This window comes from Pseudoalteromonas sp. NZS71_1 (assembly GCF_015864305.1).
GTDB classification, from domain to species: Bacteria; Pseudomonadota; Gammaproteobacteria; order Enterobacterales; family Alteromonadaceae; genus Pseudoalteromonas; species Pseudoalteromonas arctica.
In genome coordinates, this window is sequence record NZ_JADYXM010000010.1 from 1 (window position 1) to 115,343 (window position 115,343).

Sequence of the window (115,343 nt, forward strand, 5' to 3'; positions counted from 1 at the left end):
ACTTACCTCTAATTGCTGGTTCTGCGCTTAAAGCGTTAGAAGGCGAGAAAGAGTGGGAAGATAAGATTGTTGAGCTTGCAAACGCACTTGATACTTACATCCCAGAGCCAGAGCGTGACATTGATAAGCCATTCATCATGCCTATCGAAGACGTTTTCTCAATCCAGGGTCGTGGTACTGTTGTAACTGGTCGTGTTGAAGCTGGTATCATCCGCATCAATGACGAAGTAGAAATTGTTGGTATCAATGATATAACTCGTTCTACTTGTACTGGTGTTGAAATGTTCCGTAAGCGTCTAGACGAAGGTCGTGCTGGCGAAAACATCGGCGCACTTCTACATGGTACTAAGCGTGAAGACGTTGAACGTGGTCAAGTACTAGCTAAGCCTGGTTCAATCAACCCACATACTACATTCACTTCAGAAGTATACGTACTTTCGAAAGATGAAGGTGGTCGTCATACTCCATTCTTTAAAGGTTACCGTCCACAGTTCTACTTCCGTACAACTGACGTAACAGGTGACGTACAGTTACCAGATGGCGTAGAAATGGTAATGCCTGGTGATAACATCAAGATGACAGTAACTCTAATCGCACCAATCGCGATGGATGAAGGTCTTCGTTTTGCTATCCGTGAAGGTGGTCGTACTGTAGGTGCTGGTGTTGTAGCAACTATCGTAGCGTAATNGTCGTACTGTAGGTGCTGGTGTTGTAGCAACTATCGTAGCGTAATAATTAACTTTAAAGTTAATTGTTAGAAAAAGGTCACTTAGGTGGCCTTTTTTAATGCCTGAAGAAAAGTGTCATATGAAGGTGGCGCTCTTACCTCAGGCGTAGGTGCTTAGCTTTGAGTTATAACTTTCTTGTCGTAGCTTGGGTTGAGTTTTACGAAACCCGAGGTAAAAGGTTGCTGAAAATAACTGAGCTCTTAAATATAAAAAAGCACGGCTAGGCCGCGCTTATATTGAGTTAGCTCTTGGTCTTTTAGCCAATTACTAATATATGATAAAAGCTTTAATGCTTTTTAGCATATTCTTCAGCTTGTTTTAACACTCTTAATAAATTACCGCTAAGAATCTTTTTAATATCTTTGTCGCTGTAATCTCTGTCCATTAAACCTTGAACAAGATTAGGGTAGCTAGATACATCTTTTAAACCGATAGGTAATGAATCGCCAACTCCATCATAATCAGAGCCAATACCTACATAATCAATACCAATTAGCTCAACTACGTGATCAATATGGTCAAGCACCTGCTCAAGACTTGCAAATGGATACGGGTTTTTAGCACGGTACGCAGCATCAAAATCTTTGCTTAATTTGGTCCCGTCTTTTTTAACGGACTCTTTTGTGTTTTTTAATTGCTTGCCCCAACTACCTGCTTTAGCGGTAACAAAGCTTGAGCCAAAGTTGATTTGAATAACGCCGCCATTTTCTTTAAGCGCCAATAGCATATCGTCATTCATATTACGCTCAAAGCCTGGCGTGTATTTACGAAGTGATGAATGCGAGGCTATTACTGGTGTCTTAGATAGATCCATAACTTGATAAAACGCATCATCAGAAATATGCGAAACGTCGATTAACATACCAATATTATTCATTTCAGTGACAAGCTTTTTACCAAATGGGCTTAAGCCTTTCCATTTACGGCGTATATCGTAAGAAGAATCCGAAATATGGTTGCTTTGCGAGTGCGCTAGCGTGATGTAGCGAATGCCACGCTCGTAAAAATGCTGAAGATTCTTCATATCCCCTTCGATTGGAGAGCCATTTTCCATACCCATTGCGATAGAGAGCTTACCTTGTTTAAATTGCTCCTCTATATCACTGCTTGAGCTAGCAATAGCAAACTTATCGGGCGCGCGCTGGGCTATGGCTTCCATACTATCAATCATTTGATTGGCTAGCTGATAGCTTTTACCTTTACCTTCAAACTCCAAATGCGCAGGAATATAAATCGACATAAACGGTGCGTTTAAACCGCCTTTTACAGCGCGAGGGTAGTCAAAATCGCCATCAGTTGTCGCTTTAGTTACATCAACCCAGCTTTCGTGAATTCGATAAGGTACATCGATATGGGTATCAATTAAAATGGTGCCTTTAGCGAGTTTAATTGCCTTGTCAGATGCTGTTATTGTTTGTTCTGCTTGGGCTTGGCTAGTTAAAGCTAGTGATATGGCTACCACTAGAGTGCTGAGTTTTATCATGTTTTGGCTCTTTGGGTAAAAAGCCATTGTGTACGTTCAATTCAAAAGTTACAAGTACTACACCTTAATCAAACGCCTCTGCTTGATGCTCTTCACTTTGCAGCGCTTTAAATTCGCCCTTAGAAATAATAGTAACTGACTCATGTAATTCTGAGAAAAATACCATTGCTTCGCCATTTTTAAGCTGTAGCTTAACTTGGTTAACTTTAGATTCGATGCTTGCTTCTACTTCGCCATAATCGGTGCCTTCGCGCAGTACATAGCTTTCTATTAGGTTGTATAGTGTATCTTTATCGAGTTGTTCAAAAGGGATAATCATAATTGCTCTTTGTTTGCGTTGCCTAAAACATGTTGCCCAAAATAGCATGGCACGGCTTTCTCTAACCAAAATATAGGCTTAAACGGATTTTTACCGCTAATAAAACCAACGTGCCCGCCTTTGTCAGAGATGCGCAGCGTAACATGCTCACTTACGTCTTGCCTACTTGGTACGGCCTTAATTGAGAGCATAGGGTCGTCTTTGGCATGAATAATAAGTGTAGGTATAGCGATATCTTTTAAGTACGGCATTGCACTGGCTTTGCGATAGTAATCGTGTGCGTTTTCAAAACCATGCAGAGGGGCTGTTAATTGATTATCAAACTCTAATAAATCGTCAATTTTCATTAACTGTTTTGGTGTTAATGAAATTTGCTGCTTAATTTGCGGCAGTTTTCGCTGCATTGATTTTTTCATGCGATCGAGCAGATATTTTTGGTAAATTTTACCTAAGCTTTTACGAATAACATCGCTTGATGACGACAAATCATAAGGAGCAGATACCACGGCTGCAGCACTTAGTGGGCATGCTTGTGATTGTTCACCTAAGTATTTGGCCAGTACGTTACCGCCTAACGAAAAACCTACAGCGACCATAGTGCGCTCAGGAAATTGCAGCTTTAAGTGATTTATAAAAAAGGCTAAATCGGCGGTGTCACCGCTGTGATAAGCGCGAGGTAGGCGATTTACTTCAGTTGAGCAATTTCTAAAGTGCATAAGCACAACTGCATAGCCTTGCTTTTTTAACGCCTTCATCATGCCTTTGGCATAAAAGCTATTTATATTGCCTTCAAGGCCATGTAAAACAACGGCAAGTGGAGCGGTTTCGTTATGTGGAAGTGACCATGCGAGCTCAATAAAGTCACCATCAGGTGTATCAAGTTGCTCAAGTTCGTAGCGAGTGTGGTGAAATGGGCGGAAAAAACGCGGCATTATGGTTTGAACGTGACGATTGGTCATCCACCATGCTGGTTTGAACTGAGAGATCATGTTTGTACTACGCACTTTGTATTAAACGAAAAGCTAGTGTACCAAATTTTTCGCTTCAGAAAATAAAAAGCGCCTAACTAGTAAACTAATAAGGCGCTTTAGTGCGTCGTGCTTAATTTTGTTCGGGGATTTCTGCATCATGTATTTTTTTCAAAAAGAAAAAAGCAAAAAAGATACACAAAGAAACAACGATGGTTAAAAACCCAAAAGACATAAATAAAACTGGATCTGTAAAAAAGTCTCTAAAGAATACGTTCATGAGTTGTTCCCCTCGTTGTTGATGGGTTAATCATAGGCGGTGTTTGCAGGTCGCAACGTGATCGAGATCAAGTTATTTACATAAGCAGATATAGGGGTGAAGCTAAGTTGATTTAGATCATGCTTTAAGGGCTACTAAGTTATTACCACTGAGAGCTAAGAGAGTTTTTCACTTTACCTAAAAGCGTAGCGCTTTAAACTTTTTTGAGTAAACCACTTAAAGATTTTTTGCACAAAGAGAAAAGAATGAGAAGTAAATGAGGGTAGAGCAACAAACTGCTCAATATTTATATCTAAGTAATTTAGTTTGTTTTCCTCTAAAAGCGAAGCGCCTCTTAACCTCTTTGTGAGTAAATTACTTAAAGGTCTTTGCGCAAAAAGAAGAAAAAGAGAAGAAAATTAGGGCAGGGTAATAAAATGCTGAGCTAAACAACCGCTCAATATTTATATTTTTATCTAAGTAATCTAGTTTGTTTTCCTCTAAAAGCGAAGCGCCTCTTAACCTCTTTGTGAATAAATTACTTAAAGGTTTTTTGCACAAAGAAAATAGAACGAGCAGTGGAGGAGGGTATAAAAAGTCGCAGCCTAAGTGGCTTTCATATACAGCTCAATATTGTTTGGTTCTGCATGTTGGATTAATTCAAACTCATTTACTGCTTCAATCAACATATGTTGCTGTTGTTTTTCAAGCTTTAGCTCAGTGCTTAGTAACTCTGCGCGTATTGTGGCGTAATCACTTATCGTATTCTGGTTAGCTTTTAAATATCTACGAGCAGCGCGCAGAGGCTGTAATGCATAAGTATCAAATTCACTAACTACTTGCGTTAACTCATTTAGCTGTTGGGTATTAATACTTAAATTTAATGAGTCTAAATAAAGTAGCAATAAGCATAAATTAACGTTTTTTCCTTGCTGGTTTTGTAGTGCCAGCAAGGTTGTTTGTTGCTCAGGCTTTGCGTACAAGGCGCACGCAAACTGCCAAAAATGGTCGCTATTGAGCAAGTTCATCGGCGAATGCCTGCTCTTTTTCTTCCATTTCTTCAAGTGCCATAAGTAGCTCTTCTTCAACGTCGTTAAGTTTAGGCGTAAGGGTTGCTTGCTTGGCTAATAACTCTTTAAGCTTGGCTTTGTTGTCGTCGTTGTACAGTTCGTTATCACCTAAGGTCACTTCAACTTCACTTAATTCGGCGGTAAATTTATCGAGTTGCTTTTCAAGCTTTTCAATTTGCTTTTTAAGTGGCTGAGTGGCTTTTCTAAACTCAGCCTCTAAACGCTTTTGTTCCTTACGGTTAACACCTGGGTTTGCTTTAGGCTCGTCGGTTTGCTGCGCTTTAACCGCTTCTTTATTCGCGTTAAGTAACCATTGGTAATATGCATCTAGGTCGTAGCCAAACTGAGTTACTTTGCCGTCATCTACTAAGTAAAACTCATCGGCAGTATTTTTAAGCATATGGCGATCATGAGATACGGTAACCATAGCGCCTTCAAAGCCTTGTAGTGCCATAACAAGTGCATGGCGCATTTCTAAATCAAGGTGGTTAGTTGGCTCATCGAGAAGTAATAAATTTGGTTTTTGATATACCAACATGGCAAGTACTAAACGTGCTTTTTCGCCGCCCGAAAATGGGGCTACAGGCTCAAGTGCTTTATCGCCAATGAAGGCAAAGCCGCCTAAAAAGTCACGTAGTGATTGCTCAGTGGCTTTTGGGTCTAGTCGTTGTATGTGCGTTATTGCACTGGCTTTTAAATCAAGAGATTCCAGCTGATGCTGCGCAAAGTAACCAATATTTAATCCGTGATGCTGAATAACTTCGCCCGCTTGCGGCTCTAAATCACCAGAAAGCAGTTTAATTAACGTTGATTTACCCGCGCCATTTCGACCAAGTAAAGCAATTCGGCTACCTGGTACAAGGTTTAGCTCTATATTATTTAAAATAGTGACGTCACCATAACCCGCTTTGGCTTTATCTATTGTCATTAGTGGGTTTGGTAATGCTTTTGGCTCTGCAAACTCAAAGTTAAATGGCGAGTCGGCATGTGCCGGCGCTAGTTTTTCCATGCGTTCAAGTGCTTTCACACGGCTTTGTGCTTGTTTAGCTTTACTGGCTTTTGCTTTAAAGCGCGTTATAAATTGCTCTAAGTGTGCAATTTGATCTTGCTGCTTATCAAACATCGCTTGTTGTTGTAGTAAACGCTCTGCTTTTTGGCGCTCAAACTGCGAGTAGTTACCTTTGTACACGTTGATAAGTTGTTTATCTACGTGCCAAATTTGATCAACCACCGCATCTAAAAACTCACGGTCATGCGATATAAGTACAAGGGTGCCTGTGTAAGCGCGTAAAAAGCGTTCAAGCCAATAAACGGCATCTAAATCAAGGTGGTTTGTTGGCTCATCAAGAAGTAGTAAATCGGCGTCGCGTATTAATGCTTGGGCAAGGTTTAAACGCATACGCCAACCACCCGAAAACGAGCTTACAGGGTTTTCTATAAGGTTATTGGCAAAGCCTAGACCATGTAATAGCTCACCGGCGGTCGATTCAATGCTGTAGCCTTTAATGTTTTCAAGCTGAATATGTACTTTGGCTTGTGTGTCGCCATCGTTATTTTTCTCGGCCTCACGCAGTGCTATGCGCATTGCGTAGTATTCTGGGTGGCCTTGAAGTACATAATCAATCGCGCTTATTTCAAGTGCAGGTGTCTCTTGCTTAACAGAGGCAATAGACCAATCTTTTGGAATGCTGCAGTTACCGGCATCTAGTTGCAGTTCTGATTTTAGTAAACCAAATAGCGTTGATTTTCCACAGCCATTAGCGCCAACAAGGCCTACTTTGTGCTCTGGGAATAACGTAGCTGATGCGTTTTTTAATAAGGCTTTACCGCCACGAAGTAGTTCTATTTCTGAGATTTGGATCATGAATGCGTTACTTTGCTGTGCCCTTGTTAAGTTGGCGCTATCATAACATAGAACTTAATGCTCTTATCAAGCGTATCAACAAGTGAAGTTATACGATAAAATGACAGCAGTTCAAACCACAGGAAAAATGTTGTGAGACAAAAGAAGCGATTTATTGCTGGTGCATCGTGCCCTGACTGCAAAGCCATGGATACTATGATGCTATACAGAGAACATGATGTTGAAAAAGTAGAGTGTGTTGAGTGTGGTCATAAAATGGCGCAACCCGATAACGCTGTTCAGGCGTCTACTCGCCAATTTGAACAAGTAATTGGTGTATTTAAACCGGGCGACTAACCCGGTTTTTTATTGCCTAACTTTTACCTGTTTTAGTAATGCGGCGGAGGCGGCTCAGGTGCTTCAGACATCATAGACGATGATGACTGCGACTCTTTAATTTTTTCTGCTAGCAGCTCAGTTTGGCGTTTCATTTTTGCTAAAAGTTGCTGGTGCACTTTTATTTCATCATTTAAGACTTCAATCGTCTCATCTTGAAAAGCCACTTTGGCTTCAAGTTCCATTAAGCGATGTTCAATTGTGTTCATTATTCTCTCGTATAATAAATCGCTCTGCGATACCGCTGGAGCTTTCGGTTAACAACGACTTACCGTTATCTGTAAATGTCACATCTAGCACCACCGCCGATTTAGGCTTACTGCCTTCGCGCGGGGTAACCTGCCAAGTTTGAATTTTTTCACCGCTTGGTATTTGCCACAAATCTACGCGCTTATTTGGCGAGCCGGTTGCAAGCAAAGTGCCTTGTTCGTTAAAGCGCACAGCAGTAAAAATTTTCTGACGCGCAATATACTTCAGTTTACTCACAAGATCACCTGTAGTCAGCTTCCATACATTTGCTTGTGCCATACTGTCGGCCGTAAACGCATAGCGACCTTGTGGATCGAGCGTCACTTGGGTAACACGCGTTGGGTGATTAAAACGATGAATTACTTGCCCTGTACGTGTATCCCAAAAGTAAGCAACATAATCGTTAGAACCACTTAAGGCGTAGCGTCCGTTAGGTGATAGGTCAACGGTGTTAACTTTATCTTGATGACCTAAAAACTCAATACGACGTCCGGTTTCTAGGTTTACAAATACGACAACGCCGTCGCTACGGCCGTATAAAACACTACGACCTTGATTGCTAATAGCAATATCGCGAATACTGGCTTTTTGTATTTTGTAATAACCTTTATTTTTGCCTGTGGCTATATCCCACACAGCAAACGTGGTTTTTTCGGCGGTAACAGCCACGCTGTTATCAAAAGCAATAGCAACGGCGTATACCAAACTGTCTTGATCTTGCTGCTGAAACCATTGGTATTTTAGTACCTGCTGTTGATTATCCCACAGGGCGACCCCATGGTTGATAGAGGAGATCAAACTGTATTTACCATCGTTTGAAAGTGTTGATGAAAACGCACCTTGTGCAGCATGTTCGTAACTTGCTACAGCGTGTTGTTTTTTATCGGTACAGGCGATGGCTAAAAAACAGCTAAATACGATTAAAAAAGTACGAAATATCGACATATTACAGGTATTTCCCCTTAACTCTTAGTGACTGAGAGGTTAGACTAGGACGCGTTAAATGCCTAGGTTGTTTGTCTAATCACTGGATATGTTTTTAGTTTAGCTAACAATGTGGAATTTAGTCATTAAACAAGCAGCCTATCATGTGGGCCGTTAATCTTTAACTAGTAATAATACATTAAAATGACAACTGCAAAGTGTGTCGGAGATTTAAAATGAAAAAGACGATTAGATTGTCATTGATTGCAGCGTCAGTTTTAGCGCTTACAGCTTGTAATCAAGAAGCAAAAAAAGAACAAGCTGAAGTTAAATTAGACACTGTAGAACAGCAACAAGCATACGGTATTGGTGCATCTGTAGGTAACTTTTTAAATAAAGACTTAGCAGACAAAACAGAAATTGGTATTGAGCTAGACCAAGCACTTCTAATCCGTGGTTTTGAAGATGCACTTGCTGGTAATGCAAAAATTGACGAAGAAAAAATTCGCGAAGTATTAACTGAACTAGATACATCAGTACGTACTAAGCAAGAAGAAAAAGCAAAAGTAGAGTCTGAAAAAAGCAAAGAAGCGGGTGTTAAATACCTAGCTGACAACGCAAAAAAAGAAGGCGTTACAGTAACTGAGTCTGGCCTGCAGTATGAAGTACTTAGCGAAGGCGATGGCGAAAAGCCAGTAGCAACAGACGTAGTTAAAGTACACTACAAAGGTACTTTATTAGACGGTACTGAGTTTGATAGCTCATATGCACGTAACGAACCTACAACTTTCCCTCTTAACCGCGTAATTGCTGGTTGGACTGAAGGTTTACAACTTATGTCAGTGGGTTCTAAGTACAAGTTCACTATTCCTTCAGAACTTGCTTACGGCGACCGTGACTTAGGTAAGATTCCAGCTAATTCAACACTTGTATTTGAAGTTGAATTACTTGAAATTCAAAATGAAGAAGCACCAGCACAATAATAAGCTTATTGTGTAAATGCAAAAAGGGACCTTAGGTCCCTTTTTTAATGTGCGTAAATAACATATTAGTTTGCGTGATTAGAAAACAAGTTATCAATAAGCTCATCTTCAAGTGCAAAGCGTGCTTCTAATGCCTCACCAATAACAGACAAGTCATCATCAAAGCCCTTTAACAAGTCTTCTTTGTCTACTTCAGCGTATTTATCATTAAAATCAAGCGCTATGTCGGTTGTACTAGAAATACGCGGGTAAATAGAGTTTGCTAACTCTTGGCTTTGTAAGCCCTTTTTTTCACATGCTTTTGCTATATCGTCATACACTTCAAAATGGCCTGCAGATAGGTAATCCATTAAAAGTTGGCAAAATGATTCAATTAGCTTTGGCTCTGGTAATGCCTGATCTTGTTTTTCGTACGGCGTAAAGCCTGCAATTTTGCAATAAAGTACAATAAGGTCTTGGCGTTCGTTTAGCCATTTATCAATTACTGTGTGGCTACCACCCCATTTTTGTTGAGCTTTTTCTACACGCGTCAGCATAATTATTCTCCTAGGCTGGGTTGGTTTTTAATTAAAAATATAATAACTCACTGTACATCAAGATATATTTAATTTGAGCGTATATCAACAAGTAAAGTAACCCAGTTGTGAGTTGTATCTTTTTATATTAATTAAGATGAGGGAGTTTTATTGCAGGCAAGAAAAAACCACCAGTTACGGTGGTCTAATTTCTTTCAGTGACTTGTTATAACAAGCTTTCTTATTTTTATGAGATGATTTTTATTGTTATTATTTTAAAACTTTTATTTTTATTGTTTTAAGATTTTTATTGTTGTTTTTGTTAACGCGGGACAAACAATAACAAGGTTTTTAGTATGTTGCAAACATATTAATAAAAAGTTTTAAATGTTATTCTTTTTTGCTTGTTTTATAGTCAAAATGGATTAAAACACGCCATTATATTGATCTGCCTCTAGGTAAAGCTGTTTTCGTCCCTAAGCAATAGAGGGTCGGGGAATATGGTGGTACAATCTTGCACAATTTATACAAGTCTTAGGATCATTTACGCCATGAGCGAATTAAAAAACGACCGTTATTTACGTGCACTTGCAAAACAACCTGTTGATGTAACTCCGGTATGGATGATGCGCCAAGCAGGACGCTATTTACCAGAGTACCGTGCAACACGTGCACAAGCGGGCGATTTTATGAGCCTGTGCCGTAATGCAGAACTTGCATGTGAAGTAACACTGCAACCATTACGTCGCTACCCGTTAGATGCTGCTATATTATTTAGTGATATTTTAACGATTCCAGATGCGATGGGTTTAGGTCTTTACTTTGAAACTGGTGAAGGCCCTAAGTTTGAACGTCCTATTTCATCACTTGCTGATGTTAAAAAAATTCCAAAGCTAGACCCTACAGACGAGCTTGGCTACGTTATGAACGCAGTAAGCACTATTCGTCGTGAACTTAAGGGTGAAGTACCACTTATTGGTTTTTCTGGTTCACCTTGGACACTAGCAACTTATATGGTTGAAGGCGGTAGCAGCAAAGTATTTGGTAAAATCAAAAAAATGGCGTTTGCAGAGCCGCAAACACTTCATTTATTACTAGATAAGTTAGCAGATTCAGTTATCGATTACTTAAATGCTCAAATTAAAGCTGGCGCGCAATCGCTAATGGTATTTGACTCATGGGGTGGTGTATTAAGCCCGCGCGATTACAACGAGTTTTCACTACAATATATGCATAAAATTGTAGATGGCTTAATTCGTGAATACGATGGTCGTAAAGTACCGGTTACTTTGTTTACTAAAAATGGTGGTCAATGGATTGAAGCTATTGCAGCAACAGGTTGTGATGCAATAGGTCTTGATTGGACTATTAATATTAGCGACGCTAAGCGCCGTGTGGGTGATAAAGTGGCTCTACAAGGTAATATGGACCCATCTATGTTACACGGTACACCAGAGCGTATTCGCCAAGAAGTAGGCACTATTTTAGAAGACTTCGGTACAGGCAATGGCCACGTGTTTAACTTAGGCCACGGTATTACACCAGATGTAGACCCTGAAAATGCTGGTGTATTCATTAATGCAGTACATGAGCTAAGTGCTAAGTACCATAAGTAATAGCTACTTAAATAAACTTTAAAACTGTTTAAAAGTAAAAAACCCGCTAAGTTGCGGGTTTTTTGTTACCTATTTATAAAGGCTTTTAAAACTACTTATTTAAATAAGCGATTTAAACCATTTAATGCCGCAACACGGTAGGCTTCAGCCATGGTCGGGTAGTTAAATGTGGTATTTACAAAGTAGTCGATATTATTGCCACCATTTTTCTGTTCCATAATGGCTTGGCCAATGTGAACAATTTCAGATGCACGCTCGCCAAAACAATGTACGCCAAGTACTTCTTTGGTTTCAGTGTGGAATAATATTTTTAAACTACCTACTTCAGTACCAGCAATTTGCGCGCGAGCCAAATGCTTAAACTGTGCACGGCCAACTTCATAAGGTACTTTAGCGGCTGTAAGTTCTTGCTCTGTTTTACCTACTGAGCTCATTTCTGGGATGGTATAAATACCGGCCGGAATATCAACAATCAGGCGGTCGTCACAGTTACCACACGCAATTGCATCAGCAGCTATACGACCTTGGTCAAACGCAGCACTTGCAAGGCTTGGATAGCCAATTACATCACCTACAGCGTAAACGTTATCAACTTCTGTTTGATATGTTTCGTTAACTTTTAATTGGCCACGGCTATCGGCTTTTAAACCAATGGCTTCAAGGTTTAAGGTATCTGTATTACCAGTACGGCCATTAGCAAATAAAATACAGTCAGCTTTTACGCGTTTGCCTGATTTTAAATGCATAATAACGCAGTCGTCACGCGTTTCTATTCGGTCAAACTCTTCGTTATGACGAATAACAATACCGCTGTTCCAAAAGTGATAGCTAAGCGCGTCAGATATTTCAGCATCCATAAAAGCAAGTAGTCGGTCGCGTGTATTAACTAAATCAACTTTAGCGCCTAAACCTTTAAATATAGAAGCGTACTCACAACCAATTACACCCGCGCCGTATATAAGTACGCGATGAGGATCGTGTTTAAGACCTAAAATAGTGTCGCTCTCATAAATACGAGAATGCGTAAAATCGACTTCTGGTGGGCGATAAGGGCGTGAGCCGGTTGCTATAACAATCGTTTTAGCAGTCAGTCGCTCAGTTGAACCATCATTTCTTTTTACTTCAATTGTGTGCTTATCTACAAAGCTCGCATCACCTTGAAACATATGAATGCGGTTACGATCGTAAAAGCTACTACGTAAATTAGATTGCTTAGAAATAACAGAACTTGCGTGACGTAAAATATCAGGAAATGTTAAGCGGCTAGGGCGCTCACCAACATTAAATAACGGATTTGCTTTGTATTCAATATAGCGGCTAACAGAGTGGCGAAGCGCTTTTGAAGGAATTGTTCCCCAATGTACACAACCGCCACCAACTGATTCTTGGCGTTCAATAACCGCTACTTTTTTGTCGTTTTTTGAAAGGTTCATGGCGGTACCTTCACCGCCAGGACCCGTGCCAATAATTATTGCATCATATTGGTATGTCACGGGTACTTTTTTTTGTTCTGGTTGTTTGGCCACAGCCACTCCTAAATTAATTAAAAGAGGCTTTTAATAACCTCGCATTAAGTGCTAGCCATGCCTGTTTTTGATTTTCCCAGGCGGCTTCCAACTCATGGTATTGTGCCATTAATGCTGAGCGTTCACACTGCTTTGCCATGTTATTTTTTTTAACTTCTAACACTTGTTTTTGTAGTGAACAATAATTTTGCAGTTTTTTCAGCAGTAAATCGTACTCTTGTTGTAATAATGTAATCTTATCTTGTGCTAAAGGCAATTTTGCAAGACGCGTTTGCGTTTTGCTCATTAGCGTTTCGGCCTTTGCTTTTTCGATACGTTCAACAGGTGTACGCTTTAGTTTATTGGCTAAACCAACAGCGGCTAAAGAGCGGATCATCCATTTTGTTGGATCGTAATGAAACCATTTAATACCGTTACGGTAGTCGCTTGCAAAAATATGGTGGAAGTTGTGATACCCCTCACCGTATGTAAATAACGCTAAAAAACCGTTATCGCGTGCCGTATTTTTTTCGGTGTATGGGCGAGAGCCCCAAATATGTGCAACCGAATTTATAAAAAAGGTAAAGTGTTGGCTTAGTACTAAGCGTAGTAAACCTGCAAGAATTAACATACCCCACACATCACCAACTAATAAACCAAGTGCAAGAGGCAAACCTACGTTCATAGCAAGTGCTAGTTTCAAGTAGTGCTTATGTTGCCACATAACGACTTTATTTCGTTGTAAATCACGACAATTACTATAGTCGTTGTAGCTATCGCCTTGGTAGTCACGTAACATCCAGCCGATATGGCTATACCAAAAACCATTGGTAGCCGCGTAAGGGTCTTTTATTGGGTCGTCAACTTGACCGTGATGTATACGGTGATCGCTACTCCAATGCAAAGCACTGTTTTGTAGTGCAAAAGCACCGCCAAGCGCAAAAATAAATTCAACAGCAGGGTGTGCGTTATAGGTTTTATGTGCCCATAATCGATGGTAGCCGGCAGTAATTGATAAGCCTGCATAAAACATGCAGCCAACAAAAGCAATCCAATGCGCGCTGGTAAATCCGTAGCTAATGGCGTACCAAGGTACAAGTGTGGCAGCCGCCAAAAAGGTTAGGCTAAAAAATAGGACGTTTGTCCAAATAATCGGTGGTTTATTCATAATTCTCAATCTCAGCGTACAACTGTAAGCTAAAATAGTATTTCAAACTCTCGTCGTCAAGTATTAGACTGTACAATTGAGCTAATATCACTAAATATTCATATAAAATAATTCAGGGAGCTGTTGATGTCGGGTGTTAGAGCGCAACAGAAACAAAAAACACGACAGGCGTTAATTCAAGCGGCATTTAATCAGCTGAGTGCTGATCATAGTTTTTCGAATTTAAGTTTACGCGAAGTAGCACGAGAAGCTGGTATTGCCCCAACTTCTTTTTATCGTCATTTTAAAGACATGGATGAGCTAGGTTTAACCATGGTAGACGAAGCCGGTTTAACTCTTCGCCAACTAATGCGTCAAGCACGCAGACGAATAGCAAACGATGGCGGCAGTGTTATAAATACCTCAGTGGTTACTTTTATGGAGTTTATTGATAACTCAAGTAACCAATTTAGGTTGTTGCTGCGAGAACGCTCTGGGACTTCTAAAGCATTTAGAGCCGCTGTAGCCCGCGAGGTAAAACATTTTATTTTAGAGCTGGCTCATTATTTAGAAAGTGAAACTAAATGTAATGCTATGCATGCCTATATTCAGGCGGAATCTATGGTAACGCTCGTATTTAATGCGGGTGCAGAAGCGCTCGATATAGAAGGATTGCAACGCGACGAATTGATTGAGCGCGTTATTTGGCAGCTGCGTTATATTACTCGTGGAGCCGGGCATTACGTAAGAGAAAACACTGAACAAAGTTAGCAAATTTAAAAATTCATTGTAGATTTTTTGTGCCTATTTCTTTATATTAACGCACTATAATAACGGCATACCTTTTAGCCGTAACTAAATAATAAATAAGTCTCTTATTAAGAGAAAGCGAGGATGCAAATGCTCACCAAGGATCCGGTGAACTTAAATTACCCCCCACTATTTGAACAACCACATAATGAGCCTGAAAATTCAGAGCCTGTGGTTACATTCTCTTATTTAAGTCGTGCTCAGCTTTGCAAACTTCCTAAAGCGTTGCAAAGGCAACTGCAAGACAACCTATTTGGTGCGCTAGATAAACACCAAGCTGCGCGTTTACGCGACGATAATAAATGCCAGTATTGGGCTAAAGACAAAGAGTGGAAAAAAGTACCGTATTCTCTCTTTAAGCAAGCTAGTACACGCCTAGCTGTTTACCCAAAACAAACTCAAGCACCAACAAAGTACTCGGGTGCGGTTAATAATGGTTCAATTACATCATCGCAAACAGCGTTGCAAAACAATACTTTTATAAATAACACCGTAATGACGCCAAGCACTTCTGCATTTATAAACAGTCAATCAGCTGCGCAAAATAGTCCGCAATTTATAAATCAGCAAAGCTATAATCAAAAACCTAAAAAAGCGGTGCAACCTATACAACAACATGCGCCCGCTGTACGTATTTATAAGCCAGAGCTAAACAGCACAATGCTACTAAAAGCATCGCACACTGTTAGGCAAAATTTTACAACCCACGTACTTAGCGCCGCCGAAACCGTAGAGCAACTCGCCCAGCAATATACCGGCTATAAAAATGCCAACTTAATTTATGATTACAATTTAGGCTATAGCGAGCGTAAACCTGCTAAAGCGGGCACAAGTTTAACAGTCCCCAATGGTTGGAAACTTAATATAGAAGGCTCATGCAGTAACAGCCGCAGTGTAGTTATTCAGTGGCAAGGGCCAACAAGTGGTCAAATAACACTACAACTAGAAAAAAAACGCCCCGACGAAGTCTCATTTTGGCAGCACTACGCTGAGGTAAAATCGGGTCTTTATAATGTTACAGTAACGGCCAGTGGCGCAACCGACACCACCACATTTACTGTTGAACAACCCACTTTAGCCTACGAAATAGAACTACTCGACGAAGCTGGCGAACCACAAGCCAACATGGGCTACAAAATACGCCTACGCAACGGCCACATTATTACCGGGCAACTTGACCAAAATGGTTATGCCAACGTATCAGGCCCCGACTTTGAAAACGCTAAAGTCAGCTTTTTTGAACTCGACAGCGAAGATTGGTCTGTAGGCAAAGTTTAAGGATACACAATGACCCAACAACACACCGTAGCCCAAGGTGAAACGCTATTGCGCATAGCAAAGCAATACGGCTACCAAACATCTAAAGCGCTTTACAACCACCCAAGCAACGCAGAGTTTAAAGCCCTACGCCCCGATCCTAATTTAATTTACCCGGGCGATAAAATCACGATTCCACCAAAAAAAGAAAAGTTTATACCGCTGCGCACCAACAGCATTAATAGCTTTGTTGTACAAAACGAAAAAGAGTATTTTCGCCTGCAAGTATCGTACGACGATGGCGATGATGTAGCCGGTAAACGCGTAGTACTTAATATTGGTAACCAAACAATAGATACCATACTGCAAAGTGATGGGCTTATCGAAGTAGAACTTAATAATAACGACGCCCTTACTGGCACCGTCGATTTATACCTAAATGAAGGCGATACCTCACCAACTAAAAGCTTTGCGGTACAAATAGGTAATCTAGATCCAATCGACACGCTTTCAGGTGTGCAAGGCCGGTGCAATATGCTTGGGTTTGATTGTGGTACGGTTGATGGTGTTATGGGTAAAAAAACTCGCATTGGTGTAAAGGAATTTCAGTACGAGCACGATCTCGACATAGACGGCATACCAGGCCCTAAAACCAAAGCAAAACTACAACAAGTATTTGGGAGTTAGTATGAGTGCCCCGCACAGTATGGCAATGGTAGTAAATAACATAAACCCGTTAATTATGGTTAAGCCCGCTTTTGTGTTTATGTATCAGGTTGACCCAAATACGCCAAAGTATGACAAAGAGCAGCTTATACTTATAAATAAACAACATAGTTGGCAACAGGTACAGTCTATAGCCAGTGTAAAGCTTGATTCTACATGGGTAAAAATAAAATTTACTAATATCCCTCAAAGTGGCAACTTTGATTTAATGCAAGACCCAAATGATGGCCAGCCAGCTTATTATATTTTCGACAATGTCCCATTCAGTGAGCTTTACAAGCAAACGCCAGAAACTGTTTTAATGGCAGAAATAGTAGAAGAGTAAGTACTAGTACTTTGCTTTAATAATACAAGTTTTAATGAGTGCACTTATTTATATTACTTCGTAATAAGTGCATGTAGTAAAAGGATAGTTTTAATGACGTTTTTAAAAAATTACAGCGTGCTTTGCGCCCTCAGCGTTTGTTTTAGCTTATTGCTAAGCGGTTGCTCAGAGCCCTCATCGCAAAGTTCACCACAAGTAGAGGTTGATGTTGCTAAATACCCATGGGCTAAAGAGCACAAAAACCATCCAGAGTGGCCACTAGAAATACGCGAAGAGGTGTATGGCGATGCAGATACATTTTCAACCCCGCGGTTAATGTTCTGGAATAAATATAAATACAGTGAAGTACGTACGCTGTGGTCATCAAAACTCGATGGCTCAGACAGGCGCCGTATCATTCCAGAAGAGGTATTTCAAAAGCTTGAATCTATTAGTATACATGCACCCGCTCGCTCACCAGATAACCGTTATATCGCTATTTCGGGCTATATAAATGACCGAGCGACTCGTCAGCTTTACGATACTAAAGAGAAAAAGCTAATCACCATGTCAGGCGGGGGCGGCTACCCTTGGTTTAACTGGACCTCAGACAGTGAAAACGTCATTTTTTACTCAGATGGTAAAAACTTTAACTACAATGTACCAACAGGGGAACTAACCTCTCGGCCGCAAATTCACCACAGTGGCGCTGCTTTTTTACTCCCAGGTGATAAAGAGTTTTTAGCTGTAAAGCACGATGGCTTTTGGATGCATAAGTTTAATGGTGAAGTAGTGCGTAAAGTGAACTTTGGTTTTCCGAGAGCGTGGGAAATGAAAAACCACCGTATTTCACCAGACGGCAAGTATTTAGCCTTTATGACCCACGCTAGACCAAAAGCGCACTTTCACTGGGTGAATATTGCTAATCCTGAAATAGAAAATTCGGAAGAAGGAACTGGCGGCGGGATAATTTTCTCTCCAGAGGAAGATTATCAATTAGAGTATAGAATAAAGCACTCGCAAGAACGTGATGAAAATGGGTTTTATCTTTCTGAGCGTGTCATCAGAACAAAAAACATACTAACAGGTGTGCAAACTGAAGAGTTAGTTAAAGAAAAAGGAATCTGGGGCATGAGAACTTTAGTCCCTGTAGCAATTACTAACTTAGCAGTTCAAGATGTGAGGCGTTAACAATGCATGAATTAAGCAAAGGATCTGCAAGCCCATTAGTTTACTTATTAACTGGTTATGTTGAAAACAATAAACCTGTTGGTAAGTTAACCCCAGTAGCAAACCGAATCGTGGTGGCTGAACAGCCTAAGTTAGCCACATATGATGCAAAAAAGCCTATTGTATTAAAAACAAATAGTGCTGGTATTTTATCGACAATAAATAGTGACTCATTAGAAGTACGTCAGCCGTTTCATGCCTACACGGCTAATAATAATCAACGGCCTATTATTATTCCGCCAATGGAGTCCATTGGCCTCATTGCCAATAATAACCCAAGTGGATGGGCTAAAGAGTTTGTTGATAACTTAAAAAATTATAGTAGCTCAAATACGCTGTTATTAGAGTTACAAACAGTCCCAGTTACCAATTTAAAACAGCCTACAGAAAATAGCGAAGACGATACTTACAATAAGTGGTACGCAAAAGAAATAACTCAAAAAAACGTACAAACTATTCAAGCGTATGTGTTGGCTAAAACACGGGCAATAATATTGAGTATTAGTCCAGACATTCCACTACTTACTTCTGATGAGGAGATTGTCTTGTCTCCACCTGTGGGTGAGGACATATTTGCAACTTTCACTACTGAAACTAACTTAGCGGTAATATCGGGTACAAATAAGAAGCTCTCTAAAGGTTTATATCGAATTAAAGTAAGGCTTGAAGAAGAGCTACTTAAAGGACAATTTAAGCGCTGGTGTATTAAATCTCTTCAATTTGATGGCACATATTACTACTACGAACTTGCCGAAATGATCCGCTTCGATATAAAAAATGAGGCAGGTGAGTTTGATGTAATTAATTGCGACCCGCTTTCGGTTGAAGAGGCAATAATAAAGCAATTTCCTCGCTTTTATAGCCACTTAATAAGTTATGCAAAAGATTTAAAAACCGAGCATGCCACGTATGATCCTAAAAATATTAGTGTTAAAGATGAAAACGGTAAAGAAATTGGCCGCGCTAAAGTTAGTGATGAACCAATAAAAATAGCCAGCGGATTTGAGAGCTTTTGCCATGGCTGGGGAGTGGCTAAAGGTCGCGCACAATTAGCTGCAGGATTAATAAATACCGATATAACCGCTAGCGCCAGTAATGGTAATTTTACCACTAATGGTAAGTTTGTTTTAGGGAGTAAAATTGCTAAAGCAATACATACTCATTTAAATGAAACAGAAGATAAAACCATTCAAGCAACGCTAGATGCCGTGTTTGCTATGCAAGATGGGCAGGATGCTTGGAAAAAACTACGTGAAGCTCGCGCAGCTTTAACAACTGATAACTGGAAAGATGCACTCGCAAAAAACCTTTGGCGCTTACCTACTTCTACACCAGAACAAATGGCACAGTATAATAGCAGTATAGCTGGACGTATTGGCATTCCTAAATCGGCAATGGATGCAACAGGCAATGCGCTCAATATAGCTGACTTAGCTACTAACATTGCTGCTCTTGGGCAAACGACAGTACAACAAATTGGTACAAACATCCCTAATCTAGCGCAAGCTAAACAGCATTATAAAACCGTTGCCCAGGATTACTTTGAGCATTTAAGTGCTAAAGAAATTGTAAAAGATGTCGTAATTGAAGGGACGTTTTCGCTTAATAGCGAGCAAGTAACCGATGATTACCGCAATACCATTTTGCAGCAAAGCGAGGCTGTTATAAAAGCGCTTAAGCAAAATGAGAGCCTTAAAGTGACCGTGGCAGGCCACACCTGCGATATAGGTAATTACGATTATAATATAGCATTATCTGAGCGACGAGCAGAGGCTGTTAAGCACATTTTAGTGACCCAAGCAGGCATTGATGAGGCGCGTATTGAAGTACTAGGGCTGGGTTATGCTCAACCACTTATAAATAATAAAGATGAGGCAAGCCGAGCACAAAACCGCCGTGTACACATTGCCGCATATGCTATTAGCCAAATAAATGTTTGCCCATCTCGTGAAGGTATGGACAGTTTAGAGCGTTTTCGTAATTTAACCGTAGCCAATGATATAAAAGTAGATGAAACAGGCGACGCTATGGCGTGGCAAATGATTAACATTGCTTTGGGTGTTATGGCATTTATTCCGGCAACAGCTCCCATTGCTGCGGCTGTAGCTGTTATAAAAGCGGGCGGCGCTATCGCCACGTCAGCTGCGAATTTAATGGATGAAGTACTCCTCGATAACGCCTGTAAACATTATTATGCAGAAATTCAGCGAGATAAACGCCTAGGCCAAGAGTGTGCAGCTAATCAAGGTATGATGCATGAGCTATTAAGTGAATATAATAAAGACGGAAAAGCGCAGCAAAGCACACAATGGGCTGCCCAGTTTAGACTACGTTCAGAGGCAATATCGGGCCTTATGGGATTACTACTAAGGGCTCAGCGTGAAGGTGATAAAAGCCAGTATTATTCAAACTTAGAGCGCTATAAAGTAAAAGAATACATAGAAAACTTTTTATTAGGTGATAGCTGGGCACTGCCTAATTTACCTGGTGCATCAATTAGGATGGATACCTTTTGGGTGTTTTTAATTGATAGCATTACCAATCAAAAGCAAAAAAAAAGCGGTGATAAAAAAGCACTTTACGGCTTTAGTGACAACTACAGCTTGCTAGATAAAGCTGCACGTAAAGCCGCAGTTACAGATCCTGAAAACACGCTTTATTTGCAATCGCAATTTAATCCGTATGGCTTTTATATGATGACGGTGCCAACTCTCGCGCGTGAGCATAATTATATTACGGCTGAATTTCAAAATTACTTCCCCATTCACACATTTGCTACGCAAGAAAAAGAAGGCAATAAATACCTCGAAAGTTTTGCAAACACCTTTGAGCCGGTATTTTCTGAATATGGTGAGGCAAGTTATCATCACAGTGCCATATATTATCAAGACCAAGCCTCCAAGGAATGGTTGCCTATTGTATCGAATAAAACAAAGCGACTATCCCCTTTTACACCCATTCGTGTGTTGGTTGTGTTTAACGACACGATGACCGGTATTGCACCTATTACGTTTAAAGTAACGCGCTGTGATGGCGTAAATAACGAACTTGCTTATAAAGAGCTCGTAAGGCCGCTTGTTGAGTCTGAGCTATTAGAGAGTGAAAAGCACTTTGCCGGAAAGTTTGGTTGTGTATTTACACCGTTTTTTCAGTTAGGGCCAAAAACGTATTTAGGTACTAAGCCTATGGTGCACGACAATAACTTTTTACCTTTTATGTACGATACCGCTTATGAGTATTACCAATGTAATAACTTTGTAGACATGCGTTATTACATTGGTGCACAAGTAGGTAGTAGCAGTAAGGTTGTCTTGCCACTAATGGGGGAGCGTAAAAACAATAGCGATGAAATGATGTTTGATTCAGGTTATTTAAATCTAATCAATGGTTTAGGTGTAAAAAACAAATATGTAGCTACTGATTATCATGTGGATTTAAACACAGATCGCGATGGTGGTAATGAAGAGTCATTACTAATAAAAGATTTTTTAACGAGTAAAAGTTCTAGTTTTGTTCGTCCTGAGCTGTTTGCAGGAAATAAAAGCATTCGAATTTTGGTGCGCTTTGGTGGTGAAGGCAAACCTTACTTAATGACGAGCAGGATGGAAAGGCAAGGGACAGCTATACGTTTATTTAGTAGTGAATTTAGCGCAGCACAAAATTTAGGCTTTAAAGTACGTCAGCATGGTGATGACATCATTTTTGATGAATTTGACTGGAGTACCCAGGTTGACCTAATGGTGATCGCGACCTGCACTGAGTTAGAGTCAGAAAACTATACAAAAAAACTAATTGGTTTAAATTGGCGCAGCGTGCCATGCGAATTAAAACTTCAGCAAACAATAGGCATTAATGATGAGGGGCCTACTTACAAGTCAAAACTTTATTATTTAGGCAAAGCGACCCGTAATGCAAGTAAAGGTTATAACCAAGTGTTAAATAGATGGGAAGATGATAACTATCAATTTAATGATTCAACCGGTGCTAAATTTAGGGAGTACCGAGAATTTGTAGATTTACTCAATAAAGCGGGCTCAAATAACGAAAAAGGCATGCAAGGTAGGGCGCTTCTCAATTGGCAAGATGCTAAAGCATTTGCCGGTGAAGAACAGGTTTTTGTTTTTGCCGCTAATTTTAGCTTAAATTATGAATCGCCAAAGCGAGTTTCTATTAAAGGTTTAAGGCCTTTTGGAGACATATTTACAAGCCAATTTAGTGATATGTTTACTGACAAAGAAGACAGGCAATATACAATGGAGTTGGGTGTTGCTAACTTTAACTCTGCTGGCAATTCTGGTTTTAACTTTAATGATATTGGCTCAATTACAGATAAAACAAGTAATAATGGTTTGCAGCTAAAATTACCGTTACCTAATCCAACAAGGGAAGATTTACCTTGGAGTAAAACGCTACCCGAGGCAGATTTAAAAGAGCTCGCCGCTAAATTAAATGGTGAGCAGGCAACTCCATCACAAAAGAATACATATCAGCGACTATTGCAAAAAGGGTTAACGGAAGAAGAGGTGAAGCAGTGGTTTGTTGAAGATGCCAAAAATACTAAAGTTAGGCCTCTGAGTGCTTTTAAAAGTGATTAAAATAAGTTGCTAATTTTATTAGCAAGGCTGATAGCTCGATATTGTTGTAAATTGCTTTGTAGCTGACTTATACAACTAATTTTTTGGCTAAAAGTAAATGAAGCTCATTAAGATGGGCTTTTTAATTATTAAACATGGGATTACTTTATAAGCCCAGATAAAAATAATAAAACTTATCTAATCGGGGATCACTTTAAAGCCGATTTGATTATGGTGACAAGAAGCGTGTTTGGTATTTTTAATCTTGTTATTTGAGGTTTATTGGTTTTTATTTTCTTTATGGTTGTGTTTTAAAGGTGTTTTGTGGAATTTTTATGCTTGCTTCCGTCGCTTTGTAATGTTAAAAATAGGCTTCACTGAACACACACACAAGAAAACAAGATGCATATTATTCGTTTAATTACACTAAAACTTAACCTCTTACTGCTATGGCAAGTAAGCGGGGATTAGTGTGTTTGCATCGAGTTGAACACTAAAAACCCCGCAATTGCGGGGTTTTTTTTATCTCGCGGCTGGGATTAATTGAAATTTGGGTAACATAGGAATGAGGGGCAGTTATGCAAGAGCAAGATAAAGTATGGATTTTTGATACCACCTTACGTGATGGCGAACAGGCGCTTAAAGCAAGCCTTACTGAAGATGATAAAATTCAATTAGCACATACAATTAGCCGCTTGAATGTGGATGTGATGGAAGTGGGTTTTCCGGTTTCGAGCCCTGCTGATTTTCGCTCGGTACAGCGTATTGCAACCGAAGTAAAAGGCCCGATTATTTGTGGTTTAGCGCGCTCAGTTGCTAAAGACATTGAAGCCTGTGGCGAAGCACTTCGCACAGCACAACAAAGCCGTATTCATACTTTTATTGCTACAAGCCCTTTGCACCTTGAACATAAATTACGTATGAGCTTAGACGATGCAACGGCAATGGCTGTTAAATCAATTAAATTGGCACGTAACTATACTGATGATGTTGAGTTTTCGTGTGAAGATGCCGGTCGTACGCCGCATTGGGATTTATGTAAAATTGTTGAGCAGGCAATTAACGCCGGAGCTTCAACGATTAACTTGCCAGATACCGTTGGTTTTGTAACGCCAGACGAATACGCTGCGATGATCCGTCATTTAATGAATAACGTGCCAAATATTGATAAAGCGCGCTTAAGTGTGCATTGCCATAACGATTTAGGCCTAGCAGTAGCAAACTCAGTAGCTGCAGTGCAAGCCGGCGCACGTCAAATTGAGTGTACTATTAATGGCATTGGTGAGCGTGCTGGTAACTGCTCGCTTGAAGAAGTGGCGATGATCATGAAAATGCGCCACGACCACTTAAAAGTATATACCGATATTAAAAGTGAAGAAATTTACCGCGCATCTCGCCAAGTGGCTAAAATTTGTAATATGCCAGTACAGCCAAATAAAGCGATTGTTGGCGAAAACGCCTTTGCACACAGCTCTGGCATTCACCAAGACGGTGTATTAAAAGCGCAAAATACTTATGAGATTATGTCGCCAGAAAGCGTGGGTGTGCCAAGCAACCAATTAAATATGACTTCGCGTTCGGGTCGTCATGTTATTGAGCATCGCTTAGAAGAGTTAGGCTATCAAAAATCTGATTACGATATGGATGGCTTATATAAAAGCTTTATTGAGTTGGCTGACCAAAAAGGCACCGTATACGATTACGACCTTGAGGCGATGATTTACTTTAATCAAATTAACGACAAAGACGAAAAATACCAATTAGAATTTGTTAACTCAGCCTCTAACTCACAATCGGTAGCAAGCTCTACTATTGGAATGCGCATTGATGGCGAAGCTAAACAAGAAGCCGCGACAGGTAATGGCCCAGTTGAAGCTTCGTTTGCAGCTATTGAGCGCTTAACCGGTATGAGCGTTGAAATGATTGAATATAACTTAGAAGCGACAGGCCAAGGTGCAAGCTCATTAGGCCAAGTAAATATTATAGCTAAATACGATGGCCGACCTTACCACGGTGCGGGCATTGCAGCGGATGTGGTTGAAGCGTCGGTACGCGCCATGATCCGTGTTTATAACTTAATTTATCGTGCACAAAAAGTGTCTGATTTAAAACAACAAAGGAAAGCAGGATGAGTAAAACAAACTACAGCGTTGCGGTATTAGCTGGCGACGGTATTGGTCCAGAAGTAATGGCAGCAGCAGAGCAAGTACTTGATGCTGTGAGCAATAAGTTTGGTTTTACCCTAAACCGCGAGCATTATGCAATTGGCGGCGCAGCCATTGACGAATTTGGTAAAGCATTACCAGAGAGCACGCTTACTGCGTGTGAAAACTCAGACGCTATTTTATTTGGTTCGGTAGGCGGTCCTAAATGGGAAAACTTACCACCAAACGAGCAGCCTGAGCGCGCATCGTTATTGCCTCTTCGTAAGCACTTTGGTTTGTTTTGTAATTTACGCCCTGCACAGTTATTACCTGCATTAAGTGCAGCATCGCCACTTCGCGCTGATATTAGTGAAAAAGGTTTTGATATTTTATGTGTGCGCGAACTAACTGGCGGCATTTACTTTGGTGAAAAAGGCCGCAGTGGTGAAGGCGCAGAAGAGTTTGCATTTGATACGCAAACATATTCACGAAAAGAAATTGAACGTATTGCACGCTTTGCTTTTGAAGCTGCAAAACTACGTAGTAACCATGTTACCTCTGTTGATAAAGCCAATGTATTAGCATCAAGCGTATTATGGCGCGAAGTAGTAACCGAAGTAAGCAAAGACTACCCAGAAGTAAGCTTAGATTACATTTACGTAGATAACGCCGCTATGCAGTTAGTTAAGCAGCCTAGCCAATTTGATGTATTACTTTGCGATAACTTATTTGGCGATATTTTGTCAGATGAGTGCGCCATGATCACAGGTTCAATGGGCTTATTACCATCGGCAAGCTTGAATCAATCGGGTTTTGGATTGTACGAGCCAGCAGGCGGTTCAGCACCAGATATTGCAGGTAAAGGCGTTGCAAACCCAATAGCACAAATTTTAAGTGCCGCATTAATGCTACGTTACTCGCTAGGGCAAGACGAAGCTGCACGCACCATTGAAAAAGCTGTAGCAGAAGCCGTAGAAGCAGGCGTTGGCACACCAGATATATATCCAAATGCAGGTTACAGCACAAGCGATGTGGCAGCAGCCATCGTTTCACGCATTTAATAACATATTAAAGTTGCAGCACCGTTATGCTGCAACTCAAACAGATTAGGGAATTAGCAAGTGGCCCAAACGTTATACGAAAAAATTTGGCAATCACATACCGTTGCCAGCATAAACGAGCAAACCGACTTACTTTATATTGACCGCCATTTAGTGCATGAAGTTACTTCTCCGCAGGCTTTTGCAGGTCTACGTGAAAAAAACCGTACTGTACGTTGCCCAGAAAAAACCTTTGCAACGATGGATCATAACGTATCGACTAAAAGCCGATCACTTGATGCCGCAAGCGAAGTATCTAAAAACCAATTAATGGCGCTTGATAAAAACTGTAAAGAGTTTGGTATTGTGCTTTACGATTTAAACTCAATTAATCAAGGTATTGTGCACGTAATGGGCCCAGAGCAAGGTATTACTTTGCCTGGCACAACCATTGTATGTGGCGATAGCCATACCTCTACGCATGGTGCGTTTGGCGCATTAGCGCATGGTATTGGTACGTCTGAGGTTGAGCACGTATTAGCAACGCAAACGCTACAGCAAAAAAAGGCGAAATCGTTAAAAATTCAAATTAACGGTGTATTGCGTCCAACGGTTACGGCTAAAGATTTAATTATGGCGGTAATTGGCAAGTTAGGTACCGCTGGTGGCACAGGTTATGTAGCAGAGTTTTGTGGTGAAGGCATTGAAGCGCTTTCAATGGAAGCCCGTATGACGCTATGTAATATGAGCATAGAAATGGGTGCAAAAGCGGGTTTAATTGCATCTGACCAAATTACTTATGATTACTTAAAAGGTCGTCCGTTTGCACCTAAAGGCGCAGATTTTGATGCAGCCGTTGAATATTGGGAAACATTAAAAACAGATGAAGGCGCACACTTTGATTTAGTTGTTGAGCTAAATGCTGACGACATTCAACCGCAAATTACCTGGGGCACAAGCCCAGAGCAAGTAATTGGTGTTGATGAGTGCATACCCGATCCAGATCAAGAACCAGATTTAATTAAAGCCGATGCTATTCGCAGCGCACTTAAATACATGGATTTAAAAGCGGGCGATAAATTATCAAGCGCGAAAGTAGACACGGTATTTATTGGCTCATGTACAAATAGCCGCATTGAAGATTTACGCGCAGCTGCAAAAATTGTTGAAGGCAAACATGTGGTAGCCGGCATTGAAGCGTTAATTGTACCGGGCTCTGGCTTAGTTAAAAAACAAGCCGAAGACGAAGGCTTAGCCGATATTTTTAAAGCCGCTGGCTTTGAATGGCGCGAACCGGGTTGTTCTATGTGTTTAGCGATGAACGATGACCGCCTAGGAGCAGGCAAGCGTTGTGCATCTACTTCTAACCGTAATTTTGAAGGTCGCCAAGGTCGTGGCGGGCGTACCCATTTAGTTAGCCCTGCAATGGCCGCAGCTGCTGCAATACATGGTCACTTTGTTGATATTAGAGGAGAAGCCTAATGAGCGTATTTTTTAGTGGCTTAATGGCCCCACTTGATAAAAACAATGTAGATACTGACCAAATTATCCCTAAGCAGTTTTTAACATCAACTAGCCGCGAAGGCTTTGATGCGGCATTGTTTTATGATTGGCGTTACCTAGATAACGACGAGCCAAACCCTGACTTTATTTTAAACCGCCCATGCTACCAAGGCGCGCAAATATTATTAACGCGCGACAACTTTGGTTGTGGCTCATCTCGTGAGCACGCGCCATGGGCGCTGAAGCAATATGGCTTTGAAGTTATTTTAGCTGAAAGCTTTGCAGATATTTTCTTTAATAACTGTGGTAACAACCAAATGTTAGCCATAGCGTTACCTGCCGACACGCTTGAGCAATTGTTTGTACTTAGCGAGCAGCACGACGATATTAACATTGAAATCGATCTTGAAAATCAAACACTAACAAGCAGTAAGTTTGCACCAATTAGTTTTGATATTAGTAAAGAGGTAAAAGAACGTTTGTTAAGTGGTTTAGACTTTATTGGTGTAACCGAAACACTAAACCCACAAATTGATGCGTTTGAAAAACAACTAGCTACTGAGCGTTCTTGGCAGTAATTTCTTAACCTGTAATTAAGAATCACGTATTAAGAATCACGTATTAAAAAGCACGGCAATTGCCGTGCTTTTTTGTGGGTAAATATGAGATGTGGTAGCTAAGGCTTAATGCCTAAAGTCAGCCATTAACGCAGGTATACCGGGTAACATACCTACAATTGCCATTACAGTGGTAAGTAGCACAAACATGATAAGTGGAATCACCCAGCGGCTCATTTTAGTTAGCTCAGCGCTGCGCTCTTTACAGCCAATCAGCCCTAAGTTATCAAGTAACATAGTAAGTGACCAACCAAAAGCAGGATTAACCAAGGTCGAAGCAAACACCACAATAGCGGCTGATTGCGTCGTTTTACCTTCGCGCGTCATTTCCATGCCAGCTTCAAGTAGCGGGATAAACACCCCAACAATAAGCGCTACACACAATACAGGCTGCCAAATTGCTAAATCCATAGGGTAACCCCATAAACCAGCAATAATACAAAATAATGCAGTTAAAATAGCGCCAGCAGGGATAGGGCGTTTAGCAATAGCGGCAGGCACAATATAAGTACCCCAAGAGGAGGCAAAGTTAGCACCACCGGCAAGTGAGCCGAATGTTTGTCTAACCGATGCACTTAGCATGGTGTCGTCTATATTCATTTGTACTTTTTCAGTGCGTTGCGGATAGCTTATTTTTTGAAATACTTGATGGCCTAAAAAATCAGGAGACCACATAGCAACGGCGAGCACTGCAAATGGTAGTACAACAACAAAGCTTTCAAGTGTTGGTAAACCTAGCATCCAACCCGTGTTTTCGCCCCACCAGTAAGCTGGGTTCATATTTGGTAAACCCGGTGCAGTATGAAACTCAAACGGTGCACCTAAGGCAAAGGCAACCACGCCACCAATAAGGCAGCTTAACGGCACGGCTAACCAACGTTTTTTAAAGTGCTCTAACAGTGCATATAGTAAAATGGTGGCTAAAATAACAATAAACGCAATGTGTGCCATATCAATGGCTTCAGCCCAAGCAAACAGCTTTTTAACTTGCGAAATAGTACCAATAAAGCCTAAATAAATAAGTAGCCCGCCACATACACCTTTACTGGTTAGGCGCGCGAGCATACTTCCTCCCTTGGTTATGGCTAAAATAAAACCAAAGGCACCAATGAGTAAGCCAAACGCCATAGGATGGCCGCCAGCAGCAACAACAATAGGAATTAACGGAATAAGCGGGCCGTGAGTACCAGCCAAGTTGGCTGTAGGTAAAATAAAGCCTGAGAATAAGATGATAAAAATAGAAACAATGAGTAATTCGTAGCGCACATTTTCTAAAACAAAGGCATCGCTTAATCCAAGAGGCGCCGCAAAGGTTGCTGCAATAGCCCCCACCATAACGACTTTACCAATAGTGCCCGCCATTGCAGGTATAGTGTCTTCAAATTCAAATCGGTAATCTCTAAACGGTAAATTAGGACGCCAGCGCTTAGGCTGCATAATTTGTAATTCATGTTCGAGGTACTCGTCGCGAGTATTAAACTCTGAACTCGGCTTGTGAAGTTGCTCGTAGCTTTGAGCATCCTTGTGCGTGTTTGATGGTGCATCACCGGGTGGTGTAGTTTGCATGCGTTCTCCTGCAACATTGTTGCTTAATCAAATAAATACGGCTTTTGTTAAAGCAAATGAATATTGAACATGCAGGGTAAATCAGCTTTTAGGCTGGGATGTATAGGCAAAAGGTCGTGCATGGTTGTTTTTAATACAGTTAATCTGACAGTCAGCTTTACGTTAAAAATTATAAAATTACACAAAATGATTTAAAGTTATTACAAATCAATGGTTTGTTTTTTATTTCAAGGAGTTTGATCACTGTTTATAGCGGGAAGTAGTGTTAATGGCAGGTTATTATCCTTTAGTCTTAGTGGCTGTAAAAGCCGCTTTGTTTGAAAAGCTTATTGGTAGCAGCCGTTAATTTCGTTTTATTTGTGGTGAAATAATACTTCTGTTACTTTCGGATTGTTAATAACAACAATAAAGAATAGAGATGCAACTCAACTCCCCTAAATCAATTGGTATTTTACTTGGTACGCTTTACGGCATATTTATGCGGCTGTTTGTAGAGCTAGTCAATGCTTACAATTTAGGTAGCTTAGTCTCTATATCATTTATGTTTTTAGTGCCTGTTGCTATTGGCTATATTCGTATTCACTTTGAGTACAACGAATCAAAAACATTAACTAAAAGGCAAATGATCACGATTGCTTGGCAGCCTATTTTTGTTTTTTATTTGTAAGTGTAATTACTTTGCTTGAAGGGAGCATTTGTGTGGCAATGGCTTTGCCTGCTTTTATGTTTTTTGCCAGCATTGGTGGGTTACTTGCGGGCTTTGTTAGAAAACGTAAAATAAAAAAAGCGAATAGTTCTTTATTATCAATCGCGTTGTTACCTGTATTACTTTCACCTATTGAAGTTAACTTTTTACATTTATCAAAAACATACGAAGTAACAAATTCAATAGCTATTAACGCGCCCATCAATGTTGTGTGGCAGCAGTTAGCTAATGTGAGTGACATAAAACCACAGGAAGTGCCTTTTTCACTCACTCAATTAATTGGTGTACCAAAGCCATTAAAGGCAAGTATGAATGCTAGCGGTATAGGCGCTGTTCGCACAAGTACTTGGCAAAAAGGCGTTGTGTTTGAAGAAGTAATAACCGACTGGCAGCCAAACAAAAAAATGCATTATAGATTTGATATAGACCCAGATGCTATCCCCGATGACGCACTCGATAAACACGTAAAACTAGGCGGTGAATACTTTTCACCTCTTTACGGTGGATATGAGTTAAGTGAAGATAAAAGCGGCAATACGATTTTAACGTTAAAAACGACCGTGCAAGATAATACAAATTTTGGTATTTATTCGCGAATATGGGGTGAGGTGATATTTCAAGATTTTCATCATTCACTTTTAACGTTGATGAAAAACAGAGCTGAAAAATCACTTATCGCAGCTGTTTCTTATAATTAGCTTAAACCATTGTGACTATAAAAAAATATTACACGCTAAAAGTTAAAGCCTTTGCATTTGCAAAGGCTTTTGTTTTAACTGCTAACTTTTACCAGATCATTTCTACAAATTCAGGGTGGTCGATATACGGGTTACGATTACCTTGAAATTCAAACGCTGCTTGGTTACGGTCAAGTTCCATTTGGCTTACAGGATCGCTGTTATGCCAGTTAAGCAGCATGGCTACAACCCAGCTTTCAAACACTTGGTTGCTTGAACCATTAAGTACAGCATTACTTGAGGTCGTTTTTGTTTGCCAAGTGCCTATTACATTTTCGTAGCGCGTTGCCATATAAAAATAAGCGCGAGCAAAGTCACCTTTAAATTCGTCAATTGGCTCAAATACAGTACCTGAGTAATTTAATGAACCTGCGGCAGAACCTAATTTACTTCCGTTAGTTGATGTAAATGAAGCGCTTGCTACTTCACCAAATGGGAAGTTACTACGTTTTGAGTTTACATAACCGTCGGTTGCGTAAATATGATGCACATCTGAGTTCATTGGCTCAATAGTGCCGCCAAACCAGCTTTTAGGAAATGAATGCTCACGGTTGTAACAACCGCCTTCTCCACTATAGTTACCACATTGATCGCTCACCGCAGCATAATTGTAGCTGTCAGAGCCGTTTGGTTTTTCGCTATACATATCTAAAATGCTGTTATCGTTTTCAAAGTATTTATCACGTGCAGATGAGTCGTAAAAATTCCAAATAGCCGAGTAACCCTGTGCATTATGATCTTTAATAATATTATAAAGCTCAGTTTTTAGTGCATAACCCGATAACCCTTGAGCAGTAACATAGTAGCCAGTGGGTGTTGGGGTGGTCCCGCCGCCATCACCAGAGCCACTACCTAAAGTAAATGCTGTGCTGTCGGTGCTATTAAAACTTGCACCGCTAGCAAGTGTGGTAGAGCCTTGCTTAAGCGCATAACTGCCATTACCTGTTGAACAACACATGCCATCGCCGTAGCTGTCGTTAATAACAAGTGTGTAAGTTCCATCAGTTAGGCATATTTGCTCATCATACTGAGTGTTTGATGCGTAACCACTGCCGTTAGCAACAGCGCTACCTTGATTGTTATTAACGGCCCAGCTAGTCTCGCTACCGTAATTATCGGTATTAAGCGTTAGTGTAAGGCTATTGTCGGTACAACTTGTTGATGCGCTGCCATCAGCATTTGGTAAAAAGTTATCTACGTATACGGTTTCGCTTCCATCAAATCCACTTACATCATAAAACCTAAGCCCTACGCTAATTGTTTTATCACTATTTGCTGTATAGCTATGGCTAACTGTTTGCCATTGGTTAGTTTGTGCTTGATTTGAATAGCCTTGATAACCATCTACATACAAGCGAGCTTTAATTTTACCTTCGGTGTGGTAAACATCAGCCGAAAAGTTATAGGTTTTACCTGCTTCTACAGCAACCTGTTGTAGTAAATCAGTGTTACTTTGCGATCCTGTTGTTACATTTGCAGCAGCAGAGCTACTACCGCTTTTAACTGTACTGGTTGAGCGCGTTAAAGCAATTCCGCTATCTATCGTAGTCCATGCATCAGGTGTATTACCTGACCATTGTTCAAAGCCGCCATTAGCTACATTGGCCATTACAGGTAATGAGCCAAGTAACAATGCGGTACTAAGTAGTTTATTTTTATATTTCCCGTGTAACATAGTTGTTCCTATTTTTATTTTGAATGAGGAATATACCCTACATTAGTTAGGTTACAAAATTGTTAATTTAAAGTGCTGTAAAAGGCAATAATCGTCCTTTAATCTGTTTTTGAAGGTATTTTTATAAATTAATAACTAAATGGAATATCAAAGCAGATTCTATTCTTTTTTTATCTATGCAGAGCCCGTTATCCTACATACTTAGAAAACCTCAACAGATACGCTCTGGATGAGGTAAAACTCATTTTTAACAATACACAAAGTGTGTTGTGTTTAATTTTCAGGGTTATGGGGAATCGATTCATGTTGTTAGGTCAACTAAATGCTGCGGCAAGCCCGCTATCGCAAGATCAAGTACAAAAGCTGCAAGGTTTAGTGGCTGAACTTAATCCAATTCAACAAGCGTGGGTAAGTGGTTACTTAGCTGCAAATGCTAATTCGGCTGCGTTAGGTGCTTCTACGGCAGGCGTACCGGCTGCGGGTGATGCAGCAGCGCTAACTATTTTATATGGTTCGCAAACAGGTAACGCAAAAGGTGTAGCTACCAAAATGAAAGAGCAGGCTGAGTCGCGAGGCTTAGCAGTTAAGCTTGTTAGCATGTCAGATTACAAACCAACAGCCCTGAAAAAAGAAAAGTTTTTAACTATCGTTGTATCTACTTACGGCGAAGGTGAGCCACCTGAAGACGCAGAAACACTTCACGAATTTTTAGCCACTAAAAAAGCGCCAAAACTAGACGATGTAAAAATAGCGGTTATTGGCTTAGGTGATTCTAGCTATGAGTTTTTCTGCCAAACAGCAAAAGATTTTGAAGAGCGTTTAAATAAACTCGGTGCGCAAACCATATATCAACGTGCTGATTTAGATGTAGATTACGAAGATGAAGCTGCAACATGGATTGCCGGTGCAGTTGATGCATTCGAACCTGATTTAAAAGCGCAGCAAGAAGCCGCTGGTGGTCAAGTTGTATCAATGCCATTTGGCGCACCAATGACCGCTTCAAGCCAATATACAAAACAAAATCCATTTGAAGCAGAGCTATTAACAGTTCAAAAAATTACCGGTCGCGACTCCACTAAAGATGTACGCCACGTTGAAATTTCGCTTGAAGGTTCAGACATTACTTACACACCTGGTGATTCATTAGGTGTGTACTTTTTAAATGATGATGTATTAGTTGATGAAGTACTTACACTTACTCAAATAGATGCAACAAGCATTGTAAAAGTAGGTGATGAAGAGCTAAGCGTACGCGGCGCACTTATTGAAAAACTAGAGCTGACTCAGTCATACCCTGGTTTTGTAGAAAAATACGCAATAGCAACTGGTACGCCTGAATTATTAAAGCTTGTAGAAGATAAAGCCGCAATGCGTGCGTATATTGAACCTCGTCAAATATTTGATGTGATTCGCCAAAACCCTGCAAAAATTGATGCGCAAACATTAGTAGACTGCCTACGTAAACTACAAGCTCGTTTGTACTCAATTGCATCTAGCCAAGCAGAGGTTGAAGACGAAGTACATTTAACATTAGGTCTAGTGCAGTTTGATGCATTTGATAGCGAGCATTTAGGTGGCTGTACAGGTTACTTAACTCGTCGTGCAGAAGAAGGTTGTAAAGTTAAAGTATTTAGCGAACACAACGACAATTTCCGCCTACCCACTAACGATGATACACCTGTGATTATGGTTGGCCCTGGTACGGGTATTGCGCCGTTTCGTGCATTTTTACAAGAGCGTGATTCGCGTGAAGCGCAAGGCAAAAACTGGTTGTTTTTTGGTAACCCACATTTCACTCAAGACTTTTTATACCAAGTAGAAATACAGGGTTATTTAAAATCGGGTTTACTTAACAAAGTAGATGTTGCATTTAGCCGCGATCAAGCAGAAAAAGTATACGTACAAGATAAGTTACGCAGTAACAGTAAAGACGTGTTTGAATGGTTAGAAGCTGGCGCTCACTTTTATATTTGTGGCGATGCAAATCGCATGGCAAAAGATGTACACAACGCCTTGCTTGATATTGTTAAAGAAAACACAGGCAAGAGCAATGAAGACGCAGAGCAATATTTAAAAGATTTGCGTAGCGCAAACCGCTATCAGAAAGACGTGTATTAATCACGTTTCTTATTTTATTTAACAGCTAGCAGCCGTCACTGTAACAAATTTAGGATTTAAAATGAGCGAACAAGATAAAAACGTAAAACTTTCTGATAACGAACGTTTGAAAAGAGAAAGTAACTTTTTACGTGGCACCATAGAGCAAGATTTAAAAGACGAAATTACCGGTGGCTTTACAGCCGATAACTTTCAGCTAATTCGTTTTCATGGCATGTATCAACAAGATGACCGCGATATACGTGGAGAGCGCGCTAAGCAAAAGCTAGAGCCGCTACATAATGTGATGTTACGTGCACGTATGCCTGGTGGTATTATTAAGCCAGAGCAGTGGTTAGCAATCGACAAGTTTGCAGATGACAAAACAAGCTACGGCAGCATTCGTTTAACAACGCGTCAAACGTTTCAGTTTCATGGTGTATTAAAGCCTAATATTAAAGGCATGCACCAAATGCTTGATAGCGTAGGTATTGACTCTATTGCAACCGCTGGTGACGTTAACCGTAACGTGCTTTGTACTACTAACCCCGTTGAGTCTGAGTTACACCAAGAAGCTTACGACTGGGCTGCAAAAATTTCTGAACATTTATTACCAAAAACGAAAGCGTATGCCGAAATTTGGTTAAATGGCGAAAAAGCAGAAACCACAGAAGAGCCAATTTTAGGATCTAACTACTTACCGCGTAAGTTTAAAACAACGGTAACTATCCCACCTAACAACGAAGTTGATGTGCACGCTAACGATTTAAACTTTGTGGCAATTGCTGATAACGGCAAACTTGTTGGTTTTAACGTATTAGTGGGCGGTGGCCTTGCCATGACGCACGGCGATACAGCAACTTATCCGCGTAAAGCCGATGACTTTGGCTTTATTACGCTAGAAGATACCTTAAAAATTGCAGAGCATGTTGTATCTGTGCAGCGCGATTGGGGTAATCGTTCAAACCGTAAAAATGCAAAAACTAAATACACATTAGACCGTGTAGGCGTTGATGTATTTAAAGCCGAAGTAGAAAAACGCTCAGGCGTTACATTTGCACCAAGTCGCCCGTTTGAGTTTACTCACCGTGGCGATCGTATTGGTTGGGTTGAAGGCATTGATGGTAAGCACCACTTAACGCTATTTATTCAAAGTGGTCGTATTTTAGACTATCCAGGCAAGCCGCTTAAAACAGGTTGTCGTAAAATTGCAGAAGTTCACCAAGGTGACATGCGTATGACGGCAAACCAAAACTTAATTATTGCTGGCGTACCTGCAGATCAAAAAGCCGTGATTGAAGAAATTGCTCGTAGCCATGGCCTGATTGATGACACAGATTCGCAGCAGCGTAAAAATTCTATGGCGTGTGTTTCACTGCCAACGTGCCCACTTGCAATGGCCGAAGCAGAGCGTTACTTACCAAGCTTAGTAGAAAAAACTGAAGCATTACTTGCTAAGCACGGTATACCCGATGACAGCATTATTATGCGCGTTGTAGGTTGCCCGAACGGCTGTGGCCGCGCAATGCTTGCAGAAGCAGGTTTAGTAGGTAAAGGCCCAGGTAAGTACAACGTTTACTTAGGTGGTAATTTAGAAGGTACACGTATTCCTAAATTGTACCTTGAGAACGTAGGCGAAGACGTTTACCTAGAAGCATTCGATAAGCTCATTGGCCAATGGGCAAGCGAGCGCAATGACGGTGAGTGTTTTGGTGACTTTGTTATACGCAAAGGCATTGTTGCTGAAGTAAAAGTATCAGTAACCGATTTTCACGCTTAATTAAATACCAGCGCTTTGGCGCTGGTGAGGTTTGGAATTTACCATGAGTGAATTTAAAAACATTTTACAGCTAGATAAACAAAGCCAAACGGCTATGTTAGCTGATGCTAATGGTTTACTAGCGAATATGAGCGCAGAACAGCGTGTTGCATGGGCGCTTGATAACTTGCCTAATACGGCTTTTTTATCATCTAGCTTTGGTATTCAAGCGGCAGTAATGCTGCATTTAATGACCTCACAACGTCCAGATATTCCCGTTGTATTAACCGATACAGGCTATTTATTTCCTGAAACGTATCAGTTTATTGAGCAAATGAGTGAGCGTTTATCACTTAACTTAAAGGTGTATAGAGCGCCGCTTAGCCCAGCATGGCAAGAGGCTAAATTTGGTAAACTATGGGAGAAAGGCGAAGACGGCATTAAGCAATATAATCAGCTTAATAAAGTAGAGCCGATGACCCGTGCGTTAAAAGAAATAGAGGCTGGCACTTGGTTTAGTGGTTTGCGCCGCGATCAATCATCTACACGTGCTGATAAACAGTTTGTAGAAATTAGCCGTGGTACCGTTAAAGTGTACCCGATTATTGAATGGTCTAACCGCGACGTGTATCAGTATCTTACTAAGCACGATTTACCTTACCACCCATTATGGGAGCAAGGTTATGTGTCTATGGGAGACGTACATACAACACGTAAGTTAGAACCAGGAATGACTGAGGAAGAAACTCGCTTTTTTGGTTTAAACCGAGAATGTGGACTACACATGGATGGTGACGGTATTTAACGCGACTACGGTGTAGTTAAATTGCAAATAAAAACGCAGCTTCGGCTGCGTTTTTATTTTTTATTAGGGTACAAAAAATTGCCTAATTAAGTATTTTTTATTAGACTCAAGGCAATAAAGGATTAATTAAAGCAGGAACGCTATGAAATACTTTACCTACTTAGCTATATCAATCATGGCTATTGCAGTCATCTCTTTGTTTTATTTAAAAAAGCCCGATGGTCAAACATGGCTTTCTGCATCATCAATTAGCAGTGAATCTCAGCAAATTAAAGAAAAAATGGTTGCGCTATCTAGCAATACTTTGGATCAAGCAGTGCAGGGCGTTAAGCAAGCTGGCGATAAAATTGCGAGCAGTATTTCTGATGAACCAATCCCTGAAAGTACTACCTCAAGCAGCAAAATTTTTAAGTGGCAAGACGAAACAGGCCAATGGCACTTTTCTGATACACCTAACCCGCATGCAAAAAGCATTGAAGTAAAACTCGATCCTAAAGATATTACTGTTATTGCTGCAGAAGACACGTCTATTTTAAATACCTCCCCAAGTACAAATACAATGTCAGCTGCACCAGAGGGGATCAGTATTTTGAACCCAGACTCTGTTAAAAAGCTATTTAATGATGCCAATAATGTAAAAGACAAACTAGAAAAACGTAATAAAGAAATTAATAATTTAAGTGCACTTTAATTATTTAGAGTGAGTACTTTTATGGTTTTTTAAATAACGTTTTTCGGCTTCCATCAATAATACGGTTAAATATATTTTAGTGGGAAGCGACAGCAGTACACCTACAGCAATGCATGCCGCCGCTATAATTATTCCTTTAATACCATGCTCGACAGTAAAGTAACTCGACACAATTAAAGTGTGGCCAGTCACGATAAGGCACAACCCAAGCACTATTGATGTTTTAAGCAGCCTAATTATCATTGTTTGCGACATAGTTACCTCACTAATAGTCGCATAGTGTAGGCACGCTTTAAATGCTTAGCATTGATTTAAGACAACAAACAGCACACATAAAAAAGCCCAGCTTATTACTAAGCTGGGCTTTTAAATGTATTAACTACCGTCTTTGTTAGTCGAGCATATTACGCAGTACATATTGTAAAATACCGCCGTGTTTGTAGTAATCCCACTCTTTAGGGGTATCAATACGTACATCAGCACTCAAGGTTACTTTTTTACCTTCGGCATTTGTAGCAATAACGGTTACTTCATCGGTTTTATCGTACAGGCCATCAATATCAAATTGTTCTTGCCCTGTTAACCCATGTGACTCGTAGCTTTCACCTTCTTTAAATTGCAGCGGTAATACACCCATACCAATTAAGTTAGAGCGATGAATTCGCTCATAGCTTTGTGCTACAACCGCTTTAACGCCTAGTAAAAGTGAGCCTTTGGCCGCCCAGTCACGAGATGAACCCGTACCGTATTCCTTACCCGCTAAAATAATGAGTGGCGTATTATTTTTTTGATACTCCATTGCTGCATCATAAATACTCTCTAGCGTATCGCCAGGCTGAGTACGTGTTACGCCGCCTTCAGTACCTGGTGCTAGTAAGTTTTTAAGACGAACATTAGCAAACGTGCCACGCATCATTACTTCGTGATTACCACGGCGTGAACCGTACGAGTTAAACTGCGCTTTATCTACGCCATTTTCTTGCAAGTATAAACCTGCTGGTGCATCTGCTTTAATAGCGCCCGCAGGAGAAATATGGTCAGTGGTTACTGAATCCCCAAGCTTAGCTAAACAACGTGCACCTTCGATAGTAGGAATGCCCGGTGGTTCTACTTTCATACCATCAAAAAATGGTGCTTTTTTAATGTAGGTAGATGCGTCATCCCAATCGTAAAGTTTGCCATCTGGTATTTTAATTTGCTGCCAACGGCTATCGCCTTCGTAAACGTTAGCGTAGCTTTTTTCGAACATTTCTTTAGTTACTGTTTCTTTAACTAGGTCACTTACTTCTTTAACGCTTGGCCAAATGTTTTTAAGGTAAATATCGTTACCGTTAGCATCTTGAGCCAGGGGTTCGTTGTATACGTCAATATCGGTTCTGCCCGCAATGGCGTAAGCAACAACAAGCGGAGGGGACGCTAAAAAGTTCATTTTAACATCTTGGTGAATACGCCCTTCAAAGTTACGGTTACCCGATAAAATAGAGCTCACTACCAATTTATGTTTTTGAATTGCGTCTGATATTTCAGTTGCAAGCGGCCCTGAGTTACCAATACACGTAGTACAGCCGTAGCCAACTAAGTTAAAGCCTAAGCTTTCTAAGTCGTCCATTAAGCCTGCTTTTTCTAGGTAGTCGGTAACTACTTTAGAGCCTGGTGCAAGTGATGTTTTAACCCAAGGTTTTACATTAATGCCTAACTGTTTTGCTTTTTTGGCAACCAAACCAGCAGCTAAAATAACACTTGGGTTAGAAGTATTAGTACAGCTGGTAATTGCGGCAATAACACAAGCGCCATCGTTTAACTCAAACTCTTGCCCTTTAAATTTAACCTTGGCGGCGCCCATAAACTGCGCTTCGTTGACTGGTTCATCTGGATTTGTTGTTGGCCCTTCACTTTCAATACGAGCTTGTTCTTCGTCGCTATTATCACGACGAGCCATACGTTCATCTTGAAAGTTTTTTAAATGCTGGCTAATCACTTCACCAGCCTTGTCTAGGGAAATTCTATCCTGTGGTCGTTTAGGGCCTGCAAGGCTTGGTACAACATCACCTAATTTAAGCTCGAGTGTATCGGTATAGCTAGCTTCGTCACCATCGTTACGCCATAAACCTTGGTGTTTTGCGTAATCCTCAATTACCTTTAGGTGACTTTCGTCGCGGTTTGTTAAGCGAAGATAGTTAATGGTTTCATCATCAATTGGGAAAATACCACACGTAGCGCCGTATTCTGGTGCCATATTCGCTATGGTTGCTCTATCGGCAAGTGGTAAGTCGGCAAGGCCATCACCATAAAACTCTACAAATTTACCCACTACACCATGGTTACGCAGTATTTCGGTTACCGTTAACACTAAATCTGTAGCTGTAGTACCTTCAGGTAAGCGGCCGCTTAGCTTCATACCGACTACTTGTGGAATGAGTAAGCTAATTGGCTGACCAAGCATGGCTGCTTCGGCTTCAATACCGCCTACACCCCAACCAAGCACACCTAAGCCATTAATCATGGTGGTGTGAGAGTCAGTCCCTACAAGCGTGTCTGGGTAAGCAAATTTTTTGCCGTCGCGCTCTTCATTAAAAACTACGCGCGCTAAGTATTCTAGGTTTACTTGGTGAACAATACCGGTTGCTGGTGGCACTACTTTTAAATTATCAAAAGCGGTTTGTCCCCAGCGTAAAAATTCGTAACGTTCTTTATTTCGGTCGTATTCTAGTTTTGCATTTAAATCAAAAGCACCATCGTTACCATAACCATCTACTTGTACCGAGTGATCAATGACAAGCTCAGCAGGTGATAACGGGTTTATTTTTGCGGGATCTCCACCTAGTTTTTCCATTGCGTCACGCATCGCGGCTAAATCAACAATAGCGGGTACGCCGGTAAAATCTTGCATAACAACACGGGCGGGAGTAAAGGCAACTTCAGATGCAGGCTTTGCTTGAGGATCCCAATTAAGGAGAGCTTGAATATCTTGTTCTTTTATATTTGCGCCATCTTCGTTACGAAGAAGGTTTTCAAGTAATACTTTTAAGGAAAAGGGCAATCGTTTCGCTTTGTCGCCAAGTCCTTTTAGAGAATGAATATGATATTGCTCACCATTTATTGTGAGCTGATGTTGGGTATCGAAACTATTATTCATTATTTGCCCCTTTATGAATTAGAAAAATATTTTGAAGAGTGACCTCTGTAGTGTTCGAGTTGCAAAGTACATACCAGTGTAAAAAATCGTGTTTAGAGAACGAATTTTATACAGTTAATATAGTAGAGATGATGCTGAAAAGTTTAATTTCAAGAGATGATTTGAAAGAGGTAGGGTCAATAGTTATTTCGACCCTTATTAATTACTGTAACCAACCTTGTTGCTTACCTTTAATACTCAAACAAAGTAAAGCGATGGCAATAATGATTACAAATATAGGCATAAATACAGCACTTGCACCAAGTAGCTCAATACTGTTTATGACCACAAAATTATAATATTGCTGAATTAAAATAGCGCCGAGCGATAGCGCAAAAGTAGGTGTTGCCAGCGCGTTTTTAGCAAGTAAAAACAGACAACCAAAAGTGCTTCCAAATACAGCTATAGCAAATGCAATGGTTGACCAAATAGGAACGTTAGAGTAGGCAGCTTGTTGATCTAGCGGAAGTTTACCTATCACTTCGGGTGTCATCATCATGTGCATAGCAAATGCAATAACGCCAAGTAAGTTCCATACGAGTGCCGCCCATGCAGCGGGCTTAAACCAATTTTTAGGTGTTTTAACAGACATTTTATAACCTTGTTTTTATTATTAATTAGGTTATTAAAGAGTAAAAAGGCCAACTATACAAGTTGACCTTTTTATATAAAAAGAGGGCTTTTAAATGCTTAACCAAACGAAATAGGTCGACGACCTGTTTTATCATCTACTTTTGGTTTTTTAGTTCGCTTACGCTTACTTTTAGCTGGCTGATTTGTTGGTTGTGGTGCAGCTTGCTTTGACTCTGCTTGAGTTTGTACCGCAGGTTTTTCTGCAGGGGTTGCGTCTTCACTTAGCGCAAGTTTAAAAAATTCGCCATCAAATTCTAATACATCGCCACTGTATAATTTTTTCCGCTTTATTGTACAAATTTCATGGTTAACACCCACATAGCCTTCGGTAATTAGGTTTTTAGCTTGGCCGCCACCTTCAACTAAGTTTAGTACTTTTAATAATTTACAAAGCTCAATTGGCTCTTCTTCTAATTCTATTTCTATGTATTCTTCGTTCATATTTGCTCTCGGTGGGGTAACGCACAAGCTGTAGTATAAAGGCTTGCAGCTACTTTTGCACCAAAGCAAGTGACTTTCGCTAATTGTAATACTTAAATAGCTATGAAATTTTTTATGTATTTTATCTGTCTTTAAAAAAACTGAAGCAATTGAAGAGTAACCTTTGCAGCAGTTAATTTTACGTATGGCCTGCTAATTGCTAAAACTTTGGCGGATTAAATAGTTTTCATTAAATGGAGTAGGAAATGGGCGTAAGATTGGCAATGAAAAAAGAGCTAATGGGATTAGACAATTCAGGTATGTTAACTGCTGACGATGTTAGAGAGCACCTTGCTAATTCTGTAAAAAAGCAAGCTGATCAAGATGAACGCGGTTTTTCTGTAATTTCAAAGTTCAATGATACCCATAGCCGTTTAGTTAGTGGTGATGCCACGAGAAAAACAAAACTCGAGTTTGAACGACATCGTTTATTTAAAGACGTTTTATATACTCGAAAAAGTGTTGATGCTTGGTTAGATAGCCAAACAAATTAAATTGCTATAAATAGTTACCTTTAATAGACTACAAGCGTAATCAAAAGGGGTAACTATGAAAAATGGAATTTTAATGTGTGTGTTGGCATTACCATTAGCTGCGTGCCAACAACCTACCGTGTATGTATTTAGTGAAAACTTGCAAGATGAACAGAGCAATCAGCTCGATGCTGCGCTAAAAGCACAATCGCTCCCTTATGAATATGTACCGCTGGCAATCCCATCAGAGTTTGGTGAGGCTACATTACTCTTATCAAGTGACAAAATTTACCCAAAAGAGACTGAGCAGTTAGCTACTATTATGCAGGGGCTAGGTTACGAGCCACAAGTTAACTATACAACGCGTTCAAATCATTTTTATGGTGATGGCAATATAGGCTTTTATCTAAAAAATGCAGTGGCGGGTACAACCTTTGTTATGCCTAAAAAGTTACGAACAACTCAATGCAGCGAAGACAAGTACAATGATTTACTCGTCACATTTACAGATAAATATGCTGACTTTACCTTACCCAGTGGCGCTGTTGTAAGGTTAGGTTGGGAGTTTTTGTACGGTTACGTTGTCATTTATTACAAAAATTATTCGCAAACATACAGTCACTCACAACCATTTATAAATACGCCCTTTGGCGCCAAACCATCCGATACTTACAGGTTTACAGCTCACGTTAATAACCCCAGCTGGCTTGATTGCTCACTACAAATTGTTTATATGGACTGAGTGATAGAGTTAACCGTGAGTTTCTATATGCTCGCTAAGTTTTGCAATACGCAGACTCATACCTTCTATAATTCGGTCTTTAATTTTTTCGCGGATAACATTAGGTAAGCGGGTGAGTGCTTCAGGGGTAATGGCAAGTACTATGGTGTCGGTTTTAGCGCGAGCACTGGTACTGCGCTCTCGGTTATTTATAAAGGCACCTTCACCTATAAATTCACCGGGCTCAATAGTGCCAAGTTCTAGCAAATGGTTATGCTTAAATACCAGTAAAGCGCCGCTAAGTACAATGTACAAACGTTTGTCGTTATCGTATTGCTTAAATAAAAATTGATGCTGGCTTACTAAATACAACAGGCCGAACGACTCTAATAAGACTTGGCGCTCGCTGAGCGTAAATTCTTTAAAAAAGTGCAGCCTGTTTATTATTTCCATTTGTTTGAATAATGGAATATGTTCGATTAGCTTCATCAATAACCAAATGTGTTAAAAGCGTTTAATCAGCTAATATTGCGCTCTTTTAATTTTCGGGTCAACGTGTTGCGTCCCCAACCAATTTTTATAGCAGCATCTTGCTTATGACCAGAACAATTAGCCAGTGCGGTTTTAATTAAGCGAGTTTCTAGCTGGGCTTGAATGTCAGGCCAAATATTTTCTTTGCCTTTTTTTAGCTCTTGATTAAGCCATTGTTGAAACGCATCTAACCAATCACCTTCTTCTTGGGTTGGTGAAGCATCCAGAATCTCCGGCGGTAAGTCTTGCTCGCTTACAAGCTCACCCGGTGCCATAACTGTCAGCCAGCGACACGTGTTTTCTAATTGGCGTACATTGCCAGGCCAATTAAATAAACGTAATTGCTCTGTTGCCTTAGGGCTCAGCACTTTGCTTTCTACTTGTAGCTCTTTAGCGCTTTTATGTAAAAAATGTTGCGATAAGCTTTCTATATCTTCAGTGCGTTCTCGAAGAGCGGGTAAACGTAGGCGCACAACATTAAGACGATGAAATAAATCATCCCTAAATTTGCCCTGTTTAACTAAATCTTCAAGGTTTTGGTGCGTAGCTGCAATAATGCGTACGTCCACTTTTATACTTTGATGGCCACCAACGCGATAAAACTCACCATCGGCAAGAACGCGTAATAAACGTGTTTGTACATCAAGTGGCATATCACCAATTTCATCTAAAAATAGTGTGCCGCCATTGGCTTGCTCAAAACGGCCTTTACGCACGCTGTCGGCGCCCGTAAATGCGCCTTTTTCGTGGCCAAATAACTCTGACTCAACAAGCTCTTTTGGAATGGCTGCCATGTTAAGTGCAATAAATTGGTTTTCTTTACGTGGGCTATGATTGTGCAAAGCACTGGCGACAAGTTCTTTACCTGTTCCAGATTCACCATTTATTAATACGCTCATGCTAGAAGCCGATAGTTTACCTATCGCTCTAAACACTTCTTGCATTGCGGGCGCTTCACCAATTATGTGGGCACTTTTTGGTGGAGCTTGCTTGCGCTTAGTTTTTTTAGTGGAGTTTGCTCTGCATGCGCTTTCGACTAGCGCCACTGCTTCGTTTAAATCAAACGGCTTAGCGAGGTATTCAAAAGCACCTTTTTGGAATGCATTTACAGCTGAGTCTAAATCTGAGTGCGCAGTCATTATAATTACCGGCAGCCCAGGGTTTTGCTCTGCAATAAGTTCAAGCAACGCCATACCATCCATACCAGGCATTCGTACGTCAGAAACTAAAACAGTAGGTTGGCTAAACTTTAGGGCGCTTAGTACATCTTGCGCATTAGCAAAGCTCTCTGTGTTAAACCCTGCACGGGTTAGTGCTTTTTCAAGTACAAATCGAATAGAAGCATCATCATCTACAAGCCAAACTGTTTTCATGCAAACTCCAAACATTAATCTGCAAAGGGCAGATAGATATTAAATTCAGTATGTCCAGGCCAGCTATCACATTCTATATAGCCATCATGTTGATCTATCAGTGTTTGCGCTATTGAGAGTCCTAACCCAGAGCCACCTTCTTTATTGGTGATCATAGGGTAGAACAGTGTTTCGCGTACACTGGGATCAATACCTGGTCCGTTATCAGATATTTGGATCAACAAGGCTTTTTTAGGTGCTTTACCTGGGCGACGATGCTGATGATTAATGCGGGTTTTTATTGTTATTTCACCGCCATCTACAAGCGCCTGTTGGGCATTTCGAACAATGTTTAATACCACTTGCTGAATTTTGCCTTGATCAATGTATACATCAGGAATACTTGGGTCGTAATCTTTAACTAAGCTAATGTTAGAACAATTATCTAACGTACTTAGCCTTGCAACTGATTCAAGTGATTGATGTATATTGCCATACGATTTTTGCGGAAGTTGATTGGGTCCCAAAAGCCTATCTACTAGTTCGCGTAATCGGTCGGCTTGCTCAATGATGAGCTCAGCACATTGATCTCTTTCTTGTTGATCAACCTCATACTGCAATAACTGCGCCGCTCCGCGAATTCCACCTAAAGGATTTTTAATTTCGTGAGCTAAGCCTCTAATTAGGTTTCGGGCAGCTTGATATTGATGCATTTGATTAGACGCTTGGTCGTGCTTAATTTCGTCATCGGTTTGGCGCCACTCAAATAAAATATAAAGCGAGCCATTAAACTTAATTTGTCGTGTACTTACGGCTACTTTTGCATGGCGAGAATCGCTAAAAACCACGTCAGCTCTGTGCTGCTGGCAATCTACGCCTTCAACTAATGAGTATTGTTCTATACGCTGTAAATCGATTGAATGGTAGTTAAAAAGGCTATCAAACGGTTGTTCTAACAAGCGCTTATTACCAAGGCCAAGCAGCTCGCTGGTACTAGTATTGGCATATACAACGGTAAAGTTTTTATCAAGTAACATGATAGCGGTTGTTTGATTTTGCCAAATGGCATCGAGTAGCTCAGGGCTAAAGTTTTTATTATTAATCATAGCTGCACCATTTTAGTGCGTGGATGTTTGCAAGCAAGTTATATGGTTAAATACACTGCTGCACGTTTAGTAATACCCCAATTTAGTTACCTAGGTTTAGCCCTTTTCGGTGCATAAAAAATATGCAGGGTTCGCTTGTAGCAATAACTTGGTTTTTACTATTAAAAAGCTTTAATTGTAGTGTGTGCTGACCACGTTCTACATCTCTAATTGCAAAGGTTGAGCTGTCACTGGCTGGGCCGTGTGCTTTACCATCAATAAAAAGTTGTATAGTAAAACCAGTTTCAAAGCGTGGTTTTATTCGGCTAGTTACATAAACAGTGCCGGTATTTTCACGAATAGTCTGGTTATGATCAGGTGAGGAAATAGCAATACTAAAGGCCGCTTGTTGAGGCTGAGGTTGCTCGTCGAAAATGTCAGTATTTGTTGCAGGCATATTAAGATCTTGGCTGGTGAGCTTTACTTCTTGAGCCCCTTTATGAGGGGTGTCTGAGAACACTAATACGCCATTTTTATCTTTCCAAGCGTATATTTTTGTTTCACCGGCATAACCATAATTACTTAATCCTAAAGTAATTAATAGTAATAAAATCTTGTTATTCACTCTGCAGCCCTGCATTTTTATCGGTAACTTAACTTTAGTGGAGATTGACTAATTTTACCATTAAAAAAGCCCGCAAAGCGGGCTTGAGAACACACATATTTTTACAGCTTAATTAACAGCTGTAGTACATTTCAAACTCAACTGGGTGAGTTGTCATGTTAAGCTTTTCAACTTCTTTAGACTTAAGTTCGATGTAAGCATCGATTAAGTCATCAGTGAATACGCCACCTTGAGTTAAGAATTCACGGTCTGCGCTAAGTGCAGATAGTGCTTCGTCAAGTGATGCTGCAACAGTTGGAATTTCTGCTGCTTCTTCAGCTGGTAAGTCGTATAAATCTTTATCCATAGCATCGCCAGGGTGGATCTTGTTTTTGATACCATCAAGGCCAGCCATAAGCATTGCTGAGAAAGCAAGGTATGGGTTAGCAGTTGGATCTGGGAAGCGTACTTCAATACGACGACCTTTTTCAGATGGAACCACTGGGATACGGATTGATGCAGAACGGTTACGTGCAGAGTATGCAAGCATAACTGGTGCTTCAAAACCTGGTACTAAACGTTTGTACGAGTTAGTAGACGCATTTGCGAAAGCGTTAATTGCTTTAGCATGCTTGATGATGCCGCCAATGTAGTAAAGTGCATCTTCAGAAAGACCGCCGTACTTATCGCCAGCAAAAAGGTTAACACCGTCTTTAGCTAAAGACTGGTGACAATGCATACCAGAACCGTTATCACCAACAACTGGCTTAGGCATAAACGTTGCTGTTTTACCGTATAAGTGAGCCATGTTATGGATAACATATTTCATTTCTTGAATTTCATCCGCTTTTAATACCATTGTATTAAAGCGAGTAGCGATTTCGTTTTGACCTGCTGTTGCTACTTCGTGGTGATGTGCTTCTACTACTTGGCCCATTTCTTCTAGAACTAGACACGTAGCTGAACGCCAATCTTGGAAGTCATCAACTGGAGCAACTGGGAAGTAACCGCCTTTAACACCTGGACGGTGACCAGTGTTGCCATCTGCATATTCTTTATCTGAGTTCCAAGCAGCTTGCTTAGAATCAATTTTGTACATAGAACCAGACATATCTGATTTGTATTTAACATCGTCAAATACGAAAAATTCTGGCTCAGGGCCAAATAAAACAGTGTCTGCAATGCCTGTAGAACGCATGTAATCTTCAGCACGCTTAGCAACAGAACGCGGGTCGCGCTCATAGCCTTGTAGTGTAGAAGGCTCTACTACGTCACAACGTAAAATTAATGTCGCTTCTTCAGTGAAAGGGTCTAGTTTGATTGACTCAGGAACTGGCATTAATACCATGTCTGATTCGTTTATGCCTTTCCAGCCTGCAATTGAAGAACCGTCGAACATTTTACCGTCTTCGAAAAAATCTTCATCAACTTGGTGATGAGGAATCGATACATGTTGCTCTTTACCCTTAGTGTCAGTAAAGCGTAAATCAATGAACTTGACGTCATTTTCTTTAATAAAATCTAAAACCGATTGTGACATGTGTCCTCCAACTATTGGGTTTTGTTATTGCTGCATAATTGCTTTGGTATTTACTAAGCTGATTTTGTGCCATTATTGTAACTGGCTGTTTATAAATTAAAAAAATATCATTGCATCAAAATGGAATATATTTACGCACCATATTGGTGCGTAAATATTCCATTTTAGTGCAAAATTTACAGAGCGTAATTTGTTGTTAATTTAATCAGCTGAAATTAGCATAACCTAAATGTAAAAGAGTAACAAAAAGATCGGAAAAATAGCCAAAAAGACTGTTTTTCAAAAAAATATTGAAATTTAATTCATATAATTGTCATATATAAAACAGATACTTAGTAAAAGTATTGAGAAAGTTTTAAAATATGTATTGGATAAACTTTCATCCATGTCATTAATGAGGGATAATATGCGCCCTTTTAAATCCTATGCTGGGACATCTCGCGAAAGCGTGGATGAGTGCGTAGATCTTGCAGGATCATTGAGAATTTAATTTCTCTGAGTAAATATATGAGCATCGAAAAGTTAAGAAATATAGCGATTATCGCGCACGTTGACCACGGTAAAACAACTCTGGTTGACAAACTACTTGAGCAATCAGGTACATTAGAAACACGCGGCGGTAACGAAGAGCGCGTGATGGACTCAAACGACATTGAGAAAGAACGTGGTATTACCATTTTGGCTAAAAACACAGCCATCTCTTGGAACGACTACCATATCAATATCGTAGATACTCCGGGACACGCCGATTTCGGTGGTGAAGTTGAACGCGTACTTTCGATGGCTGACTCAGTATTATTACTTGTTGATGCTCAAGAAGGTCCAATGCCACAAACGCGTTTCGTTACGCAAAAGGCATTCGCGCAAGGCTTAAAGCCAATCGTAGTTATCAATAAAATTGATAAGCCAGGTTCACGTCCTGATTGGGTTATGGATCAAATCTTTGATTTATTCGACAACCTTGGCGCAACTGACGAACAGTTAGACTTTAAAGTAATCTACGCTTCAGCTATCAACGGCTGGGCAACACTAGATTTAGACGAGCCATCAGACAACATGGAACCTATGTTCAAGATGATCGTTGACGAAGTATCACCACCGGATGCAGATCCTGAAGGTGACTTCCAAATGCAAATTTCTCAACTAGATTACAACTCTTATGTTGGTGTAGTTGGTATTGGTCGTATTAAACGTGGTTCTGTTGCTCCTAACCAACAAGTTACTATTATCAGTGCAGATGGCACTACACGTAATGGTAAAATTGGCGCAGTACAAAGCTACTTAGGTCTTGAACGTATCGAAACTGATAGAGCTTACGCTGGTAACATCGTAACTGTAACAGGTATTGGTGAGCTTAAGATTTCTGATACAGTTTGTTTCCCAGGAAACGTTGAAGCATTACCACCACTAAGTGTTGATGAGCCAACTGTAACAATGACATTCTCTGTAAATAACTCACCTTTCTGTGGTAAAGAAGGTAAGTTTGTAACGTCACGTAATATCCGTGAACGTTTAGACAAAGAATTAGTACACAACGTAGCACTTCGCGTTGAAGATACTGGTAGCCCAGATAGCTTCCGTGTTTCTGGTCGTGGTGAATTACACCTAGGTATCTTAATCGAGAACATGCGTCGTGAAGGTTACGAGCTTTCAGTTTCTCGTCCAGAAGTTATCTTACGTACTGTAGATGGCGTTCTAGAAGAACCGTTTGAAACAGTTACTATTGACTGTCAAGACGAGCATCAGGGTTCTGTTATGGAACAAGTTGGCCTACGTAAAGGTGAGCTTACTAACATGACTCCAGATGGCAAAGGCCGTATGCGTTTAGATTTCATGATCCCTAGCCGTGGTTTAATTGGTTTCCAAACTGATTTCATGACGCTTACTTCGGGTTCTGGTCTTATGTACCATACGTTCGATCATTACGGTCCTCACAAAGGTGGCGACATCGGTGTTCGTAAGAACGGCGTAATGATTGCAAATGCAACTGGTAAAGCACTTACTAACGCATTATTCAACTTACAAGAACGCGGCCGTTTATTCATCGGTCACGGTGTTGAAGTATACGAAGGTATGGTTATCGGTATTCATAACCGTGATAACGACCTTACAGTTAACGCCCTTAAAGGCAAGCAGTTAACTAACGTACGTGCATCTGGTACTGATGAAGCGCAAACGCTTTCTCCACACCTTAACTACTCACTTGAGCAAGCGCTTGAGTTCATCGATGATGACGAGCTAGTTGAAGTAACTCCACTAAACATTCGTATTCGTAAGCGTTACCTTACTGAAAACGAACGTAAACGTGCAGGTCGTGGACCTAAGTCATAATCTATTAATTTAGAATAATGATTTTAAAAGCCGCTGTATTGCAAAATACAGCGGCTTTTTTGTGGATGAAAACAAGAGCTGTAGGCTATAAGTCGTCAGCTGACAGTATTTAGCTTAAAATTATATAGCTACCGTTTTGTTATGAAATTTCCATAATATATTTACCTCTAAAAGCGCAGCGCCTCTTAACCTCTTTGTGAATAATTTATTTAAAGATTTTTTGCACAAGGAGAAGGGAATGAGAAGAGCGAAAGTTGAAACAGCCGATAATGTAAAGTATCAGTGTTTGTTGGTGGGCTTTTTTTCGCTGGGTTTCGCTTCGCTCAACCCAACATACGTGTTCAATTATTTTATTGGTAGTTACTTACTTTTTAGGGAGTAGGGTTATTTTGCCAAAGACGTCGGCATCTATAAAACCACGATTTCTGTCGCCATTTACTGGTTGTACTTCGTGTGAGCCCATAAAGTGCTCGCGCACGTCACTGCCATCGTTATCGCAATACGCTAACATAAAGCCTATTACTTGCTTTTCGCTAAGTGTAATTGGGGTGTTATTAGCTCCTTCTTTATAATCATTAGGGTAGAGCTTTATTGCTACTTCCCAAGTAATGTTAAAAGGTGCGGTGGTGTTGCGCTTCCAGTTGCTGACTAGGTGGTCGGTATACAAATGGGCTTTTTTATCAGGTCCGTAATCGGCGGCTTGGTTATCAAGGCCAATGTGGTACGCCAAAGCGGTGTGATTAAATTGATGATTTCCGCCTGATGCATCGCTATCAATAAATACTTCAAGCGCGTCGTCATCCCAATATTTATAGGTTGGATCGGCGTGTGTATCTATTAAAACGTCATCCACAATATCGGCTTGTAGGTATAAATAGTTTTGATCCCACAGTAAGCGATAACGCCCTTTAAAGTCGGCATCGCTTGATGGCAGTGTGCCATCCATTAAATAAGGCATATCATGCCAAGCGGCTTTATCCCACGCACTTTCTGATACGCCATCAATAGTAATTGGAGTTGATGTATGTTCAACATCAATGGCCATTGCAGGCGTGCTTAATAAAAAGCTTAAGGCGAGTGCTAATTTTTTCATTAATTTCTCAATTTTATTGTGGATTTGTCTTAATGTAATAACAATCTTAAAACAGCTAAGTAAATAGTTACAGTGAAATACTTTCGCCTTCGTTTAAAATATACAGCGGTGTTTTAGCATCCATATTTTTAACCATGTGTAATAAACGTAGCAAAGCAGAGTGGCTAGTATGGTCGCCCATTTTCCAACTTGAGTTACCGTATCCCCACGGTATCATTACTTTGCAGTTAAGCTCTTGTGCTGCGTTGAGCGCATCCTCTGGTGTGGTGTGAACGTAACGATAAAATTTACCACTTTCTTTACTGTAGTAAGATGCGATTGGTATTAAGCACACATCTATATCGCCATATTTTTGCTGTATGTCTTTAAAGTGTTTTGAGTAGCCCGTATCGCCTGCAAAAAATAAGGTACTGCCGTTTTGTTCAAGCAGCCAGCCATTCCATAAGTCTTTATTGTTATCTTCGTAAATAAAGGGCACCAATACACGAGCGCTAAAATGATGAGCTGGCACGGCATTAATAACTAAGTCGTCAATGTTGGTTGTTGAATACCACGGCATTTCGCTAATATTAAAACCACCGGTAGGAAAGTTGTCGGCCATACCGAGTGGTGTTAAATAGCGAGGTTTATTGCCAATGCTTTGTATGTCGGCTTTATTAAAGTGATCGTAATGAATATGTGAATACATTACCGCATCAATATTTTCCAGTTCTTGCTCACTAGGCCAAGCGCCTGCTTTACGATAAATACCACCGCCGAGTTTAAAGCCAAGTGCGACTGGAGAATCAAACTGATTTTTTACCGGATCAAACAGCACATTTTGACCATTTGGAGTGTTAATTACAAAACTAGCGTGGCCAAGCCAGCGTACGGTATAGCCGGTACTAAGTTGTGGTTTAGTTTGCTGGCCTTGGTACTGGCAGTTTTCGCTGCCGGTTTTGCATAGTAAGTCTGGGTGGGCTGGGTAGCAGTTTTCAGTACAGGTAGTGGGATATGTTTTTTCACCTGTGTATAAATTTTTATAACGACCATTCTTATCATTAATAACAACAACTGAGTCGGGGCTGGATATATGATTAATATTATTAGGTGCACCGCAGGCCGTTAATATACATAAGAGCGTTGTTGCGATTAAAAAGCGTTTCATTGTAAATCCCTTTTAGCATTCCCTTTAACATAAAAAAGCCTGCAATTGAGCAGGCTTGTTAAAGTAACAAATAATTAGCCAGCGCTATTCATTTGTTCAATAAATTTGTTTGAATCGGCAATCGATTTGTTCATGTCGTTCATCAACAATTGAATATCGCGCTTAAGGTTAGTGAATTCACCTTTAATAGCCGATACCGCTTGTGCATTTAAGTTATGCTTTAGGTATAAAACGTTATCATGAAGCGAGGTTAATACTGGCTCCATTTTACTCTCTGCGCTGCGCATTGAGCGTAATAGCTGATCAAATTGACGCTTAGTCGCGGCTAGCTTTTTGCTGCTTTCACGCTTAAGTGATGCGCTTTTGTATTGCTCTAACTCATCGCCCCACTCATCAAATAGCGCTTCTGCCACGTCTTCTACTTTATTGATGTTAGTTGAGACTTCGTTAGCGGCATTTAAGCTCGACTCGTAATCATCGTTTAGTTGATTGTAAGTGTCTTGTAGTTCGCCACCATTAAAATCGATTAGAGTAGTTAAGCGCTCTAGTGCCGATTTAAATTCTTCTTGTGACTCTTGCTGCGAGTCTTTGGTTTCTTCTACGCGATCAATAAGAATATCGCGTTTGTGAACACCCACTTTTTCCATCGCAGAATAATAAGCTGATTGGCAGCCAGTTAAAGTAAGTGTTACTACAAGCATTGAAACACTGAGTAATGTTTGTTTTTTCATTTGAATTCCTGTTTACGAGCGTTAGTGCTGTAAATTATGGCGCTGATTGTTATTATAATCAAAACTATATAAGCACAAGTCAATTGTATGAATGATAAGCTCTCACATTACAAACAGCAAGTTAAGTCCTTTATACGCCAGCAACCTGGTTGGTGGATGCAGTATTTTAATCGGTGTATAGACGATCAAATAACGGTTAATGCAGGTTACCTTGCTTACGTGACACTTCTTTCTTTAGTGCCATTAATTGCGGTGGGTGTTGCTATATTTTCAGCCTTTCCGGGCTTTGAATCTACTCGCATGGAAATTGAGAGCTTTTTGTTTACTAATTTTGTACCTACCTCTACCGATGTTATTAGAGAGCATATTAGCTCCTTTGCCGGTAACGCTAATCAAATGACGGCAGTAGGTATTGGCTTTTTAGCTGCAATTGCATTGCTGTTAATACGTAATGTAGATGCCACATTGAACCGAATTTGGCGCATAAAGAAAAAGCGCCCAATGATGATCTCATTTGCTGTGTACTGGATGGTTTTGAGCTTAGGGCCTATGTTGCTCGGTGCCAGTATTGGTGTTACCTCTTATATTGTATCTTTGGTGTCGTTTGCTGATCAGGGGATTCCTGGGTTTAGCGGGTTTTTGTTAAAGCTATTGCCGTATGGAATTTCGATGGTGGGCTTTATTATGCTCTACACCTTAGTGCCTAATACACGGGTGTCGTTTAGAGCGGCAATACCTGGCGCTTTTTTTGCGGCACTATTATTTGAGCTGACTAAAAAGGGGTTTGCTCTTTATATTAGCCATTTCCCGTCGTACGAAGTTATTTATGGCGCAGTAGCAACCATTCCTATTTTATTTGTATGGGTGTATTTGTCGTGGGTCGTTGTTTTACTTGGCGCTGAATTTACTGCGTGCATTAGCCCAAATGATATTCCAGAAACACCAGAGCTTGAACTAGAAGATGATGAACCAGCAGTAAAGGACACAGTTTAAATGCAAGGTTTAATACAACGTGTAAAGCATGCCAAAGTAGAAATTAACAACCACGTGGTAGGCGAAATTAGCCAAGGTATATTGTTGTTGCTGGGCGTTGAAAAACACGACGACAAACAAACGGCCGATAAGCTTTTACACAAGGTAAGTAATTATCGTATTTTTACTGACGAAAACGACAAAATGAACTTAAGCCTTAAAGATATTAAAGGTGAGTTACTTGTTGTTTCGCAATTTACGCTAGCGGCTGATACTAAAAAGGGTATGCGCCCTAGTTTTTCATCTGCGGCAACGCCAAGCCAAGCTAACGAGCTTTACGAATACTTTGTAGCTCAAGCTAAAGAGTTGGGGCTTACAATAGCCACAGGTGAGTTTGGTGCTGATATGCAAGTAAGCTTGTGTAACGATGGGCCCGTTACGTTTAACTTATCTGTTTAAGTTTTTGGTTACCACGACAATATGATTTACATAGCCCGTAATTTTCTGCGGGCTAACATTACAACTAAATACATCGAGTAATAGCTGCTGAAGTTGCTTTAATTGCGACTCATGCTGCGATAAAAAGTTAATAAATAGCACGCCGTTGTTATTTAAAGCCGAGTAGATTTTTTTATAAAATGCCTCTTCAAATAAAAATCGAGGCGCGTCTATTTGGCTAAATAAATCTAGAATAATCCAATCAATATTTTGCACACTTTCTAAAATCTGTTGCGCATCGGCGCACAGCAGTTGCTCATTCTTATTTGACGAAAAAAACTGGGTATAGCAATCAATAATATCGGCGTTTTTTTCAACCGATGTTATTTGTGCTTTAGGGTATTTGTGTTGTAAATAATTACGAATTGCACCGCCGCCAAGGCCGAGTTCTAACACTTTTTGTGGCGGCTTAAGAGCTTGCCAATGCTTATCTAGGTACAATAAGTGTGGAAAAAGTAATAAATCCGGGTTATTTAAATCAATAACAGATTGAAGAGTGTCGTTAATAAGTAACCAGCGTAACTGCTCGTGCTCACGTACTTGAATGTGATCGCCACTGCATTTATGCCAATAGATTAACTGGCCAATGCTGTGGCTATTTTCAATAAATTGATCGCTCAGCAAACCCGTCAGTGAATTTATATAATTGATTTTTTCAGTCATATTCTCAGCATAAACTAGCAACGTTAAAGCGCAATGGCCTTTGTCATTATTTTTTTACGTTATTTTACAGCCATCACCAAAGTCGTATTTGCAGTTTTTTTAAGATGGAGTATGGTATTTGCCATAATAATGCCAATCAATTTAATTATTTTATTTTTTTAGCTTGGTAGATAACCAATACTATTAGTATAGCGCCGTAGCCTTTTTTTGACTTTTATTTACGGCTTATATAACAACAGGAGTATGTATGTTTCAGGTAAGCACCCCACAAAGTAGCGAAGATTGGCAAGCGTATTACCAATTGCGTTGGCAGGTATTACGCGCGCCTTGGGGCGAGCCTCGTGGCTCTGAACAAGACGATATGGAACAAGACTCTGAGCATCGCTTTATAAAAAATAAAGAAGGCGAAGTACTAGGCGTAGCACGTTTGCACTTTAACAGTCATGAGCAAGCACAAGTGCGCTACATGGCAGTTGCAGAGGGGAACCGTAATCAGCATATTGGTAGTCGTTTGCTTCATGAGCTTGAAAAAATAGCATGGACACAAAATGCCGATGAACTGGTTTTGTTTGCTCGCGAACGAGCGCTTGAGTTTTATAAACGCCACGGTTACGAATTAAAAGAAAAAGCGCACTTAGCGTATGGCGATGTACAACATTTTAAAATGGTAAAGCAAAAACCGTCTGAGCCAGGCTGGTTTCGTCATCCAAATTGGACGCAAGTACTACAAAATACGTGGCGTGAGTCTATTCCAATTAGTGACGCGATGGGTATTAAGGTAGAAAGCTATACCGATTGGCAATTTACAACCAGCGCCGACCTAGACGCTAACTTAAACCTACATAACACCATGTTTGCAGGCTCTATTTATAGCTTGGCCACGCTAACCGGTTGGGGCGCTACGTACTTAGCACTTAAAGAAGCTGGGCTTGAAGGTAATATTGTATTAGCCGATGCAAACATTAAGTACTTAAAGCCGCTTACTACCGACCCACGTGGCTGTGTTGATATACAAACCTGTAAGGGCAAGTTAAGCGATTTAGAAACCGATGGTAAAGCAAGTTACGTAGTGCCAGTAACTATTTACGATGGTGATAACGTGGTTGCCGAATTTGAAGGACAGTTCGTAGTAAAAAAATAACTGTTTAGCTGTTCAAAACACAAAAAAGCTAAGCGATGCTTGGCTTTTTTGTGCGTAAAACTTAGGGAAGTATCACAGCAGATCGGTTAATAATATACCTACACCAATACGTTCTACATCCGCATTGTAATCAATTAAGCTTTCGCCATAACCGTTAAAGTATTGTGCATAACCACGAACGCGGCCCCATAAAGGAAACGACCAGTCGAGTTGAATTGCACCACGATTATCTGAATTTAAGTTGTTACGTGTCATAAAGCTAAACTCATGGTCATGAAAACGATACGCGCCGCTAAACTCAAAGTAACCCATGTATTTATATATGTCTGGGTTGTCGTCGCCATTGGCTTCTAAAATATCTTCTTTTTCGTCCTCAGCTATGCGATACCAAGGTTTAAAGCTAAAAACAAAGCCTCTGTTTTCCCAGATAAAGTCTGCATAAATACGGTTCCACGAACGTGAGTTTGGTTGGCTTCGACCATTTGACTGATGCGAGATACCTAATGCGATTGCCATTTCGTCGCCCCATAATACGTTTTCTGGGTCGAGGTAATTTATCCAAAATATCTCTGGTTCGTAGTTGGTCTCACGAAATGGAGAAGAAATTTCTGAGTTATAAATCTGCCAATATGATTGCAGTGTAAAGCCAAAAAATATGGCTTGGTCTTTATCCGAAAAATCATCGTAAAGAGGCACTTTTATCGATAGCTGGTATTTTGCTTCTAAGTTGTCGAGCGGTTCACCGTCGTTGTCGTCGGTTAGTGCATCAAAGCCATCAAATGGGCGATCGTTTGGGTGTGATACGTACGAAAGCGGTAAAATATAGTTACGCTTATGTGGCGTAATTACATTTCTATTTTTTTTACCTACTTCTTCACGAGCTTGGCGTTTATCAAGCGCGGTAAGTTGTTTGTTTTCTTCAAGAGCTGAACACTTTTTACGAAGATCGTCTAATGTTTGTTTACCATCTCCGCCAATTACTTCATTTAAAATACACTGCTTTACAAGTTCGATGTCGTTGTCTTGCTCATTTGTAGCAACTTCTTCTTGTGCGAAGGTAGCTGTACTTATTAAGGCAGAAAGTGTGATCCAGTGGCGCCAGCTCATTGTAATTCCTTGTGGGTTCGGGTTGTGTTGTATGCGTTAATTTAATTATAACGTCTTTTTACATATGTAACGGTGAACTTTTACTGAATTTGTATTTATAACAAGGTCTATACGTATACAAAGTAAATATAGATCAGAAAAAAAAGCGGCCTAGGCCGCTTTTTAATGCACATTAACTATGTGCTCTCACGCAATGAGAAGGGTGAGCTAAAGCTCAAATATGTTAGTAAAAAACTTATAAAGTTCGGTGCCTTGGTTAACACTCGCCGAGGCAAAGTGCAAAATGGCAATTGCATCGCAATCGAGAGTAAGTGTTTGCAGTGGTTGCTCGCTTAAGTAGCGCTCCATGCGTAAAATATTAGCAATAGGCTCACCGGCTTTAATGTGCCCGCCAAGTGGGGCTATGTATTCAACCATGCCGCCAATGGGGGCGTAATAAGCAAAGTAGTCATCTAAATTACATGCATAGCGAGTGATATTAGCTGGCGTATGTGGTGCGTTTTGCAGCACGCCTTTGTGATTTAAGTAACTTAAAATGCTGTTAGCATCGTTTAGCGCTTCTTTTAAGTCTATTTTTTCTTGGCTACCTAGCTCTACAGTAAATGCTTCAACAGGTATTGATAATTCGCGACCTTGCCCGCTAAGTGCATCACTTAAATGCCACCACGGGCAAAAGTTAGCTTCGTCCATAGCGCCGTCAAAATCACTAGGAATAAGCAATACATGCTCAATATTAAAGTAACGTGCGCTGTCGGTTGCATAGGTTGGGCAGTACAAATGCTTGCTTGAAATAGGACCTGTGTGTAAATCGAGTACTATATCAGCCTGATGAGCGAGCTTTTGTAGGTTAAGTGCAATGCGTTTACCCGTATTAAGTAAATAAGCAGGGCCGTTAAGTTTGTTGTCTACTTCGTCAATAAGCGCCTGTTTGAAGTTACTTTTTAATGTAGCGTCGTCATACTGGGTATGATTTTGTGCAAACTGTGCCACTAAATTTTTATTGTAGTGATACATGCGATTCCAATTAGTGCCCGTAATCGGATCGAACCTGCCAAGGGTAAACTCGCCAGATTTTTGATTACAACCAATTGGGTTAGCATAAGGCACTAATGTAATATCGCCATTAAGATTAAGGTGTTTTAATTGCTCAAGTAGCTGAAAAATAACTGCGTTACCTTGCACTTCAGCGCCATGCATATTGGCCTGAACATAAACACTAGGCCCTGTGCCATCGCCTTTTAAACGATACACAGGAATTGTAAGTGGTAAGCCGTTTGCAACTTCCCCTACTACAATGTTCTCTTGGCTGATGTGTGTTTTATTGCTCATATTTATTACCTTAAATAATGGCTAGCATTTTCGGCTTGGCGAACACAGGTAAGTGTACCGTTTTGCAATGTGTACTCTGCGGCTAGCTCATGGCATAAAAAATACGGCATACTTTCGGTAAAACCGTAAGCACCACATTGGCTGAACACCAGCCAATCGTGCTCATTTAAATCGCTTGGTAAGTTATGTTCACCCAAGCAATCAAGCGCGGTACAAAGCGGTCCGTATAAGGTTAACGTTTGTGTTTTAGCGCTGGATTCACGTAGTAACGCAGCAGGAAAATCTTGGCTGGTAACAGCAGGGCGTAATAAGTGATTTATACCGCCGCTTAAAATGACTTGCTGTTGATTATAGTTTTGTTTGCGCTCTATTACTGGGTTTGCGTAATGACCACATTCGCCAACGGCATAACGACCAAGTTCCATCCATAATTCTTCTACACCAGCATCATTTTTAATTTTAGCGAGCGCAGCAATTAAGTCATCCCAATCAAGAGTTGTTTCATTTTGTGTATAAGGAATACCTAAACCACCACCTAAATCGAGAATTTTAAGGCTAATATTTAAATCGCTGGCAAGTTGGCTAAGAGGTGCAATCATTTGTGACCACAATTCGCTTAGCTTTTGTGTGCTAAGCATGTTGCCCCACTGAAAAATATGTAAGCCGTCAAATTTAAGCGCAGGGTAGTCAGCTACATTGAGTGCTTGCCACTCATTACAACCCAAACCAAACGGCGTAAGGCTGTCGCCGCCCAGTGGGTTTTTTTCACCCTCAGGCCAGCGTAATTGCACTCGCAGTAATACTTGTAACTGCGTATTTTGTAGTTGCGCTTGTTGGTTTAACCAACGTACTTGATTGAGGCTTTCGGCTACGAATATACGCACGCCGCGCTCAATAAAGTGTTTAATTTGTTTAGGGCTTTTTGCAGGCCCTGTGTTGAGCACGCGCTGTGAGCTAATACCTTGTGCTAGCACTTGCTCAAGCTCACCTTTACTTGCTACGTCAAAATTAAAACCAGCGTTGTCTAAGCTTTGAATAATTTTAGACAGTGGATTTGCTTTTACCGCGTACCACAGTTTTACATCGGTTTGCGCAACTAAACGTGCAAGATGCGCGTTTAGTTGATCTAGGTCGTAAACAAAAAAAGGTGTATCAAGTTGTTGTGTAATTGTATTTACAGCGGTTTTGATAGGCGTGCTCAAAAAGCTCATTATCGTAAAACCTCTTCAAGTAATAATGATGCATCGCTTTTTTCGTCGCGGTATTTAACTATTAACGCACACGACATGCTTAGGCCTTGCTCGCGCGCCCACTCGTTTGAAGCAGGGCGAGAGCCCGGTATTACAATGGCATATTCTGGGATTGGCTCGCCTTTATCAAGTTGGCGCTCGTTTACGCAGTCGTATACCGGAATAGTTGCTGATAAACGCACGCCTGGGGCAAGTACTGCGCCTTTTTTAATAACTACACCTTCAACAATAATACAGCCAGCGCCAATAAAGGCGTCGTCTTCTACAACTACTGGGCTTGCACCAATTGGCTCAAGTACACCACCAAGCTGCACTGCAGCACTTAAATGTACGTTTTTACCTACTTGTGCACACGAGCCAACTAATGCGTGGCTATCTACCATTGTGCCTTCGTCGATGTATGCACCAATGTTTACATACGCTGGTGGCATAATAATCGTGCCTTTAGCAACATAAGCACCACGGCGAACACTAGAGCCACCTGGCACCATACGTACGCCATCGTCAGTACTAAATTCTTGTGGAGCTAGGTTATGTTTATCAACAAAGCCGCCTGCAAACTCAGTATTAGTGCCATTTTTAAAGGCATCCAAAATGCCTTGTTTTACTTCTACGTTAGCTTGCCATTGGCCGCTTTCGTTTTGTGATGCTGCGCGTACTGCGCCCGATTCTAAATTATTTAATAGTTCTAACCAGCTCATTATAAAAACCTGTATTTAATGCCAAGATAAAATGGTGTTGTTTGCAGTTGTGATGCAATCGGTTTGAGTTAACTCAAGGTGTGTTAAAGGTGGACGAAGTTGCGGGCTGCTTAAGCGACCTTGCAAATGCATCAATACCTTTACGGGAATAGGGTTTGCGACAGCAAATAGGCTATTAATAGCGCTTGACCACTGGGCAAATAAATTAGGGTGTTGGCCACTTAAGCTGCGTTTAACAAACTCGTGAGTTTGTGCGGGCCATGCGTTTGCAGCTACCGATACTAACCCTTTTGCGCCGGCTTGGGCAAAATAAGGCATTAGCGCATCGTCACCACTAAATATAGCTAAATTAGGCGCCGCTTGGCGGTAAGCTTCAAACTGAGCAATGCTGCCGCTCGCTTCTTTTAACGCCCATAAATTTTTATTGTTTTGTAAGTTTTGAATTGTTGCCGTTGGGATGCTAACAGCACTACGCCCCGGTACGTTATAAAGCATACACGGGTGAGCACTTGCATTAAGTAGGCTTTCAAACCAATGAGTTTGGCCTATAGCGCCGGGCTTTGCATAAAGGGGTGAGCCAAGTAAAAAGCTATGAATTGGGAGTGTATTACAGTAGTTAACCCACTCAATTTGTTGCTTTAAGTTACTACCACCCACAGCAACCATTAATGGGACCGCTGGTTTTAGCTGGCATACGTGTTCAACAATTGCTTGCTGCTCTTCTTGCGTTAGCGCCAAGCCTTCGCCCGTACTACCAAGTAGTAGAATACCGTTATGTGCCGCTTCTTGCTCGCTAACCAGCTTAGTTAACGTGTTGTAGTCAACATCGCCGTGTTGATCAAATGGCGTAACAAGCGCGGTCCACAATGAGTAGTCGTTTAAATTGAAGTTGTTGATCATCTCTCACGAACTTATAATTTGTACCAACTTTATTAAAAACGTGATCATTTTAGCGATAACTAATTTAATGCAATTGATATTATTCGAAGAGTTAAAAAGCTTTATGGAAGGAGCCGCATTAACGTCGTTCGAACTAATAATTCGAAGAGCGAATGGGCTTAAAATAATAGGGCGCACGGCCTTAATATTTAAGACCAGAAGCTCTCCACCAAACTAATAAGCTGCTTGTTATAAGCAGCTATTGGTGACAGTCGCTAGGGTTCAACCTAGTCGCCCGAAATAAACACTTCGCAAAAGTGATTACTTCTCGGCGTTAATTCCCCTCACGTATGCTCACTGGAGTTTGCGCTCCTAACATACGCTACCTGAATAACGCACCTCTTCTAGCCCTTTGCACCTGTTTGTAGAGTAAAAACTTACAAACCGCTGCAATTTAAATAGGGTAATTACGGCGATTAAAGCATTTTAGCCGTCTAGGTGTCAAGCGACTAAATACATATTCATTCATCCATAATGGGAGTGGTTACGTATTGGGTGCTTTTCTCGTACACTAGCAATATAAGTAGTGAGGTATTTAATTAGTATGGAAAAATTTAGCGATATTTATAAGCGAGCGGTAGAGCGAAAAGGCTCTGAAAAGATGCTTAAGTTATTACTTGCAAAACCGCTATCTAAAAAACAACTAAGCACGTTAAGTGACGACGATTGGCTTGAAGAATTTACTCGAAAAGTATTTCAAAGCGGCTTTTATTGGTCAGTAATTAATAATAAGTGGCCGGGCTTTAGAGAGGTTTTTTGGGATTTTAGTGTTGATAAATTATTAATGATGCCACCCGATATGCTGGAACAAAAAGCAACGGATGAGCGAATTGTTCGTAACTATAAAAAAGTAAAAACAATTACCGAAAATGCTTACATGATCCACGAAATAGCACAAGAACATGGCAGTTTTAGCCAGTTTGTCGCTAATTGGCCAACAGACGATATTATTGGTTTATGGGCGTATTTAAAAAAGCATGGTTCGCGTTTAGGCGGAAATACAGGACCTTATGCGCTACGAGCACTTGGTAAAGATACTTTTTTACTATCACGCGATGTAGAGAATTATTTGCGTGCTCATAAAATTATAGACGGCGGCTTACAAACCAAAAAATCACTGAGTGCAGCCCAAGCCTTTTTTAATGAAATGCAAAAGCAAAGTGGTTTAAGTATGCAAGAGCTAAGCTTAATTGTGGCCTATGGTGTAGGTGATAACCGCGTGGGTATAAGTCAGCAATAATAGGAATTACCATGAAATTAGTGCCAAGATACACAGATATTGCGGAAAACTTCGCGATAGAAGACTTCCCTGCAAGTGTTGCCTCTCCTCAGTTATTGCTGTGGAACGAGAGCTTAGCAAAAGAGTTTAATATTAATGTTGCAGCTGATTTGCGTGCTAGCACTTTTAGCGGTAACGAAAAACAGGCGATTCCTGCAGTAGCACTTGGTTACTCTGGGCACCAATTTGGGCATTTTTCACCACGTTTAGGCGATGGGCGAGCGCATTTGCTGGGCGCTATTAATGATGGTAAAAACCAGTTGTGGGATATTCAATTAAAAGGCTCTGGTGCTACTCCTTACTCAAGAGGGGGAGATGGGCGTTGTGCTCTTGGTCCTGCTATTCGTGAATACGTAATGAGCGAGGCAATGCATGCACTAGGCATTAAAACCACACGCTGCTTAGCGGTTGTTGGTAGTGGCGAAACGGTTTATCGTAATCCGCCACAAGCAGGCGCTATAGTTACTCGTTTAGCAACGAGCCATATTCGCGTTGGCTCGTTTCAATATTTAGCGACGCAAGGCGATGTTGAAGGGCTTAAAAATTTAGCCGATTTAGCTATAGAGCGACACTACCCAGAAATAACCGATACAGGATCGCAGCGTTATTTAGCATTTTTAGGCGCTGTGATTAAAAACCAAGTTAAGCTAGTTGTGAGCTGGATGCGTGTTGGCTTTATTCATGGAGTAATGAATACCGATAATACGCTAGTAAGTGGAGAAACCATTGATTACGGCCCCTGCGCCATGATGAATAATTTTGATTTTGATACTGTATTTAGCTCTATCGACAAACAAGGTCGGTATGCATTTGGTAATCAACCTAATATAGCTAACTGGAACTGTGCTCGCTTAGCTGAGAGTTTAATACCACTTATTAGCGATGATGACGAGCAAGCGGTTGCATTAATGACGCCATTTATTAATAGTTTTGCTGAGCAGTTTAATACTGAGTTTACGGCTATGTGGGCACAAAAACTGGGTTTAAATGAATCTTTCAATAGTAGTGGCGAGTTAATCGCAGAGTTGTTAACACTATTAAAAGATAACCAGCTCGATTACACCAATACTTTTGATGCGCTTACTGAATCCTTAAAAGAAGAAGTAGTAATACCAGAGTCGCTAATTGAATGGAGAGCTAAGTGGGTAAGCTTAACCGACGATAATAGTTATGAAGTAATGAGAGCTGCAAATCCTCGTGTAATACCGCGTAATCATGTGATCGAAGAAATAATTGCACAATATAACGCTACTGGGTCTAGTGAGTTGCTACAGCGCTTTATAAAAATAGCCAGTAACCCATATTCTGACAGTGAAAAATTATCAGAATTTCAAGCTACGCCGATAAATGAGAATGATTACCAGACTTTTTGTGGTACTTAACTCTTAACTTTAAATATAACCACATGATTAAAAAGAGTCATTTTTTAATCAAACATGCGCATATATCTAGGGGAATGTTAATTCTGGTGGTATTATGCGCCGAATTAAAGCCAAGCAATGTTTCTTTGCATTTACATTTATAAGTGCATTTAATTTAATTGCTCTTACATTCCTTGCTAAGTACTAATTTACAAAAAACTACTATATTTATTTTTCAATAAAGTTTTAATTTCGCCTATAGTAAGTGGATGTGTGTTGTGACTGGGCATAGAAAAAAGTTATAAACTTTATTTTTCGTTAAGTATTGATTAACAAAGGCTCAGTTAGTCTATATAAAACTGATTGAGCTAGTATCGATTAGCTACAATTTAAAATTGTTCAAATGGGAAGAAAACAATGAAATTAAAATCACTTACAATTGCAATCGCGTTGGCTGCAACTAGCGCATCTACATTCGCTGCTGATAAAGAAGAAGGTTTCTACATTGGCGCATTTGGCGACTACTATGACGCATCTTGGAAAAACATGCGTGCTCAAGCTGGTCTTGACGTAAATGAATCAACTGGCTGGGGTGTTGAAGCCGGTTACCGTTTCAGTGATTACTGGAGCGCACGTCTTGAATATGCAGATATGGATTTTAATGCTTTTGATAAAGTTGCTGGCAACCGCAACAGTATCGATGGCGAGCGTTACGGTATTGATGCTCTTTACCATTTAAATGGTGGACCTTTCTACGGTCTTTTCGGTATTAAAGAAATGGACGTAGTAGATGACAACACATTCTTAAATGCAGGTGTTGGTTACCAACATTTCATTACAGATGGCTTATTTGTAAATGCTGAAACAGCTGTATACCAAGGTCTTGACCGTGGTTACACAGATGTAGGCGCTAAAATTGGTATTAACTACTTATTCGGCCAAAATTCAGCTCCTGTAGAGCCAGTTAAACCAGCTCCAGAGCCTAAGGTAATTGAAGTAGCTGTAGCTCCTACAGATAGCGACAACGACAACATTCCTGATGCAGATGATAAGTGTGCTAACACACCTATGACTGATGCAGTTGATGGCACTGGTTGTACTTTATATGAAGACAAAGAAGTAACTGTAAGCTTATTAGTGACTTTCCCTAACAATGCTTCAGCAGTATCTACTCAGTACTTAAACGATATTGAAAAAGTATCTGCATTCTTAAAAGAGTACCCAGATACAACAGTACTTTTAGAAGGTCACACTTCTTCTGTAGGTAAAGCAACTTACAACAAATGGTTATCTAAAAAACGTGCTGATGCAGTAGCTAAGCAATTAGTTTCTGATGGCATTGTTAAAGACCGTATTACTACAGTTGGTTTAGGTGAAGAGCGTCTTAAAAATGATGCAAACACTAAAGCTGCAAACGCAGAAAACCGTCGTGTAGAAGCGCATATCAAAACTATCAAAAACGTTAAAGTTTTACGTTAATTAAATAGTTTGTAATAAAAACCCAGCCAAGTGCTGGGTTTTTTTATGGCTGTAATAAATTAATATTGGTTAATGGTAATGATTCTTACTTAACAAGTATTCATGAAAATAGTTTTTACTACAACCACTATTCATAGTATTTATAATCGGTATAATCAGTTGCGTAACTGGATGGATTTTCATCTATCCATAAAAGCTTTATAATTACGCGTTAGAATACTATAAGTATTGGGTAACTTATTTGCGCTTGAAGCGCTACCGGATACTTTCACGTCACCAAGAGGGCAATATTGTGCTACAAGAATATCGTAAACACGTAGAAGAACGTGCCGCGTTAGGTATCGTACCAGCGCCATTAGATGCTCAGCAAACTGCTGATCTTATTGAATTAATCAAAAATCCACCTGCAGGTGAAGAAGAATTCATTTTAGATTTGTTCATTCAGCGTATACCAGCAGGTGTTGATGATGCTGCTTATATTAAAGCGGGCTTCTTAGCAGCTGTAGCTAAAGGTGAAACTAATTCTCCACTTGTTTCTAAAGAAAAAGCGGCAGAATTATTAGGTACAATGTTGGGCGGTTACAATATTGCACCAATGATTGACCTACTTGATGACGAAACACTTGCACCAATCGTAGTTAAAGGCCTTTCAAATACATTACTTATGTTTGATGCGTTCTACGATGTAGAAGAAAAAGCAAAAGCAGGTAATACATTCGCTAAGCAAATTATTGAGTCTTGGGCAAATGCAGAATGGTTTACTAATAAGCCAGCTGTTGCTGAAAAGATTTCAGTTACTGTATTTAAAGTAACTGGCGAAACAAATACTGATGACTTGTCTCCTGCACCAGATGCATGGTCTCGTCCAGATATCCCACTTCATGCTTTAGCAATGCTAAAAATTGAACGCGATGGTATTACACCTGATAAAGCGGGCGAAGTTGGTCCAATTACTCAGATTGAAGAATTAAAAACTAAAGGTTTACCACTTGCTTACGTAGGTGATGTTGTTGGTACGGGTTCTTCTCGTAAGTCTGCAACTAACTCTGTACTTTGGTTTATGGGCGATGATATCCCGTTTGTACCAAACAAGCGTGTTGGCGGTGTATGTTTAGGTAATAAAATTGCTCCAATCTTCTTCAACACAATGGAAGATTCAGGCGCATTACCAATCGAATTAAATGTTGATGAACTCAACATGGGCGAGCAAATCGACATTTATCCGTACGAAGGTGTTGTTAAGCAACATGGTACTGATAAAGTGATTTCTACTTTTGAGCTTAAATCTGATGTGATTTTAGATGAAGTTCGTGCTGGTGGTCGTATTCCACTAATCATCGGTCGTGGTTTAACTGATAAAGCGCGTACATCTCTTGGCTTAGGCGCAACTGATACATTTAAAGTACCAACAGCAACAGAAGTTTCTGATAAAGGCTTCACACTAGCGCAAAAAATGGTTGGTAAAGCATGTAACGTTGCAGGTATTCGCCCAGGTCAGTACTGTGAGCCTAAAATGACAACTGTTGGTTCGCAAGATACAACAGGTCCTATGACACGTGATGAACTTAAAGATCTAGCATGTTTAGGTTTCTCTGCAGATTTAACAATGCAGTCATTCTGTCATACATCAGCTTATCCTAAGCCTATCGATGTAAGCACTCACCATACGCTTCCTGATTTCATCATGAACCGTGGCGGTGTTTCACTTCGTCCAGGTGATGGTATTATTCACTCGTGGTTAAACCGTATGTTATTACCAGATACCGTAGGTACTGGTGGTGATTCACATACACGTTTCCCATTAGGTATTTCATTCCCAGCCGGTTCGGGTGCAGTAGCATTCGCAGCAGCAACTGGTGTTATGCCGCTTGATATGCCTGAATCTATTTTGGTTCGTTTTAAAGGCGAAATGCAACCAGGTATCACTTTACGTGACCTTGTTCATGCAATCCCTTACTACGGTATCAAACAAGGTTTATTAACAGTTGAGAAAAAAGGTAAAATTAACGAATTCTCTGGTCGCGTACTAGAAATTGAAGGCGTTGAGCACCTAACTGTTGAGCAAGCGTTTGAATTATCAGATGCATCTGCAGAGCGTTCGGCAGCAGGTTGTACTGTTAAGTTATCTAAAGAGTCTATCTCTGAATACCTAGAATCAAACATTGTTATGCTTAAGTGGATGATTTCTGAAGGTTACGGCGATGTACGTACGATTGAACGTCGTATTACTGCAATGCAAGATTGGTTAGCTAACCCAGAACTAATGGAAGCTGACGCTGATGCAGAGTACAAGCATATCGTTGAAATTGATTTAGCTGAGATTAAAGAACCTGTTCTTTGTGCTCCAAATGACCCAGATGATGCGCGTCTTCTTTCTGATGTTGCTGGCGAGAAAATTGATGAAGTATTCATCGGTTCTTGTATGACTAACATTGGTCACTTCCGTGCTGCTGGTAAGTTGCTTGATGGCTTTAAAGGTCAACTTCCGACTCAGCTTTGGGTTGCTCCACCAACTAAGATGGACAAAGACCAACTTACAGAAGAAGGTTACTACGGTATTTTTGGTCGTGTTGGCGCACGTATCGAAACTCCAGGTTGTTCACTATGTATGGGTAACCAAGCACGTGTTGCAGATAAAGCAACGGTTGTGTCTACCTCTACACGTAACTTCCCTAACCGTTTAGGTAATGGCGCAAACGTATTCTTAGCATCATCTGAGCTTGCTGCAATTGCTGCAATCATTGGTAAATTACCAACAGTTGCTGAGTACCAAGAATATGCTGCGAAGATCAATGCAACGGCGTCAGATACATACCGTTACTTGAACTTCCACCGTATGCCTGCTTACACTAAAAAAGCAGACAACGTGATTATTCAACAAGCTGTATAATTTTTAGAGTTTGTTTAAAAACCCGCTTAGGCGGGTTTTTTATTGGCTAAAATAAATATTAGATAGTTCATGCTTCTTTTTTTATATTATTGTATTAAATCTAGTCTTAAGTTGCTTTTAAAGTAAGTAATCGCGCAAAAATTCCTATCAAAATGCATTAAAATCCTCATCAATATTCTCATTATTTTAGGCGAGATTTTATGACAGCATTAAACAACCAGAATTTACTGCAACTACGTTTTGTTAACCAAGCAAATATTGATTTGGTTAAGCCTTCTTTTGATAACCTGCCTGCAAATCCTTATGCAGATGGTGCCTTTCGTAAACGTCGTTACTCAGTAGTTAAAATGCAAAATGGTGAAATAAAGTTACAACAAACCAAAGCATTTGTTCAAGATGATTCAATTAATACTTTTCAAGGTAATGTAGAGCGTACTTACGAAAACCTAGAGCAAAGTTTACTTGAGTCAGAAGGCATGAAAAGCATTGTAAATGAGTTTCGCCAACTTACCGGTATTGATGAGCAGCGTGATATTGAAATTCATCAGTTCCGTATGCTTGCAATTAACAGCGATACGCCGGCAGCGCCAGAAGGCGTACATCAAGATGGTTTTGATCATGTATGTATATGCGGCGTTTCTCATGAAAACTTAGAAGGCGGCGAGCTACTTGTATACGAAAACAAGCAAGCTGAGCCTTGTTTTAAAATGGAAATAAAAGACGGCATGTTTGCATTAATAAACGACCGTCAAGTGTGGCATAACGCAACACCTATGAACAAAATTGATGCTAGCAAACCAGGTTACCTGGATTGTTTTGTATTAACGTCTTAAGGAATAAGCATGAACATAACGCAATTACGTGAGCAGTTTCCTGCATTAATGCAAAACGTTGATGGTAAATCGCCAATATTTTTAGACGGACCAGGTGGCTCGCAGGTACCAACATCGGTGCTTAATGCGATGACTGCTTATTTAGGTCGTTATAATTCGAATTTAGGTGGCGCGTTTTTTTCTAGTGATAAAACGGTTGAGTTGATGGCTAATGCGCGCCAAGCCGCCGCTGACTTACTTAATGCACCTAGCTCACAACAAATTGTGTTTGGTCCAAACATGACCAGCCTAACATTTAGCTTTAGCCGTGCAATTTCACGTGACTGGCAGGCTGGCGATGAAATAATTGTAACCAATGCCGATCATTTCTCAAATGTATCGTCGTGGCAACAAGCCGCAGAAGATAAAGGCGTTGTTGTAAACACAGCCTTAATTAACGAAGCTGATTGCAGCTTAGATATGGCGCAATTTGAAAGCCTATTAAACAGTAATACTAAGCTCGTAGCGGTAACGTATGCGTCAAATACCACAGGTTCAATTAACAATATTAAACGTATTGTAGAGCTTGCTCACGCTGTAGGCGCACTTGTTTATGTTGATGCAGTACATTATGCACCACACGAGCTTGTTGACGTGCAAGCACTTGATTGCGATTTTTTAGCCTGCTCTGCATATAAGTTTTTTGGCCCGCATTTAGGTATGGTTTACGGTAAAAAAGAACATTTAGACGGGTTTACGCCTTACAAGGTTGAGCCAGCTAAAGACGTAGCACCAGGCCGTTGGGAAACCGGCACGCAAAGCTTTGAAGCAATGGCTGGTTTTATCGCGGCTGTTGATTACATTGCGGCGATTAGTGAGCTTGATAATAGCCATTCACGCCGCGAAAAGTTAAGCGTGGCTTTTGCTAAAACTAAGCAGCACGAAATGGCGCTTAGTGAGCACTTTTTAACGCGCTTGGTAAACTACCCACGCATTAAGTTGTTTGGTATTGATGACTTTGATCGCTTAAATGAGCGTACACCTACTTTTGCTTTAATTTTTGAAGGGCTTGAGCCACGCGCCGTTTCAGAATTTTTAGGTAAGCAGCATATTTGTGTGTGGGATGGTAATTTTTACGCGCAAGGTTTGTGCAAGCAATTAGATGTGCTTGATAAAGGCGGTGTAGTGCGCATTGGTTGTATGCACTACAACACGATTGAAGAGCTAGATCAGTTGTTTAATTTATTTGATGAACTGCTCGGTTAAATAATACTGATTTTGGTGCGCTAACTCTTTGGCGCACCATATATTTGTTCTGCACGGTTAAACAATACCCACGATGTTAAAATATACTTATCGTTTGATACTGGCTTATTACCCCTGTGGGTATGTGTAAAGTAGCCAGGAGCTATTACCATAGTGCCTTTTTTAGGTGCTATTTTACGATTTTGATAGTAAAACTCCGTTTCACCGCCTTCATCAACATCGTTTAAATAAAACATAAATAACAACACGCGATGCAGTGCTTCATTATGCTGTAGCTGCGGATAAACCTCACTGTGCCAGTAAGGGTAGCCTCCTTTATTTACTTCGTATTTTTGCGCTTGAATATTACCAAGTCTAAAAATTTGCTGAACTAGCAAAGGTAATTGTGGTTTACCCACTTCTTCAAAATTCTCTTGGGTTAAATCGACTACTTCACCTGTTTTTGGGTGATAGACCTTTAAGCCAAACGCCCCAATCATCATAAAAATATGCTCTTCAACATACTTAAAAACATGCTGTGCAGTCGTTTGTTGTATATGTTTTAATTGTTGTGCATATTCGGGGTGATTATTTAAGTGTAGGTCGTGACTGTCTTTTTTCTTTAAGTCGACACCGCCCGATGTTACCCCTTGTTTTACATGCGGGCTTTGCGCGAATGTGGTAATAAATTCATCGCAAAACTCATCGCTTAATGCGTTATCAACAACGCGTATAAAGTCCGTCATGGTTTACCTTTATATAATTATTATTGGATTTTTATGTTTATTGAAAAAGTGATGCCGCGCTTTAGCGAAACAGATGCACTCGGACACATTAACAATACCGTACTCCCTGTATGGTTTGAAGTCGCACGTGGACCTATTTTTAAGTTTTTTACACCAGACTTAAACCCGCATGATTGGAAATTGATTATCGCCAAAGTTGAAGTATCGTTTGTAGGCGAATTATTTTATGGCCACGAAGTGACCGTAAAAACCTCTGTAGAGCACATAGGCACTAGCTCTTTTACGCTTAGGCAAGAGGCATGGCAACACGATAAATGCTGCGCAATAGGCAAAGCTGTGATGGTGAGATACGACTTTGTTGCTAAATCAAAACAAGCGCTTAGCATTGACGAAAAAGCAGCGCTTAACGAGCACATTACTGCTGAGTCGTAACTTAGCTAATAAAGAACCTTTTAGTGACAAACGCTTGGTTTGTCATATTCTTAGCATAATCGAATGTTAGATTAATCCTCTTAAATACAACAACTAATATAGTTGTTTTTACTTTTTGAACTAAGAGGTTATTAAAGCCATTTTATGATTATCGAATCATTTTTTGAAAAATTATATACCGAGCACAACAGTGAACTAAATCGTAGAGTCCGTGAATTTTTTGGGGCAAGCCTTAGCGATCATGAAGATTTAGTGCAGGAAGCATTTAGTAATATGTTGTCGCACCAGCATATTGATAAAATAGAGTTTCCGAAAGCTTATCTGCTTCGTTCAGCTATTAACATTGGTTTAAATTATCGTTCTCGTTTTAAAAATACCCAACATTTTTCAGACGACACCCTCGATAATATTGATGAACCACTATGTACACAAGGTAGCCCTGAGGATCTATGTAGCATGAATTTGCGAATTGAATATATTTCAGATGCGATGAATACGCTTACAGATAAGCAGCGAGACCTTATAGTACGTAGTCGTATTCATGGTGAAACATATCAACAAATTAAAGTGGCAACAGGGTTTAGCCTAGGTGATATAAGCCGCCAAATGCAAAGTGCTATTGAGCAATTGCATAGCTACATAAGTGCCAAAAATGCGTGACTAAGTTCCCTAGTCACGCTAATCCTCTCCTTGTACGCGTTATTATATAGAGCCATAGGTTATCTTCGTTTTATTGCGGTTATTTAATAGGAAGAACCATTGAAGGCTGCCTCCCTTGACCATTAATTTTAAGTTGGGTTGGCGAAAATTCAAGAGTGCTAAATGCAGTTGTATCGGTATCAAGCATCGCATGAAAAGTCACGAAGTGAATGCCGTCTTTTTTTGCGTAATTACCTACATGGTTATGACCATTAAACCATGCTTTTACGGCTGGATACTGGCTAATAAGGGTTAGCACTTCTTGCGCGTTCCATAGGTTATGATTGTTCTCAGGAAAAATAGGAAAATGACTCAGTAGCACAACAGGTTGCTCTTTTACTTGCGCTACTTTTAGCTTTTCTTCTAACCACTTAAGCTGTTTTATACCAATTGCGCCATTCCAATCTTCGTGCCCTTTATATTGAGAGTTAAACAAGGTCATATTTTGTTGATGTTTTTTACTATTTTTAGGCCATGCGTAAGTGCTCACATCATTGCCATCTAAAGCAATAAAGAGCCAATTATTTATTTCAAAACTGTAGTAGCGCGATGGCATGTTTAAAGTGTTAGTTATGCGCATTTTAAACTTATCATCTACCGAGAATTCATGGTTTCCTAATACATGATAAAGGGGAGTATTAAGCGATGATGATATTGTATTTAACGGAGTAAAACTTTTAAATTCACGGTCGATAAAGTCGCCTAAATGCAATACACCCGATAAAGGGTGTTGATTAAATTGCTCAACCGCAGTGCTGAACTTTTGAGGGCAAGATGTATAGTGTCGAGTACCTTTATTGGCTTGTTCTGCATATTGGCAATCGGCAATAACACCTAAAGTAAATGTGTCATTTGCAGCAATTGATGGGCAACAAATCAAAAGCAGGAATAAATTAATGAGTAATGAAACAGTGTATTTTTGCATAACTTTTTTCCTTAAAGTTACTGGCTGCAAAAGCAGCCAGTTAAGAGGTGAGAGCTAAAATTTATACGACATACCTAACGCAAAATTGCGGCCACTTTGTGAGTAAGATTGAGTTCTGTGATCGAGGAATTGTCGAATTGCTTCGTCGGTTAAGTTCGTCGCTTCAAAGGTTATTTTTACTTGCTCTGTAATATTCATAAACGATTTAAAATCAACAAACGTTGTTTCATCGTATCCGGCAACAATGTTTTGCTCTGAGCCTTCCCCTGTAATATATTCATCACGATAAGAGCTCGAAACACGCATGCCCCAATGCGGTGTTTCATAGTAAAGGGTAAAATTGTGAGACAGTTCAGATAAGCCAGGTGGTGTAACGCTGATGCGTTCACCTTCGTTAAATAAAATAGTTTCGCCATCAGCAATGGTTACATTACCGAGCATTCCTAAGTAATTAAATGGCTCTGGTAAAAAATCAAAGTCCATTTGAAACGCAATTTCTAAACCAGTAACATCTGTAGAATCACCATTAATAGGTTGTGAAACGGTAAACTCAGATTGCGCATTTACGCGCGGGTCAAAATCTAAAAACTCTAGAGGGTAACCCGTTTGCTCATAAGGTAGGGTCACTGATTGCTGGACAATAAATGACTCCATATCTTTATGGAACACTGCAATAGCTAAGCTTGACGAATCACCATAAAACTCAAATGATGTTTCGAATGAATCAGCAACAAAGCGCTCTAAGTTAGGGTTACCAGCACTAATAAATTGATCTGCAACACCCACTTGTCCTGCGGCTTTTAGTTGATCTAAATTTGGTCGAGAAATATTGCGATTTGCACCAAAGCGTACTAACCAATTATCAGAAATATCAGCAACAACATTTAAGCTTGGTAGTAAATCGGAATAGGTTTTACTAAATTCAATTTTCTCAAAACCTGTTCCAGTATTAACTTCCCCGCTCGATGTTTGTTCAGTTTCATACCAACGTAAACCTAAGTTACCTCTAATTGGGAAGTTACTTATTTCGGTGTTCCATACATACTGTGCATAAACCCCAATAGTATCTTCTTCAATTTGATATACAGTACCAGGGCGATTATGAGAGGCGTCTAACTCGCGAGAAATTAAACCTGTTGCAACAACACGCTCAAAAGTAGCTTGGTTATCTGCAATAACATAGTCATGTAATATTGGGATGTTTGTTATTTGAAAAACAGCTTCAGGTGAATTTGGGTTGTTTTCCCAATCAACACGGTCTCTGCGTTCAAAACCATCTGATTGATAATTTTTAGACTGTAGACCAAACTTAAATGAATGCACATCATTAAGTTCGTAATTAAAATCAACTTGATACGTGTTGTATTCATTGCTTATTTCATCTTCGCGGACATCAGTTCGCATTAATGCCCACTGGTCGATGTCGGTAATATCGAAGTCGTAAGTATTTTGACCATATTTAGCATTGCGCCAATCAACAGAAAACGCATGATCGACAGATTCACTAAACACTTTATCGTTTATAGGTTGCTCAAAAGTAGATTTTGATAAACCAAACATGGTTGTCATGTAGAGTTTATTGGTTAATTCAAAATTGCCACTGAGTGATATTTGATGGAAATCAGTTTCACCAAAACTTACTTTTGACTCGGTACGTAAATCAAGACCTTCAAATGAGGCATATACTAAATCGTCACCTTCAATGGCTGCATCAACGAGTAACTGATTTGCCGTCACATCGCCAGTAAATGCGTTTGTGCCCGCTGTTGATAATTGATTTTCAATGCGATCGTTAGATAGCTTTCCGTATAAAATATCTAAATCAAAAGACATTGCATCAGAAGGTTGCCATTGGAATACAGCGGTAATACCGGTACGTTTTCGTGTATTAGCCCAAGATGCAATGTTATTAGCGCGAGATACAAACACACGGTCATTGCCCGTGGCATTGACTAAACGGTTTTTGATATCGGCATCAACTGAATCTGCAACATTATCATCACCAAAGCTCGCTTGTTTCCAAGACCACACATGATAGCCTTCTTCAATTGTATCTACTTCAGAATAAGCAACCGATACGAGCGCACCAAAATTCCCCCACGTATTTGATATCAAACCAGCAAAGCGAGGGTCAGAGTGCTCTGTTCTATCATTATAAATACCTTTTACACTTACAGCGCCTTGTGGCCCTTCTTCAGAATTATCAAAAGGTTTTGCAGTATGTAAATCAACAGTACCGGCAATACCCCCTTCATCTAATGACGCATCATACGACTTATAAACATCTACGCGATTAAATAGTTCTGAGGCAAAAATACTGAAATCAAAATCTCGAGAGCGAGATGCACCACCACGTTGGTCAATACCTGAATCGCTTGTAAAAAGTGCTTCCATGCCATTTAAGCGTGTGCGTGTAAAATTAGGACCCAAGCCACGTAACGATATTTGACGACCTTCACCTGAATCACGCGAAATAGATACACCCGGTACACGCTGTAGTGACTCTGCTAAGTTAGCATCAGGGAATTCGCCAATGTCTTCAGCGAGTATGCTGTCTTGCGAGCCAATGGCATTTTTTTTGAGTTCTTTACTACGGGCTAGGTTAGAGCGGTAGCCTGTTACCGTGATCGCTTCCATTTCTTGCTGAACTTTATCACTTTGAGCTGCATGTATAGGGCTACTTGCTAATATGAATGTGCCAGATACAGCGCCAACTAATATGCTCAGTTTATTAAGTTTAAATGGGATCATAATTCCTTTCTTCTCTCAGTTAATGTTTATAAATATTAAAAAAAAGTGCACACGCAGCGATTAAGCTGGATTAAATGGTGCAGACATCAACTAAACAAAGTAGGAGTGATAATTTTCCAAATAAAAGAGTGGTTTAATAAAACTTTAACATATATCGATTGGTTGGGTTTTCTTAAGGCTATAATTATATTCATCTTTTTATTTATTTTGACGTGTTAGTTAATTAGGTGTGATTTTTAGAGGGTTAAAAACAATAAGTATTTAATTTACTCGCCTTGTGTAAATAAATAATGGCAGCTGTAAATTTTTATCGTGATTTTTTTAACGCATTTAGATTGAGTTACAAGTGCTAGTTATATACTATTTATAATATATATTGTTGCACCGTTATAGCAGGTAATGTTAGTTCGGTATTTGATTGGAGAATGTGTGTGATATCTGTTGCCAATAATGAACCTTTACAGGTTATTCAACTTAGTGATGGTGAAAATTTAACAGCTGAGATTTTGCCATTTGGCGCAATAATAAAAAGTATTAAATTTAAAAATCAAGAAATGACACTTAGCGTAGACGACCCGCAATACTATCTTGAAAACCCATTTTATTTAGGCGCTACCGTTGGTCGATATGCTAATCGTATTGCCGAGGGGCATTTTAGCTTATCAGGTACGCCGTATCAGTTAGAAAAAAACAACGGCTCTAATAGTTTGCATGGCGGCGTAAAGGGCTTTAATAAGGCACTTTGGCAAGTTATTCAGCAAAGCGAAAGTGAGGTTGAGCTTTACTATTGCGCCGAAGATGGCGAGGAGGGTTTTCCTGGTAAATTAGAAGTGTGGCAAACGATTACTGCAACTAACGGTCAATTAGCATTATGCTTTAAAGCTACGTGCGATAAAGAAACCCTCGTAAACCTTACCAATCATTGCTATTTCAATCTTGAAGGCAGCGATACTATCACTAATCATCTATTGCAAGTTAACGCTACGCATTACTTACCTATTGATGACAACAGTATTCCATTTGAAGAGGCAGCCGCTGTTAAAAATAGTTGCTTTGACTTTACTCAGGCTAAACCAGTGGGTGGTGCACTGTCACAAAATCATCCACAGTTAGACGCAGGTTTTGGGTTTGACCATTGTTATGTATACAAAAATGACAACAAACTTAAGGCAATGGCTAAATTAACATCTACACTTACCAATATTAATTTAACGCTGTTTAGTACCCAGCCTGGTATGCAGCTTTACACGGCTAATTTTGTTGATTTACCTTTTAAAGCACGCCAAGCGCTATGCTTAGAAGCACAAAATTGGCCTGATGCTCCAAACCGTGAAAATTTTCCAAAAGCTAATTTATTACCTGGTGAAGTATATAACCAGACTATTATTTACGCATTTTCATAACAAACTCAATGTTTTGATGTTAATTTAAAGAAAACAAAAAGCAAAAATATAGTAATTAAAAGCTACTCAAACTTGAGTAAAAGGTTGCACTTTTTATCAATTTAAAGTATTTATAATATAAATAGTATTTGAAGCTATTTACACCACACAACGACACAATGACTACACACAATCAGGAGTTTTTAAAAATGATAATTAACAATACGTTATCGTTCAACAAGAAAACCGTACTCAGTATTGCTATCACCGGCATATTGGCAAGCGGGAGCGTTGCAGCCCAAGGAGCTGAAGGCGACACACCTACAGTAGTAAATGAAGATGTTGAAGTTATCGCAGTAACGGGTATCCGCAGCAGTTTACGTTCGTCAATGTTAGATAAAAAAGCGTCTAATGTTGTAACCGACGGGATAAAAGCAGAGGACCTTGGTAAATTTCCTGATTTAAACGTAGCAGAATCTCTGCAACGTATTACAGGTGTAGCAATTGACCGTAGTGGTGGTGAAGGCCAAGCGGTAACTATTCGTGGTTTTGGTCCACAATTTAATACTGTACTTGTTAATGGTCGTCAAATTGCGACAGACAGCGCAGGTCGTGAATTTAACTTTGATGTATTGGCCGCGGATCAAATCACCGGTGCTGATATTTATAAAAGTAATACAGCAACTCTCCAAGAAGGCGGCATTGGTGGTACGGTTAACGTAACTACAGCACGTCCTTTTGATTTTGGTGGTTTACATATTTTAGGTTCAGTTAAAGGTATGTACGAAAGCCTTTCTGAAGAAGTATCTCCATCAACATCATTCTTAATAAGTAATACGTTTAACGATGACAAGCTAGGTGTGCTTTTTGCCATCACTAATCAACAACGTAAACTTCAAAATAACCAAATTTTAACGGCAGGTTGGCGCGGTGGCCAAACAATTTCTAACCCAACGGATGGTGTATTGTTTGAAAATGCTTACATTCCACGTAACTGGGACCAAGTAGTTGATGAGCAAGACCGCGAGCGTACAAATGCAAGTTTAGTACTTCAATACGCACCGTCTGACGATGTTACGATTACTGTTGATGGCATGATTTCAAAATTCGAAGTTGACTCAACAGTACGCGATTTAGCATCTTGGTTTGAACCAGACCGCGTAGGCAGTGCAACGATTGATCCAGAAACAGGTACTCTTTTAACTTTCTCTCAAGAAGTTGGTTTAGGCGCGCCAAGTGGCGACCCTGCAAGTGACTTTGTATCGCATACACGTAATTCACGTGATGTAACTAATAAAGCATTTGGTATTAACGTTGATTGGCAAGTAAACGAGTCATTAAAAGCTAAATTTGATGTATCTCGCTCAACAGCCGAAAACGACCGTGCTGGTAGAGATCGTTTTAACGTAGTGGGTATTATTAATAGCTTCAGTTTTGATGGCACAGGTGGCGTTCCAACTGTTCAGCATGATGGATTTACAAATGGTTCATTGCCTGATCCAAGCTTAGCGCGACTTCATTACAACGAAATTGGTAATCAATTTACAGATGAAGATGAAATTACTGAAGTAAAAGCCGATTTTGAATATGTGCCAGATAAAGGCCCAGTTGAGCGTATTAACTTTGGTGCTTATCGCCAAGAGCGTGAAAAATCAAGCTTTCAAATCTTTGGTAGTCAATGTCAGTTCTGTGGTTATGGTACACAAGCACCACTTGATGCAATTGATTTTGAAGCATATACAGCGAGTAACTACTTCCCTGGTTTGATCGATACATTTTATAGCTACGATGGCGATAAAATGCTTGATTACTTAGCCGATCAAGGTTTCCCAGTAGAACCAACACTACAAAATAACCGTTACACAATTAACGAAGACATCACTAGCTTATACATGGACTTTACGCTTGGTTTTGACCTTTCAGATATGCCTGTAACAGTTAACTTTGGCGCGCGTTACTCAGAAACTGATATTGAAGTTGCTGCAATACAAAGCTTTATTAGCGATGTAATACCAACATCTGACGCAACATTGTTTCAGAATGTTTTTGGGCCTGCAACGAACATCGAGCAAGGCACTAGCTACTCAAACTTATTACCGTCTTTCAATGTTAAGTTAGAGCTGCAAGACAACATGATTTTACGCTTTGCAGCGTACGACAGTATCACTCGCCCAACTATGTCTCAGCTATCTCCTGCGACAAACTTTAACGAGCCACGTCGTCAAAATTTAACGGCAAGTGGTGGTAACCCAGCACTTAAACCATTCCAGTCTGAAAACTGGGATATTTCTTACGAGTGGTACTACAACGATGCTAACTTATTTAGCTTTGCAGTATTTAGTAAAGAAGTAGATGACTTTATTGTTACCCTAACAGGTGCAGAAACATACGAAATGTCTGACCGTTCAGGTCCTGATTTTGCGTGTACTACATGTACAGACCAAACAGATGACGAACTTATTGGTAGCTCAGAAGTTTACACTGCAAGTCGTCCTCAAAATGGTGAGTCTGCAACTGTAACCGGTTTTGAAGTCGGTGTTACTCACATGTTTGAAAATGGCTTTGGTTTTATTGCCAATGCAACTGTTGTGAATAGCGACATTAGTGTGGGTGACGATACTACACAAACATTTGCACTTGAAGGTTTAGGGGATTCACAAAACTTAATATTTTTCTATGAGCAAGAAAACTGGCAAGCACGTGTTGCATTTAACAACCGTGAAGGCTTTTTACGCTTAGTTGATAACGGCTTTAACGGTGAACCAGTTAACGTAGAAACTTACGGTCAGTGGGATATTAGTGCAAGTTACGATATTAACGAAAACTTCACTATTTTTGCGGAAGGCATCAATATTACTGAAGAAGAGCTAGTACAAACAGGTCGTTTTGCTAACCAAATCTATTCAGTAGAAGATAATGGCTCACGTTACGCGTTTGGTATTCGCGGATCGTTTTAATTAATGATGGAGGCGTATTTTTCGCCTATTAGTTTTCATTACAGCACCAAGGTGCTAATACCAATTAGGTTAATTTAGCAGTAATGTATATTAGTTAACCTAATTGGCTAAAATGAATACACATTAAATCAAAATGCCCTAACAGGCATTTGTTGTATAAAACGTTATCAAAAATACTCAAAGAGTAGTCCATTATGAATAAAGCAATAAAAACAGTAGCGGTAGTTGGCGGTGGTACAGCAGGATGGCTGAGCGCTGCAATTATAGCTTCGTATCACCAAGGTCAAAATGGTGACGGCTTAAAAGTGATGTTGGTTGAATCGTCAGACATTCCAACTATTGGCGTAGGTGAAGGTACCTGGCCCACGATGAAAAACACACTTCAGCAAATAGGCTTGCGTGAAGTCGATGTGTTTAAAGCCTGTAATGCTACCTTCAAACAAGGCGGGAAGTTTGTAAATTGGACTCATGGCAATAATGACTTTTACTACCATCCATTTACTGTACCGCTAGGCTACGGCCGTATAGATTTAGCCCCATATTTAGATAATGTTGAAGACTTTGCACAGCAAACTAATTTTCAACATGATATTTGCGAAGCAAGCTTAGCCCCAAGAGGTATAGCGCAAGGTGAATATCAAGGTAATTGTAATTACGCTTATCACTTAGATGCCGGCGCTTTTGCAGAAATGCTTAAACAGCATTGTAAAAGTAAGCTTGGCGTAGAGCATATTATTGGTACTGTTGATCAGGTAAAGCTTGATGACGATGGTGCAATAAATGTGCTTACTCTAAAAGGTCAAACCCGCACTATAAACGCCGACTTATTTATAGACTGTACTGGTTTTTCATCATTGTTATTAGGCCAAGCGCTCAACGTACCGTTTAAAAAAATGGACCACGTGCTATTTAACGACAGCGCACTGGCTATGCAAGTCCCTTACGATGAAAACGAGCAGCTTCTTGCCAGCCATACCATAGCAACAGCGCAAAACGCTGGATGGATTTGGGATATAGGTTTAACGCATCGCCGAGGTGTAGGACATGTATATTCAAGCAAATTTTTATCAGACGATGAAGCAGAGCAAAACCTAAGAAACTATTTAGGCGATGCAGCAAACGGTTTAACTGCCCGTAAAATTAGTTTTGAATCAGGATACCGTGAGAAGTTTTGGCATAAAAACTGTGTTGCTATTGGTATGTCAGCAGGGTTTGTAGAGCCGCTTGAAGCAACCGCTATTATGCTTGTTGAAATTTCAGCACGCTTTGTAGCAGAGCACATGCCAGCAGACACACAAGTAATGCCTATTGTAGCTAAACGCTTTAACGAGCAGATGGATTACCGCTGGCAGCGTATTATCGACTTTTTAAAGCTGCATTACATGCTAACCAAGCGCCCAGAACCTTACTGGCAAGCACATGTACAGCCCGATACTATCCCACAAACCCTGCAAGAAGATTTACTTCTTTGGGGAAGCCGTGGCCCGCTTATTCAAGATTTTCATGGCGCATTAGAGTTATTCCCTGCTGCCAGTTATCAGTATGTTTTGTACGGTATGGGCTTTAAGCCTGACTTTACTAAACAAGCATATTTGTATTCACAACATGTGCAAGCCAAACAAATAATTGAACGTAACAGCCAGCTTACACAGCAGATGTTGCAAACTTTGCCGCCTCACCGTGCTTTTATAGAGCAGTGGTTAGCAGCTAACCCAGTTTAAGGATGTGTAACTATGGCTATTAGTGAACTAGTAAACACCAAACACCAAACATTAAAAATTAACCCCAATGCAGCCGTTGAATACGCAAAAACGCAGCATTTAGTTAATTTAAGAGCAAATGAAATAGCAAAAGCAGCCTGCGACTTACCTATTTTTTTAGCACGTAATACACAAAATGGCAGTTATACAGTATCAGCGTTAACCAGCTTTAGTGCAGGTCAAAGTTTATTGGTTAATAACAACCAATGGCAGGCACTTTACACGCCGGTATGTATGCAAACCCAGCCTCTTTATTTAATGACCCGAGAAGCAAATAGTAGCGATTATTTTATCGCGATTGATGATCAAAGCTCAGCCGTAAACACGCAGCAAGGTGAGGCACTATTTGATGCTAAAGGTAATCCGAGTTTATTTTTAAGTGCACAGCAAAAACTGTTAGAAAGCGACTTAAAAAATGACTATCAAACGTATCAATTTACCCAAGAAGTTGCGCGGTTAGGGCTCATTAAAAACATAGATATTGTATTGCAGTTTGAACAAGGCGAAACCCAAACTATTCAAGGTTTGAGCACCGTTGATGAAGACAAACTGCAAACATTAAATAGCGATACCGTTGCAAACTTACACAAGCAAGGTTACTTGAGTGTGCTTAACAGCATGCTTATTTCACTGTTTCAGTTAAATGCATTGGTAAAGCTGCATAACCAACGTCCCGAACTTATGCCTTTAAAGCAAATTAAGTTAGAACTAAGTCGAGATGCGCACGCGCTGTAGCGTGCACTTTTTTATTACACAGACATTGCGCATAACGCGCAGGAGACACACACATGTCAGATAACATTTTACAGCTGGTGGTTTTTGTTTTTGTCACCGCTTTAATTGGTGGCCTTACTTATTGGAAATGCCGAGGCCAAAATCGCAATAACGGACAAAGCCAAACCAAAGAGTATTTTTTAGCGGGCGGTGGCCTTACTTGGATGTTTGTTGCAGGTTCAATAACACTTACTAATTTAAGTACTGATCAGCTTGTAGGTATGAATGGTAACCAAATGGCTTTACTGGTTTGGTGGGAGCTTGCAGCAATTATAGGTTTGATTATTTTAGCCAAAGTGTTCATTCCTGTTTATTACAAATACAACTGTACTACCACCACAGAGCTTTTAGAAAAGCGCTATAACAACAAACATATTCGCGCTGTTATTGGGGGATTATTCTTTTTAGGTAATGCACTTATTTATATGCCAGCGGTTATTTATTCTGGCGCGCTATTTATGCAAACCATGTTTAAGGTTGATATTCCGCTAATGTATATTGCCACCGCATTTGCCATTATTGGTGCTGTTTATGCGTTTTTTGGTGGCCTGAGAGCAGTTGCTGTATCGGATACCTACAATGGCATACTTGTACTAGGCATGGCTGTTTTAGTCGTGTTTTTAGCACTTAATGCGATTGATTATGACTTTACGGGTATTCCAGAGGAGCGCTTAACACTCATAGGCGATGCTGATTCACCTATTCCGTGGCCAACACTTTTAACCGGTATGATCTTTATTCAAATGTATTACTGGGGTACTAACCAAACAATCACACAGCGAGCAATGGCAGCACCTAATGTTAAAGAAGCGCAAAAAGGTATATTTGCAGCTGCGGGTATTCGTTTTTTAATCGTCCCTGCAATTGTGGTATTACCGGGTATTATTTCGTTTAAACTTTATGGCGATATTGGCGACGCTGCTTATGGTCGAATTGTGGGTGATGTAATGCCAGCATGGTTAACCGGTGTGTTCGCAGCGGCAATGGCAGCAGCAGTACTCTCTACTTACAACAGCTTATTAAATTCAGCTACAGCACTATATGTGTGTGACATTCACGAAGCGTACTTTAATAAAGAGCCAAGTGTTGTAAAGCTAAGTGGTTACGTAACATTGCTACTAACAAGCTTAACACTGGTACTTGTACCAATTTACCAGCAAGCAGATAGCATTATTAACTTACTACAGCAATTAAATGGCTTGTTAAGTATGCCTATATTCTCAATTTTTGTAGTGGGCTTATTATTTAAAAATGTGGATGCACGTGCAGGTATTGCAGCAGTAATTTTAGGTGTTGTAATGTACGGCATGCTTACATTTGCAAACTCACCACTACATACTGACATTCATTACATTCACTTAATGCCAATTACACTGATTGTATGTGTAGCTTTTGCATTGATAGTAAATAAAGTGGTATTTGGTTTAAATGCGCAGTGGGCAGGTAAAACACCGGCACTTGATGACGCAGGCCAAGCACAAGTACAAAAATAGATTATAAATAGTTTAAGCTGACAAAGTCGGTCATGGGGAAACTCTGGCCGATTTTTTATATGTATTAAAAGCAACATGAGAACTTCAAAGCGAAGGTTAGTTTAATACTTTTTATTACAGTGGTACTTCCAGTGAGTTTATCTGACTATTTGCGATGTAAAGACTATCAAAACCTAATTTATATGATATATACTATTATTATTGAATGTCACTGTCTGATAGATTGTGGCTCAAGCAAAGAGATACATTTAGTACATAGTGTAGCTTACTAATTTTCGTTATATTTATAACTCACACAATGAACAAGAGGATAGGAAAATCATGGCCGACACTAAATCATTTTATCGATTAGACAGTGTAAACAGCACCGTTATTTTCGACTGCCAGAGCAAAACACCAGCGTTACTGTACTTTGGTAAACGCCTATCTGAGCAAACAACAGAAACAATGCTAACTCAGCTTGCTACCCGTCAAGAAGTAAAATGTGCCGTGGTTGAAGAAGCGCCTATTTCTCTATCTCCGTTATTAGGCGAAGGCTTTACTGGTGCGCCAGGGCTTGAGCTAGTAAATGATTCAATCGCATGGTCAGTAGGGCCAGAGCTTCAAGAAGTTCGTCAGCCTTCAAGTGCGACAGTTGAGTTTGTAAGCGTAGATAAGCTTCGTGGTATTGAAGTAGTGCACAGCATTACACTTGATAAAAACACTGATGTACTAAGCGCACATACTGTATTAACTAATTTAGGCGACTTACCGCTAAGCGTTAACTTTTGCGCCGCGCCAACATTTCAATTGCCAGATAGCGTAAGCAAAATAGTGAGCTTTGAAGGTCGTTGGTCAAACGAGTTCCAACGTCAATCGGTTGATTTAGTCTTAGGCAGTTTTGTTCGTGAAAACCGTAAAGGCAAAACATCACACGATGTATTTCCTGGTTTATTAGTGCATAACGAAAATGCAGGCGAGCAGCACGGCGAATGTTACGGCTTTCATTTAGGTTGGAGTGGTAATAATAAACTACGCGCAGAGCTTTTAGCTGAAGGTCGTCGTTACGTGCAAATGGGTGAGCTATTACTTCCTGGTGAGCTTACGCTTGCTAAAGGTCAAACGTATCAAAGCCCGAGCATTTATGGCTCGTTTTCGAGTGAAGGCTTTAGTGCGCTTTCTCGTAATTTTCATCGTTTTGTTAAAGCTAATTTACTTAGCCAAGCACAGCGTGAAAAAACACGCCCTGTGCATTACAACACATGGGAAGGTATATACTTTGATCACGATGTAGATACGCTTAAGCAACTAGCCGACAAAGTAGCGCCGTTAGGCATTGAACGTTTTGTACTTGATGATGGTTGGTTTAAAGGCCGCCGTGGCGATAACGCTGGTTTAGGTGATTGGACAGTAGATTACAAAATTTACCCCGATGGTTTATCACCAGTTATAGATCATGTTAATAGCTTAGGTATGGAGTTTGGTATTTGGTTTGAACCAGAAATGGTTAACCCTGATAGCGATTTATACCGTGCGCATCCTGATTGGGTTTTAGGCTCCCAAAACAACGAACAGTTAAGCTTTAGAAATCAGCTAGTACTTGATTTAACGCGCTCTGAGGTTGTTGAGTACCTATACAAAGCGATTGACGATATTTTAGTTGAATACCCAACTATTAAGTACATTAAATGGGATATGAACCGCGATATTAACCATGCAGGTAATTTTGATGGCAAGCCTGCTGTGCATCAGCAAACATTAGCACTTTATCGTTTAATTGATCGTATTAAAGCGGCGCACCCAGGGCTTGAAATAGAAAGCTGCTCGTCAGGTGGTGCACGTGTAGATTACGGCGTACTTGCACACACCGACCGTGTATGGACGTCAGATTCAAACGATGCGCTTGATCGCCTTGAAATACAGCGTGGATGTTCGTTCTTCTTCCCATCGTCGGTTATGGGGGCACACGTAGGCCCACGTGATTGTCATATCACAGGGCGTAATGTAAGTATTGAAATGCGTGCTGCGGTATCAATGTTTGGCCACATGGGAATCGAAATGGACCCACGTGAGCTGACCGATCACGAATACAATGCACTTAAAGCGGCAATAGCACTTCACAAAGAGCATCGTGAGTTTATTCATGCTGCCGATTTATACCGCCTAGATAGCGACGATTTATCAATTAACTTTGGTTTAATTGATGAGCAAAAAACAAAAGCGTTATTTGCCTATAACAGCGTTCGCGAAACACCGCGTACAGCGCCTAATAAGCTTCGTTTTGTTGGCCTAGATGCCGATGCGCAGTACACACTTAATTTAGTGTGGCCGGTAAAATTTGAGGAGTATCGTCCATCTTCTATTGCTGCGGTAAATGGTCAAACATTTACCGGTGAAGCGTTAATGCAGTTTGGTTTACAAATGCCAATTTCATTCCCGCAAACATCGCTTATATTTGAGCTTAACAAAGCTTAAATTTGACTAAGAGCAGTAAAAGGCGCTAATCGCTTTTATATTGCTTAGCTTAGATATGAGTAGTCAGCTCTATATTGTTTAGGGCTGGCTTTTTTATATCCTTAGTAAGCTAATTTAGTAAATTAACTTAGTAAACTCAAAAGTATCGAAAATAGAGTGGTTACGCTTGCGCATAATTTTGCTTGTTACCCAACCAACGTTGAATTAGTGGGTCAACAACCTCTGGGTGTTGCTTAAGCATTTGCTGTGCAATCGGTCTAACTTGGTTGAGGATGTGCTTATCGCGGGTAAGATCGGCAATTTTAAACTCGGCTAACCCTGTTTGTTTTGTACCGAGTACTTCACCAGGGCCACGAATTTCTAAATCGCGCTCAGCTATCACAAAACCATCGTTACTATCGCGTAGTACTCCTAATCGCTTTTGAGCGGTGTGAGACAACGGTGCGTGGTATAAAAGCACGCAATGCGATGCAGTAGCGCCACGGCCAACTCGCCCACGTAACTGATGCAGCTGTGCTAAGCCTAAGCGCTCAGGGTTTTCTATAATGATTAAGCTCGCATTAGGGACATCTACACCAACTTCAATAACCGTCGTGGCAACTAAAACATGTATATTACCTGCTTTAAACTCACTCATAATGGCTTGTTTTTCAGCTGATTTCATTCGGCCATGTACTAAACCAACATTTAGCTCTGGTAGCGCTTCTTTTAACTGCAGTGCACTGTCTTCGGCGGCTTGGCACTGCAGTACTTCAGATTCATCAATAAGTGTACACACCCAATAAACTTGGCGGCCTTGCTCGTTACACGCTAATTTAACGCGAGCAATAATATCGTCTCTGCGAGTATCAGGAAGTGCCACTGTTGTGATTGGCGTACGCCCTGGTGGCAGCTCGTCAATCACAGACGTTTCTAAGTCGGCGTAGGCGGTCATAGCGAGTGTACGTGGGATAGGTGTTGCGGTCATAACTAGTTGATGAGGGTAACAATCACCAAACTTACCCTTTTCGCGTAGTGATAAACGCTGGTGGACACCAAAGCGGTGTTGTTCATCAATAACGATAAGCACTAAGTTATTAAACTTAACTTCATCTTGAAATAAAGCGTGAGTACCAATAATCATTTGCGCCTCACCAGAGGCGATTTTTTCAAGTGTTGCTACGCGCTCTTTGCCCTTTGTTTTACCGCCAAGCCACGCAACGGTTATGCCTAGTTGATTAAACCACGTTGTAAAATTAACACCATGTTGCTCTGATAAAATTTCAGTAGGAGCCATTAAAGCTACTTGAAAGCCCTGGGCAATGGCTGTTAGTGCACTAAGTGCTGCTACTAGGGTTTTACCTGAGCCTACATCGCCTTGTACTAAACGCATCATGGGATACGCGTGTTGCATATCGCCTTTAATCTCAGCAACTACGCGGCTTTGCGCATTTGTGGGTGCAAAAGGAAGTTGCTCTAAAAACTGGCTTTCTAATGTGTTTACCGGATTTAATGCCACGGCTTTAACTTGTTGCCCTTGCTCTCGTACTTTTAATAAGCTGAGGTTTTGAGCAAGTAACTCCTCAAATACAAGGCGCTGTTGAGCAGGGTGAGTGCCTTGTTCTAATGCAGTTACATCAACATCATTTGGTGGGCGGTGCAGTAATAATAAGGCGTCACTTAACGGCATATTTGATGGCTGCCACTGTGAAGGCAGTAGTTCTTCTACTGAATATTTGTGTAGTAAATCAATAGCCTGTTCGCTTAAAGCTCTAATCGATAGCTGCTTTAAACCTTCGGTTGTTGAATAAACGGGCGTTAATGTTGTCGCTACTGGTTGCTCGTTGGAAGTATCGCTGATGCTGTATTCAGGATGGCTCATTTCAAAGCCAACACGGCCACGGCGCACTTCACCAAAACAACGTATTATTTTACCTGCACTAAATGCGTTTTTTTGTGCGGCGGTAAAATTAAAAAATCGTAGTGTTAGCCTGCCAGTACCATCATTGATTTGGCAAACAAGCATGCGCCTTTTACCAAATGTAATTTGGCTTGTTTCAATTGTTGCTTCAACACTCACATGGCTATGCAGTGACAACTCGCTAATCGCGTATAAGCGAGTGCGATCTTCATAGCGAAGTGGCAAATGAAAAAGCATATCTTGCACAGTTAAAATACCTAGCTTTAACAAACGCTCAGCCATTTTTGGGCCGACCCCTTTGAGCTCTGTAATTGGGTATTGATTTAAGCTAGGTTTAGACAAAGTGTATCAATCTTATTATTTGTGAGTAGGCTAAGTGTACTTACAGAGCTTTAGTCCATCAAGTATGTTTTAAAGCTTGCCAAAATTGCTCGTCAGCGACTATTTCGCCGTTTTCATCAAGTGCGGGGTAGGGTAATTTTTTTTGTTTACACTGCCTTGCAATAATAGGATGGCAGCCTTCAAAGTAAAGTGGGTGCTTAACTTCGGCGCTCAGCATATCTCTATTATATAAACCAGCCAGCTGACGTTGACGCTGTGCTTCAAACAATATTAGCGCAGCAGCAACCGAAACATTTAGTGATTGCACCATGCCTTGCATTGGAATAATAATATTTTGATCGGCATATTCTAGAGCTTTTTCTGAGATCCCTGTTTTTTCTTGTCCAACAATAATAGCCGTTGGCTTGGTGTAATCTACTTCTCTAAAATCAACGGCATCTTCTGATAGATGAGTCGCTAATATTTGTATTTCTGGATTGCGTTCACGCATTGCAGTAACTGCATCATCAATATTTCTATGCAGGTGCGTCTCTAGCCAGTTTTTACTGCCACCTGAGGTATTATTTGTTAGCCATTTTTGCTTTTCAGGCCATACAGCATGTACGTGATGGCAACCAACCGCATCAGCACTTCGTACTATTGCAGATAAGTTATGGTGTTTGTGCACGTCTTCTAAACACACGGTTAGGTCTGTTTGACGGCGCGAAAGTACGTCTTCGATTCTTTGATAGCGAGTTTGCTGCATGGTTATCCTCTTTTTTCGGCAATTATACGAGATTTTTACAGTTAAGGCATTACCGTACGGCTAATTGGGTTTTGTAGAGAAATAAGTGTTTCTGTTGATTGGATTGCTTCTATTGCCTGTATTTTATTAATCAGCACATCTTGTAAGTGATCAATGGACTTTGTCATTACCTTTATAAATATGCTGTAGTTACCTGTTGTGTAATAAGCCTCTACCACTTCCTCCAATGCTTCTAGCTTTATAAGCGTTTGCGGGTAATCACGTGCGTTATTTAAATTAATACCTATAAAGCAGCATACATCGTAGCCCAGCTGTTTAGTATTAATCGTTAATTGGGTGCCTGTAATGATCCCTGCTTGCTTCATTTTTTCAATTCTTACGTGAATTGTCCCTGCGCTTACATTAAATCTTTTTGCTAATTCGGCGTACGCAGTACGGGCATTTGCCATTAACGCATGAAGTATCTGTTTATCGAGATTATCGATTAAATAATTTTCCATTATATTTTTATCATAAAATTATCGAATATATGGTTTTTATAACACTTAATTGATGGTTTTTATATATTAAAGCTATTTTTGTTATGGGATATTGAATTAATCCTTTGAATCGTTACATTAACTTCATTAAGGACGCTAGTTAGATCGTTTTTTATCAATTAAGCAAGTAACAATAACTGGGAATGAGGCCAATTATTATGAGTTCACACTATGTGCAGCAACAGCAGCAAATAAGTAAAGTTAAGCAATTTTTTTCACAACAACTAGAAACCCAACTTGGGCTGGTTGAGGTTCAAGCCCCAATTTTGGCTAAGGTTGGCGACGGCACGCAAGATAACTTAAGCGGCCATGAAAACGCAGTTGCTGTAAATGTGAAAGCGATTACAGATAGCCGCTACGAAGTGGTGCATTCACTGGCTAAGTGGAAACGTAAAACACTGGCTACTTATGGCTTTAGTGTTGGTGAGGGTATTTACACTCAAATGAAGGCTTTGCGCCCAGATGAAGATTCATTAAGTCCTATTCATTCTGTATATGTTGATCAATGGGATTGGGAAAAAGTAATTAACGAAACGACAGAACGTTCGCTGGCAACACTAAAGCAAACTGTTCAATCTATTTATAAAGGAATAAAAGAGACGGAAGCTTTTGTAAGCGAGTCTTATGGTTTAACGCCATTTTTACCGGACGATATTAAGTTTGTGCACAGTGAAGAGCTACGTAAAATGTATCCTGATTTTAGTGCTAAGCAACGCGAAAAAGCCATTGCACAAGAATATGGTGCTGTATTTTTAATTGGTATTGGTGGCGCACTCGGAGATGGCAAAATTCACGATGTAAGAGCCCCAGATTACGATGATTGGTCTACGCCAACATGCGATCAATACATGGGTTTAAATGGCGATATTTTGGTATGGAACCCAGTGCTTGAAAATGCATTTGAAATATCATCAATGGGTATACGTGTAAGTCCGGAGGTTTTAAAAGCGCAGTTAAGTACAACTGGAGATGAAGACCGCTTAGAGTTTGATTGGCATAAAGCGCTACTACAAAGTAAATTTCCGCAAACGATTGGCGGTGGAATAGGGCAGTCTCGCTTGGCTATGCTATTGCTACAAAAGCAGCATATTGGCCAAGTACAAGTGGGTGTATGGCCAAGTCAAACTTATGATACGGTAAGTGGCTTACTTTAAATTGTAAAAAAGTGAGTTAATTTGAGTGCTCAATAGAGCACTCAATTTTTTAGTGTGTTTTAAACTCTATTTCAATTTTATTATTTAAAAGTTTAACGTTGCACGGAGGGTAATTGCGGATTGTTTTAAGTACTTTATCAAAAATATGAATCTCTACGCCTGAATGCAAAACAGAATTCACCGTTAAATTAGTGTCGCTAAGTAAATCGTGTAAGTCATGATCTAAGTTTGAAAGACGTTTTTCTAATTTCTCTGCTTGCTCACAATAATGTTTCTGAGTAGCGCCAATTTTAGTGATTAATATTTTCTTCTTTTCGGCATCCTTCACTAAATCAGTTTTTTCTAGCGCTGCTTGCAGCGTATCTAATTGTGCATCTGTTTTAGCTAAGTCTCTAAAGCAATTATCAGTATCCGCTGTTATTTCAGCACCAGAAGCTGCTAAATTAATAATCATTTTAGCACCTGATTCATTCCCTATTTCGCCAGCAATGAGAGTTGTTGCATCAAGTATTTCACCACCAAATATTTTACCTTTAGGTAAGTCTGGTTGGCCTACTTGCAGTAAGCGTTTAGCTTTCATTACACAATGGCTTGTTTGGCGATCAATAAAAATATTATTTGCATCGAGATAACAATACTGTGAGTGAGATACATGAATATCACCTAGCGCAATTAGCTTGCAAGAAAGTGACTTACTATCCACTTTTTGATGGCCAATAATGCCTTGTTTAACAGTGATGTTTCCGCCTGCGGTAAGCTCACCTGATTCAACTGTGCCAAATATAGTAATATCGCCTTTGGCAGTTACTTTCATCCCAGGGTCTATATTGCGAGTAACAATAACACTGCCTTGAAAGTCAATATGGCCGCTTTTTACATTTACATCTGAAATGGTAAAAATATCGTCGACACGCATACCATTATTAATTTCAACCGGAACACCAGCAATAGTAGAGACTAACTCAAGCGGATTCATTTTTGATATTTCAGTCCCTTCGCCTGCCACTAATTGTTTATTTTCTCCGGGCTTTGCGGGCAGTATGTCACCTATTACGGTAAAGCCTTCTTTACCGGGGGTTGCTGGTTGCTGGCGAATAAGCACAGAGCCAGGTTCTACGCTTGCAAGCTTGCCAAAGTCGCGCATGTCCACACTGCCATCTTCTTTGAGCTTGGGCGCTTTTAAGCGGTCTTTTAAAGTCTCTACGGTTGTTATTAGTTTAGTGGCTAAACCATCGCTTGGGAGCCTACCTTTAGCTAATATCCCTTTAACTACAGATCCCGCAGAGTGTTCAGATTGTTTTTGCAGCAGCTGTTCTAAAAAAGCTTGTTTATACCCACGCACAATGCCTGCTTTAACGAGTTGTTTTTTTGCATCTTCTAAACTTAATAACTTTCCACCTTGGGCAATCGTTAGCTCGCCAATGGCCAGCATTTTATCGTCGCTAATTGTTACATTTAAAGTGGCATTGTGTTTTGTTGCTACAACGAGAGTTTGTTGTGTGTTTTCGTTTTTAAAAAAATCATTAATAGCGTCATGATCTATTTTACAGTCGCAAAAAGCTGACTTTTCGAGAGCCTCTAAAATAAATGCAGCGCTGGGAGGAATATGTTCTTTTACATCAAGTAAAACATTTCCATTGTTGGCAAGCTTAAACACGAGTTAATCCTTTTTTACTACTTAAGTTAAGTTTGTTTTTTAAAACACAACTACAGATTGCTAGAAATTTACATTTGAGTCAAGAAGTCAGATAAAACGAAGTGCGGAGCGAAAAATAAAGGCTATAGAGAAGCTCTATAGCCTGTAATACTTAATTGGTAGAAGGTAATTCCATTATTCCGTCTATTTCAACTTGTGCACCTTTTGGTAGTGCACGAACACCTAATGCAGCTCTCGCTGGGTAAGGTTGTTTAAAGTATTGGCTCATCACTTCATTTACAGTGGCGAAGTTAGATAGATCAGTTAGGTAAATATTGATTTTAACTAAATCGTGAATTTTTCCGCCTGCTTCTTCACATACCGCAGCAATATTTTTAAATACTTGATGCGTTTGCTCGCTAAAATCTTCTGAAATCATTTCCATCGTTTCTGGAACTAATGGAATTTGACCAGATAAATAAACAGCGGTACCTACTTTAACTGCTTGGCTGTAAGTGCCAATAGCTGCAGGTGCTTTGTCGGTAGAGATAAATGCTTTATTCATGTGTTTCCTATTTTATTTTTTACGATAGACTTTTTGTACATCAGGCATAACGCGAATGCGGCGCATAATGTTAGCAACGTGGATACGGTTTTTAACGGTAACCCCTAAATCTATCACGTATAAATTACTTTCTTTTTCATCGGTGGCAATTTCGACAATATTGGCTTGGGTTGTAGCGACAACATTGGTTAGCTTAGCTAACGCGCCTTGATGGTTAATAATTTCAACTCTCAGAGCTGCAATATATTCTTTTTCTGGGTTATCGTCCCATTTTACAACTAAGTATTTAGAGCGCTCATTTTCCCAACCACGAATATTTTTACATTCTTGGCGGTGAACGGTCAGGCCCTTACCTTGGCTTATATGAGCCGTAATGGCATCGCCTGGTACAGGTCGGCAACACTTAGAGTAATTCACTAACATGCCTTCAGTACCAATAATGGTCGCTTTAGCTTGGCTTGTTATATCAGTTAAATCGTCATTGTCATTTTGCAATAAGCGCTTGGCAATTAACATACTCATTAAGTTACCAGAGCCAATTTCTACAAGTAATTCAAGAAGCGTAGTTAGTTCGTGCTCTTCAAGTACTCTCGCTATATTTTCATCAGCAATGCTATCTAGTTTGTTTTCGCCTAATGCCGAATCAAGTAAACGACGCCCTAAAAGCATAGCCTCTTCATGATGCTGGCTTCTAAGGTAATTACGAACACCTAAGCGTGCTTTACCAGTAACAATAAAGTTTAGCCATGTTGCATTAGGGTGGGCACCTGAGCTTGTTATTATCTCTATGGTTTGCCCTGTATCTAACGGCCTACTTAAAGGATGTGGCTTGCGATTAACGCGAGCGCCTACACAAGTGTTGCCTACATCAGTATGAACCGCATACGCAAAATCGACTGCGGTAGCGCCCATTGGTAGCTCAACAATACGACCATCAGGTGTAAATACGTAAATTTCTTCTGGGAATAGCTCAGTTTTTACATTTTCAATAAATTCAAACGATGAACCCGCACTTTGCTGAAGTTCTAATAAGCTTTGCATCCATTGGCGAGCACGTTGCTGCGAAGTATTACCTGCACCATCACCTGATTTTTTATACATCCAGTGCGCCGCTACACCTTTGTCGGCCATCTGATCCATATCGTGAGTACGAATCTGAATCTCAACAGGTATTCCGTGTGGGCCAACTAATGAAGTATGAAGCGATTGGTAACCATTAGTTTTTGGTACGGCAATATAATCTTTAAAGCGTGTTTCTATAGGCTTATAAAGACTATGAGCCACACCTAATACGCGATAACACGTATCCATAGAATCAACTGCAATTCTAAACGCGTAAATATCCATAACTTCGTTAAATAGCAGTTCTTTATTAAGCATTTTTTTATAAATACTATATAAATGTTTCTCACGGCCTGACACAGTCGCTTTAATGCCTGACTCTTCAAGACGTGCTTCTATTTCATGTTGGATATTAGTGATAACTTCTTTGCGATTACCACGTGCTTTAGCTACTTCAGATTTAAGTGCGCGATGACGCATAGGATATAAAGCTTGAAAACCTAAGTCTTCAAGCTCATTTTTAATATCGTGAATACCTAAGCGGTTTGCTATTGGCGCGTAAATCTCAAGCGTTTCACGTGCTATTCTGCGGCGCTTATCTGGGCGCAGTGCCCCTAAAGTACGCATATTGTGCGTTCTATCAGCAAGCTTGATTAAAATAACTCGAATATCCTGAGTCATTGCCATAATCATTTTGCGGTAGTTTTCAGCTTGGAATTCTTTTTTATCTTTAAAGCTGAGCTTATCGAGCTTACTTACACCTTCAACGAGTTCTGCCACAGTTTCGCCAAAAATTTCGGCTAAATCTTGTTGGCTAAAATCAGTATCTTCAATTACATCATGCATTAGCGCGGCCATGAGCGTTTCATGATCAAGATGCATGCCTGCAAGAATTTGGGTTACTTCTACTGGATGAGTTATGTAAGGTTCGCCACTTGAGCGAGTTTGTCCTTCATGGGCCTCTCGGGCTACCACGTAAGATTTTTGAACCAGCTCTACATCAGCAGCGGGCAAGTATTCTGAAATTTTCTTTTTAAGACCTTCAAAAAGATACATTCACACTCCAATGTTCTAGGGCCTGTTGACCTTTCAGGATTAAAATTTGTTCAATCTAGGGGCGATTTAATCGCGGCGCGAGGTTTTTAGCCTAGCGGGCTAAGTAAAAATCGAGCAACAAAGAGTAAATTGCCCCTAGGCAGAACCCTTTGGGCAGCGCATGTTTGGCATTTATGCTGCGTTATCGCCTATTTATGGGAAATAACCACACTACATAGGCTCTGCCTTGCCTAAATACCAAGCATACTGCTGCAAATTTAACCTCGAAAGATAAACAGGCCCTAGTGAAGCAAATTAGGTAAGCTACGAATATACGATGAAATGAAAGGATTGCCAACGGCTATAGTAGAAATACTGCGCCGTTGGCTAAATCAGACCGGGAGGTCGATTATTGGTTGCCACCAACAATGGCAGCAACAGCAGCTAATTCTGCTGCTTCTTGGTGTTGTTGTTCTTCACGGTCAATTAAGTCCATTGAAGCGCTATCAACTAAACCTAATTCAATTTCACGTAAAGCAACTACCGTTGGCTTATCGTTTTCAGGGTCTACTAGTGGAGTTTTACCACCAACAGCAATTTGGCGGGCACGACGAGCCGCAACTAAAATTAAGTCAAAACGATTACCAACTGCATCTACTGCATCTTCAACTGTTACGCGGGCCATCACAGCACTCCAAAAATAATTTAAAAGCAAAGACGTAGTTTACTCCAAGGAGCCACTTTCGCCAATAGCCAGTGTTCAATTTTTATCAGTTTTACTTGCCTAAGCCTAATTTAAGTAAGCTTAAATTATTTAAGCAGACTATTTAGTAAAACTTGGTGACGATCTTCTTGCGCTTTTAGTGTTAAGCGCTGAGCCATTACAATCATTTCTATGTCGGCAAGTGCGCTCTCAAAGTCATCATTAACAATTACAAAGTCGTATTCGTTATAATGTGATGTTTCAGATTGTGCTTTTGCCATACGAGAGGCAATAACCTCAGCCGAATCTTGGCCACGGTTATTTAGGCGTTGTTCTAACTCTTCTTTTGAAGGCGGTAGAATAAAAATAGTTTGTACGCTTGGCATAATTTTGCGCACTTGCTGAGCGCCTTGCCAATCAATATCTAAAAACACATCAATACCCGCATCAAGTTGCGACTCAATAGCCTGCTTTGATGTGCCGTAGTAATTATCGAATACTTGAGCCCATTCAAAAAAGTCATCTTTGGCAATAAGCGCTTTAAATTCGTCTGTAGATACAAAGTGATAATGCACGCCATTTTCTTCACCTGGGCGAGGGGCGCGAGTTGTATGTGATACAGATACTTTCATGTCAGCGTGTTTTTTTAATAACGCATTGATTAAGCTTGATTTACCAGCACCAGAAGGGGCTGACAAAATAAATAAGTTACCGCGAGTTTGTGCCATGTTTTTCTCTACCTAAAAATAAACAGGCTTGGGTTACAAGTAAGCCAAGCCTTTAATTAACTGCATTGTACTTTAATTAGCTCACCTTGCTCAAGTTAGTCGTGCTCATGTTGGTCATGCCCAAATTGGCTCGGGAGTGTTTTGCTAAGTTAGGCTTTAAATAAAATTGAGGTTTAAAACTAGCCGCTAGATATAAGTATTTGATAAGGTGAAGTATCACCTAGTAAAGGAGCCTTTATGCTTAATAAAACCTTATTTACCGCACTACAAGTAAGAGACAATGAAGCTTTAGCGGCTAAAAACAGTCATTGTGATTTATTTACACTAATGCAGCGTGCAGGCGAAGCTGTATATAAGCAATGGCAGTTATTTGATGCACCGCATACATTAGTCATTGTTGGCCATGGTAACAACGCTGGAGACGGTTATATTGTTGCAAGGCTTATAAAGCAATTGGGTAAAAAGGTAACAGTATGCGCAGCTGAGCCTAATAAAGTATTAACAGGTGATGCAGCAAAAGCGCAGCAGTTATGGATTGAAGCGGGCGGGGAAGTTTCTCATTTTACAAAAGATGCCCTTAATGAGTGCGATATAGTTATTGATGCGCTCCTTGGTACTGGGCTTAAAAGCGCAGTGCGTTATAACTTTGCGAATATAATTAACGCTGTAAATAACAGTGGTAAGCCAGTAATAAGCATTGATATTCCATCAGGTATTGAGGCGAATACAGGACAGCCTTTAGGGTGCGCAGTACAAGCAACTTCAACCGTTACTTTTGTGGGTATTAAGCAAGGGCTCACAACGACAGCAGGTAAACAATATAGCGGTAAGTTGGTATTTGATGATTTAGCAATTGGCGATGCGTTTACTTGTATTGCTCAATCTTCAGGAACCCTTGTTAATATCAATAGCTTTAAAGGAATAGCCACGCGGGCAATCAATAGTCACAAAGGCAGCCATGGCAAGCTTTTATGTGTTGGTGGCAATCAAGGTACTGCAGGAGCAATTAGGTTAAGTAGTGAAGCAGCTCTTAGAACGGGTGCTGGCATGGTAAGAGTGTATACACACGAAAGCTCAATAACGCCTATTAGCATTGGCAGACCAGAACTTATGGTAAGCAGTAATAACTTACATCAAGCGCTAGAGTGGGCAAGCTGCGTTGTTATTGGCCCAGGACTTGGGCAAGACGAGTGGGCACAACAAACATTCGATGAAGTAATGCAATATTGCCAAAACAATAAAATGCCATTGGTTATAGATGCAGATGCCCTTAATTTACTGGCTAAGCAAGCTTCATCATACATGTTAGAGCAATGCGTACTTACTCCACATCCCGGCGAAGCCTCTCGACTGTTGAGTGTTAGCACAAGCGAAATCGAATCTGATCGTTTTAATTATGCTCGCCTTTGCGCCAAACGCTACACAGCAACTTGTGTATTAAAAGGCGCTGGAACATTAATAGATAACGCCCAGCAAACGTGGGTATGTGAAGATGGCAACCCGGCACTGGCCGTTGGCGGCAGTGGCGATGTACTCACTGGTATTATTGGAGCATTACTTGCTCAAGGTTTAAATATTGATGAAGCAGCACGTTATGGTGTAACACTGCATGCTAAAGCTGGTGATATCGCAAGTGAGCGAGACGGGCAAAGGGGAATGCTACCCAGTGATTTATTTCCAATTGTAAGAGAGTTAGTTAATAAAGTGACGTGAGTTTAAGCGTCACTTTATCTCACTGATTATTAAGCTGCAGTAAATCCCATTTTGTCCCATATAAGTCTTCAAAAACCACGACGGTACCATAGGGTTCTACTCGAGGTTCTTCGTTAAATGTAACGCCTTTAGAAAGCATTAAATTATAATCTCGCCAAAAGTCATTGGTATGCAAAAATAAAAACACACGACCACCTGTTTGATTACCAATAGCGCTTATCTGTTCGGGTGTTGTGGCTTTAGCAAGCAGCAGATTAGTCCTGCTCGGATTAGTCCCGTTTGAATTAATCTCATTTGAACTAGCCCCGTTTGAATTTGGAGGTGAAATTAACACCCAGCGTTTACCCTCTCCTAAATCAGTATCCTCAATTAACTCAAAATTTAGCTTTTGAGTATAAAACTCAATGGCCTCGTCGTAGTTCTTAACAACTAATGCAATGCTGCCAATATGCTGTTGAACGTTAGTCATGTTTAGCTCACTCCGTACTATTAAATAAATGTGTTTTATATCATTTACGCTGCTCTTGTTTAGCTTTTTGAACATTTCCGTAAGTAGGAGGCAGTATAGGTATCAGAGAAATAAGCGGAAAAAACGCTAAAAAAAATAAGCCCCCCTTAGACAGACTTTTACCCCACGTTACCATTTTCAGCATAGCCCAAACTACGAACGAAAATAACCCAGTCACAAGGGCGACAGAAATAAAGAAGGTGAATATTGCGTTATTATTTAATAAATCCATCTAATATAAATATTAGTTAAATGGTAAACATATAAATTACAAGTATTAGCTTCATGAATGAGTAAAATATAACTAAGGTGTTGTGTATTCGAATATTCATATATACAATAATTCATATTCATTATTATTGTTGATTTCTTATGAAAAATATAAGTAAACAAAAAGTCCTTTTTCTATGTACTGGAAACTCGGCTCGCTCTCAAATGGCAGAAGCCTTACTAAGACATAAAGCAGGTGATAAGTATGATGTTTATAGTGCAGGTACTCAGCCTGATACAGTTGATCCTCGTGCTATTAATGCGTTAGGGAAGTTTGGTTTAGATATTAATAATTTAGTGTCTAAAAATATGAATGTCTTTGAAGGTCAAGTTTTTGATTATGTTATTACTTTATGTAACAAAGCCAATAATGAATGTCGCAGCTACCCCAATGCCGTTATGCAATTAGCGTGGGATTTTCCTGATCCAAAAGAACGTTCTGGCAATAACCCTTTTTCTACTACATTAAATGAGCTTAATAACCGCTTATCAATGTTTCTTTTGGTTGAAGAAAAAAATATCAGCCGTGGTGCTACACAAACAGTAGTTAACACACAAAATGATCAACTTAATGGCTTTAACCCCCTCTCTTTTTATAAAAGCCTAACCGATGATATTAGACTAAAAACGCTAATGTTGACTCATTACCACGGTGAACTTTGTGTTTGCGAACTAATGGAAGCTATGGATGAAGGTAGCCAACCTAAAATGTCACGTAACCTTGCTGTTCTAAAGAAAGCGAAGGTGATAACCGATAGAAAACATGGTCAATGGGTGTTTTATCGTATTAACCCTGAGCTGCCACTATGGGCTAAGTCAGTTATTGCACAAACAACAGAAAATAATATTCCTATGATCAGTAACGAACTTCAGCGTTTAGCTAACATGCAAAATAGGCCTGATCGAGCAAGTTTCTGTAAATAAATTTTCTATAAAGAATGAGTAAAGGATTTAATAATGGGTATTTTTGAACGTTATTTATCAGTATGGGTTGGCTTAAGCATTGCGCTTGGGGTGGCTCTAGGTTTATGGCAACCTGATGCATTTCAAACAATTGCTGAACTTGAAATTGCACACGTAAATATTGTGGTCGCTGTTTTTATTTGGGTGATGATTTATCCCATGATGGTTCAAATTGACTTTTCAGCGATCAAAGATGTCGGAAAAAACCCTAAAGGCTTGGTTTTAACCATCGTTATCAATTGGTTTATTAAACCATTTACCATGGCAGGTTTAGGTTGGTTGTTCTTTAATTTCCTCTTTGTTGATTTAGTTGATCCTGCTTCAGCTCAAGAATATATAGCTGGGATGATTTTATTAGGCGTAGCTCCATGTACAGCAATGGTATTTGTATGGTCGCAGTTAACTAAAGGTGATCCAAACTATACCTTAGTTCAAGTATCAGTGAATGATGTGATAATGATATTTGCTTTTGCGCCCATTACTGCATTTTTGCTGGGCGTGAGTGATATTCAAGTGCCTTGGGAGACTTTGGTAATTTCTGTTGTACTTTATGTTCTCCTGCCATTAATTGCTGGTGTCGTAACACGTAAAATATTGAATAAAGGGCATGGTGAAGTAGAGCTAAATACCTTTTTATCTACGTTAAAGCCTTGGTCAGTTATCGGTTTGTTAGGCACTGTAGTTTTATTATTTGGCTTTCAAGCACATACTATTTTGTCTGAGCCTGAAACCATCGGTCTAATCGCTATTCCCTTAATTATTCAAACATACGGTATTTTTGTTATTGCGTATTTAGCTGCAAAATGGATGAAATTACCTCATAACATTGCAGCCCCTGCTTCGTTAATCGGAACATCTAACTTTTTTGAAATGGCTGTAGCTGTAGCTATATCTCTTTTCGGTCTTCACTCTGGAGCAGCACTGGCAACCGTTGTTGGAGTGCTCGTTGAAGTGCCCGTTATGCTGTCTTTAGTTTATTTTGTTAATAAAACACAACATTGGTTTAGATAAGAAATATAACGCTTTAAATTCATCTTTTAGGAAACAAAATGCAAACACATCCATTTGATATTTTAGCACTTGAAAATGGTGCTCAACTTATATTTACCCCGTGCCCTGGCACGAAGGAAGCTTCTTTATCTGATTCTATTTCAACACTTAAAGGTGTAGGTACAAACATGCTTATTACCTTGATGTTTGATGACGAAATGGAAAAAAATAATGCACTTTCTTTACCAACTGAATGTGAAAGGCAAGGCATTGAGTGGGTTCAACTACCTATTTTAGATGATGCCGCTCCAAGCCAAGCCTTTGAATCACTGTGGGGTGTTCAAAAGGCTAACATCTTAGACGTGATAAATAACCAAGGCACCATTGCTGTGCACTGTAAAGGTGGCTCTGGTAGAACAGGCTTAGTGATTGGACTTATTTTATTAGCGTTTGGTTACTCTGGTGAAAAGGTGATTGAAGAAGTTCAAAAAATACGACCGAAAGCGCTTAAAAATCCCGTTCAGCTCGATTACTTTAATTCATATTTATAAACATTTAGGACACATTTATGACAATTAAAATAGGCATTAACGGCTTTGGTCGTATGGGGCGTTTATCAATGCGAGCGGCATTTGATTGGGATGATATAGAAATTATTCAAATTAATGATCCTGCAGGAAATGCTGAAACACTTGCACACTTAATGATGTTTGATTCAGTACATGGTCGTTGGCATCATGAAGTAACACATCAAAATGATTCAATCGTTATTAATGATAAAGCAATACCGTGTACACAAAACAAGGCAACTCAAGACACTGATTGGTCTGGTTGCGACGTAGTTATTGAAGCATCAGGGAAAATCAAAACTAAAGCGTTGTTACAAGCCTACTTAGATCAAGGCGTAAAACGTGTAGTTGTTACTGCTCCTGTAAAAGAGGATGGTGTATTGAATATCGTTATGGGGGTCAATGATGAACTATACGATAAAGCTATTCATCCTATCGTTACCGCAGCGTCATGTACCACTAATTGTTTAGCACCAGTCGTTAAAGTTATGCATGAAAAAATAGGTATTAAACATGGCTCAATGACGACCATTCATAACATCACCAATACCCAAACAATAATAGATGCTCCGCATAAAGATTTACGTAGAGCACGTTCTTGTGGCACAAGTTTAATACCTACAACAACTGGCTCAGCTACTGCAATTACGCATATTTTCCCTGAACTAAAAGGAAAACTAAATGGTCATGCAATACGAGTTCCTTTAACGAATGCATCCATTACAGATTGTGTTTTTGAAGTTGAACGAGCTACAACTGCTGAAGAAGTAAATACATTACTTAAACAAGCAGCACAAGATGAATTGAAAAACATCATGGGATATGAAGAACGACCATTAGTGTCTATTGATTATAAAACTGATCCACGTTCTAGCATCATTGATGCACTATCAACGATGGTGGTAAATGGTACACAAGTAAAACTTTATGTTTGGTATGACAATGAATGGGGCTATGCTAATAGAACCGCAGAATTAGCACGTATGGTTGGCTTGGCAGATAAAGGTTAATTTTTATGGGACTTTTATCACTCAAAACGTTATCTCCAGCTATTAAGCAATACTTGGTGATAACAGGTAATTATTGGGCGTTTACCTTAACCGATGGTGCACTACGTATGCTCGTAGTGCTGTATTTTCATCAGCTAGGATATAGCCCTTTAAATATTGCCATGCTGTTTTTATTTTATGAAATTTTTGGTGTTATTACGAACCTTGTTGGTGGTTGGTTAGGTGCAAAACTTGGCTTAAATAAAACCATGAATATTGGTTTAGCAATGCAAATAATCGCCCTTGGTATGTTAGCTGTTCCTGCTGAAATGCTAACGGTGATTTATGTGATGGTCGCACAGGCATTATCAGGTATTGCCAAAGATTTAAATAAAATGAGTGCGAAAAGCTCTATTAAGTTACTAGTGCCAGAAGGAGCTGAAGGTACGCTATACCAGTGGGTTGCTATACTTACTGGGTCTAAAAATGCACTAAAAGGAGTTGGATTCTTTTTGGGAGGATTGCTATTAACATTACTAGAATTTAAAGGTGCAATCATCTTAATGGCTTCTCTTTTAGCCATCGTATGGGTATTTAGTTTAATCACTTTAAAAGAAGATTTAGGTAAGGCGAAAAATAAACCTAAATTTAAAGAGATTTTCTCGAAAAGTTCATCAATCAACATACTTTCTGCGGCACGAATGTTTTTATTTGGCGCAAGAGATGTTTGGTTTGTGGTGGCATTACCTGTGTTTCTAGCTGTAACCTTTAATTGGGATCATTGGTGGGTTGGTGGTTTTATGGCGAGCTGGGTCATCGGCTATGGCATAGTACAATCCTTTGCGCCTCTTATTACAGGAAATAGTAGAGGTAAAAATCAGGGCAAAGTACCAACAGGTAGAACGGCATTTTTGTGGGCAAGTAGCCTAACCGTGATACCTGCTGCTATAGCTTTAGCGTTGCACTTTAATTTTCACATTCAAGCTTCAATCATTATAGGATTATTAATATTTGGTGCTGTTTTTGCTGTTAACTCTTCTTTGCATAGTTATTTAATTGTCAGTTATGCAGGTAATGATGGTGTATCGCTTGACGTCGGTTTCTACTATATGGCAAATGCCATGGGGAGATTGATTGGAACCGTGCTTTCAGGTTGGGTATACCAAAATTATGGACTAGAAGCCTGTTTATGGATATCAAGTCTATTTGTGGCTATAGCCTCTTTGTTATCATTAAAATTAAAGCCGTGAGAACCCCTATATAAAAGGTTTTTTAAAGCTCGTAGCCGGCACTAAAATTGAACATGAATATCGGCAATGAGCTTGAAGCGGCCATTTAAATAATCAATTAATCAACTTCAGAAATACGCTTAATTTACATAGAAATGTGTTGTCAGAATATTTAGAAACCAACAAAAAAGCCTGAATATTACTATTCAGGCTCTCGTTTAAATGGTTAGAGCTACAGTTATAGATTTAAAAATCTATTTACATCATGCCGCCCATACCACCCATTCCGCCCATGCCACTCATATCAGCGCCGCCAGCTTCATCTTTTGGGATTTCTGCTACCATTGCTTCAGTAGTGATCATTAGACCCGCAATAGACCCTGCAAATTGTAATGCAGAGCGTGTTACTTTAGTTGGATCTAGGATACCCATTTCAATCATGTCGTTGTATTCGCCAGTTGCTGCGTTGTAACCAAAGTTACCGTCGCCGCCTTTAACTGCGTTAATTACAACTGATGCTTCTTCGCCAGCGTTAGTTACGATTTGACGAAGTGGTGCTTCCATCGCACGAAGTGCAACTTTAATACCGTGGTTTTGATCTTCGTTGTCGCCAACTAAATCAACCAGCTTGCTAGCTGCACGTACAAGTGCAACACCGCCACCAGGTACTACGCCTTCTTCAACCGCTGCACGAGTTGCATTTAATGCATCTTCAACACGGTCTTTTTTCTCTTTCATTTCCATTTCAGTAGCAGCACCTACTTTGATTACTGCAACACCGCCAGCTAGTTTAGCCATGCGCTCTTGTAGTTTCTCTTTATCGTAGTCTGATGTTGCTTCTTCGATTTGTGCTTTAATTTGTGAAACACGACCGCTAATACCCGCTTCTTCACCAGCACCATCAATGATTGTTGTATCATCTTTAGTGATAATTACGCGCTTAGCTGTACCTAGGTCTTCAACTGTTGCTTTTTCAAGCTCTAAGCCGATTTCTTCAGAAATAACAGTACCGCCAGTTAATACAGCGATATCTTGTAGCATTGCTTTACGACGGTCGCCAAAACCAGGTGCTTTAACAGCTGATACTTTAACAATACCGCGCATGTTATTAACGACTAATGTAGCTAGTGCTTCGCCTTCAAGGTCTTCTGCGATGATTAGTAGTGGTTTGCTTGCTTTAGCAACCGCTTCTAATGTTGGTAATAATTCGCGGATGTTAGATATTTTTTTATCTACAAGTAGAATAAATGGGTTATCTAGTTCAACAGTGCCTTTTTCTGGGCTGTTGATAAAGTAAGGAGATAAGTAACCACGGTCAAACTGCATGCCTTCAACAACATCTAGTTCGTTTTCAAGTGATTGACCTTCTTCTACAGTAATAACACCACTGTTACGGCCTACTTTTTCCATTGCTTGTGCAATGATGTCGCCAATCTCTTTATCAGAGTTAGCTGAAATAGTACCTACTTGTGCAATTGCTTTAGTATCAGAACAAGGAACAGATAACGCTTTAAGCTCTGCAACAGCAGCAATAACTGCTTTGTCGATGCCGCGCTTAAGATCCATTGGGTTCATGCCCGCTGCAACCGCTTTAAGGCCTTCATTAACAATAGACTGTGCAAGTACTGTAGCGGTAGTTGTACCATCGCCGGCTGCATCATTTGCTTTAGATGCAACTTCTTTAACCATTTGTGCGCCCATGTTTTCAAACTTGTCTTCAAGTTCGATTTCTTTTGCTACAGATACACCATCTTTAGTGATAACTGGTGAGCCAAATGATTTATCTAGTACAACGTTACGGCCTTTAGGACCTAATGTAACTTTTACTGCGTTTGCCAGGATGTTTACGCCAGTTAGCATTTTAGCGCGTGCGTCACCTGCAAAAAGTACTTCTTTTGCTGCCATGTTTTAAATTCCTCTAAATTCTTAAATGTTTATAAACGAAAAGTAGGTTTAGCCTACAATGCCTAAAATATTATCTTCACGCATGATCAGGTACTCTTGACCTTCGATCTTTTCAACTTTTTCAACATATGAGCCAAATAACACAGTGTCACCGGCTTTAACTTCTAACGCTCTCACGTCACCGTTTTCTAAAACGCGACCGTTACCAACTGCAACAACTTCTCCGCGAGTTGATTTTTCAGCTGCAGAGCCAGTTAATACAATACCGCCAGCAGATTTTGTTTCTTCTTCTAGACGTTTAACGATTACGCGATCTTGTAAAGGACGAATGTTCATGTTTTTTAGTTCTCCTAACAGTTTCTGTACATTACAGAAAAAAGCTTTTCTAATTTGCATTCATTAATGGGGGTAGAGTGAAAAATTCCAAGAGAAAAAACGATAAATTTTTAATCTTTTCGCTCATATTCACCATCAATAGTAGTTGGTCGTTCCATTTGCCCTTGCTCTCGTTCAGCATGTTGCTGCCCAGCAAACGGCGATGGCCCTTGTTGCATGCCTGCGCTCATTCTAACAGTTGCTTGGCTAGCAAGGCCTGCAGCCAATTTGTTACGAATTGCAGGGGTTAATAATAGTAGCCCAAATACGTCGGTCATAATGCCAGGAGTAAGGAGTAATACACCTGCAATTACAACGCATATTCCGGTAAATAATTCTTTGGCTGGCATTTGCCCTTGCGCCATTTGCGCTTGTACGTTTTGCAGCGCCCCCATACCTTGTGTTTTAACCATTTTGGCACCTAAAATCGCAGTAATAACAACAAGTGCAATTGTTGCAAATCCGCCAATCACGTCGCTTACTTGAATCAGCAAAGCGATTTCGATAATAGGGATGATAATAAACAACACAAATAAAAATCTAAACATAGCGCTCTCTAAATAATGACACTCAAAAGAGTTGATGAAATATAAATGAGGGTGACGAGGTCTCTTTTCAAGGTTAGGGCATAGGTATCGTCATTTTACTGATATTTTAGCGTCTACACATTGTATCGGCTATCAGATACTATGATGATAGACACTGTCCAATAAGTATAGGTTCATAATGACTACGCATTTTAAAATGATTTTTACGACCTGCAAAGACGAAGCAGAAGCACGCACACTTGCAAGGGCGTTGGTAGAAAAAAAGCTGGCTGCTTGTGTAAATATTTTACCTAACATGGGCTCTATTTATATGTGGGAAGGCGAAGTAGCAGAAGCAACTGAAGCTAAGCTACTTATAAAAACGAAATCAGATAAAATGAACGATGTGTTTCTAACGATAAAAGAGTTACATAGCTACGAAGTGCCAGAGATTCAGGTTTTAGAAGTTTCTACGGGAAATTTGGCGTATTTTAATTGGATGGACGAGGTACTGAATTAATGCGTTTTTTCTTTTTATTGTTGGTTACATTATTAACCGTACCTGTAAAGGCTGCGACTAATAATGTGCTTGGTGATCTACTTGGGCCTCCTCAACACACTTTTTTACCTGTAGACCAAGCGTTTGTATTTGACTTTGATCAGCAAGGCAGCACCTTGTTTGTAGGTTGGGATATAGCGCCAGACTATTATTTATATAAAAAGAAAATAGAAATCATTGCCAAGGGCGCAAACATTCAAGTGGGTGATTCTGGTAGTGGCGAAATTATTGAAGATGAATTTTTTGGTGAAACAGAAGTCTTTTTTAATACCGCGAGCGTTGTTAGTAAGTTAAGTAATATCACTGAGGGAGCGGTTGTTAAAGTTCGCTATCAGGGCTGTGCAAAAGCAGGGCTTTGTTATCCACCAGAAGTGATTAGCATTCCACTTAGTGTAATTAGTGGCGCACAGATTAAAAATGTAGATCAAAATAGCGCTACCGATGAAGCGGCAACAGCGCAAAGTACATTTGCAGCACTTAACGATCCAGCAGCTGAACCTACAACAAATTCGGATGACACCGAAAAAGAACTGACTTTTACTGAGCAATTAGCCAGTCAGAGCTTAATAACTAATTTACTCATATTTTTTGCTGTTGGTGTAGGCCTTGCTTTTACGCCGTGTGTATTTCCTATGTTTCCTATTTTGTCGAGCTTAATTGCGGGTCAGCAAAACCTTTCAACTAAAAAAGCGTTTGCGTTGTCGTTTGTATATATACAAGGTATGGCAGTTACCTATGCAGCGCTTGGCTTAGTTGTTGCTGCGCTTGGTGGGCAAGTGCAGGGGTATTTACAGCATCCATTTGTGTTAATCAGCTTTAGTTTATTATTTGTATTATTGGCTATGTCGATGTTTGGTTGGTACGAAATTAAACTGCCAAGCAGTATGATGAGCAAGCTAACCCAAGTAAGTAACAACCAAAAAGGCGGCAACTACGTTGGCGTATTTTTAATGGGTGTACTTTCGGGCTTAATAGCATCACCTTGTACTACTGCGCCACTGTCGGCGGCACTGTTATTTGTAGCGCAAAGTGGTGATTACTTAGTAGGTGGTTTAACACTGTACGTGCTCAGTTTAGGTATGGGGTTACCACTTTTATTACTTGGTACATCTGGCGGTAAATTGCTTCCTAAAGCCGGTGGTTGGATGGAGCAAGTTAAAACCTTGTTTGGTTTTGTGATGCTCGTTGTGCCGCTTATATTACTTGAGCGACTAATCAGCGCCGACATTATATTATTAATGGCAGGTGTGCTTGCATTAGCAACAGCACTGTACTTACATCATTGGCAAAGTAGCCAAACACAAAGCAAGTTAAAAACTGCATTATGGTTTGCTGCAACTCTATTAGTTATTACTGGCTTTACGTTGACTAAAAACTACTTTTGGCCAGTACAAGTACAAACAGTACAGGTAAGCTCACAAAATAATGAGTTTAAACAGGTTGCTGATTTAGCAGAATTAAAAGAAGCAGTTGCACAAGCAAACGACGAAGGTCGAATGGTTATGGTCGATTTATATGCCGACTGGTGTGTGGCGTGTAAAGAGTTTGAACATTACACCTTTCCTGATGCCAAAGTGCAAAGTGAGTTTAGCCATTATCAGCTTATTCAAATTGATTTAACTGAAAGTGATAATAAAACAATTGAGCTAATGGAAGAGTACACTGTGTTTGGTTTACCTAGTATTTTGTTTTTTAATACTCAAGGACAAGAGCTTAGTACGCAGCGCGTAACGGGCTTTTTAAATGCTGAGGACTTTGCTAAACACCTAGCAGTTGTGCGCGCCAGCGCACAATAATAGTGCAATAGTGCCACTTGAATTGACTAAGTGGCACCTTCTTAATTCTTCTTATATTTGTACCCACGACACTGATAAGACCAGTATTTTGCTGCTATTTACGTCGAAATCACTATAATAGTTGGTTAACGTGAGAAATTGTTGCTACATTGCTTTTTCTGCTTACTTAAAAGTGAAAAACTAGTTAGTAACCGCTTAACTCATTACTTATAGGATATATCGCGTATTATGGCTGCAAAATTTAACCTTTTAGTTATAAATGGTCCAAATTTAAACATGCTTGGTAAACGTGAACCGGATAAATACGGTTTTCAGACGCTGAGTGAGATTATGGAGGAGCTAACCAGTGCTGCTAATAGTCTAGATGTTGAGTTAACGCATTTTCAAAGTAATAGTGAGCAAGCACTCATCGAACGAATTCACGATGCTTGGCAAGCGGTTGATTACATAATTATCAACCCAGCTGCATTTACGCATACTAGCGTCGCATTACGTGATGCACTGTTGAGTGTTGATATTCCGTTTTTTGAGGTGCACTTAAGTAATGTGCACGCACGTGAAGCCTTTCGTCATAATTCGTATTTTTCTGATGTGGCACAAGGCGTGATATGTGGATTAGGCGCAATGGGTTATCACGCAGCATTAAATGCCGCTGTGAGCCGGTTGCAAAGCGCAATTTAATTTTAAATTAACACACAAACAAATAGGCGGGTCGTGTAATGGATATTCGCAAGATAAAGAAGCTTATCGAATTAGTAGAAGAATCAGGTATTGCTGAGCTAGAAATCACTGAAGGTGAAGAATCAGTACGTATTAACCGTAACAACATGAGCGCTGGCCCAGGTTACCCGCAATTTGCTCCACAGCAATATGCACCAGCGCCAGCAGCACCAGTTGCAGCGGCTCCTGTAGCTGTTGAAGCAGCAGCACCAGCTGAGCCTACGGGTCATCAAGTTAAATCACCAATGGTTGGTTCTTTTTACTCAGCTGCGTCTCCTGAAGCTCCAGCATATGTAGAAGTTGGTCAGCAAGTTAAAGTTGGCGATACACTTTGTATTATCGAAGCTATGAAAATGATGAACCAAATTGAATCAGACAAAGCCGGTACAGTAAGAGCTATCTTAGCTGAAAATGGCGAGCCAATAGAATTTGATCAACCTCTATTCATCATTGAATAATAGCGTAACCTAAAAGGCCAACTCTAATGTTAGATAAAGTAGTCATTGCAAACCGAGGTGAAATTGCACTTCGTATATTGCGCGCCTGCAAAGAGCTTGGGATCAAAACGGTTGCTGTGCATTCAACGGCAGATCGCGATCTTAAGCATGTATTGCTTGCAGATGAAACCATCTGTATTGGTAGACCATCAGCAACTGAAAGTTATTTAGATATTCCGCGCATTATTGCTGCGGCTGAAATAACTGACGCTGTAGCGATTCATCCTGGTTACGGTTTCCTTGCAGAAAATGCTGATTTTGCCGACCAAGTTGAGCAAAGTGGTTTTGTATTTATCGGTCCTCGTGGCGACACTATTCGCCTTATGGGTGATAAAGTGTCTGCTATCGCAGCAATGCGTAAAGCCGGCGTTCCATGTGTTCCAGGCTCTGACGGTCCGGTATCAGATGATAAAGAACGCAACATGCAAATCGCTAAGCGTATCGGTTACCCGGTAATCATCAAAGCCGCTGGTGGCGGTGGTGGTCGTGGTATGCGTGTTGTTCGCAGCGAATCTGAACTTATTGATTCAATTGCATTAACACAGCAAGAAGCTAAGCAATTCTTTGGTAATAGCATGGTTTACATGGAAAAATTCCTTGAAAACCCACGCCATATCGAAGTTCAAGTATTAGCAGACGGCCAAGGTAATGCAGTACATTTAGGTGAACGTGATTGTTCTATGCAACGTCGTCACCAAAAAGTAGTTGAAGAAGCTCCAGCACCAGGAATTACTGCTGAAACGCGTAAATTCATTGGCGAGCGCTGTACACGTGCATGTATCGAAATTGGATACCGCGGTGCAGGTACGTTTGAGTTTTTATACGAAAACGGCGAGTTTTACTTCATCGAAATGAATACACGTATTCAGGTTGAACACCCTGTAACTGAAATGGTTACTGGTATCGATTTAGTGAAAGAGCAGTTAAAAATTGCAGCGGGTCAACCGTTATCATTCACTCAAGACGACGTTGTTATTCGTGGTCATGCTATTGAGTGTCGTATTAATGCTGAAGATCCTGAAACGTTTATCCCGTCACCGGGTAAAATTACACGTTTCCATCCAGCAGGTGGTTTAGGTATTCGTTGGGACAGCCATATTTACGCTGACTACACGGTTCCACCACATTATGATTCAATGATTGGTAAGTTAATTACTTACGGTGAAAACCGTGACGTAGCTATTGCCCGCGCGCGCAATGCACTTAACGAGCTAGTAATTGACGGAATTAAAACTAATACTCCTTTGCATAAGAGAATTCTTGCAGATGAAAACTTCCAAAATGGTGGTACTAACATCCACTATCTTGAGAAGAAATTAGGATTGTAATTCTAGCCTGCAAAAGGCGTTTTATCTCAGTTAATAACCAGAGTTATTAATCTGATTTAAATAATTAAAAATCCGATATCAGGAGACTGATATCGGATTTTTTAATGCCTGTAATTTATACCAATTCGCTTAATTAAATGATCTATTTTGAGGGCGGAAAAACGTGTTGGTAGCTAGGCAAAAAATTCGCTATTTAGTTGTTCTCGGCAATTGCTCCTGCATTGCTCTACCTTCTGCATCCATGCAGTCGTAAATGAGAATTTTTTAACGCAGGTAGCGACGCGTTTAGCCCTGCAAAATGATTAAGTATTATTGCGGATTGGTATTAAGCCTTATAGGCAATAAAAAAGTCCATAAAATATACTGCAAAGAGTAAATTTGATGGACTCAATATTTATACAATATGTTGAACCAACATTAAACTAATTTAGATTCAATTAACTGCAGTGCTTCTTCTAAAATTGTTTCTACTGCTTTTTTAGCGCGTTCAGGGTCGCGTGACTTTATGGTCTCTAAAATATCAGCGTGCTTAGCAACGTCTGCGCCCGGTACACCTTTAATGTGGTTTGTATAACGAATACTTACTCTAAGGGCTGTACTAATAAACTCAGTTAACTGCACAAAAAAGCGATTGTTACTGGCAACTAATATGCTGGTATGAAAAGCAATGTCAGCTTCGAGTGGATCGTCTAAGCCTTCGTCTGCTTCAGCCATACGGGCTAAGGCGTTATCAATTTCAGCGAGTTGTTCAGCAGTTGCATTTAGTGCAGCAAGCGCGGCTGCTTGTGGCTCAAGGGCAACGCGTACTTGAGTAAACTCTTTTAATAATGACAGTGATGGCTTACTACTTAAAATCCAACGTAGTACGTCGGTATCAAACATGTTCCAGCTGCTTTCAGGTAATACACGAATACCTTGCTTAGGACGAGAAGAAATTAATCCTTTAGCAGAGAGCATTTTTACCGCTTCGCGGGTGGCGCTGCGACTTACATCATATTTTATACATAAATCGGCTTCAGAAGGCAGGCCTTCGCTTACAGGGTAAACACCACGCACAATAGCAAAACCCAAATCATGGGTTAATTGTTGTGTTAAATTTTGACGGGGTTGGCTTTTCATTGCGCAGGATTCCGAGTTGATATATTGCTTTATTATATATCATATATCATATTAATGTACTCAAGGATATGATATAAACTTTTAATTAGCTAAATATTTTAACACAGCAATAACAACTTAGTTTGGCTCTTTATACTGTAAATGTAAGTTTATAAAGAGTTTAAATGAAATTGAAAATGCGCTGTATGGAGAGTTGAATTTGAACACCCTAGCTCAATATCATAGTCTTTCTGGTAAAGTTATTTTTATTACAGGCGGTGCATCAGGCATTGGCAGAGCAATGGTTAAGTCCTTTGTAAACCAAAATGCAAAAGTAGCATTTATAGATATTGATGATAAGGCAGCGCAATCGCTTATTCGTGATTTACCCAATGCAAAACTATGGTATAGGCAAGTTGATGTAACTGACTCTCATGCACTTCAGCAATCACTTGTGGATGCATGCGCCGCTTTTGGTGCCATTAATGTATTAGTTAATAATGTAGCGAACGACCGCCGCCAAGCGAGCGAAGACGTTACAGTGCAAGACTGGGATCAGTGCTTACAAATAAACTTAAACCCTGCATTTTTTGCCTCTCAAGTTGCTATGTCTTTTATGAAAGGCGATGGAGCCGGCAGTATCATTAATTTTAGCTCTATTAACGCGATTATGGGCCAGCCACAAATGGCAGGCTATGTAACCGCAAAAGCAGGGCT

97 protein-coding genes, 1 pseudogene and 1 riboswitch (1 of these 99 running past the window's edge) are annotated in these 115,343 nt (G+C 40.1%); of the genes and pseudogenes, 52 read left to right on the forward strand and 46 right to left on the reverse strand.

The features are described 5' to 3' along the window. The coding region (locus tag I6F43_RS14230) for an EF-Tu/IF-2/RF-3 family GTPase (RefSeq protein ID WP_269435320.1) at nucleotides 1-686 on the forward strand (686 nt) is incomplete at its 5' end. A gap of 328 nt (nucleotides 687-1,014) precedes the next feature. On the opposite strand, the gene I6F43_RS14235 is transcribed toward I6F43_RS14230, so the two are convergent. From I6F43_RS14235 to I6F43_RS14255, 5 genes are all read right to left on the reverse strand, one after another. Continuing rightward, nucleotides 1,015-2,211 carry a dipeptidase gene (locus tag I6F43_RS14235; RefSeq protein WP_197102825.1) on the reverse strand — a complete coding sequence of 399 codons (1,197 nt, stop codon included), beginning with the start codon at nucleotides 2,209-2,211 and terminating at the stop codon, nucleotides 1,015-1,017. A 64-nt stretch (nucleotides 2,212-2,275) separates the two neighbouring features. Then, complete coding sequence (locus I6F43_RS14240; RefSeq protein ID WP_007582257.1) at nucleotides 2,276-2,530, reverse strand: YheU family protein; 255 nt, start codon at nucleotides 2,528-2,530, stop codon at nucleotides 2,276-2,278. After that, the gene (locus I6F43_RS14245; RefSeq protein WP_007582255.1) at nucleotides 2,527-3,519 is read right to left on the reverse strand and encodes a hydrolase; all 993 of its coding nucleotides are present in this window, start codon (nucleotides 3,517-3,519) and stop codon (nucleotides 2,527-2,529) included. The genes I6F43_RS14240 and I6F43_RS14245 overlap by 4 nt, the downstream gene beginning before the upstream one ends. An 843-nt stretch (nucleotides 3,520-4,362) precedes the next feature. Then, nucleotides 4,363-4,785 carry a TIGR02444 family protein gene (locus I6F43_RS14250; RefSeq protein WP_197102827.1) on the reverse strand — a complete coding sequence of 141 codons (423 nt, stop codon included), beginning with the start codon at nucleotides 4,783-4,785 and terminating at the stop codon, nucleotides 4,363-4,365. Continuing rightward, a complete protein-coding gene (locus I6F43_RS14255) occupies nucleotides 4,769-6,691 on the reverse strand; it encodes an ATP-binding cassette domain-containing protein (protein ID WP_024589507.1) in 1,923 nt (640 codons plus the stop codon). The genes I6F43_RS14250 and I6F43_RS14255 overlap by 17 nt, the downstream gene beginning before the upstream one ends. Before the next feature lie 132 nt (nucleotides 6,692-6,823). On the opposite strand from I6F43_RS14255, the gene I6F43_RS14260 reads away from it, so the two are divergent. Further along, nucleotides 6,824-7,027: a YheV family putative zinc ribbon protein gene (locus tag I6F43_RS14260; RefSeq protein ID WP_007378899.1), complete on the forward strand. Its 204-nt coding sequence runs from the start codon at nucleotides 6,824-6,826 to the stop codon at nucleotides 7,025-7,027. Nucleotides 7,028-7,059: 32 nt separating this feature from the next. Here the strand turns inward: I6F43_RS14260 and I6F43_RS14265 are convergent, their stop codons facing one another. Together I6F43_RS14265 and I6F43_RS14270 are read right to left on the reverse strand one after the other, a co-directional pair. Beyond that, complete coding sequence (locus tag I6F43_RS14265) at nucleotides 7,060-7,275, reverse strand: SlyX family protein (protein ID WP_007378900.1); 216 nt, start codon at nucleotides 7,273-7,275, stop codon at nucleotides 7,060-7,062. Further along, nucleotides 7,262-8,260 carry a WD40 repeat domain-containing protein gene (locus I6F43_RS14270; protein ID WP_101162983.1) on the reverse strand — a complete coding sequence of 333 codons (999 nt, stop codon included), beginning with the start codon at nucleotides 8,258-8,260 and terminating at the stop codon, nucleotides 7,262-7,264. Before I6F43_RS14270 ends, I6F43_RS14265 begins: the two co-directional genes overlap by 14 nt. A gap of 215 nt (nucleotides 8,261-8,475) precedes the next feature. On the opposite strand from I6F43_RS14270, the gene fkpA reads away from it, so the two are divergent. Further along, nucleotides 8,476-9,222, forward strand: a complete 747-nt coding sequence (gene fkpA, locus I6F43_RS14275) for an FKBP-type peptidyl-prolyl cis-trans isomerase (protein ID WP_007582243.1) — start codon at nucleotides 8,476-8,478, stop codon at nucleotides 9,220-9,222. Nucleotides 9,223-9,287: 65 nt separating this feature from the next. On the opposite strand, the gene I6F43_RS14280 is transcribed toward fkpA, so the two are convergent. Beyond that, nucleotides 9,288-9,758: an Rsd/AlgQ family anti-sigma factor gene (locus I6F43_RS14280; RefSeq protein WP_007582240.1), complete on the reverse strand. Its 471-nt coding sequence runs from the start codon at nucleotides 9,756-9,758 to the stop codon at nucleotides 9,288-9,290. Nucleotides 9,759-10,288: 530 nt separating this feature from the next. Between I6F43_RS14280 and hemE the strand changes: the two genes are divergently transcribed. Then, entirely contained in the window at nucleotides 10,289-11,353 is a 1,065-nt protein-coding gene (hemE, locus tag I6F43_RS14285) for a uroporphyrinogen decarboxylase (protein WP_002961084.1), read from the forward strand. A gap of 95 nt (nucleotides 11,354-11,448) precedes the next feature. On the opposite strand, the gene sthA is transcribed toward hemE, so the two are convergent. After that, on the reverse strand, nucleotides 11,449-12,879 hold the full coding sequence (gene sthA, locus I6F43_RS14290; RefSeq protein WP_007582237.1) for a Si-specific NAD(P)(+) transhydrogenase: 1,431 nt from the start codon (nucleotides 12,877-12,879) through the stop codon (nucleotides 11,449-11,451). Nucleotides 12,880-12,892: 13 nt separating this feature from the next. Further along, nucleotides 12,893-14,026, reverse strand: a complete 1,134-nt coding sequence (locus tag I6F43_RS14295) for an acyl-CoA desaturase (RefSeq protein ID WP_007582235.1) — start codon at nucleotides 14,024-14,026, stop codon at nucleotides 12,893-12,895. 126 nt (nucleotides 14,027-14,152) lie between these two features. On the opposite strand from I6F43_RS14295, the gene fabR reads away from it, so the two are divergent. The 10 genes from fabR to leuD all read left to right on the forward strand — a co-directional run bounded on the left by fabR (nucleotide 14,153) and on the right by leuD (nucleotide 28,171). Next, on the forward strand, nucleotides 14,153-14,776 hold the full coding sequence (gene fabR, locus I6F43_RS14300; protein WP_007582233.1) for an HTH-type transcriptional repressor FabR: 624 nt from the start codon (nucleotides 14,153-14,155) through the stop codon (nucleotides 14,774-14,776). A gap of 129 nt (nucleotides 14,777-14,905) precedes the next feature. Beyond that, on the forward strand, nucleotides 14,906-16,093 hold the full coding sequence (locus tag I6F43_RS14305; RefSeq protein ID WP_231614089.1) for a hypothetical protein: 1,188 nt from the start codon (nucleotides 14,906-14,908) through the stop codon (nucleotides 16,091-16,093). Between the two features lie 9 nt (nucleotides 16,094-16,102). Then, nucleotides 16,103-16,759 (forward strand): PGRP and LysM peptidoglycan-binding domain-containing protein, encoded by a 657-nt coding sequence (locus I6F43_RS14310; RefSeq protein WP_197102840.1) that lies wholly within the window; start codon nucleotides 16,103-16,105, stop codon nucleotides 16,757-16,759. A 1-nt stretch (nucleotide 16,760) separates the two neighbouring features. Next, nucleotides 16,761-17,123: a hypothetical protein gene (locus I6F43_RS14315; RefSeq protein ID WP_197102841.1), complete on the forward strand. Its 363-nt coding sequence runs from the start codon at nucleotides 16,761-16,763 to the stop codon at nucleotides 17,121-17,123. A 93-nt stretch (nucleotides 17,124-17,216) separates the two neighbouring features. Then, the gene (locus I6F43_RS14320) at nucleotides 17,217-18,293 is read left to right on the forward strand and encodes a PD40 domain-containing protein (protein ID WP_197102843.1); all 1,077 of its coding nucleotides are present in this window, start codon (nucleotides 17,217-17,219) and stop codon (nucleotides 18,291-18,293) included. Between the two features lie 2 nt (nucleotides 18,294-18,295). Then, nucleotides 18,296-22,927, forward strand: a complete 4,632-nt coding sequence (locus tag I6F43_RS14325; protein WP_197102845.1) for an OmpA family protein — start codon at nucleotides 18,296-18,298, stop codon at nucleotides 22,925-22,927. 557 nt (nucleotides 22,928-23,484) lie between these two features. After that, a complete protein-coding gene (leuA, locus tag I6F43_RS14330) occupies nucleotides 23,485-25,038 on the forward strand; it encodes a 2-isopropylmalate synthase (RefSeq protein ID WP_008171909.1) in 1,554 nt (517 codons plus the stop codon). Next, on the forward strand, nucleotides 25,035-26,111 hold the full coding sequence (gene leuB / locus I6F43_RS14335; RefSeq protein WP_007582207.1) for a 3-isopropylmalate dehydrogenase: 1,077 nt from the start codon (nucleotides 25,035-25,037) through the stop codon (nucleotides 26,109-26,111). The genes leuA and leuB overlap by 4 nt, the downstream gene beginning before the upstream one ends. A 60-nt stretch (nucleotides 26,112-26,171) precedes the next feature. Further along, nucleotides 26,172-27,572, forward strand: coding sequence for a 3-isopropylmalate dehydratase large subunit (gene leuC / locus I6F43_RS14340; protein ID WP_121954607.1), 1,401 nt, complete (start codon nucleotides 26,172-26,174; stop codon nucleotides 27,570-27,572). Continuing rightward, nucleotides 27,572-28,171, forward strand: a complete 600-nt coding sequence (gene leuD, locus I6F43_RS14345; RefSeq protein ID WP_010555450.1) for a 3-isopropylmalate dehydratase small subunit — start codon at nucleotides 27,572-27,574, stop codon at nucleotides 28,169-28,171. The genes leuC and leuD overlap by 1 nt, the downstream gene beginning before the upstream one ends. A 105-nt stretch (nucleotides 28,172-28,276) precedes the next feature. On the opposite strand, the gene I6F43_RS14350 is transcribed toward leuD, so the two are convergent. Next, entirely contained in the window at nucleotides 28,277-29,776 is a 1,500-nt protein-coding gene (locus tag I6F43_RS14350) for a DUF3360 family protein (protein WP_007582201.1), read from the reverse strand. Between the two features lie 418 nt (nucleotides 29,777-30,194). Here I6F43_RS14350 and I6F43_RS14355 point away from each other — a divergent pair. Beyond that, a pseudogene (locus tag I6F43_RS14355) lies at nucleotides 30,195-31,180 on the forward strand (hypothetical protein). Nucleotides 31,181-31,268: 88 nt separating this feature from the next. Here the strand turns inward: I6F43_RS14355 and I6F43_RS14360 are convergent. Continuing rightward, a complete protein-coding gene (locus tag I6F43_RS14360) occupies nucleotides 31,269-32,894 on the reverse strand; it encodes an endonuclease (RefSeq protein ID WP_197102847.1) in 1,626 nt (541 codons plus the stop codon). 303 nt (nucleotides 32,895-33,197) lie between these two features. On the opposite strand from I6F43_RS14360, the gene I6F43_RS14365 reads away from it, so the two are divergent. The 4 genes from I6F43_RS14365 to I6F43_RS14380 all read left to right on the forward strand — a co-directional run bounded on the left by I6F43_RS14365 (nucleotide 33,198) and on the right by I6F43_RS14380 (nucleotide 38,246). Then, nucleotides 33,198-35,012 carry an assimilatory sulfite reductase (NADPH) flavoprotein subunit gene (locus tag I6F43_RS14365; protein WP_197102850.1) on the forward strand — a complete coding sequence of 605 codons (1,815 nt, stop codon included), beginning with the start codon at nucleotides 33,198-33,200 and terminating at the stop codon, nucleotides 35,010-35,012. A 61-nt stretch (nucleotides 35,013-35,073) separates the two neighbouring features. Then, nucleotides 35,074-36,771 carry an assimilatory sulfite reductase (NADPH) hemoprotein subunit gene (cysI, locus tag I6F43_RS14370; RefSeq protein ID WP_197102859.1) on the forward strand — a complete coding sequence of 566 codons (1,698 nt, stop codon included), beginning with the start codon at nucleotides 35,074-35,076 and terminating at the stop codon, nucleotides 36,769-36,771. 43 nt (nucleotides 36,772-36,814) lie between these two features. Next, nucleotides 36,815-37,555: a phosphoadenylyl-sulfate reductase gene (locus I6F43_RS14375; RefSeq protein ID WP_007582191.1), complete on the forward strand. Its 741-nt coding sequence runs from the start codon at nucleotides 36,815-36,817 to the stop codon at nucleotides 37,553-37,555. Nucleotides 37,556-37,697: 142 nt separating this feature from the next. Further along, nucleotides 37,698-38,246, forward strand: a complete 549-nt coding sequence (locus I6F43_RS14380; RefSeq protein ID WP_197102861.1) for a DUF4124 domain-containing protein — start codon at nucleotides 37,698-37,700, stop codon at nucleotides 38,244-38,246. Here I6F43_RS14380 and I6F43_RS14385 read toward each other — a convergent pair whose 3' ends face one another. The 4 genes from I6F43_RS14385 to I6F43_RS14400 form a co-directional block, all read right to left on the reverse strand. Further along, entirely contained in the window at nucleotides 38,247-38,501 is a 255-nt protein-coding gene (locus I6F43_RS14385) for a hypothetical protein (RefSeq protein ID WP_024589527.1), read from the reverse strand. Nucleotides 38,502-38,637: 136 nt separating this feature from the next. Then, entirely contained in the window at nucleotides 38,638-41,382 is a 2,745-nt protein-coding gene (gene acnA, locus I6F43_RS14390) for an aconitate hydratase AcnA (RefSeq protein WP_010554785.1), read from the reverse strand. 202 nt (nucleotides 41,383-41,584) lie between these two features. Then, the gene (locus I6F43_RS14395; protein ID WP_197102863.1) at nucleotides 41,585-42,013 is read right to left on the reverse strand and encodes a hypothetical protein; all 429 of its coding nucleotides are present in this window, start codon (nucleotides 42,011-42,013) and stop codon (nucleotides 41,585-41,587) included. A gap of 98 nt (nucleotides 42,014-42,111) precedes the next feature. Further along, the gene (locus tag I6F43_RS14400; RefSeq protein ID WP_010554787.1) at nucleotides 42,112-42,495 is read right to left on the reverse strand and encodes an RNA-binding S4 domain-containing protein; all 384 of its coding nucleotides are present in this window, start codon (nucleotides 42,493-42,495) and stop codon (nucleotides 42,112-42,114) included. A 245-nt stretch (nucleotides 42,496-42,740) separates the two neighbouring features. On the opposite strand from I6F43_RS14400, the gene I6F43_RS14405 reads away from it, so the two are divergent. Next, a complete protein-coding gene (locus I6F43_RS14405; RefSeq protein ID WP_024607643.1) occupies nucleotides 42,741-43,028 on the forward strand; it encodes a hypothetical protein in 288 nt (95 codons plus the stop codon). Between the two features lie 55 nt (nucleotides 43,029-43,083). Then, complete coding sequence (locus tag I6F43_RS14410) at nucleotides 43,084-43,749, forward strand: hypothetical protein (protein WP_197102865.1); 666 nt, start codon at nucleotides 43,084-43,086, stop codon at nucleotides 43,747-43,749. A gap of 9 nt (nucleotides 43,750-43,758) precedes the next feature. On the opposite strand, the gene I6F43_RS14415 is transcribed toward I6F43_RS14410, so the two are convergent. The 5 genes from I6F43_RS14415 to glnA all read right to left on the reverse strand — a co-directional run bounded on the left by I6F43_RS14415 (nucleotide 43,759) and on the right by glnA (nucleotide 48,840). Next, nucleotides 43,759-44,217 (reverse strand): cyclic nucleotide-binding domain-containing protein, encoded by a 459-nt coding sequence (locus I6F43_RS14415; RefSeq protein ID WP_002961116.1) that lies wholly within the window; start codon nucleotides 44,215-44,217, stop codon nucleotides 43,759-43,761. Between the two features lie 29 nt (nucleotides 44,218-44,246). Further along, entirely contained in the window at nucleotides 44,247-45,632 is a 1,386-nt protein-coding gene (ntrC, locus tag I6F43_RS14420; RefSeq protein WP_197102867.1) for a nitrogen regulation protein NR(I), read from the reverse strand. A gap of 14 nt (nucleotides 45,633-45,646) precedes the next feature. Next, nucleotides 45,647-46,717, reverse strand: a complete 1,071-nt coding sequence (glnL, locus tag I6F43_RS14425; protein WP_007582173.1) for a nitrogen regulation protein NR(II) — start codon at nucleotides 46,715-46,717, stop codon at nucleotides 45,647-45,649. A gap of 82 nt (nucleotides 46,718-46,799) precedes the next feature. After that, entirely contained in the window at nucleotides 46,800-47,321 is a 522-nt protein-coding gene (locus I6F43_RS14430) for a DUF4124 domain-containing protein (RefSeq protein WP_024589531.1), read from the reverse strand. Between the two features lie 112 nt (nucleotides 47,322-47,433). After that, nucleotides 47,434-48,840, reverse strand: a complete 1,407-nt coding sequence (gene glnA / locus I6F43_RS14435; RefSeq protein WP_010554792.1) for a glutamate--ammonia ligase — start codon at nucleotides 48,838-48,840, stop codon at nucleotides 47,434-47,436. 507 nt (nucleotides 48,841-49,347) lie between these two features. On the opposite strand from glnA, the gene typA reads away from it, so the two are divergent. Further along, the gene (typA, locus tag I6F43_RS14440) at nucleotides 49,348-51,171 is read left to right on the forward strand and encodes a translational GTPase TypA (protein WP_010554793.1); all 1,824 of its coding nucleotides are present in this window, start codon (nucleotides 49,348-49,350) and stop codon (nucleotides 51,169-51,171) included. 364 nt (nucleotides 51,172-51,535) lie between these two features. Here typA and I6F43_RS14445 read toward each other — a convergent pair whose 3' ends face one another. The 3 genes from I6F43_RS14445 to I6F43_RS14455 form a co-directional block, all read right to left on the reverse strand. Beyond that, nucleotides 51,536-52,264, reverse strand: coding sequence for a CBM9 family sugar-binding protein (locus tag I6F43_RS14445; protein WP_197102869.1), 729 nt, complete (start codon nucleotides 52,262-52,264; stop codon nucleotides 51,536-51,538). Between the two features lie 67 nt (nucleotides 52,265-52,331). Beyond that, nucleotides 52,332-53,411 (reverse strand): MBL fold metallo-hydrolase, encoded by a 1,080-nt coding sequence (locus I6F43_RS14450; protein WP_197102871.1) that lies wholly within the window; start codon nucleotides 53,409-53,411, stop codon nucleotides 52,332-52,334. Between the two features lie 74 nt (nucleotides 53,412-53,485). Beyond that, a complete protein-coding gene (locus tag I6F43_RS14455; protein ID WP_010554796.1) occupies nucleotides 53,486-54,142 on the reverse strand; it encodes a DUF2959 domain-containing protein in 657 nt (218 codons plus the stop codon). 87 nt (nucleotides 54,143-54,229) lie between these two features. Between I6F43_RS14455 and I6F43_RS14460 the strand changes: the two genes are divergently transcribed. Both I6F43_RS14460 and dtd read left to right on the forward strand, forming a co-directional pair. Further along, entirely contained in the window at nucleotides 54,230-55,135 is a 906-nt protein-coding gene (locus I6F43_RS14460) for a virulence factor BrkB family protein (protein WP_007582159.1), read from the forward strand. Beyond that, nucleotides 55,136-55,573 (forward strand): D-aminoacyl-tRNA deacylase, encoded by a 438-nt coding sequence (gene dtd, locus I6F43_RS14465; RefSeq protein ID WP_007582156.1) that lies wholly within the window; start codon nucleotides 55,136-55,138, stop codon nucleotides 55,571-55,573. Here the strand turns inward: dtd and I6F43_RS14470 are convergent. Further along, on the reverse strand, nucleotides 55,562-56,275 hold the full coding sequence (locus I6F43_RS14470) for a spermidine synthase (protein ID WP_197102873.1): 714 nt from the start codon (nucleotides 56,273-56,275) through the stop codon (nucleotides 55,562-55,564). The genes dtd and I6F43_RS14470 overlap by 12 nt on opposite strands. 247 nt (nucleotides 56,276-56,522) lie before the next feature. Between I6F43_RS14470 and I6F43_RS14475 the strand changes: the two genes are divergently transcribed. Further along, the gene (locus I6F43_RS14475) at nucleotides 56,523-57,416 is read left to right on the forward strand and encodes a bifunctional GNAT family N-acetyltransferase/hotdog fold thioesterase (RefSeq protein ID WP_197102875.1); all 894 of its coding nucleotides are present in this window, start codon (nucleotides 56,523-56,525) and stop codon (nucleotides 57,414-57,416) included. Between the two features lie 72 nt (nucleotides 57,417-57,488). Here I6F43_RS14475 and I6F43_RS14480 read toward each other — a convergent pair whose 3' ends face one another. The 5 genes from I6F43_RS14480 to dapA all read right to left on the reverse strand — a co-directional run bounded on the left by I6F43_RS14480 (nucleotide 57,489) and on the right by dapA (nucleotide 62,703). Continuing rightward, entirely contained in the window at nucleotides 57,489-58,523 is a 1,035-nt protein-coding gene (locus I6F43_RS14480) for a phospholipase A (RefSeq protein WP_002958796.1), read from the reverse strand. Between the two features lie 207 nt (nucleotides 58,524-58,730). Then, a complete protein-coding gene (locus I6F43_RS14485; protein ID WP_165735723.1) occupies nucleotides 58,731-59,852 on the reverse strand; it encodes a succinylglutamate desuccinylase/aspartoacylase family protein in 1,122 nt (373 codons plus the stop codon). Between the two features lie 5 nt (nucleotides 59,853-59,857). Further along, nucleotides 59,858-61,063 (reverse strand): PLP-dependent decarboxylase, encoded by a 1,206-nt coding sequence (locus I6F43_RS14490; RefSeq protein WP_197102877.1) that lies wholly within the window; start codon nucleotides 61,061-61,063, stop codon nucleotides 59,858-59,860. Further along, nucleotides 61,063-61,803 (reverse strand): 2,3,4,5-tetrahydropyridine-2,6-dicarboxylate N-succinyltransferase, encoded by a 741-nt coding sequence (locus I6F43_RS14495; RefSeq protein WP_007376223.1) that lies wholly within the window; start codon nucleotides 61,801-61,803, stop codon nucleotides 61,063-61,065. Before I6F43_RS14495 ends, I6F43_RS14490 begins: the two co-directional genes overlap by 1 nt. 15 nt (nucleotides 61,804-61,818) lie before the next feature. Next, a complete protein-coding gene (dapA, locus tag I6F43_RS14500; RefSeq protein ID WP_197102879.1) occupies nucleotides 61,819-62,703 on the reverse strand; it encodes a 4-hydroxy-tetrahydrodipicolinate synthase in 885 nt (294 codons plus the stop codon). Nucleotides 62,704-62,893: 190 nt separating this feature from the next. Further along, a riboswitch (Lysine riboswitch) is annotated at nucleotides 62,894-63,094 on the reverse strand. A gap of 192 nt (nucleotides 63,095-63,286) precedes the next feature. On the opposite strand from dapA, the gene I6F43_RS14505 reads away from it, so the two are divergent. From I6F43_RS14505 to I6F43_RS14530, 6 genes are all read left to right on the forward strand, one after another. Further along, entirely contained in the window at nucleotides 63,287-63,982 is a 696-nt protein-coding gene (locus tag I6F43_RS14505) for a DNA-3-methyladenine glycosylase I (protein WP_024600032.1), read from the forward strand. A gap of 11 nt (nucleotides 63,983-63,993) precedes the next feature. Continuing rightward, on the forward strand, nucleotides 63,994-65,403 hold the full coding sequence (locus I6F43_RS14510; protein ID WP_197102881.1) for a protein adenylyltransferase SelO: 1,410 nt from the start codon (nucleotides 63,994-63,996) through the stop codon (nucleotides 65,401-65,403). A 396-nt stretch (nucleotides 65,404-65,799) separates the two neighbouring features. After that, nucleotides 65,800-66,861 carry an OmpA family protein gene (locus I6F43_RS14515; RefSeq protein ID WP_197102883.1) on the forward strand — a complete coding sequence of 354 codons (1,062 nt, stop codon included), beginning with the start codon at nucleotides 65,800-65,802 and terminating at the stop codon, nucleotides 66,859-66,861. Nucleotides 66,862-67,153: 292 nt separating this feature from the next. Next, a complete protein-coding gene (acnB, locus tag I6F43_RS14520) occupies nucleotides 67,154-69,751 on the forward strand; it encodes a bifunctional aconitate hydratase 2/2-methylisocitrate dehydratase (protein ID WP_024597216.1) in 2,598 nt (865 codons plus the stop codon). Between the two features lie 200 nt (nucleotides 69,752-69,951). Then, on the forward strand, nucleotides 69,952-70,584 hold the full coding sequence (locus I6F43_RS14525) for a 2OG-Fe dioxygenase family protein (RefSeq protein WP_007579988.1): 633 nt from the start codon (nucleotides 69,952-69,954) through the stop codon (nucleotides 70,582-70,584). Nucleotides 70,585-70,593: 9 nt separating this feature from the next. Next, nucleotides 70,594-71,829 carry a cysteine desulfurase-like protein gene (locus I6F43_RS14530; protein WP_197102885.1) on the forward strand — a complete coding sequence of 412 codons (1,236 nt, stop codon included), beginning with the start codon at nucleotides 70,594-70,596 and terminating at the stop codon, nucleotides 71,827-71,829. Nucleotides 71,830-71,849: 20 nt separating this feature from the next. On the opposite strand, the gene I6F43_RS14535 is transcribed toward I6F43_RS14530, so the two are convergent. Continuing rightward, a complete protein-coding gene (locus tag I6F43_RS14535; RefSeq protein ID WP_169061154.1) occupies nucleotides 71,850-72,554 on the reverse strand; it encodes a 2OG-Fe(II) oxygenase in 705 nt (234 codons plus the stop codon). Nucleotides 72,555-72,587: 33 nt separating this feature from the next. Here I6F43_RS14535 and I6F43_RS14540 point away from each other — a divergent pair, with 33 nt between their 5' ends. Together I6F43_RS14540 and I6F43_RS14545 are read left to right on the forward strand one after the other, a co-directional pair. Beyond that, nucleotides 72,588-72,986: an acyl-CoA thioesterase gene (locus I6F43_RS14540; RefSeq protein ID WP_010554810.1), complete on the forward strand. Its 399-nt coding sequence runs from the start codon at nucleotides 72,588-72,590 to the stop codon at nucleotides 72,984-72,986. A 144-nt stretch (nucleotides 72,987-73,130) separates the two neighbouring features. Beyond that, complete coding sequence (locus I6F43_RS14545; RefSeq protein ID WP_197102887.1) at nucleotides 73,131-73,646, forward strand: RNA polymerase sigma factor; 516 nt, start codon at nucleotides 73,131-73,133, stop codon at nucleotides 73,644-73,646. A 79-nt stretch (nucleotides 73,647-73,725) separates the two neighbouring features. Here I6F43_RS14545 and I6F43_RS14550 read toward each other — a convergent pair whose 3' ends face one another. Together I6F43_RS14550 and I6F43_RS14555 are read right to left on the reverse strand one after the other, a co-directional pair. Further along, entirely contained in the window at nucleotides 73,726-74,610 is an 885-nt protein-coding gene (locus I6F43_RS14550) for a metallophosphoesterase (protein ID WP_197102889.1), read from the reverse strand. A gap of 54 nt (nucleotides 74,611-74,664) precedes the next feature. Next, nucleotides 74,665-77,361 (reverse strand): TonB-dependent receptor, encoded by a 2,697-nt coding sequence (locus I6F43_RS14555; protein WP_197102891.1) that lies wholly within the window; start codon nucleotides 77,359-77,361, stop codon nucleotides 74,665-74,667. A gap of 431 nt (nucleotides 77,362-77,792) precedes the next feature. On the opposite strand from I6F43_RS14555, the gene I6F43_RS14560 reads away from it, so the two are divergent. The 6 genes from I6F43_RS14560 to I6F43_RS14585 all read left to right on the forward strand — a co-directional run bounded on the left by I6F43_RS14560 (nucleotide 77,793) and on the right by I6F43_RS14585 (nucleotide 88,181). Continuing rightward, entirely contained in the window at nucleotides 77,793-78,764 is a 972-nt protein-coding gene (locus I6F43_RS14560) for an aldose epimerase family protein (RefSeq protein WP_197102893.1), read from the forward strand. A 188-nt stretch (nucleotides 78,765-78,952) separates the two neighbouring features. Continuing rightward, the gene (locus tag I6F43_RS14565; protein ID WP_197102894.1) at nucleotides 78,953-81,700 is read left to right on the forward strand and encodes a TonB-dependent receptor; all 2,748 of its coding nucleotides are present in this window, start codon (nucleotides 78,953-78,955) and stop codon (nucleotides 81,698-81,700) included. A gap of 194 nt (nucleotides 81,701-81,894) precedes the next feature. After that, complete coding sequence (locus tag I6F43_RS14570; RefSeq protein ID WP_197102896.1) at nucleotides 81,895-83,421, forward strand: tryptophan halogenase family protein; 1,527 nt, start codon at nucleotides 81,895-81,897, stop codon at nucleotides 83,419-83,421. 12 nt (nucleotides 83,422-83,433) lie between these two features. After that, on the forward strand, nucleotides 83,434-84,195 hold the full coding sequence (locus I6F43_RS14575) for a SapC family protein (RefSeq protein ID WP_010554817.1): 762 nt from the start codon (nucleotides 83,434-83,436) through the stop codon (nucleotides 84,193-84,195). Between the two features lie 53 nt (nucleotides 84,196-84,248). Continuing rightward, nucleotides 84,249-85,727 (forward strand): SLC5 family protein, encoded by a 1,479-nt coding sequence (locus tag I6F43_RS14580; RefSeq protein WP_007580003.1) that lies wholly within the window; start codon nucleotides 84,249-84,251, stop codon nucleotides 85,725-85,727. 321 nt (nucleotides 85,728-86,048) lie between these two features. Next, complete coding sequence (locus I6F43_RS14585) at nucleotides 86,049-88,181, forward strand: alpha-galactosidase (protein WP_197102898.1); 2,133 nt, start codon at nucleotides 86,049-86,051, stop codon at nucleotides 88,179-88,181. Nucleotides 88,182-88,341: 160 nt separating this feature from the next. On the opposite strand, the gene recG is transcribed toward I6F43_RS14585, so the two are convergent. From recG to asnC, 3 genes are read right to left on the reverse strand one after another with little or no spacing between them, the layout of a single operon-like run. Next, nucleotides 88,342-90,423, reverse strand: a complete 2,082-nt coding sequence (gene recG / locus I6F43_RS14590; RefSeq protein ID WP_165722217.1) for an ATP-dependent DNA helicase RecG — start codon at nucleotides 90,421-90,423, stop codon at nucleotides 88,342-88,344. Nucleotides 90,424-90,481: 58 nt separating this feature from the next. Then, nucleotides 90,482-91,168, reverse strand: coding sequence for a tRNA (guanosine(18)-2'-O)-methyltransferase TrmH (gene trmH / locus I6F43_RS14595; RefSeq protein WP_197102900.1), 687 nt, complete (start codon nucleotides 91,166-91,168; stop codon nucleotides 90,482-90,484). A gap of 41 nt (nucleotides 91,169-91,209) precedes the next feature. After that, nucleotides 91,210-91,668, reverse strand: a complete 459-nt coding sequence (asnC, locus tag I6F43_RS14600; protein WP_002958822.1) for a transcriptional regulator AsnC — start codon at nucleotides 91,666-91,668, stop codon at nucleotides 91,210-91,212. A gap of 197 nt (nucleotides 91,669-91,865) precedes the next feature. Between asnC and asnA the strand changes: the two genes are divergently transcribed. Next, the gene (gene asnA / locus I6F43_RS14605) at nucleotides 91,866-92,861 is read left to right on the forward strand and encodes an aspartate--ammonia ligase (protein WP_165735737.1); all 996 of its coding nucleotides are present in this window, start codon (nucleotides 91,866-91,868) and stop codon (nucleotides 92,859-92,861) included. 49 nt (nucleotides 92,862-92,910) lie between these two features. On the opposite strand, the gene I6F43_RS14610 is transcribed toward asnA, so the two are convergent. The 5 genes from I6F43_RS14610 to gmk all read right to left on the reverse strand — a co-directional run bounded on the left by I6F43_RS14610 (nucleotide 92,911) and on the right by gmk (nucleotide 98,590). Beyond that, a complete protein-coding gene (locus I6F43_RS14610; protein ID WP_197102902.1) occupies nucleotides 92,911-94,518 on the reverse strand; it encodes a DUF342 domain-containing protein in 1,608 nt (535 codons plus the stop codon). Between the two features lie 151 nt (nucleotides 94,519-94,669). Continuing rightward, nucleotides 94,670-95,062, reverse strand: coding sequence for a RidA family protein (locus tag I6F43_RS14615; protein WP_007580015.1), 393 nt, complete (start codon nucleotides 95,060-95,062; stop codon nucleotides 94,670-94,672). A gap of 12 nt (nucleotides 95,063-95,074) precedes the next feature. Continuing rightward, entirely contained in the window at nucleotides 95,075-97,180 is a 2,106-nt protein-coding gene (gene spoT / locus I6F43_RS14620; RefSeq protein WP_007580016.1) for a bifunctional GTP diphosphokinase/guanosine-3',5'-bis pyrophosphate 3'-pyrophosphohydrolase, read from the reverse strand. Nucleotides 97,181-97,568: 388 nt separating this feature from the next. Further along, a complete protein-coding gene (gene rpoZ, locus I6F43_RS14625) occupies nucleotides 97,569-97,844 on the reverse strand; it encodes a DNA-directed RNA polymerase subunit omega (RefSeq protein ID WP_007378835.1) in 276 nt (91 codons plus the stop codon). Between the two features lie 125 nt (nucleotides 97,845-97,969). Beyond that, the gene (gmk, locus tag I6F43_RS14630) at nucleotides 97,970-98,590 is read right to left on the reverse strand and encodes a guanylate kinase (protein WP_007580018.1); all 621 of its coding nucleotides are present in this window, start codon (nucleotides 98,588-98,590) and stop codon (nucleotides 97,970-97,972) included. A 237-nt stretch (nucleotides 98,591-98,827) separates the two neighbouring features. Here gmk and I6F43_RS14635 point away from each other — a divergent pair, with 237 nt between their 5' ends. Beyond that, a complete protein-coding gene (locus I6F43_RS14635; protein ID WP_197102904.1) occupies nucleotides 98,828-100,303 on the forward strand; it encodes an NAD(P)H-hydrate dehydratase in 1,476 nt (491 codons plus the stop codon). A 19-nt stretch (nucleotides 100,304-100,322) separates the two neighbouring features. Here the strand turns inward: I6F43_RS14635 and I6F43_RS14640 are convergent, their stop codons facing one another. Then, nucleotides 100,323-100,772, reverse strand: coding sequence for a VOC family protein (locus I6F43_RS14640; protein ID WP_197102906.1), 450 nt, complete (start codon nucleotides 100,770-100,772; stop codon nucleotides 100,323-100,325). Between the two features lie 474 nt (nucleotides 100,773-101,246). Between I6F43_RS14640 and I6F43_RS14645 the strand changes: the two genes are divergently transcribed. Genes I6F43_RS14645 through arsJ form a run of 5 tightly spaced genes read left to right on the forward strand, consistent with a single transcriptional unit; the run spans nucleotide 101,247 to nucleotide 105,842 of the window. Further along, nucleotides 101,247-102,005, forward strand: a complete 759-nt coding sequence (locus tag I6F43_RS14645) for a metalloregulator ArsR/SmtB family transcription factor (protein ID WP_442960241.1) — start codon at nucleotides 101,247-101,249, stop codon at nucleotides 102,003-102,005. 33 nt (nucleotides 102,006-102,038) lie between these two features. Next, the gene (gene arsB, locus I6F43_RS14650; protein ID WP_197102910.1) at nucleotides 102,039-103,055 is read left to right on the forward strand and encodes an ACR3 family arsenite efflux transporter; all 1,017 of its coding nucleotides are present in this window, start codon (nucleotides 102,039-102,041) and stop codon (nucleotides 103,053-103,055) included. Between the two features lie 38 nt (nucleotides 103,056-103,093). After that, complete coding sequence (locus I6F43_RS14655; RefSeq protein ID WP_197102912.1) at nucleotides 103,094-103,585, forward strand: phosphatase domain-containing protein; 492 nt, start codon at nucleotides 103,094-103,096, stop codon at nucleotides 103,583-103,585. A gap of 17 nt (nucleotides 103,586-103,602) precedes the next feature. Further along, a complete protein-coding gene (locus I6F43_RS14660; protein WP_197102914.1) occupies nucleotides 103,603-104,613 on the forward strand; it encodes an ArsJ-associated glyceraldehyde-3-phosphate dehydrogenase in 1,011 nt (336 codons plus the stop codon). Between the two features lie 5 nt (nucleotides 104,614-104,618). Continuing rightward, nucleotides 104,619-105,842: an organoarsenical effux MFS transporter ArsJ gene (gene arsJ, locus I6F43_RS14665; protein ID WP_197102916.1), complete on the forward strand. Its 1,224-nt coding sequence runs from the start codon at nucleotides 104,619-104,621 to the stop codon at nucleotides 105,840-105,842. A 237-nt stretch (nucleotides 105,843-106,079) separates the two neighbouring features. Here the strand turns inward: arsJ and groL are convergent, their stop codons facing one another. The 3 genes from groL to I6F43_RS14680 all read right to left on the reverse strand — a co-directional run bounded on the left by groL (nucleotide 106,080) and on the right by I6F43_RS14680 (nucleotide 108,649). Then, nucleotides 106,080-107,726 (reverse strand): chaperonin GroEL, encoded by a 1,647-nt coding sequence (gene groL / locus I6F43_RS14670; RefSeq protein WP_197102918.1) that lies wholly within the window; start codon nucleotides 107,724-107,726, stop codon nucleotides 106,080-106,082. Nucleotides 107,727-107,774: 48 nt separating this feature from the next. Next, the gene (locus I6F43_RS14675; RefSeq protein ID WP_007580032.1) at nucleotides 107,775-108,062 is read right to left on the reverse strand and encodes a co-chaperone GroES; all 288 of its coding nucleotides are present in this window, start codon (nucleotides 108,060-108,062) and stop codon (nucleotides 107,775-107,777) included. Nucleotides 108,063-108,172: 110 nt separating this feature from the next. Beyond that, a complete protein-coding gene (locus I6F43_RS14680; RefSeq protein WP_007580034.1) occupies nucleotides 108,173-108,649 on the reverse strand; it encodes an FxsA family protein in 477 nt (158 codons plus the stop codon). Between the two features lie 178 nt (nucleotides 108,650-108,827). Here I6F43_RS14680 and cutA point away from each other — a divergent pair, with 178 nt between their 5' ends. From cutA to accC, 5 genes are all read left to right on the forward strand, one after another. After that, complete coding sequence (gene cutA / locus I6F43_RS14685) at nucleotides 108,828-109,148, forward strand: divalent-cation tolerance protein CutA (RefSeq protein ID WP_007580036.1); 321 nt, start codon at nucleotides 108,828-108,830, stop codon at nucleotides 109,146-109,148. Beyond that, complete coding sequence (locus tag I6F43_RS14690; protein ID WP_197102920.1) at nucleotides 109,148-110,983, forward strand: protein-disulfide reductase DsbD; 1,836 nt, start codon at nucleotides 109,148-109,150, stop codon at nucleotides 110,981-110,983. Before cutA ends, I6F43_RS14690 begins: the two co-directional genes overlap by 1 nt. 228 nt (nucleotides 110,984-111,211) lie before the next feature. Beyond that, the gene (gene aroQ / locus I6F43_RS14695) at nucleotides 111,212-111,664 is read left to right on the forward strand and encodes a type II 3-dehydroquinate dehydratase (RefSeq protein WP_197102922.1); all 453 of its coding nucleotides are present in this window, start codon (nucleotides 111,212-111,214) and stop codon (nucleotides 111,662-111,664) included. A 38-nt stretch (nucleotides 111,665-111,702) separates the two neighbouring features. Next, on the forward strand, nucleotides 111,703-112,161 hold the full coding sequence (gene accB / locus I6F43_RS14700) for an acetyl-CoA carboxylase biotin carboxyl carrier protein (protein WP_007580042.1): 459 nt from the start codon (nucleotides 111,703-111,705) through the stop codon (nucleotides 112,159-112,161). Nucleotides 112,162-112,187: 26 nt separating this feature from the next. Further along, nucleotides 112,188-113,528 (forward strand): acetyl-CoA carboxylase biotin carboxylase subunit, encoded by a 1,341-nt coding sequence (accC, locus tag I6F43_RS14705; RefSeq protein WP_007580045.1) that lies wholly within the window; start codon nucleotides 112,188-112,190, stop codon nucleotides 113,526-113,528. A gap of 417 nt (nucleotides 113,529-113,945) precedes the next feature. On the opposite strand, the gene I6F43_RS14710 is transcribed toward accC, so the two are convergent. After that, the gene (locus tag I6F43_RS14710; RefSeq protein ID WP_007580047.1) at nucleotides 113,946-114,647 is read right to left on the reverse strand and encodes a FadR/GntR family transcriptional regulator; all 702 of its coding nucleotides are present in this window, start codon (nucleotides 114,645-114,647) and stop codon (nucleotides 113,946-113,948) included. Between the two features lie 199 nt (nucleotides 114,648-114,846). Between I6F43_RS14710 and I6F43_RS14715 the strand changes: the two genes are divergently transcribed. Then, nucleotides 114,847-115,343, forward strand: partial view of an SDR family NAD(P)-dependent oxidoreductase gene (locus I6F43_RS14715; RefSeq protein ID WP_002958845.1) — the 5' portion only. 262 nt of this gene lie beyond the right edge of the window; the window shows 497 of its 759 coding nt (coding positions 1-497); it begins with the start codon at nucleotides 114,847-114,849; the stop codon falls past the right edge of the window.

What these genes read in the sequence shown, in the direction of transcription:
- I6F43_RS14255 (WP_024589507.1), bottom strand. Translation starts at nt 6,691, where the DNA reads ATGATCCAAATCTCAGAAATAGAACTACTTCGTGGCGGTAAAGCCTTA.
- I6F43_RS14350 (WP_007582201.1), bottom strand. Translation starts at nt 29,776, where the DNA reads ATGCAAACTACACCACCCGGTGATGCACCATCAAACACGCACAAGGAT.
- fabR (WP_007582233.1), top strand. Translation starts at nt 14,153, where the DNA reads ATGTCGGGTGTTAGAGCGCAACAGAAACAAAAAACACGACAGGCGTTA.
- I6F43_RS14635 (WP_197102904.1), top strand. Translation starts at nt 98,828, where the DNA reads ATGCTTAATAAAACCTTATTTACCGCACTACAAGTAAGAGACAATGAA.
- I6F43_RS14565 (WP_197102894.1), top strand. Translation starts at nt 78,953, where the DNA reads ATGATAATTAACAATACGTTATCGTTCAACAAGAAAACCGTACTCAGT.
- arsB (WP_197102910.1), top strand. Translation starts at nt 102,039, where the DNA reads ATGGGTATTTTTGAACGTTATTTATCAGTATGGGTTGGCTTAAGCATT.
- I6F43_RS14490 (WP_197102877.1), bottom strand. Translation starts at nt 61,063, where the DNA reads ATGAGCTTTTTGAGCACGCCTATCAAAACCGCTGTAAATACAATTACA.
- I6F43_RS14470 (WP_197102873.1), bottom strand. Translation starts at nt 56,275, where the DNA reads ATGACTGAAAAAATCAATTATATAAATTCACTGACGGGTTTGCTGAGC.
- I6F43_RS14460 (WP_007582159.1), top strand. Translation starts at nt 54,230, where the DNA reads ATGAATGATAAGCTCTCACATTACAAACAGCAAGTTAAGTCCTTTATA.
- I6F43_RS14450 (WP_197102871.1), bottom strand. Translation starts at nt 53,411, where the DNA reads ATGAAACGCTTTTTAATCGCAACAACGCTCTTATGTATATTAACGGCC.
- I6F43_RS14325 (WP_197102845.1), top strand. Translation starts at nt 18,296, where the DNA reads ATGCATGAATTAAGCAAAGGATCTGCAAGCCCATTAGTTTACTTATTA.
- I6F43_RS14295 (WP_007582235.1), bottom strand. Translation starts at nt 14,026, where the DNA reads ATGAATAAACCACCGATTATTTGGACAAACGTCCTATTTTTTAGCCTA.
- aroQ (WP_197102922.1), top strand. Translation starts at nt 111,212, where the DNA reads ATGGCTGCAAAATTTAACCTTTTAGTTATAAATGGTCCAAATTTAAAC.
- I6F43_RS14585 (WP_197102898.1), top strand. Translation starts at nt 86,049, where the DNA reads ATGGCCGACACTAAATCATTTTATCGATTAGACAGTGTAAACAGCACC.
- I6F43_RS14475 (WP_197102875.1), top strand. Translation starts at nt 56,523, where the DNA reads ATGTTTCAGGTAAGCACCCCACAAAGTAGCGAAGATTGGCAAGCGTAT.
- I6F43_RS14385 (WP_024589527.1), bottom strand. Translation starts at nt 38,501, where the DNA reads ATGTCGCAAACAATGATAATTAGGCTGCTTAAAACATCAATAGTGCTT.
- accB (WP_007580042.1), top strand. Translation starts at nt 111,703, where the DNA reads ATGGATATTCGCAAGATAAAGAAGCTTATCGAATTAGTAGAAGAATCA.
- I6F43_RS14615 (WP_007580015.1), bottom strand. Translation starts at nt 95,062, where the DNA reads ATGAATAAAGCATTTATCTCTACCGACAAAGCACCTGCAGCTATTGGC.
- fkpA (WP_007582243.1), top strand. Translation starts at nt 8,476, where the DNA reads ATGAAAAAGACGATTAGATTGTCATTGATTGCAGCGTCAGTTTTAGCG.
- I6F43_RS14250 (WP_197102827.1), bottom strand. Translation starts at nt 4,785, where the DNA reads ATGAACTTGCTCAATAGCGACCATTTTTGGCAGTTTGCGTGCGCCTTG.
- glnA (WP_010554792.1), bottom strand. Translation starts at nt 48,840, where the DNA reads ATGTCACAATCGGTTTTAGATTTTATTAAAGAAAATGACGTCAAGTTC.
- dapA (WP_197102879.1), bottom strand. Translation starts at nt 62,703, where the DNA reads ATGATCAACAACTTCAATTTAAACGACTACTCATTGTGGACCGCGCTT.
- I6F43_RS14280 (WP_007582240.1), bottom strand. Translation starts at nt 9,758, where the DNA reads ATGCTGACGCGTGTAGAAAAAGCTCAACAAAAATGGGGTGGTAGCCAC.
- I6F43_RS14575 (WP_010554817.1), top strand. Translation starts at nt 83,434, where the DNA reads ATGGCTATTAGTGAACTAGTAAACACCAAACACCAAACATTAAAAATT.
- arsJ (WP_197102916.1), top strand. Translation starts at nt 104,619, where the DNA reads ATGGGACTTTTATCACTCAAAACGTTATCTCCAGCTATTAAGCAATAC.
- leuB (WP_007582207.1), top strand. Translation starts at nt 25,035, where the DNA reads ATGAGTAAAACAAACTACAGCGTTGCGGTATTAGCTGGCGACGGTATT.
- I6F43_RS14690 (WP_197102920.1), top strand. Translation starts at nt 109,148, where the DNA reads ATGCGTTTTTTCTTTTTATTGTTGGTTACATTATTAACCGTACCTGTA.
- hemE (WP_002961084.1), top strand. Translation starts at nt 10,289, where the DNA reads ATGAGCGAATTAAAAAACGACCGTTATTTACGTGCACTTGCAAAACAA.
- I6F43_RS14550 (WP_197102889.1), bottom strand. Translation starts at nt 74,610, where the DNA reads ATGCAAAAATACACTGTTTCATTACTCATTAATTTATTCCTGCTTTTG.
- typA (WP_010554793.1), top strand. Translation starts at nt 49,348, where the DNA reads ATGAGCATCGAAAAGTTAAGAAATATAGCGATTATCGCGCACGTTGAC.
- acnA (WP_010554785.1), bottom strand. Translation starts at nt 41,382, where the DNA reads ATGAATAATAGTTTCGATACCCAACATCAGCTCACAATAAATGGTGAG.
- cysI (WP_197102859.1), top strand. Translation starts at nt 35,074, where the DNA reads ATGAGCGAACAAGATAAAAACGTAAAACTTTCTGATAACGAACGTTTG.
- I6F43_RS14310 (WP_197102840.1), top strand. Translation starts at nt 16,103, where the DNA reads ATGACCCAACAACACACCGTAGCCCAAGGTGAAACGCTATTGCGCATA.
- trmH (WP_197102900.1), bottom strand. Translation starts at nt 91,168, where the DNA reads ATGCAGCAAACTCGCTATCAAAGAATCGAAGACGTACTTTCGCGCCGT.
- I6F43_RS14245 (WP_007582255.1), bottom strand. Translation starts at nt 3,519, where the DNA reads ATGATCTCTCAGTTCAAACCAGCATGGTGGATGACCAATCGTCACGTT.
- I6F43_RS14480 (WP_002958796.1), bottom strand. Translation starts at nt 58,523, where the DNA reads ATGAGCTGGCGCCACTGGATCACACTTTCTGCCTTAATAAGTACAGCT.
- ntrC (WP_197102867.1), bottom strand. Translation starts at nt 45,632, where the DNA reads ATGAAAACAGTTTGGCTTGTAGATGATGATGCTTCTATTCGATTTGTA.
- glnL (WP_007582173.1), bottom strand. Translation starts at nt 46,717, where the DNA reads ATGATTAATAATAAAAACTTTAGCCCTGAGCTACTCGATGCCATTTGG.
- I6F43_RS14395 (WP_197102863.1), bottom strand. Translation starts at nt 42,013, where the DNA reads ATGTCTGTTAAAACACCTAAAAATTGGTTTAAGCCCGCTGCATGGGCG.
- I6F43_RS14640 (WP_197102906.1), bottom strand. Translation starts at nt 100,772, where the DNA reads ATGACTAACGTTCAACAGCATATTGGCAGCATTGCATTAGTTGTTAAG.
- I6F43_RS14680 (WP_007580034.1), bottom strand. Translation starts at nt 108,649, where the DNA reads ATGTTTAGATTTTTATTTGTGTTGTTTATTATCATCCCTATTATCGAA.
- I6F43_RS14375 (WP_007582191.1), top strand. Translation starts at nt 36,815, where the DNA reads ATGAGTGAATTTAAAAACATTTTACAGCTAGATAAACAAAGCCAAACG.
- I6F43_RS14240 (WP_007582257.1), bottom strand. Translation starts at nt 2,530, where the DNA reads ATGATTATCCCTTTTGAACAACTCGATAAAGATACACTATACAACCTA.
- I6F43_RS14525 (WP_007579988.1), top strand. Translation starts at nt 69,952, where the DNA reads ATGACAGCATTAAACAACCAGAATTTACTGCAACTACGTTTTGTTAAC.
- I6F43_RS14270 (WP_101162983.1), bottom strand. Translation starts at nt 8,260, where the DNA reads ATGTCGATATTTCGTACTTTTTTAATCGTATTTAGCTGTTTTTTAGCC.
- spoT (WP_007580016.1), bottom strand. Translation starts at nt 97,180, where the DNA reads ATGTATCTTTTTGAAGGTCTTAAAAAGAAAATTTCAGAATACTTGCCC.
- I6F43_RS14505 (WP_024600032.1), top strand. Translation starts at nt 63,287, where the DNA reads ATGGAAAAATTTAGCGATATTTATAAGCGAGCGGTAGAGCGAAAAGGC.
- leuA (WP_008171909.1), top strand. Translation starts at nt 23,485, where the DNA reads ATGCAAGAGCAAGATAAAGTATGGATTTTTGATACCACCTTACGTGAT.
- I6F43_RS14655 (WP_197102912.1), top strand. Translation starts at nt 103,094, where the DNA reads ATGCAAACACATCCATTTGATATTTTAGCACTTGAAAATGGTGCTCAA.
- I6F43_RS14645 (WP_442960241.1), top strand. Translation starts at nt 101,247, where the DNA reads ATGGCAGAAGCCTTACTAAGACATAAAGCAGGTGATAAGTATGATGTT.
- asnC (WP_002958822.1), bottom strand. Translation starts at nt 91,668, where the DNA reads ATGGAAAATTATTTAATCGATAATCTCGATAAACAGATACTTCATGCG.
- groL (WP_197102918.1), bottom strand. Translation starts at nt 107,726, where the DNA reads ATGGCAGCAAAAGAAGTACTTTTTGCAGGTGACGCACGCGCTAAAATG.
- I6F43_RS14540 (WP_010554810.1), top strand. Translation starts at nt 72,588, where the DNA reads ATGTTTATTGAAAAAGTGATGCCGCGCTTTAGCGAAACAGATGCACTC.
- I6F43_RS14380 (WP_197102861.1), top strand. Translation starts at nt 37,698, where the DNA reads ATGAAATACTTTACCTACTTAGCTATATCAATCATGGCTATTGCAGTC.
- I6F43_RS14400 (WP_010554787.1), bottom strand. Translation starts at nt 42,495, where the DNA reads ATGAACGAAGAATACATAGAAATAGAATTAGAAGAAGAGCCAATTGAG.
- I6F43_RS14235 (WP_197102825.1), bottom strand. Translation starts at nt 2,211, where the DNA reads ATGATAAAACTCAGCACTCTAGTGGTAGCCATATCACTAGCTTTAACT.
- I6F43_RS14305 (WP_231614089.1), top strand. Translation starts at nt 14,906, where the DNA reads ATGCTCACCAAGGATCCGGTGAACTTAAATTACCCCCCACTATTTGAA.
- I6F43_RS14360 (WP_197102847.1), bottom strand. Translation starts at nt 32,894, where the DNA reads ATGTTACACGGGAAATATAAAAATAAACTACTTAGTACCGCATTGTTA.
- accC (WP_007580045.1), top strand. Translation starts at nt 112,188, where the DNA reads ATGTTAGATAAAGTAGTCATTGCAAACCGAGGTGAAATTGCACTTCGT.
- I6F43_RS14320 (WP_197102843.1), top strand. Translation starts at nt 17,217, where the DNA reads ATGACGTTTTTAAAAAATTACAGCGTGCTTTGCGCCCTCAGCGTTTGT.
- I6F43_RS14495 (WP_007376223.1), bottom strand. Translation starts at nt 61,803, where the DNA reads ATGAGCTGGTTAGAACTATTAAATAATTTAGAATCGGGCGCAGTACGC.
- I6F43_RS14315 (WP_197102841.1), top strand. Translation starts at nt 16,761, where the DNA reads ATGAGTGCCCCGCACAGTATGGCAATGGTAGTAAATAACATAAACCCG.
- I6F43_RS14410 (WP_197102865.1), top strand. Translation starts at nt 43,084, where the DNA reads ATGAAAAATGGAATTTTAATGTGTGTGTTGGCATTACCATTAGCTGCG.
- I6F43_RS14515 (WP_197102883.1), top strand. Translation starts at nt 65,800, where the DNA reads ATGAAATTAAAATCACTTACAATTGCAATCGCGTTGGCTGCAACTAGC.
- I6F43_RS14570 (WP_197102896.1), top strand. Translation starts at nt 81,895, where the DNA reads ATGAATAAAGCAATAAAAACAGTAGCGGTAGTTGGCGGTGGTACAGCA.
- asnA (WP_165735737.1), top strand. Translation starts at nt 91,866, where the DNA reads ATGAGTTCACACTATGTGCAGCAACAGCAGCAAATAAGTAAAGTTAAG.
- I6F43_RS14365 (WP_197102850.1), top strand. Translation starts at nt 33,198, where the DNA reads ATGTTGTTAGGTCAACTAAATGCTGCGGCAAGCCCGCTATCGCAAGAT.
- I6F43_RS14455 (WP_010554796.1), bottom strand. Translation starts at nt 54,142, where the DNA reads ATGAAAAAACAAACATTACTCAGTGTTTCAATGCTTGTAGTAACACTT.
- I6F43_RS14545 (WP_197102887.1), top strand. Translation starts at nt 73,131, where the DNA reads ATGATTATCGAATCATTTTTTGAAAAATTATATACCGAGCACAACAGT.
- cutA (WP_007580036.1), top strand. Translation starts at nt 108,828, where the DNA reads ATGACTACGCATTTTAAAATGATTTTTACGACCTGCAAAGACGAAGCA.
- I6F43_RS14510 (WP_197102881.1), top strand. Translation starts at nt 63,994, where the DNA reads ATGAAATTAGTGCCAAGATACACAGATATTGCGGAAAACTTCGCGATA.
- I6F43_RS14415 (WP_002961116.1), bottom strand. Translation starts at nt 44,217, where the DNA reads ATGAAGCTAATCGAACATATTCCATTATTCAAACAAATGGAAATAATA.
- gmk (WP_007580018.1), bottom strand. Translation starts at nt 98,590, where the DNA reads ATGGCACAAACTCGCGGTAACTTATTTATTTTGTCAGCCCCTTCTGGT.
- I6F43_RS14530 (WP_197102885.1), top strand. Translation starts at nt 70,594, where the DNA reads ATGAACATAACGCAATTACGTGAGCAGTTTCCTGCATTAATGCAAAAC.
- I6F43_RS14445 (WP_197102869.1), bottom strand. Translation starts at nt 52,264, where the DNA reads ATGAAAAAATTAGCACTCGCCTTAAGCTTTTTATTAAGCACGCCTGCA.
- I6F43_RS14580 (WP_007580003.1), top strand. Translation starts at nt 84,249, where the DNA reads ATGTCAGATAACATTTTACAGCTGGTGGTTTTTGTTTTTGTCACCGCT.
- I6F43_RS14675 (WP_007580032.1), bottom strand. Translation starts at nt 108,062, where the DNA reads ATGAACATTCGTCCTTTACAAGATCGCGTAATCGTTAAACGTCTAGAA.
- I6F43_RS14265 (WP_007378900.1), bottom strand. Translation starts at nt 7,275, where the DNA reads ATGAACACAATTGAACATCGCTTAATGGAACTTGAAGCCAAAGTGGCT.
- rpoZ (WP_007378835.1), bottom strand. Translation starts at nt 97,844, where the DNA reads ATGGCCCGCGTAACAGTTGAAGATGCAGTAGATGCAGTTGGTAATCGT.
- I6F43_RS14710 (WP_007580047.1), bottom strand. Translation starts at nt 114,647, where the DNA reads ATGAAAAGCCAACCCCGTCAAAATTTAACACAACAATTAACCCATGAT.
- leuD (WP_010555450.1), top strand. Translation starts at nt 27,572, where the DNA reads ATGAGCGTATTTTTTAGTGGCTTAATGGCCCCACTTGATAAAAACAAT.
- I6F43_RS14660 (WP_197102914.1), top strand. Translation starts at nt 103,603, where the DNA reads ATGACAATTAAAATAGGCATTAACGGCTTTGGTCGTATGGGGCGTTTA.
- I6F43_RS14555 (WP_197102891.1), bottom strand. Translation starts at nt 77,361, where the DNA reads ATGATCCCATTTAAACTTAATAAACTGAGCATATTAGTTGGCGCTGTA.
- dtd (WP_007582156.1), top strand. Translation starts at nt 55,136, where the DNA reads ATGCAAGGTTTAATACAACGTGTAAAGCATGCCAAAGTAGAAATTAAC.
- I6F43_RS14485 (WP_165735723.1), bottom strand. Translation starts at nt 59,852, where the DNA reads ATGAGCAATAAAACACACATCAGCCAAGAGAACATTGTAGTAGGGGAA.
- I6F43_RS14405 (WP_024607643.1), top strand. Translation starts at nt 42,741, where the DNA reads ATGGGCGTAAGATTGGCAATGAAAAAAGAGCTAATGGGATTAGACAAT.
- I6F43_RS14535 (WP_169061154.1), bottom strand. Translation starts at nt 72,554, where the DNA reads ATGACGGACTTTATACGCGTTGTTGATAACGCATTAAGCGATGAGTTT.